At 35.9% G+C, this 115343-nt stretch carries 87 protein-coding genes, 5 tRNA genes, 6 rRNA genes, 1 pseudogene, 1 riboswitch and 1 other annotated feature (2 of these 101 cut by a window edge); of the genes and pseudogenes, 61 read left to right on the top strand and 38 right to left on the bottom strand.

The annotated features are described in order from the left end of the window. A protein-coding gene (locus VSF34_RS09670) for a DUF1700 domain-containing protein (RefSeq protein WP_326717087.1) crosses the window boundary here: on the bottom strand, nucleotides 1-598 show its 5' portion. The gene continues 23 nt to the left of window position 1, outside the view; 598 of the gene's 621 nt are visible here — the first part of the coding sequence; its start codon is at nucleotides 596-598; its stop codon lies off the left edge, out of view. Nucleotides 599-849: 251 nt separating this feature from the next. Here VSF34_RS09670 and VSF34_RS09665 point away from each other — a divergent pair, with 251 nt between their 5' ends. The 6 genes from VSF34_RS09665 to VSF34_RS09640 all read left to right on the top strand — a co-directional run bounded on the left by VSF34_RS09665 (nucleotide 850) and on the right by VSF34_RS09640 (nucleotide 11483). After that, the gene (locus VSF34_RS09665; RefSeq protein WP_326717086.1) at nucleotides 850-3882 is read left to right on the top strand and encodes a LysM peptidoglycan-binding domain-containing protein; all 3033 of its coding nucleotides are present in this window, start codon (nucleotides 850-852) and stop codon (nucleotides 3880-3882) included. A gap of 40 nt (nucleotides 3883-3922) precedes the next feature. Next, nucleotides 3923-4118: a binding site (T-box leader), on the top strand. Between the two features lie 64 nt (nucleotides 4119-4182). Continuing rightward, nucleotides 4183-6597 (top strand): leucine--tRNA ligase, encoded by a 2415-nt coding sequence (leuS, locus tag VSF34_RS09660; RefSeq protein WP_326717085.1) that lies wholly within the window; start codon nucleotides 4183-4185, stop codon nucleotides 6595-6597. 110 nt (nucleotides 6598-6707) lie between these two features. Beyond that, nucleotides 6708-8354: a putative polysaccharide biosynthesis protein gene (locus VSF34_RS09655; RefSeq protein WP_326717084.1), complete on the top strand. Its 1647-nt coding sequence runs from the start codon at nucleotides 6708-6710 to the stop codon at nucleotides 8352-8354. A gap of 71 nt (nucleotides 8355-8425) precedes the next feature. Beyond that, the gene (locus VSF34_RS09650; protein ID WP_326717083.1) at nucleotides 8426-9142 is read left to right on the top strand and encodes a pseudouridine synthase; all 717 of its coding nucleotides are present in this window, start codon (nucleotides 8426-8428) and stop codon (nucleotides 9140-9142) included. 95 nt (nucleotides 9143-9237) lie between these two features. Then, a complete protein-coding gene (pepV, locus tag VSF34_RS09645; RefSeq protein WP_326717082.1) occupies nucleotides 9238-10644 on the top strand; it encodes a dipeptidase PepV in 1407 nt (468 codons plus the stop codon). A gap of 524 nt (nucleotides 10645-11168) precedes the next feature. After that, a complete protein-coding gene (locus tag VSF34_RS09640) occupies nucleotides 11169-11483 on the top strand; it encodes a nucleoside triphosphate pyrophosphohydrolase family protein (RefSeq protein ID WP_326717081.1) in 315 nt (104 codons plus the stop codon). Between the two features lie 68 nt (nucleotides 11484-11551). Here the strand turns inward: VSF34_RS09640 and VSF34_RS09635 are convergent, their stop codons facing one another. Both VSF34_RS09635 and VSF34_RS09630 read right to left on the bottom strand, forming a co-directional pair. Next, nucleotides 11552-12289 (bottom strand): amino acid ABC transporter ATP-binding protein, encoded by a 738-nt coding sequence (locus VSF34_RS09635; RefSeq protein ID WP_326717080.1) that lies wholly within the window; start codon nucleotides 12287-12289, stop codon nucleotides 11552-11554. Next, nucleotides 12286-13881: an ABC transporter permease subunit gene (locus tag VSF34_RS09630; protein WP_326717079.1), complete on the bottom strand. Its 1596-nt coding sequence runs from the start codon at nucleotides 13879-13881 to the stop codon at nucleotides 12286-12288. Before VSF34_RS09630 ends, VSF34_RS09635 begins: the two co-directional genes overlap by 4 nt. 80 nt (nucleotides 13882-13961) lie before the next feature. Further along, nucleotides 13962-14136, bottom strand: a riboswitch (Lysine riboswitch). A 161-nt stretch (nucleotides 14137-14297) separates the two neighbouring features. On the opposite strand from VSF34_RS09630, the pseudogene VSF34_RS09620 reads away from it, so the two are divergent. After that, nucleotides 14298-14983 (top strand): annotated as a pseudogene (locus VSF34_RS09620) (NAD-dependent protein deacylase). An 11-nt stretch (nucleotides 14984-14994) separates the two neighbouring features. Further along, nucleotides 14995-15255: a chorismate mutase gene (locus VSF34_RS09615; protein WP_326717076.1), complete on the top strand. Its 261-nt coding sequence runs from the start codon at nucleotides 14995-14997 to the stop codon at nucleotides 15253-15255. Between the two features lie 31 nt (nucleotides 15256-15286). Here VSF34_RS09615 and VSF34_RS09610 read toward each other — a convergent pair whose 3' ends face one another. The 6 genes from VSF34_RS09610 to VSF34_RS09585 all read right to left on the bottom strand — a co-directional run bounded on the left by VSF34_RS09610 (nucleotide 15287) and on the right by VSF34_RS09585 (nucleotide 20584). Further along, nucleotides 15287-15862 (bottom strand): helix-turn-helix domain-containing protein, encoded by a 576-nt coding sequence (locus VSF34_RS09610; protein WP_326717075.1) that lies wholly within the window; start codon nucleotides 15860-15862, stop codon nucleotides 15287-15289. A 122-nt stretch (nucleotides 15863-15984) separates the two neighbouring features. After that, nucleotides 15985-17355: a L,D-transpeptidase family protein gene (locus VSF34_RS09605; RefSeq protein ID WP_326717074.1), complete on the bottom strand. Its 1371-nt coding sequence runs from the start codon at nucleotides 17353-17355 to the stop codon at nucleotides 15985-15987. A gap of 116 nt (nucleotides 17356-17471) precedes the next feature. Beyond that, nucleotides 17472-18431: an L-lactate dehydrogenase gene (locus VSF34_RS09600; protein WP_326717073.1), complete on the bottom strand. Its 960-nt coding sequence runs from the start codon at nucleotides 18429-18431 to the stop codon at nucleotides 17472-17474. A gap of 76 nt (nucleotides 18432-18507) precedes the next feature. Beyond that, nucleotides 18508-19182 (bottom strand): sensor histidine kinase, encoded by a 675-nt coding sequence (locus tag VSF34_RS09595; RefSeq protein ID WP_326717072.1) that lies wholly within the window; start codon nucleotides 19180-19182, stop codon nucleotides 18508-18510. Beyond that, a complete protein-coding gene (locus tag VSF34_RS09590; protein ID WP_326717071.1) occupies nucleotides 19116-19736 on the bottom strand; it encodes a hypothetical protein in 621 nt (206 codons plus the stop codon). Before VSF34_RS09590 ends, VSF34_RS09595 begins: the two co-directional genes overlap by 67 nt. Before the next feature lie 83 nt (nucleotides 19737-19819). Then, nucleotides 19820-20584, bottom strand: a complete 765-nt coding sequence (locus tag VSF34_RS09585; RefSeq protein ID WP_326717070.1) for a lantibiotic protection ABC transporter ATP-binding subunit — start codon at nucleotides 20582-20584, stop codon at nucleotides 19820-19822. Between the two features lie 202 nt (nucleotides 20585-20786). Between VSF34_RS09585 and pth the strand changes: the two genes are divergently transcribed. The 33 genes from pth (at nucleotide 20787) to VSF34_RS09420 (ending at nucleotide 61971) form a co-directional block, all read left to right on the top strand. After that, nucleotides 20787-21356: an aminoacyl-tRNA hydrolase gene (gene pth, locus VSF34_RS09580; RefSeq protein WP_326717069.1), complete on the top strand. Its 570-nt coding sequence runs from the start codon at nucleotides 20787-20789 to the stop codon at nucleotides 21354-21356. Nucleotides 21357-21369: 13 nt separating this feature from the next. Continuing rightward, a complete protein-coding gene (mfd, locus tag VSF34_RS09575) occupies nucleotides 21370-24918 on the top strand; it encodes a transcription-repair coupling factor (RefSeq protein ID WP_370659256.1) in 3549 nt (1182 codons plus the stop codon). Continuing rightward, entirely contained in the window at nucleotides 24911-26500 is a 1590-nt protein-coding gene (locus tag VSF34_RS09570) for a putative polysaccharide biosynthesis protein (RefSeq protein WP_326717068.1), read from the top strand. The genes mfd and VSF34_RS09570 overlap by 8 nt, the downstream gene beginning before the upstream one ends. Nucleotides 26501-26502: 2 nt before the next feature. Further along, nucleotides 26503-26775, top strand: a complete 273-nt coding sequence (locus VSF34_RS09565; RefSeq protein WP_326717067.1) for an RNA-binding S4 domain-containing protein — start codon at nucleotides 26503-26505, stop codon at nucleotides 26773-26775. A gap of 20 nt (nucleotides 26776-26795) precedes the next feature. Further along, on the top strand, nucleotides 26796-27239 hold the full coding sequence (locus VSF34_RS09560) for an FtsB family cell division protein (RefSeq protein WP_326717066.1): 444 nt from the start codon (nucleotides 26796-26798) through the stop codon (nucleotides 27237-27239). A 52-nt stretch (nucleotides 27240-27291) separates the two neighbouring features. Next, nucleotides 27292-27792 (top strand): S1 domain-containing RNA-binding protein, encoded by a 501-nt coding sequence (locus VSF34_RS09555; RefSeq protein WP_326717065.1) that lies wholly within the window; start codon nucleotides 27292-27294, stop codon nucleotides 27790-27792. A gap of 90 nt (nucleotides 27793-27882) precedes the next feature. Further along, a complete protein-coding gene (tilS, locus tag VSF34_RS09550; RefSeq protein WP_326717064.1) occupies nucleotides 27883-29274 on the top strand; it encodes a tRNA lysidine(34) synthetase TilS in 1392 nt (463 codons plus the stop codon). Nucleotides 29275-29292: 18 nt separating this feature from the next. Further along, complete coding sequence (gene hpt, locus VSF34_RS09545) at nucleotides 29293-29838, top strand: hypoxanthine phosphoribosyltransferase (RefSeq protein WP_326717063.1); 546 nt, start codon at nucleotides 29293-29295, stop codon at nucleotides 29836-29838. A 79-nt stretch (nucleotides 29839-29917) separates the two neighbouring features. Continuing rightward, a complete protein-coding gene (gene ftsH, locus VSF34_RS09540; RefSeq protein WP_326717062.1) occupies nucleotides 29918-32026 on the top strand; it encodes an ATP-dependent zinc metalloprotease FtsH in 2109 nt (702 codons plus the stop codon). A gap of 97 nt (nucleotides 32027-32123) precedes the next feature. Continuing rightward, complete coding sequence (hslO, locus tag VSF34_RS09535) at nucleotides 32124-33020, top strand: Hsp33 family molecular chaperone HslO (protein ID WP_326717061.1); 897 nt, start codon at nucleotides 32124-32126, stop codon at nucleotides 33018-33020. Between the two features lie 12 nt (nucleotides 33021-33032). Beyond that, nucleotides 33033-34022, top strand: coding sequence for a tRNA dihydrouridine synthase DusB (gene dusB / locus VSF34_RS09530; protein ID WP_326717060.1), 990 nt, complete (start codon nucleotides 33033-33035; stop codon nucleotides 34020-34022). Between the two features lie 128 nt (nucleotides 34023-34150). Then, nucleotides 34151-35614: a lysine--tRNA ligase gene (gene lysS / locus VSF34_RS09525; RefSeq protein WP_326718068.1), complete on the top strand. Its 1464-nt coding sequence runs from the start codon at nucleotides 34151-34153 to the stop codon at nucleotides 35612-35614. Nucleotides 35615-36140: 526 nt separating this feature from the next. Further along, nucleotides 36141-37705: ribosomal RNA gene (locus tag VSF34_RS09520) — 16S ribosomal RNA — on the top strand. Nucleotides 37706-37937: 232 nt separating this feature from the next. After that, a 23S ribosomal RNA gene (locus tag VSF34_RS09515) occupies nucleotides 37938-40853 on the top strand. A gap of 87 nt (nucleotides 40854-40940) precedes the next feature. Next, a 5S ribosomal RNA gene (gene rrf, locus VSF34_RS09510) occupies nucleotides 40941-41056 on the top strand. 24 nt (nucleotides 41057-41080) lie between these two features. Beyond that, nucleotides 41081-41166, top strand: a tRNA-Leu gene (locus tag VSF34_RS09505). A gap of 8 nt (nucleotides 41167-41174) precedes the next feature. After that, a tRNA-Arg gene (locus VSF34_RS09500) sits at nucleotides 41175-41248 on the top strand. 11 nt (nucleotides 41249-41259) lie between these two features. Further along, nucleotides 41260-41333 (top strand) — tRNA-Pro (locus VSF34_RS09495). A gap of 234 nt (nucleotides 41334-41567) precedes the next feature. Further along, a 16S ribosomal RNA gene (locus VSF34_RS09490) occupies nucleotides 41568-43132 on the top strand. 232 nt (nucleotides 43133-43364) lie between these two features. Next, nucleotides 43365-46281 (top strand): 23S ribosomal RNA (locus VSF34_RS09485). Nucleotides 46282-46358: 77 nt separating this feature from the next. Beyond that, nucleotides 46359-46474: ribosomal RNA gene (gene rrf, locus VSF34_RS09480) — 5S ribosomal RNA — on the top strand. The 16S, 23S and 5S rRNA genes sit together here with 5 tRNA genes alongside, the layout of an rRNA operon. A gap of 12 nt (nucleotides 46475-46486) precedes the next feature. Beyond that, a tRNA-Val gene (locus VSF34_RS09475) sits at nucleotides 46487-46559 on the top strand. A 9-nt stretch (nucleotides 46560-46568) separates the two neighbouring features. Further along, nucleotides 46569-46641 (top strand) — tRNA-Lys (locus VSF34_RS09470). 190 nt (nucleotides 46642-46831) lie between these two features. Then, the gene (locus VSF34_RS09465) at nucleotides 46832-47293 is read left to right on the top strand and encodes a CtsR family transcriptional regulator (protein WP_326717059.1); all 462 of its coding nucleotides are present in this window, start codon (nucleotides 46832-46834) and stop codon (nucleotides 47291-47293) included. Nucleotides 47294-47306: 13 nt separating this feature from the next. Further along, nucleotides 47307-49766, top strand: a complete 2460-nt coding sequence (locus VSF34_RS09460; RefSeq protein ID WP_326717058.1) for an ATP-dependent Clp protease ATP-binding subunit — start codon at nucleotides 47307-47309, stop codon at nucleotides 49764-49766. A 112-nt stretch (nucleotides 49767-49878) separates the two neighbouring features. Next, entirely contained in the window at nucleotides 49879-50799 is a 921-nt protein-coding gene (locus VSF34_RS09455) for a peptidase U32 family protein (RefSeq protein ID WP_326717057.1), read from the top strand. An 11-nt stretch (nucleotides 50800-50810) separates the two neighbouring features. Then, entirely contained in the window at nucleotides 50811-52046 is a 1236-nt protein-coding gene (locus VSF34_RS09450) for a peptidase U32 family protein (protein WP_326717056.1), read from the top strand. Between the two features lie 13 nt (nucleotides 52047-52059). After that, nucleotides 52060-53403 (top strand): glutathione-disulfide reductase, encoded by a 1344-nt coding sequence (gene gor / locus VSF34_RS09445; protein WP_326717055.1) that lies wholly within the window; start codon nucleotides 52060-52062, stop codon nucleotides 53401-53403. Nucleotides 53404-53541: 138 nt separating this feature from the next. Continuing rightward, nucleotides 53542-54948: a cytochrome ubiquinol oxidase subunit I gene (locus VSF34_RS09440; RefSeq protein WP_326717054.1), complete on the top strand. Its 1407-nt coding sequence runs from the start codon at nucleotides 53542-53544 to the stop codon at nucleotides 54946-54948. Continuing rightward, entirely contained in the window at nucleotides 54948-55952 is a 1005-nt protein-coding gene (cydB, locus tag VSF34_RS09435) for a cytochrome d ubiquinol oxidase subunit II (protein ID WP_326717053.1), read from the top strand. The genes VSF34_RS09440 and cydB overlap by 1 nt, the downstream gene beginning before the upstream one ends. 14 nt (nucleotides 55953-55966) lie before the next feature. Beyond that, on the top strand, nucleotides 55967-57697 hold the full coding sequence (gene cydD / locus VSF34_RS09430) for a thiol reductant ABC exporter subunit CydD (protein ID WP_326717052.1): 1731 nt from the start codon (nucleotides 55967-55969) through the stop codon (nucleotides 57695-57697). Between the two features lies 1 nt (nucleotide 57698). Next, complete coding sequence (gene cydC, locus VSF34_RS09425; protein ID WP_326717051.1) at nucleotides 57699-59456, top strand: thiol reductant ABC exporter subunit CydC; 1758 nt, start codon at nucleotides 57699-57701, stop codon at nucleotides 59454-59456. Between the two features lie 178 nt (nucleotides 59457-59634). Next, nucleotides 59635-61971 (top strand): coiled-coil domain-containing protein, encoded by a 2337-nt coding sequence (locus tag VSF34_RS09420; protein ID WP_326717050.1) that lies wholly within the window; start codon nucleotides 59635-59637, stop codon nucleotides 61969-61971. Between the two features lie 101 nt (nucleotides 61972-62072). Here VSF34_RS09420 and VSF34_RS09415 read toward each other — a convergent pair whose 3' ends face one another. Beyond that, on the bottom strand, nucleotides 62073-63377 hold the full coding sequence (locus VSF34_RS09415) for an ISL3 family transposase (RefSeq protein WP_326717049.1): 1305 nt from the start codon (nucleotides 63375-63377) through the stop codon (nucleotides 62073-62075). A 273-nt stretch (nucleotides 63378-63650) separates the two neighbouring features. Between VSF34_RS09415 and VSF34_RS09410 the strand changes: the two genes are divergently transcribed. Both VSF34_RS09410 and VSF34_RS09405 read left to right on the top strand, forming a co-directional pair. Continuing rightward, the gene (locus VSF34_RS09410) at nucleotides 63651-64799 is read left to right on the top strand and encodes a cation:proton antiporter (protein ID WP_326717048.1); all 1149 of its coding nucleotides are present in this window, start codon (nucleotides 63651-63653) and stop codon (nucleotides 64797-64799) included. 81 nt (nucleotides 64800-64880) lie between these two features. Beyond that, nucleotides 64881-65258, top strand: a complete 378-nt coding sequence (locus VSF34_RS09405; RefSeq protein ID WP_326717047.1) for a RidA family protein — start codon at nucleotides 64881-64883, stop codon at nucleotides 65256-65258. A 33-nt stretch (nucleotides 65259-65291) separates the two neighbouring features. On the opposite strand, the gene trhO is transcribed toward VSF34_RS09405, so the two are convergent. Then, nucleotides 65292-66278, bottom strand: coding sequence for an oxygen-dependent tRNA uridine(34) hydroxylase TrhO (gene trhO / locus VSF34_RS09400; RefSeq protein ID WP_326718067.1), 987 nt, complete (start codon nucleotides 66276-66278; stop codon nucleotides 65292-65294). 177 nt (nucleotides 66279-66455) lie between these two features. On the opposite strand from trhO, the gene VSF34_RS09395 reads away from it, so the two are divergent. After that, the gene (locus VSF34_RS09395; protein WP_326717046.1) at nucleotides 66456-66881 is read left to right on the top strand and encodes a NusG domain II-containing protein; all 426 of its coding nucleotides are present in this window, start codon (nucleotides 66456-66458) and stop codon (nucleotides 66879-66881) included. 40 nt (nucleotides 66882-66921) lie between these two features. Here the strand turns inward: VSF34_RS09395 and VSF34_RS09390 are convergent, their stop codons facing one another. Further along, entirely contained in the window at nucleotides 66922-67920 is a 999-nt protein-coding gene (locus VSF34_RS09390; RefSeq protein ID WP_326717045.1) for a linear amide C-N hydrolase, read from the bottom strand. A gap of 128 nt (nucleotides 67921-68048) precedes the next feature. After that, nucleotides 68049-68954 (bottom strand): prenyltransferase, encoded by a 906-nt coding sequence (locus VSF34_RS09385; protein ID WP_326717044.1) that lies wholly within the window; start codon nucleotides 68952-68954, stop codon nucleotides 68049-68051. Between the two features lie 128 nt (nucleotides 68955-69082). Between VSF34_RS09385 and VSF34_RS09380 the strand changes: the two genes are divergently transcribed. Beyond that, nucleotides 69083-70063 carry a polyprenyl synthetase family protein gene (locus VSF34_RS09380; protein WP_326717043.1) on the top strand — a complete coding sequence of 327 codons (981 nt, stop codon included), beginning with the start codon at nucleotides 69083-69085 and terminating at the stop codon, nucleotides 70061-70063. Between the two features lie 30 nt (nucleotides 70064-70093). On the opposite strand, the gene lepB is transcribed toward VSF34_RS09380, so the two are convergent. Both lepB and VSF34_RS09370 read right to left on the bottom strand, forming a co-directional pair. Next, a complete protein-coding gene (gene lepB / locus VSF34_RS09375; RefSeq protein ID WP_326717042.1) occupies nucleotides 70094-70651 on the bottom strand; it encodes a signal peptidase I in 558 nt (185 codons plus the stop codon). 190 nt (nucleotides 70652-70841) lie between these two features. Next, nucleotides 70842-71495 (bottom strand): MerR family transcriptional regulator, encoded by a 654-nt coding sequence (locus VSF34_RS09370; RefSeq protein ID WP_326717041.1) that lies wholly within the window; start codon nucleotides 71493-71495, stop codon nucleotides 70842-70844. Nucleotides 71496-71631: 136 nt separating this feature from the next. Between VSF34_RS09370 and VSF34_RS09365 the strand changes: the two genes are divergently transcribed. Further along, nucleotides 71632-72678 (top strand): AI-2E family transporter, encoded by a 1047-nt coding sequence (locus VSF34_RS09365; protein WP_326717040.1) that lies wholly within the window; start codon nucleotides 71632-71634, stop codon nucleotides 72676-72678. A gap of 62 nt (nucleotides 72679-72740) precedes the next feature. Here the strand turns inward: VSF34_RS09365 and VSF34_RS09360 are convergent, their stop codons facing one another. From VSF34_RS09360 to yfmF, 5 genes are all read right to left on the bottom strand, one after another. Further along, nucleotides 72741-73277 carry an HdeD family acid-resistance protein gene (locus VSF34_RS09360; protein ID WP_326717039.1) on the bottom strand — a complete coding sequence of 179 codons (537 nt, stop codon included), beginning with the start codon at nucleotides 73275-73277 and terminating at the stop codon, nucleotides 72741-72743. Nucleotides 73278-73442: 165 nt separating this feature from the next. After that, nucleotides 73443-74021 carry a CDP-diacylglycerol--glycerol-3-phosphate 3-phosphatidyltransferase gene (pgsA, locus tag VSF34_RS09355; protein WP_326717038.1) on the bottom strand — a complete coding sequence of 193 codons (579 nt, stop codon included), beginning with the start codon at nucleotides 74019-74021 and terminating at the stop codon, nucleotides 73443-73445. Between the two features lie 33 nt (nucleotides 74022-74054). Continuing rightward, nucleotides 74055-75065 (bottom strand): helix-turn-helix domain-containing protein, encoded by a 1011-nt coding sequence (locus tag VSF34_RS09350; RefSeq protein ID WP_326717037.1) that lies wholly within the window; start codon nucleotides 75063-75065, stop codon nucleotides 74055-74057. Between the two features lie 34 nt (nucleotides 75066-75099). After that, a complete protein-coding gene (yfmH, locus tag VSF34_RS09345; RefSeq protein WP_326717036.1) occupies nucleotides 75100-76398 on the bottom strand; it encodes an EF-P 5-aminopentanol modification-associated protein YfmH in 1299 nt (432 codons plus the stop codon). 2 nt (nucleotides 76399-76400) lie between these two features. Then, nucleotides 76401-77666 (bottom strand): EF-P 5-aminopentanol modification-associated protein YfmF, encoded by a 1266-nt coding sequence (yfmF, locus tag VSF34_RS09340; protein WP_326717035.1) that lies wholly within the window; start codon nucleotides 77664-77666, stop codon nucleotides 76401-76403. A gap of 256 nt (nucleotides 77667-77922) precedes the next feature. Between yfmF and mscL the strand changes: the two genes are divergently transcribed. Then, nucleotides 77923-78384, top strand: a complete 462-nt coding sequence (gene mscL / locus VSF34_RS09335) for a large conductance mechanosensitive channel protein MscL (RefSeq protein WP_326717034.1) — start codon at nucleotides 77923-77925, stop codon at nucleotides 78382-78384. Between the two features lie 56 nt (nucleotides 78385-78440). Here mscL and VSF34_RS09330 read toward each other — a convergent pair whose 3' ends face one another. The 6 genes from VSF34_RS09330 to ispE all read right to left on the bottom strand — a co-directional run bounded on the left by VSF34_RS09330 (nucleotide 78441) and on the right by ispE (nucleotide 84342). Further along, nucleotides 78441-79412, bottom strand: coding sequence for a ribose-phosphate diphosphokinase (locus VSF34_RS09330; protein WP_326717033.1), 972 nt, complete (start codon nucleotides 79410-79412; stop codon nucleotides 78441-78443). A 90-nt stretch (nucleotides 79413-79502) separates the two neighbouring features. Continuing rightward, nucleotides 79503-80876, bottom strand: coding sequence for a bifunctional UDP-N-acetylglucosamine diphosphorylase/glucosamine-1-phosphate N-acetyltransferase GlmU (gene glmU, locus VSF34_RS09325; protein ID WP_326717032.1), 1374 nt, complete (start codon nucleotides 80874-80876; stop codon nucleotides 79503-79505). 77 nt (nucleotides 80877-80953) lie between these two features. Beyond that, the gene (gene purR / locus VSF34_RS09320; RefSeq protein ID WP_326717031.1) at nucleotides 80954-81799 is read right to left on the bottom strand and encodes a pur operon repressor; all 846 of its coding nucleotides are present in this window, start codon (nucleotides 81797-81799) and stop codon (nucleotides 80954-80956) included. A gap of 125 nt (nucleotides 81800-81924) precedes the next feature. Further along, on the bottom strand, nucleotides 81925-82746 hold the full coding sequence (locus VSF34_RS09315; protein ID WP_326717030.1) for a metal ABC transporter permease: 822 nt from the start codon (nucleotides 82744-82746) through the stop codon (nucleotides 81925-81927). Further along, entirely contained in the window at nucleotides 82719-83399 is a 681-nt protein-coding gene (locus tag VSF34_RS09310) for a metal ABC transporter ATP-binding protein (RefSeq protein WP_326717029.1), read from the bottom strand. The genes VSF34_RS09315 and VSF34_RS09310 overlap by 28 nt, the downstream gene beginning before the upstream one ends. 88 nt (nucleotides 83400-83487) lie before the next feature. Continuing rightward, entirely contained in the window at nucleotides 83488-84342 is an 855-nt protein-coding gene (gene ispE, locus VSF34_RS09305) for a 4-(cytidine 5'-diphospho)-2-C-methyl-D-erythritol kinase (protein ID WP_326717028.1), read from the bottom strand. 154 nt (nucleotides 84343-84496) lie between these two features. On the opposite strand from ispE, the gene VSF34_RS09300 reads away from it, so the two are divergent. Together VSF34_RS09300 and VSF34_RS09295 are read left to right on the top strand one after the other, a co-directional pair. Then, nucleotides 84497-84676 (top strand): hypothetical protein, encoded by a 180-nt coding sequence (locus tag VSF34_RS09300; RefSeq protein WP_326717027.1) that lies wholly within the window; start codon nucleotides 84497-84499, stop codon nucleotides 84674-84676. 30 nt (nucleotides 84677-84706) lie between these two features. Further along, entirely contained in the window at nucleotides 84707-85411 is a 705-nt protein-coding gene (locus VSF34_RS09295) for a CPBP family intramembrane glutamic endopeptidase (RefSeq protein ID WP_326717026.1), read from the top strand. A gap of 45 nt (nucleotides 85412-85456) precedes the next feature. Here VSF34_RS09295 and VSF34_RS09290 read toward each other — a convergent pair whose 3' ends face one another. Genes VSF34_RS09290 through VSF34_RS09270 form a run of 5 tightly spaced genes read right to left on the bottom strand, consistent with a single transcriptional unit; the run spans nucleotide 85457 to nucleotide 89837 of the window. Next, entirely contained in the window at nucleotides 85457-86530 is a 1074-nt protein-coding gene (locus VSF34_RS09290) for an ABC transporter substrate-binding protein (protein ID WP_326717025.1), read from the bottom strand. Nucleotides 86531-86536: 6 nt separating this feature from the next. Continuing rightward, on the bottom strand, nucleotides 86537-87376 hold the full coding sequence (locus VSF34_RS09285) for an ABC transporter permease (RefSeq protein WP_326717024.1): 840 nt from the start codon (nucleotides 87374-87376) through the stop codon (nucleotides 86537-86539). Beyond that, a complete protein-coding gene (locus VSF34_RS09280; protein WP_326717023.1) occupies nucleotides 87373-88182 on the bottom strand; it encodes an ABC transporter permease in 810 nt (269 codons plus the stop codon). The genes VSF34_RS09285 and VSF34_RS09280 overlap by 4 nt, the downstream gene beginning before the upstream one ends. A gap of 12 nt (nucleotides 88183-88194) precedes the next feature. After that, nucleotides 88195-89280 carry an ABC transporter ATP-binding protein gene (locus VSF34_RS09275; protein WP_326717022.1) on the bottom strand — a complete coding sequence of 362 codons (1086 nt, stop codon included), beginning with the start codon at nucleotides 89278-89280 and terminating at the stop codon, nucleotides 88195-88197. 14 nt (nucleotides 89281-89294) lie between these two features. Beyond that, on the bottom strand, nucleotides 89295-89837 hold the full coding sequence (locus tag VSF34_RS09270) for a helix-turn-helix domain-containing protein (RefSeq protein WP_326717021.1): 543 nt from the start codon (nucleotides 89835-89837) through the stop codon (nucleotides 89295-89297). A 176-nt stretch (nucleotides 89838-90013) separates the two neighbouring features. Between VSF34_RS09270 and VSF34_RS09265 the strand changes: the two genes are divergently transcribed. Further along, nucleotides 90014-91024, top strand: a complete 1011-nt coding sequence (locus VSF34_RS09265; protein WP_326717020.1) for a YhdH/YhfP family quinone oxidoreductase — start codon at nucleotides 90014-90016, stop codon at nucleotides 91022-91024. 141 nt (nucleotides 91025-91165) lie between these two features. Next, nucleotides 91166-92443: an ISL3 family transposase gene (locus VSF34_RS09260; protein ID WP_326716709.1), complete on the top strand. Its 1278-nt coding sequence runs from the start codon at nucleotides 91166-91168 to the stop codon at nucleotides 92441-92443. A gap of 171 nt (nucleotides 92444-92614) precedes the next feature. Here VSF34_RS09260 and VSF34_RS09255 read toward each other — a convergent pair whose 3' ends face one another. The 3 genes from VSF34_RS09255 to murB all read right to left on the bottom strand — a co-directional run bounded on the left by VSF34_RS09255 (nucleotide 92615) and on the right by murB (nucleotide 96927). Then, nucleotides 92615-94099 carry an amidohydrolase gene (locus VSF34_RS09255; protein WP_326717019.1) on the bottom strand — a complete coding sequence of 495 codons (1485 nt, stop codon included), beginning with the start codon at nucleotides 94097-94099 and terminating at the stop codon, nucleotides 92615-92617. 12 nt (nucleotides 94100-94111) lie between these two features. Continuing rightward, nucleotides 94112-95401, bottom strand: coding sequence for an anaerobic C4-dicarboxylate transporter family protein (locus tag VSF34_RS09250; RefSeq protein WP_326717018.1), 1290 nt, complete (start codon nucleotides 95399-95401; stop codon nucleotides 94112-94114). 617 nt (nucleotides 95402-96018) lie between these two features. Then, nucleotides 96019-96927 (bottom strand): UDP-N-acetylmuramate dehydrogenase, encoded by a 909-nt coding sequence (murB, locus tag VSF34_RS09245; protein WP_326717017.1) that lies wholly within the window; start codon nucleotides 96925-96927, stop codon nucleotides 96019-96021. Nucleotides 96928-97122: 195 nt separating this feature from the next. On the opposite strand from murB, the gene VSF34_RS09240 reads away from it, so the two are divergent. The 3 genes from VSF34_RS09240 to VSF34_RS09230 are packed head-to-tail and all read left to right on the top strand — an operon-like array spanning nucleotide 97123 to nucleotide 99328. After that, nucleotides 97123-97881 carry an exodeoxyribonuclease III gene (locus VSF34_RS09240; RefSeq protein WP_326717016.1) on the top strand — a complete coding sequence of 253 codons (759 nt, stop codon included), beginning with the start codon at nucleotides 97123-97125 and terminating at the stop codon, nucleotides 97879-97881. Nucleotides 97882-97892: 11 nt separating this feature from the next. Beyond that, complete coding sequence (locus tag VSF34_RS09235; RefSeq protein WP_326717015.1) at nucleotides 97893-98795, top strand: hypothetical protein; 903 nt, start codon at nucleotides 97893-97895, stop codon at nucleotides 98793-98795. Beyond that, on the top strand, nucleotides 98795-99328 hold the full coding sequence (locus VSF34_RS09230) for a 3'-5' exonuclease (protein WP_326717014.1): 534 nt from the start codon (nucleotides 98795-98797) through the stop codon (nucleotides 99326-99328). Before VSF34_RS09235 ends, VSF34_RS09230 begins: the two co-directional genes overlap by 1 nt. 34 nt (nucleotides 99329-99362) lie before the next feature. Here the strand turns inward: VSF34_RS09230 and VSF34_RS09225 are convergent, their stop codons facing one another. The 4 genes from VSF34_RS09225 to VSF34_RS09210 form a co-directional block, all read right to left on the bottom strand. Further along, nucleotides 99363-99902, bottom strand: coding sequence for a GNAT family N-acetyltransferase (locus VSF34_RS09225; RefSeq protein ID WP_326717013.1), 540 nt, complete (start codon nucleotides 99900-99902; stop codon nucleotides 99363-99365). Next, on the bottom strand, nucleotides 99874-100347 hold the full coding sequence (gene tsaE, locus VSF34_RS09220; RefSeq protein WP_326717012.1) for a tRNA (adenosine(37)-N6)-threonylcarbamoyltransferase complex ATPase subunit type 1 TsaE: 474 nt from the start codon (nucleotides 100345-100347) through the stop codon (nucleotides 99874-99876). The genes VSF34_RS09225 and tsaE overlap by 29 nt, the downstream gene beginning before the upstream one ends. A 116-nt stretch (nucleotides 100348-100463) precedes the next feature. Beyond that, nucleotides 100464-101447 (bottom strand): phosphate acetyltransferase, encoded by a 984-nt coding sequence (pta, locus tag VSF34_RS09215; RefSeq protein WP_326717011.1) that lies wholly within the window; start codon nucleotides 101445-101447, stop codon nucleotides 100464-100466. Between the two features lie 81 nt (nucleotides 101448-101528). After that, entirely contained in the window at nucleotides 101529-102212 is a 684-nt protein-coding gene (locus tag VSF34_RS09210; RefSeq protein WP_370659255.1) for a uracil-DNA glycosylase, read from the bottom strand. A gap of 121 nt (nucleotides 102213-102333) precedes the next feature. Between VSF34_RS09210 and VSF34_RS09205 the strand changes: the two genes are divergently transcribed. The 7 genes from VSF34_RS09205 to VSF34_RS09175 form a co-directional block, all read left to right on the top strand. Next, nucleotides 102334-103203, top strand: a complete 870-nt coding sequence (locus VSF34_RS09205) for a Cof-type HAD-IIB family hydrolase (protein ID WP_326717009.1) — start codon at nucleotides 102334-102336, stop codon at nucleotides 103201-103203. 27 nt (nucleotides 103204-103230) lie between these two features. After that, nucleotides 103231-103785: an LURP-one-related/scramblase family protein gene (locus VSF34_RS09200; protein ID WP_326717008.1), complete on the top strand. Its 555-nt coding sequence runs from the start codon at nucleotides 103231-103233 to the stop codon at nucleotides 103783-103785. 17 nt (nucleotides 103786-103802) lie between these two features. Continuing rightward, the gene (locus VSF34_RS09195) at nucleotides 103803-105446 is read left to right on the top strand and encodes a DUF4822 domain-containing protein (protein WP_326717007.1); all 1644 of its coding nucleotides are present in this window, start codon (nucleotides 103803-103805) and stop codon (nucleotides 105444-105446) included. Between the two features lie 271 nt (nucleotides 105447-105717). Beyond that, a complete protein-coding gene (locus tag VSF34_RS09190) occupies nucleotides 105718-108801 on the top strand; it encodes a hypothetical protein (RefSeq protein WP_326717006.1) in 3084 nt (1027 codons plus the stop codon). A 171-nt stretch (nucleotides 108802-108972) separates the two neighbouring features. Beyond that, the gene (locus tag VSF34_RS09185) at nucleotides 108973-111183 is read left to right on the top strand and encodes an AraC family transcriptional regulator (RefSeq protein ID WP_326717005.1); all 2211 of its coding nucleotides are present in this window, start codon (nucleotides 108973-108975) and stop codon (nucleotides 111181-111183) included. A gap of 134 nt (nucleotides 111184-111317) precedes the next feature. Then, nucleotides 111318-114083, top strand: a complete 2766-nt coding sequence (locus VSF34_RS09180; RefSeq protein WP_326717004.1) for a glycoside hydrolase family 3 N-terminal domain-containing protein — start codon at nucleotides 111318-111320, stop codon at nucleotides 114081-114083. Between the two features lie 66 nt (nucleotides 114084-114149). Then, nucleotides 114150-115343 carry the 5' portion of a glycoside hydrolase family 3 C-terminal domain-containing protein gene (locus VSF34_RS09175; RefSeq protein ID WP_326717003.1) on the top strand. The gene runs 1155 nt beyond the window's last position, so only the first 1194 of its 2349 coding nucleotides appear in the window; the start codon lies at nucleotides 114150-114152; its stop codon lies beyond the right edge, outside the window.

Below are 115343 nucleotides of genomic sequence, written 5' to 3'. Positions count from 1 at the left end.
GCATATTCCATTTTCCGTAAATTGAAAATAGTTTTAAAGCACCTTTAGTAATTGGAATACCTATGACAAAACCAATTAAACCAATACCAAGAAGTACTAAACTGACAAAGAACTGGAACCAAGCATAACTTGTTGCCGCAACTCCAATCATGTAAAGACCAATTAACGGACTCAAAATAAAAGTCGCCACAACTAGCCAAGCTGAGGCAATCAAGATTGCCACAGTAAAGATAAACCAAAACATAAAACAAAAATTAAGAAAGAAAAGCCCTACTAGTTGGAATAAGTGGCTCATTTTTGATTGAGGAAGATCATATTCTGTATAAGGAATATCTGTTGAGTTATCCTCTTGTGATATCTCAACCCAATCATCATTTGTTTGATGAGGGGTATTAAAAGGCACACCTAACTCTTTAAAAATGGTAGTAGCAATCATTTTTGGTGTTGGAAGTGATGTCGTGATGTCGTATTCTGACAATCCTTCTTCAGTTTTTTCTTGAAATAATTGCTCATATTTATTGATAATAATTATTTGTTCTTCTTCTGGTAGTGGTTTTAAATAAAGTTTTAGCTCGATAAAAAAATACTCTTTATTCATGGTAATCACCTTTCTGATTGTGTTGTTATATTTAATATACAATCTATTAAAATGTAGAACAAGATGGAGAGAAAAAAATCGGCCTAAAGTATGAGGTGTTGTCATGAGATGTCAAATTAGGTAACAAATTTTAACAAAAGAGCTAAATACCTTGAAGTGTTACTCTGGAGGTGTTTAAATAGAGGTATGTTAATTAAAATACGATGACACTTTTGATATAGATAAGAAAACTTATTAAGGAGAGGAAACTTATGAAACAAACAATAAATAAAAAGCAACAATCCAGTATGCAACCTGTTGTGAGACACGCCTCTTTATTTGGTGTGTTAATGTTATCTTCTACTACCCTTTTGCCGGGTGTGACAGCTTTAGCAGCGCAAACAACAGATGATACCCAAAACATACCAGTCACTCATCCAGAAAATACGAATGATAATCAAACAAATACACCTCCCTTTACTTTGTCTAATTTAGATGCTTCAAGTGAATGGACAGAAGGTGAACTCCCTCTTTATTTATCCCTTGAATTAACAGCTCATAAACAAGAAGAGTTAGATACGATTGTGCAGCTATCCCCTAATGTTTCAATTGTAGATGATGCGACAAAAGTCCAAATTAATGATGAAACAGGTAGACAGATAGGTGTTTATGTTGTTGATAAAGAATTAAATCAGCTTCACTTAACCATTACTGAAGCAGGGTTTACTAAAGCTAAACTAGTTGTCCCTATTGTTTTTAAATCAGTCACACTAGGTGAGCAGACAGTAGCTGTATCTATAGGAGATAGTATTTTAAATAAGACTATCTCAATTACTCAGCAAGAAGAAGTAGTGGGTGATGAAGAAAATGATACTTCTGAGGTAGAAGAAACGACAGAAGATGTCAGTACAGAAATAACAGATCAAGTTGAAGAGGTAGATGATACTTCTGAAGATGATAGTGATTCACAAGAAGATATGATTGTAGAAGAAACAGATCAAACTGATGTAGAAGAAGCAACAACAAGTGATACTGCTACAAAAGATGAGGTGGATAGTTCTACAGTTGTGGAAGTTGAGGCATCAAAAGAAGAGACAGAGCAGGTAGAAAGTAGTAGTAGTGAGTCTACAAGCGACTCTAAAGAATCATCAGAAGAAACAGAGAGTACTGAAACTAGTGAAACCACAGAAAGCTCATCAAAAGAAGAAAGTGAAGAGACAGATGTTTCTGAGGAATCAATTAGTCAAGAAGAAGAGTCAACAGAAGTCAGTGAATCGACTGATTCATCTGAAGAAGTCACAATAGAGTCTAGTGAAGAATTAGCTAAAACTGAATCCAAGTCTTCACAAGAAGCTCAACCTAGAGCAACTAAGCAAGTAACGGCTCCAGCAGCTTTCTTTTCAGCACCAGTGGGACCGATGATGGCAAGAGCTGCTATACCTCAAGCCCAGTTTATTGAAGAAACAGCTTATCATGCCCAAGGTGTTGCTGCTCAAAATGATCTATATGCCTCAGTCATGATTGCCCAAGCGATACTAGAGAGTGGTTACGGAACCAGTACATTATCTTCAGCACCTAATTATAATCTATTTGGTATAAAAGGAAATTATAACGGTCAGTCAGTTACAATGGCCACTCAAGAGTTTTATAATGGCCAATATGTAACAATTAATGATCAGTTTAGAAAATATCCTTCTTATAAGGAATCATTTGAAGATAATGCGAATGTATTAAAAACAACATCATTCTCTCCTGGAAATTATTTTTATGCAGGGGCTTGGAAGTCTAGAACAAATTCTTACCGTGATGCAACCGCTTGGTTAACAGGACGTTATGCTACAGATCCAAACTATAATACAAAATTAAATAGCTTGATTGAAACTCATAATTTAACACAATATGATGCACCAGGTGGAGGGCAAACAAGTAAACCTGATAATAAACCAGTTAACAAACCGGCTAATAAACCAAATAATAACAATAAACCAATTAACACAAAGCCAGATAAAAATGCTGCGACATATACGGTGAAAAAGGGTGATACATTATATGGTATAGGATTACAATATAATGTGAGTGTGGCACAATTAAAATCATGGAATAATTTAACAAGTGACATCATCTATATTGGTCAAAAATTGATTGTTAAAGGTGAGGCGACTAATCAAAAACCAGCTAAACCAGCACCAAAGCCAGAAAAACCAGTGACAACACCTGTTAATAAGCCGAATCAGTCAAAACCAGCCCAACCAAAACCAAATCAGCCAAAACCAGAGACAAACACTACAACATATATGGTGAAAAAAGGTGACACATTATACGGTATAGGTTTAACATATGGTGTGAGTGTGGCTCAGTTAAAATCATGGAATAACTTAACAGGTGATATGATTTATGTTGGCCAAAAATTAGTAATTAAAGGTGGAAGTAGTCAAGGTTCTACAACGAAACCGAATAATAATAAACCAGTGAGTAAACCTGTGAATAATAAACCGACTCAACCTAGTCAAAATCATCAGCAATCAAAACCATCAGCGACATATACGGTGAAAAAAGGTGATACATTATATGGTATAGGATTACAATATAATGTGAGTGTGGCACAATTAAAATCATGGAATAATTTAACTGGAGATATCATCTACATTGGTCAAAAATTGGTAGTTAAAGGTGGAAATACTCAAACGCCAGTGTCAAAACCTACTAATACAAAACCTGTCAGTCAACCAGTATCAAAACCAGTTAATAATAAACCAAGTCAACCGGCTAATAGTTCAAATCAAACAACTTATAAAGTACGCCGCGGGGACACATTATATGGGATTGGTTTAAGATATAATGTTAGTATTAATGATATTAAGAGATGGAATAATTTAACTAGTGATATTATTTATGTAGATCAAGTATTAAACATTGGTAATCAGCAAACTGTGGCTTCAAAACCAGTCAGTCAAAAACCAGTGGCTAAGCCAGTTAGTACAAAACCAATGAATACACTACAATATACAGTTAAAAGTGGGGATACTCTTTATAGTATTGCTTTAAACAACCAGACAACAGTGGGGGCAATTCAAGAGGCAAATAACCTATCTGGTACCTTAATTTTTGTTGGTCAAACATTAAAAGTACCGACGAATCAACAAGTAGCAAAACCAACTAGACAAGGAACAAGACATAAGGTAGTAAAAGGTGATACACTATGGTCATTATCACAACGCTACCAAGCAAGTATTGAACAACTGAAACAATGGAATAATATTCCAGGAGATATTATCTATATTGGACAAAATATTCAAGTAAGTTAGTTGTCAAATATGATAGTCTTTGTTATGATATGGTCAATATAGATATACAAATAAAGAGAAGTAGTAAAATCAGCAGTCTTTAAGAGAGTACGTGGTTGGTGTGAACGTATAGACTAAACATTTGAACTTAGCTCTGAGTCGTTATTTGTCGGATGTCCAGTTCGTTAAATTTGGAGTTGAGGTGTTGCATGTGCAACACAAAATTAGGTGGTACCACGTCAATCAGCGTCCTATAAAAACAGATATCTGTTTTTGTAGGGCGTTTTTTATGTATCTATAACTATTTTAGGAGGAAAACAAATGGCTTATAATCATTTAGAAGTAGAGAAAAAATGGCAACAATATTGGGAAAAAGAGGATACATTTAAAACAGAGGAACATTCTGATAAACCAAAATTTTATGCCCTAGACATGTTTCCATACCCCTCAGGACAAGGACTACACGTCGGACATCCAAAAGGGTATACATCAACTGATGTGTTATCAAGAATGAAGCGTGCACAAGGATTTAATGTCCTTCACCCAATGGGATGGGATGCATTTGGTTTACCAGCTGAGCAGTATGCTTTAGAGACTGGGAATGACCCTGCTGAATTTACAGCAAAAAATATTCAAACCTTTAAACGTCAATTTGATGCGTTAGGTTTTAGTTTTGATTGGGACCGTGAAATTAACACAACTGACCCGTCATATTATAAATGGACACAGTGGATTTTTGCCAAAATGTTTGAACAAGGTTTGGCTTATGAAGCAGAAGTGCCTGTTAACTGGTGTCCGGCACTTGGAACGGTTTTAGCTAATGAAGAAGTCATTGATGGTAAAAGTGAGCGCGGGGACCATCCAGTTTACCGTGTCCCAATGAAGCAGTGGATGTTACGTATTACAGCTTATGCAGACCGTTTGATTGATGATCTTGAACTAATTGATTGGCCAGATAGTATCAAAGAGATGCAAAGAAACTGGATTGGTCGCTCTGAAGGGGCTAATGTTGAGTTTAAAGTAAAAGATACTGACTCAGAATTTACAGTCTTTACGACTCGTCCTGATACCTTGTTTGGAGCAACTTATGCTGTTATGGCGCCAGAATTACCTTTAGTAAAAGAGATTGTAACAGATGAGCAAAGAGAAGCTGTTGAAGCTTATATTAAAGAAGCTGAAAAGAAAACAGATCTAGACCGTACCGAATTATCTAAAGAAAAAACAGGTGTGTTTACAGGAGCTTACGCGGTTAATCCAGTAAATGGTAAAGAGATGCCAATATGGATTGCAGATTATGTCTTATCTACTTACGGAACTGGTGCGATTATGGCTGTTCCAGCTCATGATGAGCGTGATTATGAATTTGCCAAAGAATTTAATTTAGATATTATTCCAGTTTTAGAAGGGGGTAATGTTGAAGAGGAAGCATTCACTGAAGATGGTGTTCATATTAACTCTGACTTTTTAGATGGTATGAACAAAGAAGATGCGATTAATGCCATGATTACATGGCTTGAAGAAAATGGTATTGGTGAGAAGAAAACAAGTTATCGTTTGCGTGACTGGTTATTCTCTCGTCAACGTTACTGGGGTGAGCCAATCCCAATTATTCACTGGGAAGATGGTACGATGACGGCTGTGCCTGAAGAAGAATTACCACTTATTTTACCAAAATCAAATGACATTAAGCCAAGTGGTACAGGAGAATCTCCTTTAGCTAATATGACAGAGTGGATTGAAGTTGTTGATGAGAAAACAGGTATGAAAGGTCGCCGTGAAACAAATACAATGCCTCAGTGGGCAGGTAGTTCATGGTATTACTTAAGATTTATTGACCCACATAATGATGAAGCTCTGGCAGATCCAGAAAAAATTAAAGAATGGATGCCTGTTGATATTTACTTAGGGGGAGCAGAGCATGCGGTACTACATTTATTATATGCTCGTTTCTGGCATAAATTCTTATATGATATCGGTGTAGTAGATACGAAAGAGCCATTCCAAACATTATATAATCAAGGTATGATTCTAGGTGAGAATAACGAGAAGATGTCTAAATCTAAAGGGAATGTTGTAAACCCTGATGATATAGTGAAAGAACATGGCGCAGATACACTACGTCTTTATGAAATGTTTATGGGACCACTAGATGGTTCGATTGCTTGGAGTGAAAAAGGCTTAGAAGGTAGTCGAAAATTCTTAGATAGAGTATGGCGTTTGTTTATTGATGAAGATGGTAAATTACGTGACCGTATCACTAACCATAATGATGGTAGCTTGACGAAAGTTTACAATCAAACTGTGAAAAAAGTAACTGAAGATTATGAAGTTCTACATTTTAATACGGCAATTTCTCAGCTAATGACTTTTGTTAATGAAGCGTATAAAGCAAACGGCTTACCGGTCGAGTATATGAATGGATTCTTACAATTACTAGCTCCTGTGGCACCATTTATTTCTGAAGAATTATGGGAGCGCATGGGTCATAATGAGAGTTTAACTTATGTTGCTTGGCCGACTTATGATGAGACTGCTCTAATAGAGGACGAAATTGAAGTGATTTTCCAAGTCAATGGTAAAGTTAGAGGTAAAGAAGTTGTAGCACGTGATTTATCTAAAGAAGAGTTAGAGGCTATTGCTATGGCACATGAGGGTGTAGTATCACAAATTGAGGGTAAAACAATTCGTAAAGTTATTGTGGTACCAAATAAACTAGTAAATATTGTGGCTAACTAAAAAGAATCACCTATTTAATTTTTTAAATTTTTTCAAAATTATTTGCATAACCCCTGAATAATCGCTACAATTATAAACAGTATGAATTGAAGAAAGTTGGTTAAAATAACATGCCAAATCAAGATACTGTTTATAATGAACAGGGTAAAACAATGAACGCAAAGGAAAAAATGGTCCGTGGTTCCTTATGGATGACAATTGGTAATGTCTTCTCAAGACTATTAGGTGCGGCCTATATCATTCCTTGGTATGCCTGGATGGGTGAAAATGGGAATTTAGCAAATGCTTTATTTAATAAAGGTTATAATATTTATGCTTTATTTCTAATGATAGCAACAGCTGGTATTCCAGGAGCGATTGCTAAGCAAATTGCTTATTATAATTCCTTAAATGAATATGGTATTAGTAAGAAATTATTTAAGAGAACTATGATTATTATGGGAGGATTTGGTGTTCTCTGCTCGGCAATCATGTATATCATTGCCCCGATTTTAGCAGATGGGACTCCAGAATTAATACCTGTTATGCGAGCTTTAAGTGTCGCGATTTTAGTTTTTCCAATGATGAGTGTGATTCGTGGTTATTTCCAAGGTAATCAAGATATGATGCCATCAGCTGTCTCACAAATTGTAGAACAAATTGCTAGAGTCTTTTATATGTTACTGATGACCTTTATTATTATTAAAGTCATGGATGGTAGTTACGTGACAGCAGTAGTTCAGTCAACATTTGCTGCCTTTATCGGAATGATGGCTGCTTTTGCGGCTTTAATTTGGTTTTATATGAAGCAAAAACCAGAGATGGACAAATTAGTTGCTAGTAGTAATAATGAGGTTCACATATCAGCCAATAGTTTGATTAAAGAAATGATTTTACAAGCCATTCCATTTATTATTGTAGGATCAGCGATTACGTTATTTAAGTTAGTGGATCAATACACCTTTGAGCGGATTATGTCAGGCCTGACGAATTATTCGGATAAACAACTGGGATCTTTATTTAGTATTTTTAGTGCTAATCCTGATAAGCTTGTGATGATTATTATATCTTTAGCAACAGGGATGGCTATGACTAGTTTACCTTTAGTTACAGAAGCTTATACTAAGAAAGACACAGAAAGTTTATCTAAGCAAGTTAGTGAAAATATTCAGCTATTAATGCTTGTGATGGTACCTGCGACACTGGGTATGATTGTTCTTGCTAGACCAATGTATGCCTTGTTTTATGAACCAGATGCTCTAGGTGTGAGTGTATTAATAGAGGCTAGTTTTGTAGGACTTGTCATGGGATATTTCATTTTGATATCAACAACGCTTCAAGGGCTGTATAGAAATAAGGAAGCGATTGTTTTCCTTGGTATTGGTTTGCTTGTTAAACTTTTGATTCAATACCCAATGATTGCGATGTTTGAAACATATGGCCCACTGATTGCAACAGCTATCGGTCTTGGAGTATCAGCGATACTGATGACAAAAAGTGTCCATAATATTTCAAAATTTGATTATTCCCTAACAAGTAGACGTTTACTGCTAATTGCTATTCTTGGTCTGATAATGATGGCTTTAACATTTGTCACAAGAAATATGATGTACTTATTTTTAAATCCAGATCGTAAATTTCAAGCCTTTATTATTATAATGGTATCTGTGGCTATAGGGGTCGTCTCTTACGGTTACATGGTTCTAAAAATCAAATTAGCTGATAAATTAATCGGTCCTAAATCAGCGAAATTACGTCGCAAATTTAAAATAAAATAGCAAGGTTTAACACCTTGACTAAAGAAGAGGCTGACTTTTGTCAGTCTCTCTTTTTATAAGGAGTAAGGTAAATGCGTTTAGATAAATTTTTAAGTCATACAGGTTTTGGTAGTCGTAAAGAAGTCAAAGAGCTATTAAAGAAGAAGATATGCTTTGTTAACAAAGAGCTGATAAAAGATGGTAAGTTTAACATTAATCCAGAGGTAGATGAGGTTATCGTTTCAGGTGAGAAGATTACTTATTCTAAGTTTGTCTATTATATGTTAAATAAACCAAAAGGGGTGATTTCTGCCACAGTAGATGAGAGTCACAGAACAGTGATTGATTTGATTGATCAAAAAGATTTAGTGAAGGATTTATTTCCAGTAGGTAGACTGGATAAGGACACAACAGGTTTGCTGCTGCTAACTAATGACGGCAAACTAGCTCATGATTTGCTCTCACCAAAGAAAAAAGTGCCAAAAATTTACGAGGCGCTTGTTCAAGGTATGATTTCAGAAAATGATATCGCTCTATTTAAAGAAGGAAAAATCAAATTAGATGATGAGTTTTGCTTGCCAGCTAAGCTAACGGTGATAGAGATTAATGAAGAAGCAGAGACCAGTTTGGTTCACCTTACCGTTGTGGAAGGTAAATTTCATCAAGTCAAACGCATGATGCACTTTGTAGGTAAAGAAGTTCTAGAGTTAAATCGACTTGAGATGGCAGACTTAACTTTAGATAAGAATTTAAAAAGAGGTCAATATCGTCCGCTAAATGAAAAAGAGCTAAAAAACTTAGGTAAATAAGAAGAAAACTAGAATAATTAAAACTTTTATTACCTAAAAAAAAGAAAAAATGATATGATGAGTAAGAGATGAAAATAACAGGAGGGTAATGAAGCATGACAATTGATTGGAGAAAAGAAGTCGAAGCACGTAGAGAAGATTTGATGAAAGATTTATTTGATATATTAAGTATTCCAAGTGTGAGAGATGACTCACTTGCAACAGAAGATGCACCAGTTGGCCCAGGACCAAAAGATGCCCTATTACGATTCTTAGAAATTGGGGATAGAGATGGATTTACAACTAAAAATGTTGATAATATCGCAGGCCATATTGAATTTGGTTCAGGAGATGAAACATTAGGGGTATTTGGTCACGTTGATGTGGTACCAGTTGGCCCAGGTTGGGATACAGATCCCTTCACACCTGTAGAAAAAGACGGTAGAATTTATGCACGTGGGGCAAGTGATGACAAAGGCCCTACAATGGCAGCTTACTACGCACTAAAAATTATTAAAGAATTAGGTTTACCAGTTTCAAAACGCACTCGTGTTATCATCGGTACAGATGAAGAGAGTGAATGGAAATGTATGGACCATTACTTAGAAGTTGAAGAAACACCGGATTTTGGATTTTCACCAGATGCTAATTTCCCAATTATTAACGGTGAAAAAGGAAACACAACTATTCTTTTAGAAGTACCAGGTAAAAATGAAGGGACACTATGTTTAGTATCATTTAAATCAGGTATGCGTGCTAATATGGTACCAGAGTCAGCTGAGGCAGTTGTTGAAGTAAGTGGTGATGTGAACGAATTTGAAAAAGAGTTTGAAGAGTATCTAACAAGTGTTCCTGTCACGGGATCAATTGAAGTAGAAGGTTCAAATGCTACTATCCATGTTTATGGAAAAGCAGCTCACGGAGCTATGCCAGAAAAAGGAATTAATGCAGCAACTTATTTAGCTAATTTCTTAAGCTTTTATGACTTCTCAGGTCCTGCTAAGGATTTTGTGACGATTGTGGCAGACTTTATTCATGAAGATACGTTAGGTGAAAAATTTGGCGTGGCTCATACTGATGAGACAATGGGCGAGTTGACAATGAATGCTGGCGTATTTTCTTATGATATGAATCGTGATGATAATACTATTACATTAAACTTCCGTTATCCAAAAGGGTTAACAGAAGAAGATATATATGCTCGTATTACTGAGAAAGTTTCAGGAACATCTGCTAAAGTGATTCAAGAAGCTGGTGGAAAAGGTCCTCACTACGTGTCACCTGAAGATCCATTAGTTAAAACATTATTAGATGTTTACGAAGAGCAAACAGGATTTGAAGGACATGAACAAGTGATTGGTGGCGGAACATTTGGACGTTTGTTAGAGCGTGGTGTGGCGTATGGTGCGATGTTCCCAGATAGTATCGATACGATGCATCAAAAAAATGAATTTATTTCTGTGGATGATTTAATCAATGCCACAGTGATTTATGCAGATGCGATTTATCGTTTAATCAAATAGTCGTTTAGAATAGATAAAAATACCTTTTACTTAGTGATTTAGGCTAAGTAAAAGGTATTTTTTTGTCTACATAAGGAAAATTAGGTTATTTTAAGTAGTTAAGACACTTTTCTAACATGTCCATAACTATTGTGGATAAGTGTGGATAACTTTTAAATTGTTGGAAACAATAGAGAAAAATATGATAAGATTAGGCTTTCCTAATTTTTTTAAAATAGTAAAAAAGATCTGTTCGTGTGAACAAAACAGTCGATTTTCTGTGGGCAACCCTGTGGACAGTGTGAATAACTCCTATTTTTAGCATAAATTAGCTCTTCTTATGCTGTGGATAAATGTGTATAACTTTGAAATAGATATCCACAATTCATATTCTGTTCGTCAAGGAAGTTTAGCTGACAGGGTTGTGGATAAATATAGTTTTTCAGGAGTAGTGGCATATCGTTGTCATAGCAATGGAATAGTGAAAGGCAGTCATGGTTTTATGTCATTTCTATGATAAATTACAATAAAAAGGAGTTTTCATGATGAGTAAGCTGAGTGATTGTCAAATATTAGTTTTTCAAAATAAAATTCAAAAAAATTTTAATACAATTAATATTGAGAAAGAATTTTTACTACTTTACGGAGAAGTATCTGAAGCTTTTGAAATCTATAAGAAAAATGAGCTTAAGAAATTAGCTAAGGGAGTTAGCAGATATGGCTATTTATTAGGTTTATCAGAAATATTGAATATTGATTTAGATAAAGCAATAAAGTGGAAAATTGAGATAAATATGGGAAGAAAATATATTTATAATGATATGGTTATGCTAAGAAACTTAAAGATTAATAAGATATGAGAAACTAAAAAGCGCCCAGAGTTAACTCTGGGCGCTTTTTAGTTTCTAGGCTAGTATAATAGAAATGTTTAATTATCCAAAATACGTTGTAAAAATTCTTTTGTTCGGGCTTCTTTAGGGTGATTAAATAGTACTTCAGGAGGTGCTTCTTCAGCGACCACGCCTTTATCCATAAAGATAACTCTATCAGATACTTCTTCTGCAAATTTCATCTCGTGTGTCACAATGACCATTGTTAAGCCAGTTTCTGTTAACTGTCGCATGATTTTAAGTACTTCACCAACCATTTCAGGATCAAGAGCTGAAGTCGGCTCATCAAATAGCATTACCTCAGGATCCATGGAGATAGCACGAGCAATAGCCACACGCTGTTTTTGACCACCAGATAACTGGGTTGGTTTAGCATAGGCAAAATCTTTCATCCCTACTTTATCTAAGTTTTCAATGGCAATACGTTCTGCTTCTTCTTTTGAGCGGTTTAAGACTTTCATTTGACCTACCATACAATTACTTAGTACGTCATGATTTTCAAACAAATTGAATTGTTGAAACACCATCCCGACATGAGTACGAAATTTAGGTAAATTATAGCCTGGTGCGACAATATTGTCACCATTGTACAAAATTTCTCCTCCAGTTGGTGTTTCAAGTAAGTTGATGCAACGTAGAAGAGTCGATTTACCAGAACCTGAAGGGCCAATGATTGTGACGATTTCACCTTTATCAATATTAGCATCGATATCTTTTAAGACTTCCTTGTCACCGTAACTTTTTTGTAAATGTTTAATTTCGATTAAAGAACTCATTTTTCTTCCCCTTCTCTTTCTAGAATTGGTGTTTGTAGTTGATTAGCATATGGTGCGTAGTGACGTGTACCATCCATTTTTCTTTCCAAGTAACGTAGTATACGTGTCACGGTAAATGTCATAACAAAGTAGATGACACAAACGACAAAGAACGTATCAAAGAATCTGAAGTTACTACCGGCAACAGTTTTAGCTTGGAAGTATAACTCGGTTACAGCAATAACATTTAAGACTGAAGTATCTTTGATATTAATAACAAACTCATTCCCCATAGCAGGCAATATGTTTCTAAAGACTTGTGGAATCACGACATTTGTCATCGTTTGCCAGTGCGTCATCCCAATAGCAGAAGCTGCCTCAAATTGCCCTTTATCAACAGAGAAAATTCCTCCACGAACAATCTCTGTCATGTATGCCCCAGTATTAATGGATACAATAAATAGGGCAGCTCCTAATGGATTTAAATCTACGCCAAAAGCTTGAGATGATCCGTAGTAAATGACCATAGCTTGAACGATCATTGGTGTTCCTCTAAAAATTTCAATATAGATTGAGAAAAGGGCATTGACAATGTTATATAAAATACGATTGATACTTTTTGTAGCTTTTGGTATGGTTCTAAATAATCCAATACCTAGACCGATAAATGTTCCAACAATAGTTCCAACGAGTGAGATTAAAAGTGTCACACCTGCCCCTCTTAAGAACATTTGCCAGTTTTCTTTGACAATTTTGATTACCCAAACCTCATTAGTATCACCATCTGGCTGGCGGCTAATCGCAATATCCATCAAGTTATCTCTTTCAGCTTCACTAATACCAGCTAGTATTTCATTAACTTGTTCTATTTGAGGATTGCCTTTTTTCATTCCAATAGCTAAAGCAGTATCTTCTGGAGTTGTCTCAAATCCTTGCCCATCTTTAAAATCGATCATTTTAAAGTTAGGATTTAGTTGCTCAGCTGTAATTCCTTCAGGTTTTTCAGTAACATAACCATCAATTTTTCCTGACTCTAAAGCCACACGCATAGCAGGGAAGTCATCCATGGCAGTTTGTTTATTAACGCCGTTGATTTGATCGATCATATCATAATGTAAGGTATTTAATTGAGCGGTAATCTTAGCCCCTTTAAAGTCCTCTAAATTTTGTGCATCGGCAAAAGCCCCATCTTTTTTAACTAAGATGACTAAGTTAGATGTGTAATAAAAATCAGTGAAATCAATGGTTTTTTTACGTTCTTCAGTTGGAGACATACCGGCAATAATGGCATCTACTTTCCCAGATGTCACAGCAGGAGCCAGTCCATCCCATGTTGTTTTGAAGATAACTAGTTCTTTGCCTAAACCATCAGCAATTTTCTTAGCAATCTCAACATCATACCCACCAGCATATTCGTTTCCTCCCTGAATCTTGGCAGTTTCAAAGCTGTCATCTTGTTGAGTCCAGTTAAATGGGGGATAGCCTGCTTCCATACCTACTACAAAAGTATTGTCATCTTCAGCTAAAGATGTTGGTGTAACTAATAATGTTGTTAATAAAAATAATAAAAGTGCTGTCAATAGGTGTATCTGTCGTAATGATCTTTCTTGCATAATAATTTCTCCTTTTTTTATGAAATAAAAAAGCAACCTCATATATGAGGTTGCTTTTTAAAATGATGTATATCAAGTCATCAAATCATAGCTCACCTCAGTCATAACTGAGACAGTCTTATAGCTCTTAACTATAATCCCAATACGAAAAAGGTGAGGACCTGTTTCATATTTCGGCAATTATCCCTACGATTGGAGTCAAAGTATCCTCATACTCGGCCAATGTTAATGATAATTGCAACCTCTAGATTTATTCTATTTAGTTGTTTTTCTTATATGATGAATACTATAACATATAATGTTTTAAAAGTCATGAAAAATATTGAAAGAAATCAGTTTATTTCCTAAACTGCTTTTTTTGCTCAAAAGATTTTATAATTAAAAGATGATACAATGGAAGAAAGGAAGTGGATAATATGGAAGAAGCATTAGACATATTGAAGCAGGCAAAGCGGATTGTATTTATGACAGGTGCAGGTGTATCAGTTCCTTCCGGTATTCCAGATTACCGGTCTATGCTAGGTGTGTATCAGGGAATAAAAAATCCAGAGTATTTACTAAGTCACACATGTTTAAAAAGAGAACCTGAAAAGTTTTATGATTTTGTCAAAGAATTATATCATGAAGATGCCCAACCAAACGTGATACATAAAAAATGGCGGTGTTAGAAGAAGATAAGGATATCACGATTATTACACAAAACATTGATGATCTTCATATGAAAGCTGGCAGTACGAAAGTAATTCCGTTTCATGGGAGCCTATATGATTGCTACTGTCAAAAATGTCAGCAACCAGTGAGCGCTAAAGAGTATACGGTGAGTATGTATCATGATCAATGTGGTGGGATTATTCGTCCTGACGTTGTGTTATATGAAGAAGGACTAGATGAAGGAAATATTTACAAAAGTATAAAAGCTCTTGAAGCAGCTGAAGTGGTCTGTATTGTGGGGACAAGTTTTCAAGTCTATCCTTTTAGCGGTTTAATTCAATATAGAAATCCAAATAGTCAAATCATTGTGGTTAATAAGGATGCCATTAAGCTAAGTGAGCAACATACATTAGTTGATAAAGCAGCAGAAATATTTTTTAACCAGTTATAAGGAGTGGATGTATGTTAAGTGAAAAGCGTGGGATGATTGATGATATTGATAAAAAAATTGTGGCTCTACTAGAGAGGCGTTATAAGTGTGTTAGTGATATCAAAAAAATCAAACAAGCAGAAGGTATTTCTATTTTAGATTGTCAAAGAGAAGATGAAGTACTAGAAAAAGTACGTCAGGAAGTAGGGATGAAAGAATACGAACAAGCTATCGTAGAAACTTTTCAAGCAATGATGATGATCTCTAAATCTTACCAAAGAGCTAATAAATAGGTAAGTTAGGTATTATAAAATAGATCTATTTTTATCGGTTTTTAAATTCTTGTGTGAGATAAGTCATTAAGGTAGCTAAGATGATGTCATCAAGTGACTCATCTTTTCTATCTTGATTAGCTAAATCAAATAGAATATCCTCAGTTGGAAAATAGACCCAATCATCTAAGTAGGTACAGACTAAGCTGATACGTGGGCGTCTTACCCCAAATTGAAATAAAAAGTCATCTGAAAATAGTAGAAAGTCTTGTTGGCTATCAGTAGAGATATTAGGTGTGACTAGATTCCTAAATTCAGTGCGGTAAATTGTAATCTCTTTTTCATAAATCCCTTTTAAAATTAATTCTTTTGTTTTTTTACGATAGATATTTACAGCTTTTTCATAACCTTCTTGATAACCTTTTTTATAATCTGTTTGGTTATTAGCTTCTTTTTTTTCTTGAATGATGTTGGTAATACTCTCTTGGGGAATTCTCCAACCTTCTTTTTTAGATTGAATACTGGCACCAGGGATTTTACCAGCTCTTAACCACCGGCGAAGTGTTTCAATATTTGTCATGACATGATCAGCAAGTAATTGCTCAAAAGCTTCTTGAACGGTTAACATGATAGGCTCACTCTTTTCACTTTATTATTAAGTCTATCTTATCATTAAATCTCAACTTTTAATACTATAAGTGTTGTATTAAAAAACACATAAATCTAAACAGATTTATGTGTTTTTTTAATTTAGAAAATAACAACAGGTACACCAGTGTCAATCATATCAAATAATTTACCACAAACATCAGGTGGTGTATTAATACAGCCATGAGATCCTACTGTTTTAAATGAATCACCGCCATAAGCTGAGGCACTTTGCCAAGGGGAGTCGTGAATTCCTACTCCAGTCCAATCTACTGGCATCCAGTAATCAACAGGACTAGCATAATCTTCCCCACGCAATATTTCATTTCTAGCTTTATTCCAAACATAGAAAACTCCAGGAGGTGTCGGTGTACTTGGTTTTCCTGTGATAACCGGCGTTTCAAGTGCCACTTTACCATCCTTGTAATACCACATGTGTTGTGCCTCTAAATCAACCTCAATATAAGTATCTGAGAGTAGCTGATTGGCAGGAGAAGCACTTCCTTGAAAGGCTGGGACACGACCACTGAAATCTTCCCCAGCTAAAATCAACTCAGTTAATTGTTCTGTTTCTGAATCTGTTGCAATTGTCCAACTATAAGCTCCAGCTGGGACGTTTACTTCCCCGCGTTTAGTACTTTTAAATGATGTTTCGTTAGTACTTGTGTTATATGTGGCACCCAAATCTTCGACATAAGCACGAACTAAGTCTTGCTTAAGTGCAGCATTCCCATCTTCTGTTGTGACCCATGAAGCGATAGTCTCTTGAGGAATGACAACTTCCTCACCATTAATGGTATAAGAGGCATTAATTTTTGAAATTTTATTAATGGCTTCTAATTCTTGGTTTAACTCAGGGTTACTGGCAACAACTTCTGGTTTTTGTAAGTAGTCGTTAAGCTGAATAGTCATAATACCTGATTTTATATCCTTATCTAAGGATTTTATAAAAGCATCAATATTGATATTATCACCTTGGACTTCATCATGAATTTTAAATTCACCATCAACATGTTCAATATAGGCACTCTTAGTCTGTGTGCGTTTTTTATTAAGTTCAGTTAATTCCTTTTTGATGATATCTGTTTGTTTGGCAACATCTTTTTCATTGTAACTAGTCAACTCAACAGGAACATCTGAGGGTTTTGATACATAGGACATAAACCACAACCATGGATTTTGTTTAGCCATTGCATGATCTACTGTTGACGTTGTGTCATACTCAATACCAAGTGCTTTTTTTGGAATAGATTTCCAAGTAGTTTCTTTATCTTTGATTTCAAAATTATCTTGATGTAGCTCTTTTTCTAACTTTTTATCAGCTTCTTGCTTGGTTAAATCACCAACATTAATTTGACCGATTGTTGTATTTTTTAAAAATTTTTGTTGGTATTTAATCGCTTGGTAAGAATAAACGGCAACAATGACAAGCAAAATGGCTAAAGATAAGTTAAGCCATACTCTTTTTTTCATTGAATAACTCCTTTTTTCTAAAATTGTAACAAAATTGTAACATAACCTTAATCTAAACACAACATTCTTATTTAGATATATTTTACGCAAAAAAAGAGATGAACATTCTCTTTTTTCTAATTATTAAACTCATCAAAAGCATCTTGCATAATATCTTTTAGTCTGTTGGCAGAATAAGCAAACTTTTCTTGTTCGGCATCTGTTAGTGGGATTTCAATGACTTGGTTAACTCCTTGACGATTAATGACAGCTGGAGCTCCGATATAAATATCATCTAAATCATATTGACCATCTAAGTAAATAGATAAAGGCAAAACAGCATTTTCATCGTTTAAGATAGCCTTAGTGATTCTAGCAAGTGACACGGCAATTCCGTAGAAAGTTGCGCCTTTTTTATCAATGATTGTATAGGCTGCATCTCTAACTTTGAAAAAGATGTTAACTAACTCCTCCTCATCAATTTCTGGGTGATCTTTGACCCATTCATAAATTTGAAGGCCTGCAATGTTAGCATGAGACCAAACAGGAAACTCAGTGTCCCCGTGCTCACCTAAAATGTAACCATGGACATTTCTAGCATCAACCCCTACAAGTTCAGCAATGGTTTGTCTAAATCTAGCTGAATCAAGGGACGTTCCACTGCCTATTACTTTATGATGTGGAAACCCTGAAAATTTCCATGTGGCATAAGTTAGAATATCTACTGGATTAGTAGCAATTAAGAATATACCATTAAACCCAGAGGCTACCACATTATCAACGATATTTTTAAAGATTTTTAGATTTTTATTGACCAGGTCAAGTCTTGTTTCACCAGGTTTTTGAGCAGCCCCTGCAGTGATAACAACAATATCTGCATCATGACAGTCATTATAGGTTGCAGCATAAATCTTTTTTGGTGAAGTAAAGGCTAATGCGTGAGATAGATCAAGAGCATCTCCTTGAGCCTTATCTACGTTAATATCAATAATCCCGATTTCTTGGGCGATATTTTGAGTTACAAGAGCAAAGGTGTAGCTTGATCCAACAGCACCATTTCCAATAACGATGATTTTTTGATGATCTGTTCCTACCATAATATGCACTCCTTTTTTGTTTGTATGAATTCAGTATACCACCATAGGTAAGAAAAGTATGTTAGACTGCTCACTTCTACAGTTTTTGATCCGTATTAGGTATCACAAGTGATACACAGGCTCCTGTGTTTGTATTACTTAATTTTAAAGAGCCACGGTGAAGGTTGGCTACATGGCTGACAAAAGCTAAGCCAATACCGTAATGTTGGTTTCGACTTTTATCTTGTTGCCAAAACATATTAGTAGCATGAGTTAGTGCTTCTTTTGAAAAACCAACGCCTTCATCGCTAACGGTGAAGGTTGTTTGATTATTATCTTGAGTAATAGTAAAAGAAACCATCCCTAAGGAAGTATGTCTGATTGCATTCTCCCCAATATTAATTAGTGCTCTTGTTAAAAGAGAATCAAAACATTTAACCGTTTTTTGTGGATGGTAATTATAATTCAGGGTAATTTCTTTAGAGTAAACTAGAGGGGATAGGGACTGGTTAACGTCTTCGACAATTTGTTGTAAGGTTATGTCAATTTTTTCTTGGTTGAAATCTTCTTCTTGATTAGTTTTTTGTAAGACATCTACATATGATTTGGTTCTAATAGCTGCATGGTATATGCCTCTAAGTAAGTCTTGTTGCTCTAATGTGATGTCATCTTCTAATAATAATTCAGTGTTACTTAAAATGGCTGTTAAAGGTGTTTTAATATCGTGAGATAGTGAGGCGATATCTTTTTTCGCTGTTCTTGTGTGTTCCATTCTTTTGATAGAGAACTTTTTAATGATTGTCGTAATTCCTCCATAGCATGCAAGGAAGTATTAAATTTCTTGATTCTCGTTTCAGTGGAAATAGGTGTAGCTAAATCTTGGCTAGCAATTTTGATTAAAGCCACTTGTTGTTGAATTTTTTTGTTTGAGTGATGGATGAATAAGACTAAAAACACCAATAAAGTTATTAAAGTTCCAAACAGCATCACAAGACCTGGGTGTGGGATAATTGTTCTTAATATAGGATTAGTCAATTGTGTTTTATATCCCCAAGTAATCAAAATAACCTCTTCATTTTTTAGAGGTAGAAACATACCATTTTGGTAATTTTTTTGATTATCATTGTATTTTTTTAATACATGCTCAATCTGTCTTTCACCTAGTGAAGAATCTAAAACAGTCTTGTTTTTATTAAAGTGAATATACTCATAAAATTGAGGATTAAGGTTTGGAGGCAGTGTGTGTTGTTCCTTAATGTCTTTTATATCTGTAGCTGCTTCAATTTCCCCCGTATTAGCTGGGCTTAAAACATTTGTAGATAACATGATAAACATGATTGTAATTGATACGAACAAAATAATCATAATACCTAAAGTAATTTTAATTAATAGACTGATAATATAGCGATTTAGACTAATTGATTTTCTTTTTTCCAACGGTAACCAATCCCCCAAACGGTTTCTATTGGGTCTAGATGATAGCCCCTAATTTTTTGTCGAATATTTTTAATATGTTCTGTAATTACTGTTTCATTTGAATTGCCGTCATAGCCTAATTTACCACCGGCAATAATGCCGATATGATCGGCTATTTGCTCGATTTCAGACAAAATATGACTAGAGATGATAACGGTAATCCCTTGATTTTTAAAGGATTTAATTAATTCACGTAATTCTTGAATACCTAGAGGATCTAAGCCATTTGCTGGCTCATCTAAGATAAGTAGGGAAGGCTCGTTAATTAGTGCTAAGGCAATCCCAAGTCGTTGTTTCATTCCTAGAGAAAAATGCTTCACCTTTTTATGTTTAGTATCAGTTAGGTTAACTATTTGTAATACTTCTGAAATTCTAGATTTATCAATTTCTAAAGCCGTAGTTCGAACTAGTAAATTATCATAGGCTGATAACTGAGGGTATAGTGGTGGGTTTTCAATCAGAGCCCCAATACTTAATAAGTCTTCGCGCCTCCAAGGTTTTCCTTGAAAGAAAATCTCACCAGAAGTCGGGCGGATAATCCCTGTTAGCATTTTTAGTGTGGTAGATTTGCCAGCTCCATTAGCTCCTAGTAAGCCGTAAACTTTATTTTTTGGAATTGCTAAGTTCAAATCATTGACGGCAGGTGTTCCGTGATATACTTTGGTTAAGTTACTTGTTGTGATAATATAATTTGTCATAAGATGACCTCCATGTCTTAGTTGTTACATAGAGTATAAGAAATAATTATCAGAAATTTATCAGAATACCTGATCAAAATAAAAATAGTTACTAAAAGGCTTAGATCTAGGAACTGGCTAGTGACGTGAGGTATGATACAATAGGAAAAATAAAACTGTTTATAGATAGTTTGAAGAAATAATCATACAGGAGTGTATATAGATGAAATTAATTATTGGCCTAGGAAACCCTGGAGCAAAATACCGTGCTACAAAGCATAATATTGGCTTTATTACTTTGGATGAAATTGCTTATCAAGAAAAAATTAAATTTAATAAAACACAATTTGAGGCAGAAACAGCTGAGTTTTTTTGTAATGGAGAAAAAGTATTACTAGTTAAACCACAAACTTTTATGAATGAATCAGGGCGTTCAGTAGCACCTTTAATGAAGTATTATAACGTTAAAATAGAAGATATTTTAGTTATTTATGATGACCTAGATTTACCTGTAGGGCGTATTCGCTTGCGTGCTCAAGGTAGTGCTGGTGGGCATAATGGTATTAAGAGTCTGATAGCTCACCTGGGAACAAAAGATTTTAACCGAATTCGTATTGGAATTGATAGACCAAGAAAAGGTGTGGAAGTGGTGACTCATGTGTTAAGTGATTTTCCTAAAAGTACTCACGATGATATGCTTAATGCAACTCAAGAAGCTAGCAAAGCGAGTCTTTACTGGGCGAGTGGTCATGATTTTGTAGACACAATGACTCACTTCAATAGTAAGAAGTAAGGAGGGATGAGACGTGTACCTCAATCAAGGATTAGTCAAAAGAGTTAATCAAGATAAGAGTGTTATATCTTGGTTAGAAAAGCTAGACACAGATAAATCACAACTAATAACTGGTCTTTCAGGATCAGCTAAAAGTATTGTCATGGCAACAACATTACAAAGAGGTCATAAAACCATTATTGTGACTCCAAATTTGTATTATGCCAATAAAGTGATCGATGATTTACAAAAAATTGTCGAAGAAGATTATCTACATTTTTTTCCTGTAGATGAAGTAGCAGCAGTCGAGTTATCATTCTCCTCACCTGAGGCGATTGCTGATAGAATTGATAGTTTGATGTTTTTATCAAACAAAGAGCCAGGGGTATTAGTCTTACCTCTAGCAGGTTTCAGAAGATTTTTACCCTCTCCTAAGTTGTGGCAAGATAGCCTATTGTCTCTAGAAACGGGAGAGACGATAGAGGTAGCCAAGTTACCAGAGAAGCTCGTCTTTCTTGGATATCAAAGAGAGCAAAAAATCGGTAAACCAGGAGAGTTTAGTATAAGGGGAAGTATTATTGATATATACCCACTGACAAATGAATACCCAGTCCGAATTGATTTATTTGACGATGAAATAGATTCAATTCGTCTTTTTGACGTGGAGACACAGCGCTCAAAAGATACGGTTAAAGGTATTGTTATACCACCTGCTACTGATCAAATTTTAACTCAAAGTGAACTCTCAACAGGATCAGAGATAATTGATATTAAGTTGACAGATATCATTAATGGTATGAGCCCTGGAGAAGAGAAGGATCACTTACAAGCTTATAGGGACTATACTATTTCACAGTGGCAAGCAGGTGAGAGGACTGATGATTTACCTCAATATATGGATTTGTTTTATCAAGATAAACATTTTATAACAGATTATTTGTCTGAAAGAGATATCCTACTGATTGATGATTATAGCCGAATGATGGAATCCGAGCGGGAGTTACTAAGAGAAGAAGGGGAATGGTTGACAGGAAAATTAGTTGAAAATCAAATTTTAGCTGATTTAACTTTAGGTGGGGATTTTAGACAAATACTAAAAAAAGCTCCCCAACACAAAACTTACTTTTCTCTTTTTCAAAAAGGTATGGGAAATTTAAAGTTTCAAAGTATTCATCCTTTTGAGTATCGTGGGATGCAACAATTTTTCGGACAACTTCCTTTACTTAAAGTTGAAATAACTCGTTGGATTAAGCAAGGTGCTACGGTATTAATCTTAGTTGAAGATGAGCACCGAACTCGTAAAATTGAGAGTTTGTTTATTGATGAGGGGATTCCTGTTGTTGTTAATGATACCAATACTTTGATTACTGGGCGCACGCAAATTCAAGTAGGTTCTTTAGAGTCAGGGTTTGAATTGCCTAGTGACGGGCTAGTTGTTATTTTAGAAAAAGAAATTCTACATACAAAAAGCAAACGTAAAGCCAGAAAACAAACTATCTCAAACGCTGAAAGACTGAAAAGCTACAATGAGCTAAGTCCTGGAGATTACGTGGTTCATGAAAATCATGGTATTGGTAAGTATATTGGAATGGAAACCTTACTTAGTGGTGGTGTTCACCAAGATTATATGACGATTTTATATCAAAATAATGATAAATTATTTATTCCCGTGACACAACTTGACCTGATTCAAAAATATGTCGCCTCAGAATCAAAGACACCACGAATTAATAAATTAGGTGGATCAGAGTGGACTAAAACAAAACAAAAAGTATCAGCAAAAGTTGAAGACATTGCAGATGATTTGATCCAATTATACGCTGAGCGTGAGGCAGAAAAAGGATATGCCTTCTCAGTAGATGATGATTATCAGCAAGAATTTGAGGACTCATTTCCTTATTCAGAGACAGACGATCAACTAAGAAGTATTCAAGAGTTGAAAAAAGACATGGAAAAAGATCGTCCAATGGATAGATTGCTAGTTGGAGATGTCGGATATGGTAAAACGGAGGTAGCTATTAGGGCAGCTTTTAAAGCTGTTAGAGATGGTAAGCAAGTAGCCTTTTTAGTTCCAACAACCATTTTAGCTCAACAGCATTATGAAACAATGGTAGACCGGTTTAAAAACTTTCCTGTAAACGTGGGGGTGTTAAGTCGTTTTAGAACGAAGAAGCAACAAGAAGAGACTTTAGAAGGACTTAAAAAAGGACAAATTGATATTGTGGTTGGAACACACCGTATTTTATCAAAAGATGTGGTCTTTATGGATTTAGGTTTACTAATTATTGATGAGGAACAACGTTTTGGTGTCAAACATAAAGAACGACTAAAACAACTACGCTCTCAAGTCGATGTACTAACGCTAACTGCAACTCCCATTCCAAGAACCTTACATATGTCTATGCTAGGAGTAAGAGACTTATCCGTCATTGAAACCCCGCCAGCTAACCGTTATCCTGTACAAACTTATGTGATGGAAAAAAATCCAGGAGCTATTCGTGAAGCGAGTGAAAGGGAGATTGCTCGGGGAGGCCAAATTTTTTATTTACATAATAGGGTAGATACGATTGAACAAAAGGTAGACGAATTGAAAGCTCTGATTCCAGATGCTAGAGTGTCTTATGCCCATGGTCAGATGACAGAAGTCCAGCTAGAGAATGTCTTACTTGAATTCATCAATGGTGAGTATGATATTTTAGTGACAACAACGATTATTGAAACAGGAGTAGATATTCCTAATGTCAATACCTTATTTGTAGAAAATGCAGATCATATGGGCTTGTCTCAGTTGTATCAATTACGAGGTAGGGTTGGTCGTAGTAACCGGATTGCCTATGCTTATTTCATGTATGAACCAATGAAGGTGTTAAACGAAGTGAGCGAGAAGCGACTCCAAGCGATTAAAGATTTTACAGAATTAGGCTCTGGATTTAAAATTGCTATGCGAGATTTATCCATTCGTGGTGCTGGTAATTTACTCGGAGCTCAGCAACACGGCTTTATTGATTCAGTTGGTTTTGATATGTATACACATATGCTAACAGAAGCCGTTAAACGCAAACAAGGCATCAAACAACAAGATGCTAAGACAGTAGCAGAGATTGATTTAGGTATTGATGCTTATATTCCAGTTGACTACATTGAAGATGAGCGTCAAAAAATTGAGATTTATAAACGGATTCGTCAAATTGAGACACAAGAGATGCATGATGAAATTGATGAGGACTTGATTGATCGTTTCGGTGAGTACCCTGATGAGGTAGCAAATCTCTTAACAGTTGGTTTAATTAAGGCTAATGCTGATTATGCTTTAGTTGAAAAAATTCACTGTGTCCAAGATAAGTTGATCATTGATTTAAGTAAACAAGGTCAATCTACTTACACCATGGAGCAAATTTTTAGAGCTTTATCTGCGACAAACTTAAAAGCTTCTATAAATACTGATGATGGATTGTCTGTGGTATTGACTGTACCAAAACAAATGAATGTGGGAACATGGCTACATGAAGTATCAGAGTTTATTTTTTCCTTAAGACAAGAGCGTTACACAAAGCTTACTAAAGAGGAAACACCTCATGAATAAGTTACAGATGGAGAAAAAATTATTAAAGGGAACGATGATTTTAACAGCGACTTCTTTTATAGTGAAACTCTTAAGTGCTATCTACCGAGTCCCTTTTCAAAATCTTGTTGGTGATGAAGGGTTTTATGTTTATCAACAAGTCTACCCTATATACGGAATAGCCATGACTTTGGCTTTATCTGGTATGCCCATTTATTTGTCAAAATTATTAGCTAGTGAAACCTTACCAGGTGAGAAACTAGATGTATTAAAACAATTTTTTTGGTATTTAAGTGTTTTTTCTATTAGTTTATTTGCTCTATTATTTTTTGGAGCTAAACAAGTGGCGATGTTAATGGGGGATGTACAATTGACGCCGTTGATTCAAGTGGTGTCTATTGTCTTTTTATTTGTTCCCTTCCTCTCAACAACTAGAGGTTATTTTCAAGGTGAATTAAACATGATACCAACAGCTACCTCTCAATTAGTTGAACAAGGTATTCGGGTGACGGTGATTTTATTTGGTGGGTATTTGTTTACGACTAAATCTTTAACAGTCTACCAAGTTGGAAGTATGGCAACGAGTGGAGCGATTATTGGTGGTTTTTGTGCATCTTTTGTTTTACTTTATTATGTTAGAAAACAAATAAGTTTCTCCCAAGTACTTACTCGTCCTAAGCTGACACAACCTGATTTATTAAAACGGATGATCATTGAAGGTGGTACTTTATGTTTGTTTAGTGCCTACTTAGTAGTATTTCAGTTAATTGATTCATTTACTGTCAAAAAATATTTAGTTTATCAAGGCATGCCAGATTTGGCAGCAAAAATTGCTAAAGGGGTATTTGATAGAGGCCAACCCTTAGTTCAACTTGGTTTAGTCGTAGCAGTCTCCATGACAGCTACCTTTATGCCAACATTAACTCATTATTTTTCAAATAGAGAAAAAAGTGCTTATTATCAAACAGTAACTTCCTATATTAGGGTCTCATTAACCATTGCTTTAGCAGCTGGAGTGGGGTTGTCGTTACTTATGCCTTTTATTAATACAACCCTGTTTAGTGATAATCAAGGAAGTTTAACGCTATCTTTATTTGTTTTATCTGTTACTTTAGTCTCCATGATTCAAACTTATCAAACGATCTACCAAAGTCAAAATAGAGTAAAATATCAGTTGTTAGCTGCTTTATTTGGTTTATTATTAAAGATGGTGTTGACACCTGTCCTAACATTTTATTTTGGAACAGTTGGTTCAAGTTTTAGTACCTTGCTGAGTTTAGTTGGCTGTCTAATTATTTTGCATCACTTTTTAAACCGGGGGAAAGAGAAATTACAAGTGGGGCGTGTCTTTTTACTGAAATTAACAGGTAGTATTCTAGTGATGGTATTTGGGATCTTGCTTTATCGTGTTGGTGTGAGTTACGTGCTAAGAACTGATACTCACCGTCTATTATCTTTAATGATCACCTTACTTGGTGTTGTTATCGGTTTTATATTATATTTACTTTGCCTAATTAAGTGTAAAATATTTAACGAAGATGAGTGGAATATGTTACCATTTGGACATAAGATTATAAATAAGTTTTATAAGAAAGAGGGATAATTATGCGTTTAGATAAATATTTAAAAGTGTCGCGTATTATTAAAAGAAGATCTGTGGCAAAAGAAGTAGCAGATAAGGGGCGTATTCAAGTTAATAATAAGCTAGCCAAATCATCAACTGATGTTAAAGCAGGAGATATTATTACGATTATGTTTGGAAATAAAATATTAGAAGTAAAAGTGACAGAGCTAAGAGACACAACGAAAAAAGATGAAGCAAAAGATTTATATGAAATCTTGAGTGAAAAACGTGTTGATAGCGCAGAAACTCCGTAATTGTATTAGACAAGCCCACAATGAGTTGGTATAATGATGGTGTTCATAGAAAAAGAATGGGAGTCCATCGTGGAATGAAAGACAAACAAAAAATTATTGCGATTGAAAATCGCGAAGAACAGACACCGTCTGGCTTAGAAAAAACTAAACGTCAACAAAAACAGATTATTTTTAGACGTCGTCGCTTAACGATTATGTTTATTGTAGCTTTTGCTTTGTTCACATTCATGGGAGTTAGCCTATTTCGTAACGGACAACATCTTTTGAAATTACAAGACACTAAACAAGAAGTTAAACAAGAATTTGAAGCCGCTAAGGTGCAAAAGAAAGATTTAACTGATGAAGTGACTTTATTAAATGATAAAGAATATGTTGAAAAAATTGCACGTGCGAAGTACTTTTATTCAAAAGAAGACGAGCAAGTGTATAGTGTACCTGAATTAAATGGTACCAAGAAAAATTAGATAGTTAAAAATAAAAATATATTTAAAAGGTTCAAGGAGGAAAAATTTTTTTATGTCAATCGAAGTAGGGGCAAAGTTACCAGGTAAAATTTCAGGTATCACTAATTTTGGAGCATTTGTTGATTTAGGTGAAGGAAAAACTGGGTTAGTTCATATTAGTGAAGTATCAAATAGTTTTGTTAAAGATATCAACGATGTATTAAAAGTTGGGGATGATACAGAAGTTAAAGTGATGAGTATTGGTGACGATGGTAAAATCGGCTTATCAATCAAGCGCGTTAACGAAGAAGAACGCCCTAAAGAAAGTGGCCGCAAAGACTTCAAACGCTCATCAAGTAATTATCAATCTGATCGTGGTAACAAAGGTTTTGACCGAGGTAATCGTGGTAATGACCGAAATCGTCAATCACGTACAACACAAGCACCTGTACAGAAAAAAGAGAGTTTTGACAATTTGATGACAAATTTCTTGAAAGATAGTGATGATCGACTAAGTACACTAAAACGTAGCACTGAAGGTAAACGCGGTGGACGTGGCGGACGTCGTAATTAATGAAATAAAATAAGAGGCTGACCTAAAAGGTAGCCTCTTATTTTATTTTCAGCTCAACTATTTGAATTTTTTAGTTAAGGAAGTGATAGGATGAACAAAATAGCCGAATCATGGCTTGAAAAATATAACTGGACGCATCAAACTCGTCTTGTTATAGGTGTGTCTGGTGGAGTGGATTCTATGGTGTTATTAAGTATATTATTATCTTTACCTAAAAAAGAGCGGCCAAGAATCACAGTTGCTCATATAAATCACCAATTAAGAAGAGAGTCAGATGCTGAAGAGGTATTTGTCCGTGTATTTTGTGCTGAGCACGGGGTAGGTTTTACGGGTGTAAAGTGGCATGATGGTCCAAATTTGACTCATTCAGTCGAAGCTTTAGCGAGAGAATTTAGATATAATTTCTTTGAAAAAGTTATGAGAGAGACTAAAAGTACTGTGTTATTAACTGCACATCACCAAGGTGATCATGTGGAGACAATCTTAATGCGTCTGATTCAAGGAAGTCAGCTAGAATCTTTAGGTGGGATTATTGAGACTCGTGAATTTGGTGATGGTCTATTAATCAGACCCTTACTTCATCTAAATAAGCAAAACCTCTATGCTTTAGCTAAAACTTATGATATCCCTTTTATGGAAGATGTGACTAATCAGCAGACCACTTATTTTAGAAATAGAATAAGACACACTATTTTACCTTTACTAGAGGAAGAAAACCCTCAATTTAGTGATGGTCTATCTCGTTTATCTAAAGAAGCCCTATGTCAGAAAGAGGCTTTAGATGAATTAATGAGACCTGTTTATCAAACTTGTGTGAAAGAAAGCGATGAGGAGTGGCTCATAGATTTAAATGAATTTTATCAATTGTCACCTGCTTTACAATCCCAACTAAATGACTTAGTTTGCCAAGTATTTCATCATAAAACAGGAGTCTTGATTGGGTATTTAAAAAAAGAGTTACTACTATCGACAATGAAAAATCTTGCTTCATTTAAGCAGATTGATTTAGGCCAAGAGTGGGTGGGGGAAAAAAATTATCAAAAATTTAAAATTATGAAAAAAGAGGTGTTTCCTCTTTTATATACCCCAATATTTTTGACAGTCAATCAGGGTGATTATTTATCAGAAACAGAGTGGATTGGGCTTTTTGATGAGAGGAGTATGATAATCCCGGAATTCGATGATACTTGGATAGAGGAAAAAATAGAGTATCAACATACAAAAAACCATCGTATTCAGATCAGAAAACGTGAAGATGGTGATAAATTCGTATATAATCAACAAGGTCAGACAAAAAAGGTATCACGTTTTTTTATTGATGAAAAAATACCCGTGAAAAAGCGTCAAGAAAGTTGGATTGTACTAGACGAAAAAAGTAATGTCTTATGGGTGTTACCTTTTCGAAAATCTTATTTGAGTATTCCTAGGGAAACTGATAAAATACAATATAAGCTTGTCTATTTTAAGAAAAAAGACGAGTAAGTTTGGAAGGAGAAACCAATGCTAGAAAACGATATCGAAAAAACATTTTATTCACAAGAAGAGATTCATGAGCGAGTGAGTGCTTTAGGTCATACAATTAGTCAGGATTATAAAGACAAATACCCATTAGTAGTCGGTGTATTAAAAGGGGCAGTACCTTTTCTTTCTGATTTAGTTCGTGCTATGGATATTCATATGGAAATGGACTTTATGGATGTGTCCAGTTATGGAAATGCTACAGTCTCTTCAGGAGAAGTTCGTATTTTAAAAGACTTAAGTACAAACGTTGAAGGCCGACATATTTTATTAGTCGAAGACATTATTGATAGTGGACGTACATTGAAATATTTAGTTGAGATGTTAAAGCATAGAAAAGCAGCTTCTGTTAAAATTGTTACTATGTTAGATAAGCCAGAAGGTCGTGTTGTAGACATGTCAGCTGATTATGTAGGCTTTGACGTACCGAACGAATTTGTAGTTGGTTATGGATTAGATTATGCAGAAGATTACCGTAATCTACCATATATCGGTGTACTTAAACCTGAAATATATGAAAATGCTTAATTTTTTTAACCCTTAATGTTATAATGGGTTATTACCATTGATTTAATTTGAAAATTTAATATAGAGAAGGAGGACATGTATGAATAAAAAGAATTCAGGGATGCGTAATTCGCTGTATTATATAATTGTGTTTCTATCAATGATCACAATCGTATACTTCTTCTTCGGACAAGGCAGTGACCAGTCTCCCAATATAAACTATTCAACATTTTATAAAAACTTAGAAGAAAAACAAGTCAAAGAGTTCTCAGTGCAACCATCTAATGGTGTGTATAAGATAACTGGTGAATATCACGATGATCAAAAAGTCACAGATACAGGTGGATTACCAGTTTTTGGTCAAACAAAAGTAAAATCAAAACGCTTTACAACCTCTGTGTTACCTAATGACTCAACGATTGACACAATTACTGAAGCAGCCAAGGACTCTGGTGCTAAGATTGTTGTTAAAGAACAATCGAGTAATGGTATTTGGGTATCCTTATTGTTTAGTTTCCTACCAATCATTTTAATGGTATTCCTATTTTATATGATGATGGGACAAGGTGGACAAGGCGGTGGTAATGGCCGTGGTGTGATGAACTTTGGAAAATCTAAAACAAAAGAGGCAGATAAGAAGACAATCACTGTCAGGTTCTCTGATGTGGCTGGTGCTGAGGAAGAGAAACAAGAGTTAGTTGAAGTGGTAGAATTCTTAAAAGACCCACGTCGCTTTGTGGAGTTAGGGGCTAGAATTCCAGCGGGTGTCTTACTTGAAGGACCTCCAGGAACGGGTAAAACATTACTTGCTAAAGCTGTTGCAGGTGAAGCAGGTGTACCGTTCTACTCAATTTCAGGTTCTGATTTTGTAGAGATGTTTGTAGGTGTTGGGGCAAGTCGTGTACGTGACTTGTTTGAAACAGCTAAAAAGTCTGCTCCAGCGATTATCTTTATTGATGAGATTGATGCAGTTGGTCGTCAGCGTGGTGCTGGTATGGGTGGTGGACACGATGAGCGTGAACAAACTTTAAACCAGTTACTTGTTGAGATGGATGGTTTTGGTGGTAACGAGGGTGTTATCGTGATTGCCGCAACAAACCGTTCTGATGTTTTAGATCCTGCTCTACTTCGTCCAGGTCGTTTTGACAGACAAGTATTAGTTGGTGTGCCAGATGTTAAAGGTCGTGAACAAATTTTACGTGTCCATGCTCGTAATAAACCATTAGCGCATGATGTTGATTTAAAAGTTGTCGCTCAACAAACACCAGGTTTTGCCGGTGCTGACCTTGAAAACGTCTTAAATGAAGCAGCGCTTGTTGCTGCTAGACGAAATAAAAAGAAAATTGATGCATCAGATATTGATGAAGCTCAAGATAGAGTGATTGCCGGTCCTGCTAAAAAAGACCGTGCAATTAGTAAAAAAGAACGTGACATCGTTGCTTATCATGAAGCAGGTCATACGATTTGTGGTTTAGTATTAAGTGATGCACGTATTGTCCATAAAGTAACGATTATTCCTCGTGGACGTGCCGGAGGGTATATGATTGCCCTACCTAGAGAAGATCGTTTCTTAATGACTCAAAATGAAATGTTTGAACAAATTGTTGGTCTTTTAGGTGGACGTGTTGCTGAAGAGATTATCTTTGGTGAAAAATCAACTGGAGCAAGCAATGACTTTGAACAAGCTACTCGCTTAGCTCGTTCAATGGTAACAGAGTACGGAATGAGTGATGCCTTAGGTCCTGTTCAATATGAAGGGAACCATCAAGTCTTTGTTGGTCGTGATTATGGACAGTCTAAACCATTTTCTGATCAAGTAGCTTATCAAATTGATGAGGAAGTTCGTAATATCTTAGTTCGTGCTCATGAAAGAGCTGTTGAGATTATTGAAGCTCACCGTGATCAACATAAATTGATTGCTGATTCATTGCTTAAATATGAAACATTAGATGCCAAACAAATCAAATCATTATTTGAAGAAGGTAAAATGCCTGAGACAGATAATCCAGATGAGTATCCAAGTGAGAAAGATGGCTCTTTTGAAGAAGTGAAAAAAGAATTAGCTCGTAAAGATGCTGAGAGAGAACACTCTGAAAAAGAAGACGAAGAGCATGCTAAAGAGTTTTATAAAGAAGAAGATAAAGAAATTGATGAAGCGATTAAAGAGGACGAAAAAGAAGTTCAAGAAGATAATTCTGAGCAAAAATAGTGTTAAGATTTAATTAAATACGTTATGATAAGTGGGATATACGAAAAGTATACCCACTTTTCTATTGGAAAAAATAATAAAGGTAGGCGAAAAATAGATGACGAAAAATACAGATTATTTAGTAAAAGCATTATGTTTTAATGGTGAAATTCGTGCTATGGCGACACGTACAACAGGTATTGTTAGGGAAGCACAAGAAAGACACGATACATGGCGAGCTTCAACAGCAGCTCTAGGTCGTACATTAACAGGGGCTTTAATGCTTGGCTCAATGCACAAAAATGAAGAAACATTAACGGTTAAAATTCAAGGAGATGGACCAGTTGGGGCGATTGTAGCAGATGCTGATGCTAAGGGCCATGTTAAAGGGTACATTCAAAACCCTCAAGTTAACTTACCTGCTAATGAAAAAGGCAAAATTGATGTCAGTGGAGCAGTGGGATTAAATGGTACTTTAAGTGTTGTGAAAGACTTAGGTTTAAGAGAGCCATTTACAGGACAAGTACCTTTAGTTTCAGGTGAATTGGCAGAAGATTTTACCTATTACTTAGCTAATTCTGAACAAGTACCTTCAGCTGTTGGTTTAAGTGTATTAGTCGATAATGAAAACAATGATGCGGTAAAAGCAGCTGGTGGATTTATGATTCAAGTGATGCCTAATGCTTCAGAAGAAACACTTGTTGAAATTGAAACACGTTTGGCCCAAATTCCTCAAGTATCTAATTTATTAGATAAAGGTGAAACACCAGAAGAGATTCTATATCGTCTATTAGGTAAAGAAAATGTAGAGATTTTAGAAACGATGCCAGTAGAGTTTTACTGTAATTGTTCGAAAGAACGTTTCTCTGCAGCGATGATGACATTAGGTGTAGATGAGTTGACTCAAATGATTGAAGAAGATGAAGGTGCTGAAGCTGTTTGTCATTTCTGCGGAGAAAAATATTTCTATACACCAGAAGAATTACAAGACTTAAGAGATGAAGCAATTAGCTAGGAGGCTGGTGACATGTGGAAAATAGGTGACGTTGAGGTTTCCAATCGTGTTGTTGTAGCTCCTATGGCTGGTATCAGTAACTCAGCTTTTCGTATGACAGTCAAAGAATTTGGTGCAGGACTTGTAGTGTGCGAGATGATTAGTGACAAAGGTATTAAGCAGCGTAATAAAAAGACATTAGATATGTTGCATATTGAAGAAGGTGAGCACCCGTTAAGTTTGCAAATATTTGGTAGTGACATAGATATTTTAGTTGAGGCTGCTAAATTTGTAGAAGAAAATACGACAGCTGATATTATTGATATTAATATGGGATGTCCAGTTAATAAAATAATTAAAGCTGAAGCTGGTGCTAGATGGCTTCTTGACCCCAATAAAGTTTATGACATCGTTGCTGCTGTCTCTAGTGCTGTTAAAAAACCTATTACTGTAAAACAACGTATTGGTTGGGATGCAGATCATGTTTATGCTGTTGAAAATGCTTTAGCTGCAGAAAGTGCAGGAGCTAGTGCGGTGGCGATGCATGGTAGAACAAGAATGCAAATGTATGAAGGAAAAGCTGATTGGGATGTTTTAAGACAAGTTAACCAGGCACTAACTATTCCATTTATGGGTAATGGCGATGTGAAAACCCCTGAGGATGCAAAACGCATGCTAGATTACGTTGGGTGTGACGGGGTCATGATTGGACGAGCTGCTCTAGGTAACCCGTGGATGATTTATAGAACGAAGCATTATCTAGAGACAGGGGAACTGGTGGATGAACCTAGTCCAGAGGTGAAAATTGACACAGCAAAATTACATTTAGACCGTTTAGTTAAATTAAAGGGTGAAAAGATAGCTTGCTTAGAATTTCGTCAACATGCTGCTTATTATTTAAAAGGAGCACCAAGAGCAGCTAAGACTAAAGTTGCGATTAACAAAGCTCAAACTCAAAGTGAGATGAACCTTATTTTAGATGAGTATGTGGCTAACTTAAAAGCAAAAGGTTTAGTTGGTTAATTTATAGAAAGAAAAGGCAAATGGACTTGCCTTTTTTTTGTGTTTTATGGCATTATAAAGGTGAGTAGAATAATTAATAGTTAATAGGAGGAAGTTAAGTGTCTAAAGATAAAATCGATCATCAAGAGATGAATGATCAACTAATTGTCAGAAGAGAGAAAATGGCAGAATTACAAGCTGCTGGAATGGATCCATTTGGCACGCGTTTTGAGCGTACAACTAATTCAAAAGAGTTACATGAATTATACAATGATAAAACTAAAGAAGAGCTACAAGAGATGAAGGTTATTGTTACTATTGCTGGTCGTATGATGACAAAGCGTGGTAAAGGTAAAGTTGGCTTTGCTCATTTACAAGATAGAGAAGGACAAGTACAAATATACGTTCGTAAAGATGCGATTGGTGATGAGGAGTACGCTTTGTTTGAGCAAGCTGATTTAGGTGACTTTATCGGGGTAACTGGTGAGGTAATGAAAACAAATGTTGGTGAGATTACTATTAAACCAACACAGTTAACATTCTTAACAAAAGCCTTACGCCCACTACCAGATAAATATCATGGTTTAACCAATGTGGAACAAAAATACCGTCAGCGTTATTTAGATTTAGTAAGTAATCGTGATAGTTTTGATAAGTTTGTTAAACGTAGTGAAATTATCCGAGAAGTCCGCAATTACTTAAATGAGCATGGTTATTTGGAAGTGGAAACACCAACTCTACATAACATGGCAGGAGGAGCAGCAGCCCGTCCGTTTATCACACACCACAATGCTTTAGATATTGATTTATATTTACGTATTGCTCTAGAGCTACATTTGAAACGTTTAATTGTAGGTGGCATGGAAAAAGTTTATGAAATTGGTCGTGTGTTCCGTAATGAAGGAATAGATGCTACTCATAACCCGGAGTTCACTATGTTAGAAGTGTATACTGCTTACACTGACTATGAAGATATTATGAATTTAACAGAAGGTATCATCACAACTGTAGCTGAGCGTGTACTTGGTACACAACAGATTAAATATGGCGAGTATGATGTTAACTTAGAAGGCCCATGGAAGAGAATTCATATGGTTGACGCGATTAAAGAAGTATCAGGTGTAGATTTCTGGAATGTAACAACTGATGAAGAAGCAAGAGTCATTGCTAAAGAGCATAATGTACCAATTGAAGATCATATGGATTACGGTCATGTGATTAATGAGTTCTTTGAAATGTTTGTTGAAGAAACATTAATTCAACCGACTTTCATTTATGGTCATCCAGTATCAATCTCACCATTAGCTAAGAAAAATGCTAAAGACCCAAGATTTACAGATCGCTTTGAAGTGTTTATTGTAGGTAATGAATACGGCAATGCTTTTACAGAATTAAATGACCCGATTGATCAACGTGAAAGATTTGAGTCACAAATGAAAGAAAAAGATTTAGGAAATGATGAAGCTCATGACATAGATGAGGACTTTATTGAAGCGCTAGAGTATGGTATGCCTCCAACAGGTGGACTTGGAATAGGGATTGACCGTTTAGTTATGCTACTAACAAACTCTCAAACAATAAGAGATGTCTTACTTTTCCCAACTATGAGATAAAAAAATGAAGATTTTTTCTTCATTTTTTTTTATTTTTTTAGGAGTAATTAGTTGCTTAGTTCGTTTAATTCGGAAAAATATCATGATTTTCAGGCGTGTCTAAAAAAAACTGTACAAAAAGCGAACTTAAATGACGAAAACAATATGAAAAAGGCATGAAAACCGGTTGAAAAAAAGGTTTGACGAAATAGATATATCCTGTTATATTTATACATGTCCTTAAGACAAACAGACGAATTATTAAGTTAATATAGCTGTTTGAAATAGGTGATTTTGAAAAAACTTTTTACATAGACTTAGTATACTATGAAAAAAACTTTCAAATAACTGTTGACAAAACGTCAGAAACTTGGTATTATATAAAAGTTGCTGATGCAACAAGATTAGATCTTTGAAAACTGAACAAAGTAAGATGAACCAAATGTGTAGGGTGTTTTTATTAGTAAAAACAAACCATATTTAGTGAATAAATTCGCTAGCAATTTTTAAAACAAATGAGCTAAACATCTTAGGATGTTAATCAACTTTTATTGAGAGTTTGATCCTGGCTCAGGACGAACGCTGGCGGCGTGCCTAATACATGCAAGTCGAACGAACTTATCTGCCCACCGGAGCTTGCTCCACCGGGAAGAGAAGTGAGTGGCGGACGGGTGAGTAACACGTGGGCAACCTGCCCATCAGAGGGGGATAACACTTGGAAACAGGTGCTAATACCGCATAATTCTTTTCTTCACATGGAGAGAAGATGAAAGACGCTTTTAAGTGTCACTGATGGATGGGCCCGCGGTGCATTAGTTAGTTGGTGGGGTAATGGCCCACCAAGACCATGATGCATAGCCGACCTGAGAGGGTGATCGGCCACACTGGGACTGAGACACGGCCCAGACTCCTACGGGAGGCAGCAGTAGGGAATCTTCGGCAATGGACGAAAGTCTGACCGAGCAACGCCGCGTGAGTGAAGAAGGTTTTCGGATCGTAAAACTCTGTTGTTAGAGAAGAACAAGTGATAGAGTAACTGCTATCACCTTGACGGTATCTAACCAGAAAGCCACGGCTAACTACGTGCCAGCAGCCGCGGTAATACGTAGGTGGCAAGCGTTGTCCGGATTTATTGGGCGTAAAGCGAGCGCAGGCGGTCTTTTAAGTCTGATGTGAAAGCCCTCGGCTCAACCGAGGAAGGTCATTGGAAACTGGAAGACTTGAGTGCAGAAGAGGAGAGTGGAATTCCATGTGTAGCGGTGAAATGCGTAGATATATGGAGGAACACCAGTGGCGAAGGCGACTCTCTGGTCTGTAACTGACGCTGAGGCTCGAAAGCGTGGGGAGCAAACAGGATTAGATACCCTGGTAGTCCACGCCGTAAACGATGAGTGCTAAGTGTTGGAGGGTTTCCGCCCTTCAGTGCTGTAGTTAACGCATTAAGCACTCCGCCTGGGGAGTACGGCCGCAAGGCTGAAACTCAAAGGAATTGACGGGGGCCCGCACAAGCGGTGGAGCATGTGGTTTAATTCGAAGCAACGCGAAGAACCTTACCAGGTCTTGACATCCTTTGACCACTCTAGAGATAGAGCTTTCCCTTCGGGGACAAAGTGACAGGTGGTGCATGGTTGTCGTCAGCTCGTGTCGTGAGATGTTGGGTTAAGTCCCGCAACGAGCGCAACCCTTATTGTTAGTTGCCATCATTAAGTTGGGCACTCTAGTAAGACTGCCGGTGACAAACCGGAGGAAGGTGGGGATGACGTCAAATCATCATGCCCCTTATGACCTGGGCTACACACGTGCTACAATGGACAGTACAATGAGTCGCAAGACCGCGAGGTTTAGCTAATCTCTTAAAGCTGTTCTCAGTTCGGATTGTAGGCTGCAACTCGCCTACATGAAGCCGGAATCGCTAGTAATCGTGGATCAGCATGCCACGGTGAATACGTTCCCGGGCCTTGTACACACCGCCCGTCACACCACGAGAGTTTGTAACACCCAAAGTCGGTGAGGTAACCTTTATGGAGCCAGCCGCCTAAGGTGGGACAGATGATTGGGGTGAAGTCGTAACAAGGTAGCCGTATCGGAAGGTGCGGCTGGATCACCTCCTTTCTAAGGAATATTACGGAAAACACATTACGTCTTATCTTTGTTCAGTTTTGAGAGATTTACTCTCAAAAGTATTTGTTCATTGAAAACTGGATAATTGAAGTTAGATATCAATATAAACCGAGAACACCGCGTTGATCAGTTTCTTAATAAAGAACTGTGAAATGTGTTAGTCAATAATTATCGCTAATTATTGGTTAACGAAAAATTAGTAGCTAACCGTAAGGTTAGAAAAGGTTAAGTGAATAAGGGCGCACGGTGGATGCCTTGGCACTAGAAGCCGATGAAGGACGGGACTAACGCCGATACGCTTCGGAGAGCTGTAAGTAAGCTATGATCCGGAGATTTCCGAATGGGGGAACCCAGCATCTTTTGTAGGATGTTATCCAGTGGTGAATACATAGCCACTGGAAGGTAGACGCAGAGAACTGAAACATCTAAGTACCTGCAGGAAGAGAAAGAAAAATCGATTTCCTTAGTAGCGGCGAGCGAAACGGAAGAAGCCCAAACCAACAAGCTTGCTTGTTGGGGTTGTAGGACTCAAACATGGTAGTTGTTGAAAGTAGTCGAAGTGACCTGGAAAGGTCAGCCGAAGAGGGTAAAAGCCCCGTAGGCGAAACTTTCAATGCACCTATGAGTATCCTGAGTACGGCGGAACACGAGAGATTCCGTCGGAATCCGGGAGGACCATCTCCCAAGGCTAAATACTCTCTAGTGACCGATAGTGAACCAGTACCGTGAGGGAAAGGTGAAAAGCACCCCGGAAGGGGAGTGAAATAGAACCTGAAACCGTGTGCCTACAAGAAGTCAAAGCCCGTTAATGGGTGATGGCGTGCCTTTTGCAGAATGAACCGGCGAGTTACGATAGCATGCGAGGTTAAACTGAAGAAGTGGAGCCGTAGCGAAAGCGAGTCTGAATAGGGCGAATGAGTATGTTGTCGTAGACCCGAAACCATGTGACCTACCCATGTCCAGGTTGAAGGTGTGGTAAAACGCACTGGAGGACCGAACCCACGTACGTTGAAAAGTGCGGGGATGAGGTGTGGGTAGCGGAGAAATTCCAATCGAACTTGGAGATAGCTGGTTCTCTCCGAAATAGCTTTAGGGCTAGCCTCGGAATTAAGAATGATGGAGGTAGAGCACTGTTTGGACTAGGGGCCCGTCTTGGGTTACCGAATTCAGATAAACTCCGAATGCCATTCATTTATGTCCGGGAGTCAGACAGTGAGTGATAAGATCCATTGTCGAAAGGGAAACAGCCCAGACCACCAGCTAAGGTCCCCAAATATATGTTAAGTGGAAAAGGATGTGAGGGTGCACAAACAACTAGGATGTTGGCTTAGAAGCAGCCACCATTTAAAGAGTGCGTAATAGCTCACTAGTCGAGTGCCCTTGCGCCGAAAATGTACCGGGGCTAAACATATTACCGAAGCTGTGGATAGAACCTTTTGGTTCTATGGTAGGAGAGCGTTCTAAGCGCGCAGAAGTCAGATCGTGAGGACTGGTGGAGCGCTTAGAAGTGAGAATGCCGGTATGAGTAGCGAAAGACAGGTGAGAATCCTGTCCACCGAATGACTAAGGTTTCCTGGGGAAGGCTCGTCCTCCCAGGGTTAGTCGGGACCTAAGCCGAGGCCGAAAGGCGTAGGCGATGGACAACAGGTTGAGATTCCTGTACTCGTTTGTTTTGTTTGAACAATGGAGGGACGCAGGAGGTTACAGAAGCGCACTGTTGGATATGTGCGTACAAGCAACAAGTCTTGGAGTGAGTCAAATGCTTACTCCTTTAAGGATGAGTTGTGATGTGTAGGGAAATAAAGTACCGAAGTTCTAATATCACACTGCCAAGAAAATCTTCTAGTTAGAAGCAAACGACCCGTACCGCAAACCGACACAGGTAGTCGAGGAGAGAATCCTAAGGTGAGCGAGAGAACTCTCGTTAAGGAACTCGGCAAAATGACCCCGTAACTTCGGAGAAGGGGTGCTGAACGCAAGTTCAGCCGCAGTGAATAGGCCCAAGCGACTGTTTATCAAAAACACAGGTCTCTGCAAAATCGAAAGATGACGTATAGGGGCTGACGCCTGCCCGGTGCTGGAAGGTTAAGAGGATTGGTTAGCATTTATTTGCGAAGCTAAGAATTGAAGCCCCAGTAAACGGCGGCCGTAACTATAACGGTCCTAAGGTAGCGAAATTCCTTGTCGGGTAAGTTCCGACCCGCACGAAAGGCGTAACGATTTGGGCACTGTCTCAACGAGAGACTCGGTGAAATTTTAGTACCTGTGAAGATGCAGGTTACCCGCGACAGGACGGAAAGACCCCATGGAGCTTTACTGTAGTTTGATATTGAATGTTTGTGACACATGTACAGGATAGGTAGGAGCCGTAGAACTCGGGACGCTAGTTTCGAGAGAGGCGCTGGTGGGATACTACCCTTGTGTTATGACCATTCTAACCCGCATCACTAATCGTGATGGGAGACAGTGTCAGATGGACAGTTTGACTGGGGCGGTCGCCTCCTAAAAAGTAACGGAGGCGCCCAAAGGTTCCCTCAGAATGGTTGGAAATCATTCGTAGAGTGTAAAGGCAAAAGGGAGCTTGACTGCGAGAGTTACAACTCGAGCAGGGACGAAAGTCGGGCTTAGTGATCCGGTGGTTCCGCATGGAAGGGCCATCGCTCAACGGATAAAAGCTACCCTGGGGATAACAGGCTTATCTCCCCCAAGAGTTCACATCGACGGGGAGGTTTGGCACCTCGATGTCGGCTCGTCGCATCCTGGGGCTGTAGTCGGTCCCAAGGGTTGGGCTGTTCGCCCATTAAAGCGGCACGCGAGCTGGGTTCAGAACGTCGTGAGACAGTTCGGTCCCTATCCGTCGCGGGCGTTGGAAATTTGAGAGGAGCTGTCCTTAGTACGAGAGGACCGGGATGGACATACCTCTGGTGTACCAGTTGTTCTGCCAAGGGCATTGCTGGGTAGCTATGTATGGACGGGATAAACGCTGAAAGCATCTAAGCGTGAAGCCCCCCTCAAGATTAGATTTCCCATTCCTTTAAGGAAGTAAGACCCCTGAAAGATTATCAGGTAGATAGGCTAGAAGTGGAAGCGCAGTGATGCATGGAGCGGACTAGTACTAATCGGTCGAGGACTTAACCACATAAGCGGTGGACGATTATATGTTGTCTAATTTCAAATCCAGTTTTGAGTGAATAATCACTCAAAAATTAAATAAAACGCACGTAAGTGTGGTGACGAAGGCAAGAAGGATACACCTGTAACCATGCCGAACACAGAAGTTAAGCTTCTTAGCGCCGAGAGTAGTGAGGGGTTTCCCCTTGTGAGGGTAGGACGTCGCCGCGCTATTTGCGTTTAAAAAAGTTTCTAGCCGGGGTGGTGGAACTGGCAGACGCACAGGACTTAAAATCCTGCGGAGAGTGATCTCCGTATCGGTTCGATTCCGGTCCTCGGCATTATTTTAGCGCCCATAGCTCAATTGGATAGAGTGTCTGACTACGGATCAGAAGGTTAGGGGTTCGACTCCTCTTGGGCGCGTTAGAAACATACGGGAAGTAGCTCAGCTTGGTAGAGCACTTGGTTTGGGACCAAGGGGTCGCAGGTTCGAATCCTGTCTTCCCGATTTCGAAAAAAATTTTTCGATATTATTTTTTAAAACCGTTGACAAAACATCAGAAACTTGGTATTATATAAAAGTTGCTGATGCAACAAGATTAGATCTTTGAAAACTGAACAAAGTAAGACGAACCAAATGTGTAGGGTGTTTTTATTAGTAAAAACAAACCATATTTAGTGAATAAATTCGCTAGCAATTTTTAAAACAAATGAGCTAAACATCTTAGGATGTTAATCAACTTTTATTGAGAGTTTGATCCTGGCTCAGGACGAACGCTGGCGGCGTGCCTAATACATGCAAGTCGAACGAACTTATCTTCCCACCGGAGCTTGCTCCACCGGGAAGAGAAGTGAGTGGCGGACGGGTGAGTAACACGTGGGCAACCTGCCCATCAGAGGGGGATAACACTTGGAAACAGGTGCTAATACCGCATAATTCTTTTCTTCACATGGAGAGAAGATGAAAGACGCTTTTAAGTGTCACTGATGGATGGGCCCGCGGTGCATTAGTTAGTTGGTGGGGTAATGGCCCACCAAGACCATGATGCATAGCCGACCTGAGAGGGTGATCGGCCACACTGGGACTGAGACACGGCCCAGACTCCTACGGGAGGCAGCAGTAGGGAATCTTCGGCAATGGACGAAAGTCTGACCGAGCAACGCCGCGTGAGTGAAGAAGGTTTTCGGATCGTAAAACTCTGTTGTTAGAGAAGAACAAGTGATAGAGTAACTGCTATCACCTTGACGGTATCTAACCAGAAAGCCACGGCTAACTACGTGCCAGCAGCCGCGGTAATACGTAGGTGGCAAGCGTTGTCCGGATTTATTGGGCGTAAAGCGAGCGCAGGCGGTCTTTTAAGTCTGATGTGAAAGCCCTCGGCTCAACCGAGGAAGGTCATTGGAAACTGGAAGACTTGAGTGCAGAAGAGGAGAGTGGAATTCCATGTGTAGCGGTGAAATGCGTAGATATATGGAGGAACACCAGTGGCGAAGGCGACTCTCTGGTCTGTAACTGACGCTGAGGCTCGAAAGCGTGGGGAGCAAACAGGATTAGATACCCTGGTAGTCCACGCCGTAAACGATGAGTGCTAAGTGTTGGAGGGTTTCCGCCCTTCAGTGCTGTAGTTAACGCATTAAGCACTCCGCCTGGGGAGTACGGCCGCAAGGCTGAAACTCAAAGGAATTGACGGGGGCCCGCACAAGCGGTGGAGCATGTGGTTTAATTCGAAGCAACGCGAAGAACCTTACCAGGTCTTGACATCCTTTGACCACTCTAGAGATAGAGCTTTCCCTTCGGGGACAAAGTGACAGGTGGTGCATGGTTGTCGTCAGCTCGTGTCGTGAGATGTTGGGTTAAGTCCCGCAACGAGCGCAACCCTTATTGTTAGTTGCCATCATTAAGTTGGGCACTCTAGTAAGACTGCCGGTGACAAACCGGAGGAAGGTGGGGATGACGTCAAATCATCATGCCCCTTATGACCTGGGCTACACACGTGCTACAATGGACAGTACAATGAGTCGCAAGACCGCGAGGTTTAGCTAATCTCTTAAAGCTGTTCTCAGTTCGGATTGTAGGCTGCAACTCGCCTACATGAAGCCGGAATCGCTAGTAATCGTGGATCAGCATGCCACGGTGAATACGTTCCCGGGCCTTGTACACACCGCCCGTCACACCACGAGAGTTTGTAACACCCAAAGTCGGTGAGGTAACCTTTATGGAGCCAGCCGCCTAAGGTGGGACAGATGATTGGGGTGAAGTCGTAACAAGGTAGCCGTATCGGAAGGTGCGGCTGGATCACCTCCTTTCTAAGGAATATTACGGAAAACACATTACGTCTTATCTTTGTTCAGTTTTGAGAGATTTACTCTCAAAAGTATTTGTTCATTGAAAACTGGATAATTGAAGTTAGATATCAATATAAACCGAGAACACCGCGTTGATCAGTTTCTTAATAAAGAACTGTGAAATGTGTTAGTCAATAATTATCGCTAATTATTGGTTAACGAAAAATTAGTAGCTAACCGTAAGGTTAGAAAAGGTTAAGTGAATAAGGGCGCACGGTGGATGCCTTGGCACTAGAAGCCGATGAAGGACGGGACTAACGCCGATACGCTTCGGAGAGCTGTAAGTAAGCTATGATCCGGAGATTTCCGAATGGGGGAACCCAGCATCTTTTGTAGGATGTTATCCAGTGGTGAATACATAGCCACTGGAAGGTAGACGCAGAGAACTGAAACATCTAAGTACCTGCAGGAAGAGAAAGAAAAATCGATTTCCTTAGTAGCGGCGAGCGAAACGGAAGAAGCCCAAACCAACAAGCTTGCTTGTTGGGGTTGTAGGACTCAAACATGGTAGTTGTTGAAAGTAGTCGAAGTGACCTGGAAAGGTCAGCCGAAGAGGGTAAAAGCCCCGTAGGCGAAACTTTCAATGCACCTATGAGTATCCTGAGTACGGCGGAACACGAGAAATTCCGTCGGAATCCGGGAGGACCATCTCCCAAGGCTAAATACTCTCTAGTGACCGATAGTGAACCAGTACCGTGAGGGAAAGGTGAAAAGCACCCCGGAAGGGGAGTGAAATAGAACCTGAAACCGTGTGCCTACAAGAAGTCAAAGCCCGTTAATGGGTGATGGCGTGCCTTTTGCAGAATGAACCGGCGAGTTACGATAGCATGCGAGGTTAAACTGAAGAAGTGGAGCCGTAGCGAAAGCGAGTCTGAATAGGGCGAATGAGTATGTTGTCGTAGACCCGAAACCATGTGACCTACCCATGTCCAGGTTGAAGGTGTGGTAAAACGCACTGGAGGACCGAACCCACGTACGTTGAAAAGTGCGGGGATGAGGTGTGGGTAGCGGAGAAATTCCAATCGAACTTGGAGATAGCTGGTTCTCTCCGAAATAGCTTTAGGGCTAGCCTCGGAATTAAGAATGATGGAGGTAGAGCACTGTTTGGACTAGGGGCCCGTCTTGGGTTACCGAATTCAGATAAACTCCGAATGCCATTCATTTATGTCCGGGAGTCAGACAGTGAGTGATAAGATCCATTGTCGAAAGGGAAACAGCCCAGACCACCAGCTAAGGTCCCCAAATATATGTTAAGTGGAAAAGGATGTGAGGGTGCACAAACAACTAGGATGTTGGCTTAGAAGCAGCCACCATTTAAAGAGTGCGTAATAGCTCACTAGTCGAGTGCCCTTGCGCCGAAAATGTACCGGGGCTAAACATATTACCGAAGCTGTGGATAGAACCTTTTGGTTCTATGGTAGGAGAGCGTTCTAAGCGCGCAGAAGTCAGATCGTGAGGACTGGTGGAGCGCTTAGAAGTGAGAATGCCGGTATGAGTAGCGAAAGACAGGTGAGAATCCTGTCCACCGAATGACTAAGGTTTCCTGGGGAAGGCTCGTCCTCCCAGGGTTAGTCGGGACCTAAGCCGAGGCCGAAAGGCGTAGGCGATGGACAACAGGTTGAGATTCCTGTACTCGTTTGTTTTGTTTGAACAATGGAGGGACGCAGGAGGTTACAGAAGCGCACTGTTGGATATGTGCGTACAAGCAACAAGTCTTGGAGTGAGTCAAATGCTTACTCCTTTAAGGATGAGTTGTGATGTGTAGGGAAATAAAGTACCGAAGTTCTAATATCACACTGCCAAGAAAATCTTCTAGTTAGAAGCAAACGACCCGTACCGCAAACCGACACAGGTAGTCGAGGAGAGAATCCTAAGGTGAGCGAGAGAACTCTCGTTAAGGAACTCGGCAAAATGACCCCGTAACTTCGGGAGAAGGGGTGCTGAACGCAAGTTCAGCCGCAGTGAATAGGCCCAAGCGACTGTTTATCAAAAACACAGGTCTCTGCAAAATCGAAAGATGACGTATAGGGGCTGACGCCTGCCCGGTGCTGGAAGGTTAAGAGGATTGGTTAGCATTTATTTGCGAAGCTAAGAATTGAAGCCCCAGTAAACGGCGGCCGTAACTATAACGGTCCTAAGGTAGCGAAATTCCTTGTCGGGTAAGTTCCGACCCGCACGAAAGGCGTAACGATTTGGGCACTGTCTCAACGAGAGACTCGGTGAAATTTTAGTACCTGTGAAGATGCAGGTTACCCGCGACAGGACGGAAAGACCCCATGGAGCTTTACTGTAGTTTGATATTGAATGTTTGTGACACATGTACAGGATAGGTAGGAGCCGTAGAACTCGGGACGCTAGTTTCGAGAGAGGCGCTGGTGGGATACTACCCTTGTGTTATGACCATTCTAACCCGCATCACTAATCGTGATGGGAGACAGTGTCAGATGGACAGTTTGACTGGGGCGGTCGCCTCCTAAAAAGTAACGGAGGCGCCCAAAGGTTCCCTCAGAATGGTTGGAAATCATTCGTAGAGTGTAAAGGCAAAAGGGAGCTTGACTGCGAGAGTTACAACTCGAGCAGGGACGAAAGTCGGGCTTAGTGATCCGGTGGTTCCGCATGGAAGGGCCATCGCTCAACGGATAAAAGCTACCCTGGGGATAACAGGCTTATCTCCCCCAAGAGTTCACATCGACGGGGAGGTTTGGCACCTCGATGTCGGCTCGTCGCATCCTGGGGCTGTAGTCGGTCCCAAGGGTTGGGCTGTTCGCCCATTAAAGCGGCACGCGAGCTGGGTTCAGAACGTCGTGAGACAGTTCGGTCCCTATCCGTCGCGGGCGTTGGAAATTTGAGAGGAGCTGTCCTTAGTACGAGAGGACCGGGATGGACATACCTCTGGTGTACCAGTTGTTCTGCCAAGGGCATTGCTGGGTAGCTATGTATGGACGGGATAAACGCTGAAAGCATCTAAGCGTGAAGCCCCCCTCAAGATTAGATTTCCCATTCCTTTAAGGAAGTAAGACCCCTGAAAGATTATCAGGTAGATAGGCTAGAAGTGGAAGCGCAGTGATGCATGGAGCGGACTAGTACTAATCGGTCGAGGACTTAACCACATAAGCGGTGGACGATTATATGTTGTCTAATTTCAAATCCAGTTTTGAGTGAATAATCACTCATATAGATACAAAAGTGTAGTGGTGATGGCAAAAAGGATACACCTGTAACCATGCCGAACACAGAAGTTAAGCTTTTTAGCGCCGAGAGTAGTGAGGGGTTTCCCCTTGTGAGGGTAGGACGCTGCTACGCTTTGTATCACACGGAGGTTTAGCTCAGCTGGGAGAGCACCTGCCTTACAAGCAGGGGGTCAGCGGTTCGATCCCGTTAACCTCCATTTTTTTATGACTCGTTAGCTCAGTTGGTAGAGCATCTGACTTTTAATCAGAGGGTCACTGGTTCGAGCCCAGTACGGGTCACTTGTTAGCCAAGGATGATTATTCATTCCTTGGCTTTTTTTATTTTTCTATAGATTTAGATACTAGTTACGGTATTTTTTTAATTTATTGGTTAAGATAGGTCAAAAAATTGTCATTGTGTCGACTTTTTTGTATAATAAAGGTCAGACTTAGTCAATAAGTTCAGGTCTAAAGGTGGTGTATATCCTGAATGAGTAATAAAAACATGTCTGATATTATCGAGCAGTATTTAAAAGAGCTATTAGAACAAGAAGATGTTATTGAAATTCGACGATCTGAAATAGCAGAACATTTTAATTGTGTACCATCTCAAATTAATTATGTTATTAACACACGTTTTACAGTTCCTAAAGGATATAAAGTTGAAAGTAAGCGTGGTGGTGGTGGTTATATTAGAATTGTGAAAGTCAATTTATTTAATCACCATCATAGTTTTCAGAATGTGTCTCAGGTAATTGGTACTAAGTTGAGTGAGAGTGAAGGTATTGCTATTCTAGATGGTTTATACCACAGTGAATTTATAACAAAACGTGAGCGTGATTTACTTAATACTGTTTTAAAATTAAATGGTGTAAGTAGATCAGTTGAAGAACAGATATTAAGAGCTAGCTTAATGTCTGATTTATTGGAAAGATTAGGTTATGAAGAATAGGAGTTGAGAAAACATGGCTGAATTATTTACAAAAAGAGCGGAGAAAGTATTGGATTATGCTCAAGAAAGTGCTAAGTTTTTTAAACAAGCATCAGTTGGTACAGAGCATTTACTTATTGGCTTAATGATGGAAAGTAAAGGAATAGGTGGTAAAGTTCTAAGACAACTTCCTATTGATATAGAAGATGTTAGAGACGAAATTGAGTTAACTTCTCAGTATGGTGATTATAAAGTTAAAAAAGGTGTTCTTTTACCATACTCTCCTCGTGCAAAAGATGTGTTAGCTTTTGCTAAGGAAGAGGCAATGCGTAGTAAAGCTCCAAGTATTGGTACAGAGCATATTCTTTTAGGACTTGTTAAAGAAGAAGATATTTTAGCTGCTAGAATTTTAACCAATTTTGGTGTGGAATTGACAGAAGTGAGACAGACTATTTATGAGCGAATAGGGGCTATTGATCAGAATAAGAATGGGAAGAAAAAGAGTATATCAGTACCCCATGGGCCCAATGGTAGTACGCCAACTCTTGACTCATTAGCTAGGGATTTGACAGCGAGGGCTAGGGAGAAGAAATTAGATCCTTTAATTGGTCGTGATATAGAAGTTCAACGCCTTGTTCAAATACTAAGTCGTAGAACAAAAAATAATCCTGTTCTAGTTGGGGAACCTGGTGTTGGTAAAACAGCTATTGCTGAAGGATTAGCTCAACGTATAGTTGATGGTAAAGTTCCTAAAGATATGATTAACAAGCGTTTAATGATGCTTGATATGGGTTCAGTAGTCGCTGGGACTAAATATCGTGGTGAATTTGAGGACCGTATGAAGCGCTTGATCGATGAAATTTATCAAGATGGTGAAGTAATTTTATTTATTGATGAATTACATACTTTAATTGGAGCTGGAGGGGCAGAAGGGGCCATTGATGCTTCGAATATTTTAAAACCTGCCTTAGCTCGTGGTGAATTACAAACAATTGGTGCGACAACACTTGATGAGTATCAAAAATACATTGAAAAAGATTCTGCTCTAGAGCGTCGCTTTGCTAAAATTTTAGTAGATGAACCTACTGAAGAAGAAACAATTCAGATTTTAGAGGGATTGAAATCACAATATGAAACACATCACGGTGTAGCCATAACTGACGAAGCTATTGAAGCAGCAGCTAGGTTATCAGTGCGATATATTAGTGATCGTCAATTGCCAGATAAAGCAATTGATTTAATGGATGAAGCAGCAGCTAAGCTTAGATTAGAGCATTCACAAAAACCATCTCCAATTGTTGTACAACAAGATAAATTAGCTACTATTTATAAAGAAAAAGAACAAGCGATTATTGAGCAAAATTTTGATAAGGTTGTCAGTATTAGAGAGCAAGAACAAAAAGAGCTAGATAAGTTGGATAAACTAGTGAAAAAGCAAGAAGAGAATCGTCACTCTTATGATGCAAAAGTAACAGAGGAAAATATTATTTCAGTTGTTTCTCAAACGACTGGTATTCCTTTGAATCAGCTTGATAAAAAAGATAGTGAGAAGTTACTTGACTTAGAAAATACTTTACATAAACGTGTGATAGGTCAAGATGAGGCAGTTGCTACTGTTTCTAAGGCGATCAGACGTGCTCATAGTGGCTTGAAAGACCCTAATAGACCAATTGGCTCATTTATGTTCTTAGGGCCTACTGGGGTAGGTAAAACTGAGTTAGCTAAGACTATTGCGGATGTAGTATTTGGTTCTGAGGATGCTCTTATTAGAGTGGATATGTCTGAATTTATGGAAAAACATAGCACTAGCCGTTTAGTCGGCTCACCTCCTGGTTATGTTGGTTATGATGAAGGTGGCCAATTAACTGAAAAAATTCGTCAAAAACCATATTCTGTTATTTTACTTGATGAGGTAGAGAAGGCTCATCCAGATGTGTTTAATATTTTATTACAAGTCTTAGATGATGGCCATCTGACCGATGCTAAGGGTCGAAAAGTTGATTTTAAGAATACAATTATCATTATGACTTCAAATATTGGAGCAACTGCTCTGCGTGATGAAAAAACTGTTGGTTTTGGCATAGGTGATAAAACGACTTCTCATAAAGCTATGAAATCTCGTATTATAGAAGAGCTTAAAAAGGCTTTCCGTCCTGAATTTTTAAATCGTGTGGATGAGACGATTGTTTTCCATTCATTGGATAAAGAAGAATTACATCAAATTGTAAAAATATTAAGTAAAGATATTATCACTAGATTAAAAGAACAAGAGATTACATTAAAATTAACACCTGCAGCAATTGATGTGATTAGTCAAGAAGGGTTTGATCCTGAGTACGGAGCAAGGCCAATTCGCCGTGCTTTGCAAAAAGAAATTGAAGATAGGTTAAGTGAGTTACTACTATCTGGTGAGCTTGAAACAGGGGATACAGTGACTCTTGGTGCGACAAAAGGTAACATAACGACAAAGGTAAAAAAAACAGTTTTAAATTAAAATAAACAGGTGTTAGCTATAACGGCTAGCACTTGTTTTTTTGTGATGGAATTGAAAAAGTTGGTTGTTCTATGTTAGGATAAACGTGGTTAAAATGTAGAGGAGTATAGATATGATTGAGATAAGTACAAGTGTTGAGTCACTTGAGCAGGCCAAAAGATTAGTAACATTAGATATTGATGTGTTATATGTAGGAGAAGAAGAGTTTGGTTTAAGGTTGCCATACAATTTCACAAGGTCTGAATTAAAAGAAGTAGTAAAATTGGCACATAAGCATGATAAGAAAGTTAGGGTAGCAGTGAATGCTATTATGCATCCTGAAAAAATGGAAAAAATTCCTGAGTATTTGGCTTATTTAGAGTCAATTAATGTAGATGATATTGTAGTGGGTGACCCTGGTGTGATCTATGTGTTAAGACGAGATGGGTATAATTTACCTTTTATTTATGATGCAGCAACGATGGTGACAAGTTCTCGCCAAATTAATTTTTGGGCAAAAAAAGGAGCTAGGGGGGCTGTATTAGCTCGTGAAATACCTTTTTTAGAATTAGAGGAGATTGCTAAAGAAGCTAGTGTATTTTGTGAAGTGTTAGTGTACGGAGCAACATGTATCCACCACTCAAAGCGACCACTTGTTTCTAATTATTATTCATTTACAAAACAAAAAGATGGTGTGGGAAAATCTAAAGGATTATTTATCTCAGAGCCAAAAGAAGAAGACACTCATTATTCAATTTATGAGGATCAACATGGTACCCATATTTTTGCAACAAATGATGTTGATTTAATGCTTGAGACAAGTGATTTAACAAGTGCTGGGTTGACTCATTGGAAATTAAACGGGATGTATACTCCAGGTGAGGATTATTTGAAGATTTTAGAGTGTTTTATTGAAGCGAAGCATTTAATTGAGACAGGTAAGTGGAGTACGGATGAGGTGAGTCGTTTACAAGAGGTAATTGAAGCACATCATCCAGTTGGTAGAGGGTTAGATACAGGATTTTATTATTTAAATCCAGATGAGATTAGGTAAGGAGAACAAATATGACAACAAAGTTAAAACGTCCTGAAGTATTAGCACCAGCTGGAACATTAGAAAAATTAAAAACAGCGATTCATTACGGAGCAGATGCAGTTTATATTGGCGGTAACGCATATGGTCTTAGAAGTCGTGCTGGTAATTTTACTTATGATGAGATGGCAGAAGGTGTAGCTTTTGCTAAAGAGCACGGAGCTAAAGTGTATGTCGCGGCTAATATGGTAACTCATGAGGGAGATGCCAAAGGAGTTGGTGAATTTTTTAGAGCAATCAGAGATGTGGGAATTAGTGCTGTGATTGTTTCAGACCCAGCTCTCATTGAAATTTGTATTACAGAAGCACCAGGATTACCTGTTCACTTGTCTACCCAGTCTTCAGCTACAAATTTTGAGACTTTAGAGTTTTGGAAAGATGAAGGTTTGGAGCGTGTGGTGTTGGGGCGAGAAGTATCGATGGATGAGGTAGCTGCTATTAGGGAAAACACAGATATTGAAATCGAAGCCTTTATTCACGGAGCGATGTGTATTTCTTATTCAGGTAGATGTACGTTATCTAATCACATGTCTATGCGAGATGCCAACCGTGGTGGCTGTTCTCAGTCTTGCCGCTGGAAGTATGATTTATATGATATGCCGTTTGGTGAGGAACGCAGAACAAGAACGAATACTGGTGAAGTTAGTGAGCCGTTTTCAATGAGTGCTGTGGATATGTCGATGATTGAACATATTCCTGATTTGATTCAAAATGGTGTGGATAGTTTTAAAATCGAAGGGCGGATGAAATCTATTCATTATGTGTCTACGGTATCAAACGTGTATAAAAAAGCTGTGGATAGTTATATGGAAGACCCTGAAAACTATGTCTGTAAACAAGAGTGGATTGATGAGTTATGGAAAGTAGCACAACGTGAGCTGGCAACTGGTTTTTACTATCATACACCAACAGATGAGGAACAGTTATTTGGTGAGCGTCGAAAAATCCCTGTTTATAAGTTTATTGGTGAAGTCTTGTCTTATGACACAGAGACAGGTATTGCAACGATTAGACAACGTAATCATTTTAGGTTAGGTGATGAGATTGAATTTTACGGTCCAGGATTTACCCATTTTGAGCAAAATATTGCTATAATGTGGAATGAAGACGGAATTGAGATAGAAAAGGCACCAAATGCCATGATGATTGTAAAAATGCCCGTTGTTCACCCAGTCAAACCTGGAGATATGATTCGTAAGAAAAAATAAGGGAGATGTGAGTATGGAACAATTTGATTATATTGTAATTGGTGGAGGAAGTGGTGGTATTGCTTCTGCTAATCGTGCTGGAATGTACGGAGCACGTGTGTTATTAATTGAAGGGCAAGCCCTTGGGGGAACGTGTGTGAATGTGGGTTGTGTCCCTAAAAAAGTGATGTGGCAAGCTTCAGAAGTTAGTACGACACTTAAAAAAGAAGCCTATGACTATGGTTTTGATGTGACTACTCACGGATTTGACATGGCTCGTTTAGTTGAGAAGCGAGATAAATATATCGACCGTTTACATGGTGTATATATGCGTGGTTTAGAAAGTAACAAGGTGACAGTCATTAAAGGGTATGCTCGTTTTGAAGATAACAATACGGTAGAAGTTAACGGGGAGCGTTACCAGGCTGATAATATTTTAATAGCAACAGGTGGTGAGATTGTTCGCCCTAATATTCCTGGTGCTGAGTATGGTATTGATTCAGATGGGTTCTTTAAGTTAACTGAACTACCAAAACGCGTGGTGGTTGTTGGTGCAGGCTATATTGCAGTTGAGATTGCTGGAGTGCTTCACGGGTTAGGAAGTGAGACTCATCTGGCATTTAGAAAAGAAACCTTTTTAAGGGATTTTGATTCAATTGTCATCAATGGTTTGACTGAGAGTTATGAGAAACAAGGCATTCATTTACATGCTCACTCTGTTCTAAAACAAGTGGAAAAAGTTGAGGGTGGTTACGTGATCACGTTTGAGAATGGGAATACGATTGAAGCAGACGATATTATTTGGACAATTGGTAGAAAACCCCGACTAGATCATATTAACTTGGAAAAAACAGGTGTTGAATTGACAGATGAAGGTGCTATTAAAGTAGATAAGTATCAAAATACAACACAACCTGGTATTTATGCTGTGGGTGATGTGATTGATAAAATTAATTTAACGCCAGTAGCCATTGCAGCAGGTCGTCAGTTATCTGAGCGTCTATTTAATGGTAAAACCGATGCCCATATTGATTATCATACAGTGCCAACGGTCGTATTCTCTCACCCTGCTATTGGAACAGTTGGTCTAACAGAAGAAGAAGCTCGTCAAAAATATGGTGAGGATGTGAAGGTCTATACGTCTAAATTCACGCCAATGCAATATGCGATTACTGATTTTAGAGATAAATGTTCAATGAAGTTAGTTTGTGTGGGTGAGTCAGAGAAGGTTGTTGGTCTTCACGGTGTGGGTGTTGGTATGGATGAGATATTACAAGGTTTTGCTGTAGCTATTAAAATGGGTGCAACAAAAGAGGATTTTGACAAGACCGTTGCTATTCATCCAACAAGTGCTGAAGAGTTTGTGACGATGCGCTAAGGTTTTGCAAACAACCCTAGATTAAAGTGAATATTACTTAATAAAGGCTTAAATTTATTTTGAAAGACACTGACATCTAGGGTATAATTATGGTGTTTGTAAATTATTTTTTATACTTATATTAAGGGAGGATGACAAATGGATATAACAAGTTTAGCACGTTTTCAATTTGGGATGACGACAGTCTTTCACTTTTTCTTTGTGCCTATGTCTATTGGACTAGCATTTGCAGTTGCAATTATGGAGACTATGTATGTAGTCAAAAAGGATAAAATATATAAAGATATGGCAAAATTTTGGGGGAATTTATTCCTTTTAAGTTTTGCTGTTGGGGTAGTCACAGGGATTATTCAGGAGTTTCAGTTTGGTATGAACTGGTCTGAATACTCACGTTTTATGGGGGATATATTCGGGGCACCTCTTGCGGTTGAAGCGCTTTTAGCTTTCTTCTTAGAATCAACATTTATTGGTTTATGGATGTTTGGTTGGGATAAATTTAGTCCTAAGGTTCATGTGGTATTTATTTGGTTAGTATCACTTGGGACAGTATTATCTGCTTTATGGATTTTAGCTGCGAACTCATTTATGCAGCACCCAGTAGCTTACAAAATCAATGAAGCTTCAAATCGTGCAGAGCTAACTAGTTTTTCAGGTTTATTAAAAAATCATCAGTTGTGGCTTGAGTTTCCACATGTGGTCTTTGGAGCAGTTGTTACAGGTGGGTTTATCGTAGCGGGTGCCTCAGCTTGGAAAATGTTAAAAGGAAGCGACACAGAATTCTTTAAAAAATCAATGAATATTGGACTTATTTTAGGTTTAGTAGGTTCTATTTTAACAATTGGTGCTGGGCATCAACAAATGATTGTCGTTGGTGAAGATCAGCCAATGAAATTTGCTGCTATGGAAGGTATTTATGAGGATACAGGCTCACCTGCTCCTTGGAATATTGTAGCAGGAATTGATACTAAAAATAAAGAAACAAAATGGGAAATTTCAGTACCATATATGTTAACTTTATTAGGTGGTCAAGAAAGTTATGTGGGAATGGATCAAGCAAGTAAAGACCTACATGATGAGTATGACGCAAAATTTGGAACAGATATGAATTATTATGTACCAGTTAAGACTTTGTTCTGGGGCTTTAGATTCATGGCAGGATTTGGGACTTTAATGGCCTTAATGGCTGTTGTAGGATTAATCCTTCTGCATAAAGATAAGTTAGAGAAGATAAGATGGTTATTATGGCTATTTGTAGCAGGTATTACCTTCCCGTTCATCTCAAATACCTTTGGTTGGTTAATTACTGAGATGGGCCGTGCGCCGTGGACTGTTTACGGATTATTCACCATTGAAGACAGTGTCTCACCTGGTGTTAGTGCTACGTCACTGTTAATTAGTAATATTACTTACTTTGTCTTATTTGCTTTCTTAGGTTTTGTGATGTTTATTTTTGCAAAACGTTTTGTTAAAAAAGGACCTTACTACGTAGACCCTTCAGAGGCTCGTAAGGCTGGTATTGATCCGTTTGCTAAGGAGGTATTCTAATGACAGGTTTAGAATTTTTATGGTTTATTTTAGTTGGGATCTTGTTCATAGGCTTCTTCTTCTTAGATGGGTTTGATTTTGGTGTTGGTATGAGTGTGAAGTTACTTGCTAGAAACAAACGTGAGCGTGATCAAGTGATTCAAACAATTGGACCTGTTTGGGAAACTAACCAAGTCTGGTTGATCACAGCTGGTGGAGCAATGTTTGCTTCATTTCCTGATTGGTATGCATCACTATTTAGTGGTTTCTATTTAATTTTACTCTTTATTTTAGTTGGTTTAATTATCCGCGGGGTATCATTTAAATTTAGAAGTAGCTCTGAAAATGCTAAAGAACGTAACCTTTGGGAGTGGACATTCCTTATTGGTAGTTTACTAGCACCATTCTTATTTGGAATGCTATTTATTGATTTAGTTCAAGGTTTACCACTTGATGCGTCTAAAAACGTGATGCACGCCACGTTTACTGATTACGTGAATTTATTTGCGATTATTGGTGGGGTTGCGATGACGTTAATTAGTTATTTACATGGTTTAAACTATTTACGTTTAAAAACAGAAGGGGTTATTCGTGAGCGTGCTCTAGCGAGTGCTAAAAAATTATACCCAGCTTTATTTGTTGGTTTAATTTTGTTTGCCATCTTCGCTTTCATTAAAACAGATTTCTTTACAGAAAGATTTACATCATCACTAATTTTACTAATCTTAATCGTCATCTTTGCTGTTATGGCAGCATATGGCACGTATAAAAATAAAGAAGTGTTATCATTTATCTCTACTGGTTTAATTTTTGCAGGTATTGTAGCCTTCTTATTCAACGGGTTATTCCCACGTGTTATGATTGGTCAAAATCCAGAATATAGTATGCTTATTGCTGATTCAGCAAGCACACCATATACATTAAAAGTGATGACGATTGTCACTTGTATTTTACTACCAATTGTTTTAATTTATTCAGGTTGGAGCTACAAGAAATTTTCAAAACGCGTTAAAATTGATAGATAAAGGAGTCGTCCTAATTGATTGATAAGAAATTATTTCGTATTGACAATATTAGGCCGGTCTTAATGGGGCTTGCAGGGTTAGGAATCCTGCAAGCCTTATTAATTATCGGGCAGGCCTATTTTTTATCCCTTGGTATTAGTTCTTTATGGAAAGGTTCAAGTGTATCGTCTCAGATGACACCTGTGGTTCTTTTTTTTCTATGTTTTTTCCTAAGACAAGTAGTTGTCTTTATTCGTGATAAAACATTAGATACTTATGCTTATAAAGAGTCTAAAAAAATTAGACAACAATTGTTAGAGAAAATCTTTCGCTTAGGCCCTAACTTTGTTCAAAAAGAAGGCACAGGAAATATGGTAACAATGGCCATTGAAGGAATTGACCAACTTGAGAATTATTTGACGTTAATCTTACCAAAAGTGACAAACATGATGGTTATTCCTTGGATTATTTTAATTGTTGTGTTCACTCAAGATGTTAGATCAGGAGTTATTTTACTTTTAGTTTTTCCAATTATTATTATTTTCATGATTATACTAGGTTACGCTGCTAAAGCAAAAGCCGATAGACAGTATGAGGGGTACCAATTGTTAAGTAATCATTTCCTTGATTCTTTAAGAGGTCTTGAAACATTAAACTTTTTAGGATTAAGTAAAAAATATGAGAAAAATGTCTACGAGGTGAGTGAGGATTACCGAAAAGCTACTATGAGTACTTTAAAAGTTGCGATTCTTTCTACATTTGCTCTAGATTTTTTTACAACGTTATCAGTGGCGATTGTAGCAGTCTTTTTAGGGTTTAAACTAATGAATGGACAAATTGATTTGTTTCCTGCTTTGACCGTCTTAGTACTTGCCCCAGATTTCTTTTTACCACTAAGAGATTTTTCAAATGACTATCATGCTACTCTTGATGGAGGTAATACTCTAGAGTCGATTTTTACGATATTAGATAAGCCAGAGCTGGCTGATAATTATGATTTAAAGATTACCAATGTATGGAGTAACACAGATACACTGACATTAAATAAGACGAATGTAGACTATAAATTGACTCAAGCAGAACATACATTATCAGATATTTCGTTTAACTGGCAAGGTATGGGTAAAATTGGTGTGGTTGGTTTGTCTGGTTCAGGTAAATCAACATTGATAAAACTTTTAGGTGGTTTTTTAGAAGCAACTGAGGATAGTATTGAAGTAAACGGAGATAAGGTAAGTAATTTACATATTAAATCTTGGCAAGAGCAACTCTTTTATGTCCCCCAAGATCCTTATATTTTCCATGGTACGCTAAAAGAAAATATTATATTTTATAAACCAGAAACGACTAAGAAAGACTATGAACTGGCAAGTCAGCAAGCTGGATTAATGGATTTAGTTGAAGAATTACCTCATGGTTTTGATACGATGATTGGTGAAGGAGCACATACATTAAGTGGCGGACAATATCAACGTGTGGCCCTAGCACGTGCTTTTCTAGATCAAGAGCGAAAAATATTACTCTTTGATGAGCCGACAGCCCACTTGGATGTGGAAACAGAAGCTGATTTAAAGAAAACCATGTTGCCTTTGTTTGATAATAAACTCGTCTTTTTTGCTACTCATAGACTACATTGGATGAGAGAGATGGATTACATTATCGTGATGGAAGATGGTAAGATTGTAGAGCATGGTAAGTATCAAGAATTAAGAGCTAAAAACGGGGCATATCAACGTTTTGTTAATGAATTAAAAGGAGGACTGTAACATGAAAGATCACCGTTTATTATTTTCAAAAGATGATCATTGGGTTCGTCCCTTCTTCAAAAAGTACCGTGGTTTACTAATATTAGTATTGTGTTTAGGTTTTTTAACTTTCTTTTCAGCCTCAGCCTTGATGTTTACCTCAGGTTATTTGATTAGTAAATCAGCAACAAAACCTGAGAATATTTTATTAGTTTATGTCCCTATTGTGCTAACGAGAGCTTTTGGTATTGCTAGACCTTCATTTCGCTATGTAGAGCGTTTAGGAAGCCATAACTGGGTCTTGAAGATGACTTCAGACATTAGGGTGAAATTATATCGCTCTCTTGAAGTGGAAGCTGCAACAGCTACAAAAACATATCAGTCTGGTAGTCTGCTTGGGATACTTGCTGAGGATATTGATCATATTCAAAATCTTTATTTAAGAACGATTTTTCCAGCCTTTATCTCAATTATTTTGTATGTATTTGTGGTGATTGGCTTAGGTTACTTTTCTCTACCCTTTGCAGGGTTGACTTTTATTTTGCTAGGTGTGATTTTATTTATTCTACCCCTTGTAGCGATACTTGTGAACAATGCTAAAGTTTACCGTAAAAAGGCTAAGAAACATGCATTATATAATGATTTGACAGATGCTGTTTTAGGTGTTGGAGATTGGCAATATAGTGGTCGTTATCAAGATTTTTTAACAGAGTATAATAAGGCGGAGTCAAAAGTTAGAGATGAAGAAAAAAGCATGCGTCGGTTTAGTCGTGGTGAAGCTTTAGTGAAACAGTTAGTTTTTGGTGTCATTGCAGTCTCCTTATTTATCTGGGCAGGTAATTATTTTGCTCAGTTTGGTGATCAGGCATCTTTAAACTGGATTGCAGCCTTCGTGTTAGCCTTTTTTCCTTTACTAGATGCTTTTGCTCCTGTGAGTGACTCTGTTAAAGAGCTGCCTATGTATGAAGACACAGTGGAGCGCTTATCAACATTACCTAACCCTGATGTACCAACGATAAAAGAAGAGCTTCCTCCAATTAGGTTAGAGCATAGGGATATTGAATTTCAACATATTAGTTTTACATATCCTAATAGTCAAAAAGAAATCTTACATGACTTTAGTTATCACATTAAACAAGGTGATGTAGTAGCAGTTTTAGGAAAAAGTGGTACGGGAAAAACAACTTTAACCCAGTTACTTCGAGGTGATTTAGCTCCTTTAAGTGGTGAGGTATTAGTTGGCGGGATTTCTGTGAGTGATTTACCTGGAGAAAAATCTAGTTATTTTGGTGTGTTAAATCAAAACCCATATTTATTTAATACGAGCCTAAAAAATAACATCCAACTTGGTAATCTCGAGGCTACAGATGAGCAAATCCAACAAGCTATTAATCAAGCTGGTTTACGTCCTGTTGTTGATAAATTACCAGATGGTGTTGAGACTGTGGTCGAAGAAAATGGGAAACGTTTTTCTGGTGGAGAACAACAACGTATCGCTCTAGCCCGTATTTTGTTACAAAATGCCCCTATTATCATTATTGATGAACCGACAATCGGTTTAGATCCTCTAACTGAAAAGTACCTACTTGAAACAGTTTTTGAGACATTAAAAGGAAAAACGGTTATTTGGATAACTCACCATTTAGTCGGTATTCACCACGCAAATGAGGTAGTTTTCTTAGAATCAGCTCAGATTGAAATGTCAGGAACACCTCATCATTTACTAGAAACAAATCAGCGATTTAAGGAGCTATATGCTCTTGATGTCTACGATGAGTAGGTATTTGCCAATCTTTAATAGCTACATTTTTTCTTTTAAAATAGAAATAAAAAATATTGAGATTTTAGTCGCTATATTAGGGGAAACGCCTTTACAATAATTTATATAAACGTTAATATTATATAAAAGATTAATTTTTATATAAATGAATGATGAAAATGGGAGGAGTTCGCAAGTTATGTCTTTAAATGAATTATCAATTGATACACAATTATATCAAGATGAAACAAGAGTCCCAAGTGAAAAAAGTATGATTTTATTACCAAGACAAAATGTAGCTGTGCAAAAGAATCAGTTATTACTTAAATGGTCAAATACTCAAATAGACTTATCACAACGAGCAGTTGATCAAGCTGCCCATGTTTTTTTCTCGGAGTGGGCTAAAGCATTTCCATTATATACCATTGATCGTGCTTTTTTAGATCAACAAGATCAAAGTACAATCGAGGTATTAATAACCTTTGACTCGAGTAGCTTGTTTTCAAATACTCAAATTAGAAATATTAAAATGAATGCGCCATTAATGTTAAAATCTGCCTTACAAACAGTCGCCGATGCAACAAGTGCTAGTCGTGTTTGGTCACCAAATAGCTTATCTACGACTCCATCATTTGGTATACAAGATACACAAGTAGATGTTAATCGTGATCTACAGTTTAAAATTAATGAGCTACATGAAAAAAATAACCAACTTCAATATGATTTACAAAAAAATAAATCTGAAGAATTACGTTTGAAAGAGATGACTAATGAATTATTAAATAGATTAGAACATCAGCAACGTGATTTGCAACAAATGCAGGATATGGTTCCTAGTGATCGTTACCAACAAGTTATCTCAAGTAATGAAGACTTAACTAACCAACTACATCAAAGTCAGCAAGAGTTAATAGTACGCCAATCAGAGGTTCATGACTTAACTAATCAATTATCTGATAATAATCAAGCTATGGAACGTTTAAAGCAAGAATTAAATCAAGCCAAACAAGATTATGATCGTAATTTTAAACAATTACTTCAAGAAAATGACTTATTACAAGAAAATTTAATGAAGCACCAAGAAACTGAGATAGATTTACAACAGCAACTTCAAGTTAATCAAACGGAAATTTTGACATTAAAAAATGAGATGGCTGAGTTGAAAATCGAAACAGGACATGAAGTGGAAGGTATTCGTCAGCAAAACCAACACTTACAGCAAGAAAATGATGATTTACGCTTAGTGATGAGTGAAAATCAAAGACTTGAAGAACAAGTGCAAACAGATTTAAATGATGCCTTGACTGAAATCGCTCAAAAAGAAACACGTATTCAGCAATTAGAGCAAGAAAATGCGTTATTAGTACAAGAATGGTCAATAGAATATGAGCAACTGTCTCATGAAAAACAACAATTAGAGATGCAATTAGACTCACTAAATCAACTACTTGTTAAAACGCAAAATGAAGTGAGTCGTCTTGAACAACAAGTAACACAACAAGAGCAATTGGTCCAACAAACTACGTTATCAAAACAACGTATGGGACAAGAATTACGACAAGAAATCAGTCATAAAGAAAATCAAATAGCTCAAGCAGCTCGTGATCAAAAAGAAGAAGTTAATGTTTTAGTTAACCGCTTAGATAAACAACAAGAGTTAGTGAATACGTTAATGGATAATCAAAAAACAACACAGTTGAAATGGCAAGAAAATTATAATCGCTTAGAAAGTAATTATCAAACAGCTACTGAGACAATTCGCCAATTAGAACATGATTTACTCTTAGCTAAGCAAGGGGCAAAATCTAGTGTAAGACCTAGTTATGAGCCACCAGTAGTAGAAGTACCGATAGTCACTGAGCCAGTTGTCGAGCCAGAAGCTGTTACAGAAGTGGTAGAAACAGTAGTTGAAGAAGTGAAGCCAGCTGCTTTACCAACTTATTCAGATGACGAGTTAGATCATGACTATGAAGAAGTTGTTTTAGTAGATGATGAAGCGTATGAGTATTCAGATGATGATTTAGATGATGATTTAGATGATGATGATTTAGATGATGATGATTACGATCATGAAGATGATTACGATCATGAAGATGATTACTATAGTGGTGATGATTACGGTTATGATTATGGTGATTATGACTATTCTGATTATGCAAACTATGACGAGTCAGATGACATCATGGGTTATGATGCTGAAAATCTTAAGGGTGATGTCGATGAATTATTTGATCATTTAGATGAAGATGATGAAATCGTCAAAATTAAGAAAAAAGAATACTTAGTGTATGAGGATCAACTGACTGTCTTAGAAGAAAGATGGTATGATTTGGGTGATGCTGATCCTAAGTTTAGAGCTTGGATTGAGCCTAAAATGAAAGGGTTCAAGCGCTTCTATAAATATTTAGATGAAGACGTGACACCTCCAAAATTCTTATCTCGTTCTTATAAGATGGATGAGAGTGTGTGGAATAAGGTTCAAGCTTATGCTTTAATCAGTCGACATATTAAAACAATTCTAGAATTAGAAGAATAATAAATATCCTCCAATAATGGCTCTTTGTCAAATCGGACTGATGAGACAAATATTGAAGATGATGAATTTGAGAATTTTCTCAAATTCATCATCTTTTTTAGTTATTCAATTGTGACAAGGCCATTTATCATAAAAATTCTTATCCTCATATTACTAAAAGATTTGAAGCCATAAGATACTCTTTTTAATGTCTTAATATGAGTATTTTTAGCTTCTATTTTTCCGTTAGAATACTTGTACGTTAAAGCATTACGAATCCCTTCTTCATAATTAATTAGATTTTCAATTTTCTGTTTAAATAGTGGATTTAAGGTAGTCGGTAAGTTCTTTAATAAATCAAAAAATGAGTCTGGATCTTTATTTCTAAAGTGATAGGTTAATAATTGAAACACGCCATAGGCTTCTTTTAAGTCTGTAGAAAATGATAAAAGACGATCAATCATCATTGATTCTGTTAGAGGGGGAAACTTAGGTGAAGGAAAGCTTCTCCAATTTTTATATTCTGAACTAGAAACAGTCATTTGATTCTTTAATAGGTATTTCCAATTTACTTTTAGCTTATTGGCTTCAGAACGCTGGTGATTCTTTATTAATTCTTTCATTTCCCTGACTCTAAAGTCATTAAAAGCTTGATTTAAGTGTTTAACGATATGAAACCTATCAATGACTAAAGCTGCACAAGGAAAGATTTTTTTAGTTAACTGAAAATAAGCCGCATTCATATCTGTCACTAGAAATTTTACCTGTTCTCGTTTCTCCTTGGGAGAACGATTGAAGTAATTCATTAGTTTATCAAGTCTACGACTAGGAAGAACATCAACCAGTTCACCGGTTTCACCATTGGCACAAATAAAACTCATTTTATCTTCATAGGTGGCATGAGATCTGAATTCATCAACCATTAGAACTTTTGGAAAAGAGCGTGGTTTAAGCGTTTCAGGTAAATGTTTTTCAACAGATTTAAGGACCCTTATAACGGTTGTGAGCGATACATGACATATCTTAGCGATAACGGTCATTGATATTTTCTGAGTTAATAATTCTAGTATTCTAAATGTTATGAATCGACTAATAAAACAATTTTCTTCAACGATAGAACATTGAGTTGTCCAATGTTGGTGGCAGTTTTTACAAAAATATCGTTGTTTTTTTAGCTTTAAAATAGTTGGAATGTTTTGATATGATTCCAAACGAATTGTCACTTCTTTTTTCCCATTTTTTACAATGGTTTTCTTTTCATCTGCATCGTTCGCATGAGACTGACAATACTTACAGGCCGTAAGCTTAGGTGAGTAGGTACCAGTGATAATTAATGTGTTCGCACCTTTGTATTTTCCTTCTTCAACACAAGTTAAATTTAAATCTTCATCTTTAATTCGCAACATTTTTTTGATATGATTAGTCATGACATGTCGTCCTTTCTATTTAAGATTTTGGTTAGTACTTTAATTTTACTAGATAGACGACATGTTTTTCTACTTAAATAAACTAAAATAGGGCTGATGAATCAAAAAATGATTCATCAGTCCTATAAATTATAGAGCCCCAATAATAGAGTGTGTGCTCTGTTGTTGGGGGGTTATTTTTAAAAATTTGAAAATAAAAGCAAGTTAGGCCTTTACAAAGGTAGTCATACTTTGCTAAATTTAGTGTTAGAACGTTTATAAAGGGGATATATTATGGAATTATTGTTAACAATCATCTTAATTATTTTTAGTACGAAAGTGGCAGGGAATTTAGCGACAAAAATTGGTCAGCCAGCTGTTTTAGGGAAATTATTAATTGGTATTATCATTGGTCCAGCTGTGTTAGGTTGGGTTACCAATACGGAAATATTTCATGAATTCTCAGAAATCGGTGTGCTCTTGTTAATGTTTTTAGCAGGGCTTGAAACAGATGCTGATCAGTTAAAAGCTAACTGGAAACCTTCTGTTGCAGTAGCCATTTTAGGTGTTATTATTCCATTTGCTAGTGCTTTTGCTCTAGGAGAGGTTTTTGGTTTTTCATTAGCTGAAGGGATATTTTTAGGGGTCTTATTCTCAGCAACTTCAGTTAGTATTACCGTTCAAGTATTAAAAGAATTAAATGTCTTACAAACAAGAGAGTCTACGACTATTTTAGGGGCTGCTGTTGTAGATGATATTTTAGTGGTTACCCTACTAGCCTTTGTGATGTCTTTTATGGGAAATGAGGGACCAACAGAATCTATTCCTGTTTTATTACTTAAAAAAGTGATCTTTTTCGTATTAGCCTTTGTTGTAGGGGTTTATGTTGTTCCTAAGTTTTTAAAATTTTTCTCTAAGTTTAATGTGACTGTTCCAGTTACCTCAGCTGCCTTAATTGTAGCCTTTAGTTATGCCTATGTTGGTGAGTGGTTAGGTATGGAAGGCATTATTGGTACGTTTTTAGCTGGTCTTTTCATCTCTCAAACTGACTTCCAACATGAAGTAGAAGAGACAGTTGAGCCGATTGCTAATGGTTTGTTTGTTCCATTCTTTTATGTCAGTGTAGGAATCAGTATTTCCTTTGTTGGTGTCATGAGTCAAATTTGGTTCTTAATTGCTTGTACACTAGTTGGAGTATTATCTAAATTATTTGGTAGCTACTTTGGTGCTCGTGCAACAGGTTTTGATAAATTATCGGCACTAGCTGTAGGATCTGGTATGGTATCTCGTGGGGAAGTTGCTTTAATCATCGCCACAACAGGATTAGCTTCTGGCTTGTTATCTCAAGAGTATTACACATCAGTGATTATTTCAGTCATTTTAACAACTCTAATCGCCCCTCCAATGTTGAAATATTTCTTTACAAAAGACTTAAATAAATAAATGATGAAAAAAGAGGCCTAATAAAGGTCTCTTTTTTTAAAACGTGATACACTTAGTAAAAGGTAGTAGGAGGATGAAAAAATGAAGAGAGCTTATACAGGAGTGGGCGTTACTGCCTCTGGACCTTATTCTCATGCCGTAGAAAGTGATGGGTTTATTTTTTTCTCAGGGCAAACTGCTATGAATGGTGAGTTGCCTAGTTTAAAGAAAGAAAGTATCTCTAAGCAAGTTGAATTAGTTTTTGAGCATTTAGAGGCTGTGATGACAGCTTCTCAGGTTAGTTTTTCTGATGTGGTAAAGGTAAATGTCTATTTAACAAGTATGGCTTATTTTGAGGAGATGAATCACATTTATCAGGAAAAATTTAAAGATTCTTTTCCAGCTAGAACGTGTGTAGCGGTGAAAGAATTACCATTAGAGGCTGATGTTGAGATTGAGATGATTGCTAGAAGAAAATAAAAAAATCTGTCATAATATGACAGACTTTTTTATTTAGATTGACTCAACTATTTCCACTGTATCTACGTCAAATGATTCTCCTAAATCGTGGATACGTTTTTGCCATTCTTGAGGTGTTATTTCATTTTCTGTGATATAGCGATTACGTTCGTGAATACGACATTTATGCTCACAACCTCGAACATATTTTGCTTCATTTTCTTCTGAACATAAGATTTGGCGGTTACATTCTGGGTTACCACAATTGACGTAGCGTTCTTGTGGTGTTCCGTCAAACCAGTCTTTTCCAACAACAACAGGATCAACATGATTAATTGGTACACTAATACGCTCATCAAAAACATACATCACACCATCCCATAATTCACCTTGTACCTCAGGATCATTACCATACGTTGTGATACCACCATGAAGTTGTCCTACATCTTTGAATCCCTCACGGACTAACCAGCCTGAGAATTTCTCACAACGAATACCACCAGTACAATAAGTGACGACACGTTTATCCAAAAACTGCTCTTTATTATCACGAATCCACTGAGGCAAGTCTCTAAAGTTACGAATATCAGGACGGACTGCTCCTTTAAAATGCCCTAAATCATACTCATAGTCATTTCTAGCATCAATTACAATGGTATCATCATCTAGAATAGATTCTTTAAATTCTTTTGGAGATAAATACTCTCCTGTTAATTCTAGTGGGTTAATGTCATCTTCAAGTTTTAGAGAAACAAGTTCTGGACGGTGTCTCACAAACATTTTTTTGAATGCTTGCTCAGAAGCTTGATCAATTTTAAAGAAAGTATCTTTAAAACGCTCATCAGCATGCATCACTTCCATATAACGGTTGGTATTTTCAACACTTCCAGATAAGGTACCATTAATTCCTTCTTTAGCAACTAAAATACGACCCTTTAAATCAAGTGATTTACATAATTCTAGGTGCTCTTTGGCAAATAATTCTGGGTTTTCAATAGGGGTGTATAAATAATATAATAAGACTTGATAATTTGACACAATCATTCCTCCTTGAGTTTGTACGAAACAATTATAGAGAAAAGTGAATGAAATAGCAATATTTCTGATTATTTTCACAAAAAATATAGTTTTTTTATAAGAGAAATTAAGTTGACGATTTTCTTAATTCACGTTATCGTACTAGAGTAAGGCTAAAAGTAGCTGAAAGGAAAAAAGTAGATGGAAATATGGGAAGAATTAAAAAAACAGTGGCGCTATATGGATGGTGTGGTCATCATCTGTTTAATCATATTATCTTTTGTACCATACGTCGTTTTTGGTATGAATCAAAAAGCTGTCCCTACTGAAAATGGAACGATTGCCATTGTAACGATAAACGGTAAAGAGGTGGATAGGTTTGATTTAAATGACGAATCAGCTCATTTTGAGAAGACCTTTTATCCTGGGAAAGATAAATATAATATCATTGAGGTAGAGGGTAATAGAATAAGAGTTAAAGAAGATAATAGTCCTGATCAAATTGCCGTAAGAACTGGATGGATTAGTAAGCCAGGACAAACGAGTATTTGTCTGCCTCATAAATTAGTTATAGAAGTAAAAAATAAAAAACCAAGTCAAGATGATGATATGATTATTACTTATTAAAAGTAAAAAAAGCTAACAGTTATGTTAGCTTTTTTTTATATTATACTAAAGAGATAAATTGCTCCTTTAAGTCAAAGGCAAAGTCACCAGCATCTGCTCCAAATTTTTGGGAAGCATTTTCTAAACTAATCGTAAAGAATGTTAAGTTATGTTTAGCACGGATTAATAATTCTTTTTTATATACATCATAACCAACCCAGTAAGTAGTTGAGTCACATGATGTTGTGCCTTCATTTTCAATACCATTAGGAATAATCACCGCATTAAATGTTTCATATAGTGCTTTAAGAGCATCTGTGTCATGTGGTTGTGGCATCATATGTGTTAACATCGTAATTTTTACAAAACGAGATGGGCTTGTGTAGTCTCCTGGTAAGCCGATTAAACCAGATCCACTTTCAATATCTTTAATTAGGAGATCACGTAACTGTAAATCATCAATATTAGTTGATTTTAAGTTAACGTAATTTCTTAAGTTAGTAACATGCCAGTCATATGTAGGACTATTAGTCATCGTACGAGTCACATTATCATGAATTGTAAATTCACCATTATCCATTGGCTCTAAAACAATTCCTTTACCTGTGTGATCCATAAAGGTCATATGTAGAGGAAGAGGAGCATCTATTCCAACTTTTGAGCCTTCAACAATAGCTACTTGTCTTGCAAGGTACATAACATCACCAATTGTTTCACATTGGCTTAAGAAGAAAGTCACCATTTCATTCATTACTTGTGGTATTTTATCTTGTTTAACTAATTCTTCTTTTGTAGCAGTTGTTGCTTCTTCAAAGTAGAATAACCCACCAACTAAACCAGCGCTATTAATACCATCTAAAAGAGTTAAATTTTCTTTACCTAAACCTAATCCAATAATATCATAACCTGAATTGATTTCTTTCGAATAAAATTTAAGTGGCGTACCTTTAGGGAAGAAAGTTACCTTACCTCCAACTGAAAAATAATCTTGTGGAAAATCCATTGTTCTTGCCCAATACTGATTACCTTCAACTGATTCAATTGATGCGTGTGTACACATAAAAAAACCCCTTTCTATTTTTAAGTAATAAATATTATCACTATACTAATAAGTATAATATAAATACTTATAAAAACATGTTAAAAAACGTCGGGTGTAAGGGTGTAAAAAAAAGGTTAAAAAAGAGACTATGGTAACCATAGTCCAAGAGAAAATAAAATAACTTGGACTAAGGCAATGATACCTAGATTCTGAACAGCTAAGGAGAAAGTTTTAGTTTTAATTTGTTCCTTAGAAAAAGTTGAAACATTCTTCCATATTTTAGGGAAAACAAGCCATAACCCAAGTAAGGTAATCGGAACAATACCCATGATAGAGCTAATTGTTACGATAATAAAAGAAGATAGTACCAATATTTTAAAGAGCATAACTGCTCTTTTTTTTCCGATATAATAAACTAATGTGTGACGATTATTTAAAATATCCTCCTCAACATCGCAAGTATTATTTGCTAGCATTAAGTTAGAGATGGCAAGTGCTGTAGGTAAGGATAACATAATCACACCACCAATAAATTCCCAGTTAAATGAAACGAGGTCGTAGACATTAATATAGACACAAATTAAAGGAATAACAATACCCATAGTCACCCCAGAAGTGATTTCTCCGACTGGTAAACTTGATAAGGGTCTTGGACCTGCTGAGTAAAGAATCCCCATAGCGTAGCTAAATAGTCCTAACCATAAAATAATCCAGCTTGTTTGTGAAGCTAGATAGATTCCGATTATAGCTGAGCTGATTAAGGAAAAGCTCATCATGTTCTTGATTAAAGATAAAGAAAGATTTTCTCGTCCGATAATATTGGTTTCTTCTTTATAATCATGAATCTCAGTTGCATTGTGATAATCCATATAATTGTCCCAAATATCCACAAACATATTAAATAAAATCATAGATACAAAAAATAGAAGCATATAAAATGGTTTCACTTGCTCGTAGTGATACCATGAGTAAAGAAAACCCATTAAAAACGGAAAGACACTAGCTGCTTTAGCTTTTAATTCAATTAATTCTGCAAATACTTTAAAATTCATTAGTAAACTCCTTCACATTTTATCCACTGTTTATTATACTGTTAGAGAAGGGATTTATCAAAGTGATTGTGTCTAGTTTTTATAATCATGAAAATCATATGGAAAAAGGTTATTATTAGGAGGACATTATGCCAGTTCACCCGTTATGGGAGCAATACCCAAACATTCAAGAAGAATTAGTAGAAGTAAAACAAGTGATGGAAAAATCAGTTAAGATTCGTAATAAAGAAATTACTGATGTTCTCCAGTTATTTATAGAATCAGGTGGCAAATTACTACGCCCAGCTTATTTCTTGTTGTTTTCCAAGTTTGGGGAATCAAAAACGACAAAGAAAACATATCGTATGGCAGCTTCTTTGGAGATATTACATATCGCCACCTTGGTCCATGATGATATCATTGATGATTCACCTATGAGGCGTTCTATGCCGTCTATTCAGGCTCAATATGGACAAGATGTTGCAGTGTACACTGGGGACTTTTTATTTACAGTTTATTTCCATTTATTGGCTACTTCAACGACAGATCTTAAAACAATTACAATGAATGCTCAAAGCATGAAGCGTATTTTAGTTGGTGAGTTAGATCAAATGAATTTAAGACATAACACCAATATTACAGTGAAACAGTATTTTCAACATATTAGAGGAAAAACAGCCCAATTATTTGAGTTTGCTTGCTATGAGGGGGCTCACTTTAGTCATGCATCTAAAAGAGTACAACTTCAAGCTAAACGTATTGGTTATAATATAGGTATGGCTTTTCAAATTATGGATGATATACTTGATTACAAAGCTTCAGAAAAAGAGATGCAAAAGCCTGTTTTTGAAGATATGAAAAATGGGTATTACACCCTGCCATTGATTCTAGCGATGGAAACACATCATGATGATTTCGTACCCTTTTTAGAAAAAGGGACAGATTTGACGGATGCTGATATGTTGCAAGTTCAATCTTTAATTGAAATTAGTGGGGGAATTGAAAGAGCTGAGAAAATTGCTGCGAGGTTCACAATGAAGGCTCTACAGGGTATTCAAAAATTACCTGAGATACCTGAGAAGGATATTCTCTTAGATGTAACTGAAACCCTATTGCTTAGAAAAAATTAAAAAAGGATGACTTTTTAGTCATCCTTTTTCCTATTTCACCATACCCCACTTACTAGGTGGCCAAAAGGCAATTTTAGATTTTCCAATAATGTTTTCTTTTGGAATAAATCCTACTTCTTGGACACGGCTATCTTTTGAGTGTTGGCGGTTATCCCCCATGACAAAATAATGCCCTTCAGGCACGACTTCTTGTCCACTTATGTCTTTTAAAGTAAAATCATAAGTAAGTGATTCATCAGGTAAATCTTCTTTTAGTTCTTGTTTATATTGATCTAAGTATGGTTCATCAATTTGTTTACCGTTAATATATAGGACATCATTTTTATATTCTACAGTATCCCCAGGTAGTCCAATGACACGTTTAACATAGTTTTTTGAAGGGTCATCAGGTGCCTTTAGTGAAATAATATCAAAACGCTGAGCATCCCCCATTTTAAAAGCGATGTTACGTTCACCATCCACTAAAGTTGGCATCATGGATTCTCCACTAACGGTAACAGGGGTAAAGATAAACATTCTAAGTAGCAATAGTGCAATAATTAAAATGACATACCACAATAAATCTTTTAACCAGGTTGCTTTTGTCATTTTGTCCCTCCTAATTTCTGATGATTAACTTCATCAGTCTTTAGGCTCATTATACGTTATTATAAGCTGTCTGTCATGTTTTAGATGTGTAGTAATAAACGATTTTTTTTAGAATTTCTAGACTATTTTGTGAAATAGATTGTTTATAGTACGCATTAAAACGATCATCTACTAAGTACATATCCACTAATTATTGGTGATAAATAGGCGAGTAGTTTGGATTAGCCAGAGTTAGCCATCTTTTATGAGATAAAAAGGCAGTTTTTGCTAGTGGATGATTTAGTTTATTTTCTGTCATTGCCTCTAAAGCATTTAAACTTTCAAAAAGTTCAACTTCTGCTTGTAACATGTTTTCATAATCAGACTGAACTAGATGTTTAAAGTGATGGTTGGCTGTATTAAAGGCCTTTTCACCATATTTTTCAACAACCTCATCACCGTATTTTTTTGTATTATCTTGAACTAAATGACTTTTAAATTGTTCGAATTTCTCCTCATTTGTCATGTCGATTTCCCCTTTTCTATAAGCGATTGTTTGTTCTAGTGTTTTAATTTGCCTATCTAGTTGTTGCTGCTCATATAATAGTTGTTTGTAATGCTTAATGAGCAAGTTAAGTTGTTGGTCACTTGGTGAGTTGAGTGTTGTTTTTATATCACTTAGTGTCATACCAAACTGTTTTAAAAATAAAATTTGTTGCAATTGATCTAGCTGGCTCTCCTCATATATACGGTAACCATTCTCTCCAACATAAGCAGGTGAAAATAACTTAATATCATCATAATAACGAAGTGTACGTGGGGTAGATCCAGATAAAGTGGCAACTTGTTTAATGGTATATATCATTAACCTCCTTGTAAGTCTACTATAAAGGTTGACGTTTCGTCATAGTCAATCTTTTTGTTGGACAGGGTATAGTTACGACTATCTTTTCTCCCATTTTTAGCGTAAAATTAGAACATAATGAATAAGGGGTGAAAAAATGGTTGGTTTATGGGAAAAAATAAAAAAGAATACTGATATTAGACGAACACTTGTCTTGATTATTATCTGTCTAATTTTATATTTAATAAGAAGTATTATTAGTTTAATATTATTAACGTTTATCTTAACATATTTGATTATTCGTATTGTAGAAGGCTTACATCGCTTTGTAAAATTACCAAAAAAGCTAATAGCCGTCATTGTTTATGTGGCAATTATTGTGATTTTCTATTTTTCAATTACAGTTTACGTACCAAAACTATTTAATCAAACATTGCAGATGATAGAGGAAGTCTTTAATTTCTATCAAAAAACAACGCCAGACAATCGTTTTTATGATTGGATCAGTGCAAACGTTGGGTTTAAAGAAATTAAGGATCAGTTAACGACAGGAGTGAAGGTTGTTTTTACTACCTTGACAAGTATAGGGTCTATGGGTGTGACACTTGTGATGTCTTTATTACTTAGTTTCTTCTTCATCATTGAAAAAGACTGGGTGACACAATTTGCAAAAGCCTTCTATCACAGTAAAATTGGTTTGTTTAGTCAAGACGTAGGTTACTTAGGTAAGAAATTTGTTAATACGTTTGGTGTGGTAATCGAAGCTCAAGTTATTATTGCTATTGTAAATACAATTTTGACTTCTATTGGTTTAATTTTCATGCGTTTTCCACAAGGACAGCTTTTAAGTTTAGGTTTAATGATCTTTGTACTTAGCTTAATTCCTGTTGCAGGGGTTATTATTTCTTGTATCCCACTTAGCTTAATTGCTTATACAGTTGGTGGTGTGCAAGATGTGATTTATGTCTTAATCATGATAATTTTCATTCATGCCTTAGAATCTTACTTCTTAAATCCAAAATTAATGAGTAGCAAAACAGATTTACCTGTATTTTATGTCTTTGTGATCTTAATGTTTTCTGAAAAATTCTTTGGCGTATGGGGACTTGTGATTGGTATTCCAGTTTTTGTCTTTTTATTAGATTTATTAGACGTTAAGGTAGACCATAAAAAAGGAAGTAACAAATTAGAGCAAATCGAGTAAAAAGGAAGCTGACTATGAAAGTCGGCTTCCTTTTTTTGTAAGTGATTTAGGGATATTGTGTTTTAAAAAATATCCACGTCTTTGATGTTACGGTAGCGAATGGCATTGATAATTTCTGAAATACCAGAAAATACCATAAGAGCACCTAAAAATTGGAATAACATAATTAAGCTAGCGAAAGGTTTAAATAATAGTAAGACTCCAGCTAATATTAAGATAATCCCATAAAACATCATCGGTAAGTAGCTAACATCTACATATTTTTTTAACGTCATCGATTGAGAGACTCTCACAACACCACCAAAAATAATAATTAAACCTAAGAAGACCGGCAAGATACTAGCTAATGGTTTAGCAAATAGTAAAATGATTAAGGCAAAGACTAGGTAAAAAATAGCAATTGCCATCGTACTGTTTTCTTTGTATTTAATAGCATTGACTAATTTGACAATACCTATAATAGCATTATAGGCAGAAATTAAGTAAACAATCACATTGAAAGCATCATTTGGTTTTAAAAAGATAAAAACACCTAATACAATGTAAACAATTCCTCGTAGTAAGGCATGTTGTTGTACTGTTTTAAATAGAGATGACATAATAATTCCCCCTTTTCTTGTATGTATCTTCATTCTAAAACGATTAGAAGTAAATTACAATACAAACCTAGTAGGGCTAAAGTCTGATTATTCTATAACTAAGAAATTTATAAAAAAACAAAGACCAACCAAAAGGTTAGTCTCTGTTCTTTTATTAAAGTTATTTTACATAGAGCCTTTAAATACATGTTTATTTTTAACAAAATAATCTATACCTGAATAGATAGTTGCAATTAAGCAAACATATAACATAATCGTTGCTAGTGGGAAGTGGATTGCGTTAAATGGTACATTGTTAATTAGAAGCAAAATAATCGCTAACATCTGTGTTGCTGTTTTGACTTTCCCAGGCCAAGCAGCAGCCATCACTTCACCATCTTCAACTAAAAGTAAGCGAAGACCAGTCACAGCTAGTTCACGGCAAATAATAATAGCGACAATCCAAGAAGGAGCTCTGCCTTGACCTACAAGTACAATAAAAGCTGTCATAACTAGCATTTTATCAGCCAAAGGATCTGCAAACTTTCCGAAATTGGTTACTAGATTATGTTTTCTAGCAATTTCACCATCTAGCCAGTCAGTGATACTAGCCAGTGCAAAAATAATAGCAGCTACAAGTTGTGTCACAGGTAGAGGGGAACCTGCTACATGAAGTGTTCCCCAATCCATAGGTACAACAGCAACAACAATAAAGATTGGAATCATAAAGATTCTTAAAACGGTTAATTTATTAGGTAAATTCATTTGTGTAGCCTTCTTTCTCTAAGTTAGATCAGATTATTCAAAGCCGTTTTGATTAGTAGTGCTGGTATTTGTCTCATCTTCAGAACTATTCTCACTTATTTGAGTATCTTCATTAACATCAGTATCACTAGCTGCCTCTGAACTTAATAAAAGAGTAATACTTTTTGTTCCTGTGACAGGATTTTCTTCATTGAAATTGATAGCTTTACCATTGACTTTTAAAGTGATATTATTCGCTGCTCCAACGATAATATCCATGTTTTGAATACCTTCAGGAATATCAATTGTCAAACTTTCTCCAGCTTGAACTGTCTCCTGATAGAATAAGTTCCCACTGCCACTTTCTTGAACCCCAATCCAAGAAGGTCCTTCTAACCCAGATACTTCAACTGTAACTGGTTGCGTCACACCAACTCCTTTATAAGTAATCACATCACCATAGTCAGACTCTAAGGTAAATATGTTCTCTTTTTTATCCTCTTTCTTTTTCTCATCTTCTTTTGTTTCTTCTTTTTTCTCTTTGGTAGAAGATTCTTTTTCTTTGGTAGAAGACTGATCACTACCCATAATTGTCGTTTTGTCAGGTTTTGGTACAAGAGGACCTTGAGCTGTATCTAAGCGTATAGCATAAATAATGGTTCCAACAATGATTGCTACAATAATAACTAAAATAATAACGGGAATGTAGACTCCCTTTTTAGCTTCTTGTTTATTTTGTTGTGCATATTTTTCTTTTCTAGATGCTCTAAGTGGTAGCGGCTCGCTCACCTGAGTAACTTGAGTAACAACAGGTTGTTCTACTTGACGATTAGATTTGTGCGTGTTGTCAAAACGCTTCACTAAAGGTGTTGGATTAACACCTACTGCTGTAGCAAATTGTCTAATGAAGGTTCTTGTGTAGTAATCACTAGGAATAGCATCAAAGTCATTTTCTTCAATAGCTGATAAGTAGCGTCGTTGAATTTTTGTGATGCGTTGTAAGTCATCGATTGTTAAACCTTGTTGTAGGCGTGCTTGTTTGAGTTGTTCACCAATTGTATCCATGTTAAAATTCTCTCCTTTAAAATTTATCTAGATGTTACTGGTTTTCATCTGGGTAGATGAAAAAGCGTGATAGGGCTTCTGGGCGAATGAAAGTTTCTTGAACATATTTTAAATAATCTAATTCAATACTGTTTATGACGTCACTTAAATCAAAAAGGGTAGTATTACCAAATTTTGAACTACTAAACTGATTAGCAATATATTCAAGTGAATCAAGTGATTGCAAGTGTTTACCTATCATTTTTTTCTTAGCTAAAGCTAAATTTTTCTGATTTAGTTCAGGAGAAGAGCCAGCTTTTAGTAAGTCATTAATGATTTGGTTAGCAAAACGTTCAGGTTCATTAGTATCAGAACTAAAATCAGCAAAATGGAAACTCCTATCTAATGAAAACTCAAAAGAGAAACTATCATCAATTAAACCAGAATTATACATAGTTAAGTAATTAGTAGAAGTCATACCAAATAATAATTGTAAAAGTAGTTGAATACTTGTTTGGTATTTCAAGCGCTCATAACCATCCTCTGGAACAGTGTCAAGTCCTTTAAGCCCAACAATGGCTTTAGGTCTATTGATAGATAATTGAATACTGTCCTCTTTTATGATATCTTTTGCGGTCTCTATTGGGAAATGACGTTTAATAGCTTCTGTTTTAACAAAGTCTTTTTCTGCCTGATTATTGCGAATAAAAGCCATTAACTCCTCAGGATCCATTTTTCCAACAACAAATAAGTTCATATTACTTGGGTGATAAAATGTGTGATAACAAGTGTATAAATCCTCAGCTGTAATTTCTTCAATACTTTTCACAGTTCCTGCGATGTCAATATGTAGAGGGTGATTAGGATACATGTTATTTAAAATCCCAAAATATAAACGCCAGTTAGGATCATCTTGATACATCTGTATTTCTTGTGCGATGATTCCTTTTTCTTTGTTGACAGACTCTTCTGTAAAATAAGGGTCTTGGACAAAATCAATTAGAGTTTCAATATTTTTGTAAACATAATCTGTACTTGAAAATAGATAGCTTGTTCTAGTGAAACTTGTAAAGGCATTGCTGGAAGCTCCTTGTTTTCCAAAGCGTTGAAAAACATCTTCTGTTTCTTTTTCAAATAATTTATGCTCTAAAAAGTGAGCTATCCCATCTGGAACTCTAATAAAGTCTTCTTCACCAATCGGTACAAACTCATTATCAATTGACCCATAATTGGTAGTAAACAAACCATATGTCTTATGAAAATCAGATTTGGGAAGTAACATCACTTCTAAGCCGTTAGGTAAAACTTCTGTATAAAGTGTTTCGTTAATAGAAGGGTAGTGTTGTTTTTTCATTATTATTCTTTTTCTCCTTCCATGAAATAAACTGCTTGTAAATTAATATGTGTAGCGACTTCTTGAACCAGATCAGGTGTTACTTGGTTCATACGTTCAATCCACTCTTTTTGGGATAATCTAGCTTTTGGTACGTTTAAATAAAGATATTCTTGCTCCATTAGAGCACGTTGATTATCTAAAGATAGTAAATATTGATTGATTAACATCTTTTTCGTCTGTTCAAAAGATTCCATGTCAAATTTTCCTAACGTTAAATCCCTTAGTTGCTCATTAATAAGACGTAAAACGCGGTCGCGGTTAGTTCTATCAATCCCTGTTTGAACAGTCACAAGACCTCTAAACGGGTCCAGTGAGCTACTAGCATAATATGCTAGACTATGCTTTTCACGAACATTTAAAAATAGCTTAGAATGAGGGAAACCTCCAAATAATCCATTGAAGACCATTAAAGGAAAATAAAGATCATCATAATAGTAAATATCACAATGATAGGCAATATTTAATTTAGACTGAATAACTGGCAGTACTTGGCTCTTTTGTTGGATGACATTATTAAGTGGCTGTACATAAAAAAGCTCACTATTAATAGATGGGCGATCTGTAAAACCAAAGTCTTTAAAGCAGCGTGTGACATAGCCTTCTGCTACATCTCCAATAACTAGAATATCAATTTTATCATGATGAATCATGTCATGGTAATAAGCAGCTATTCCCTCAGAAGTCTCATTAGAGATGTCTTGAATATTTCCAAAACTTGGTGTTCGTTGATTTTTATTATTTAGGAAAAATAAATCTTGTAAAGACATAGCAGCATAGGCTTGTTTATCGTCAAAAATAGATTCGATATAAGCGATTAAATTAGCTTGTTCACGGTCAAATGTCTCTTGATCAAAGGCATTATCTTTAATATGAGGATGGAAAATAATCTCTTTTAGAAATTCTACAGCCTCTTCTAATACTGAAATCCCACTTGGAACGAGTTTGTCATTAATAATATTTAGACTCACGGTTAAATAGTGATGGTTTCCTGTACGACTGACACTAACATCAAAACTAGCCCCATATAAATCAGCTAGTTTTTTACTTAGGTCGATTTGGTTTGGAAAATTCAAGCTATTTGTTTCAAGAAGGCTAGCAAGTAGTGAGCGTTTGCTACTAAGCTCTGCTTGCAAAGGTGTAGCAAAACGGACTAATATTTTAACTGTTTTATATTTATCATTCGGTATAATATGTAAATTGACTTGTTTATTTAATTCAAATGTCATGATGAATCTCCTTTATGATCCTATTCGTTAAACTGAATATAGACAACACACTGTATAGAATACCAAAAAATAGGTGGCTATGGTAGAAAAACACTGTAATTTTAATAAGATTACTCAAAATTTAAAAACTGTGTGTGATCATATATTAAATATATTACATTGAATTGTCAATTGTGACAAGGGCGTTACGATATAAGCATATAAAAGGTAATAGGAGAGGAACTTTGTTATAATATTTTTGAAAGGAGAGGATTGTATGGTTAAGGAATTTAAGACATTTATTGCTCGTGGAAATTTGATTGATATGGCCATTGGGATTATTATTGGAGCAGCTTTTACAACGCTTGTAAACTCCGTAGTAGAGGGATTGATTACGCCTGTTATCGGATTGGTCATTAGTTTGATTTTTCCAGGAGCTGAAACAGTTGATGAAGCAACTAAAAATTTAGTTTTTATAGTAAATGGTGTGGAATTTAATTATGGCCAGGTTATATCGGCTATTATTACGTTTTTTATTACAGCCTTAGTATTGTTTTTCATTGTAAAATTTTTAAATAAAGCAGAAGATTTAGTTGGTAAAAAAGAAGAAGAAGCACCATCAGAGCATAAAGAAACCACAGAAGACGTCTTAAAAGACATCAGATCACTACTACAAGCTCAACAAGAGACTGTTAAAGATATTAAAGAAGAAGTTGAACCTCCAAAAACTAATAACTAGTAACTTAGTTCTTCAAAATAATAAAAAAGCCGACTATTTAAGTCAGCTTTTTTTTATTATTTATTTTTTTTCTCAAATAGTGGACTAACTGGTTTGTTTTCATGGATGCGTTTAATGGCATCTCCCATCAGCTCTCCAACACTAACAATTTCAATTTTTTCTGAATGTTTATCTTCAGGTAAAAGAATTGAGTCAGTGACAATTAATTTCTCAATAGAAGAGTTATCAATGCGTTCAATAGCAGGGCCAGAAAGAACAGGATGTGTACAACATGCGACAACTTCTGTTGCTCCTTTTTCTTTTAGAGCTTCAGCAGCTAAAGTGATTGTACCAGCTGTATCAATCATGTCATCGATTAGGACACATTTTTTACCTTGAACGTCCCCAATAATATTCATCACTTCAGCCACATTGGCTTTTGGACGACGCTTATCAATGATTGCGATCGGTGCTTTTAGATGTTCTGCTAGTTTACGAGCACGTGTTACCCCACCGTGATCAGGAGAAACTACCACCACATCATCTCCTTGGTAACCGTGGTTGATAAAGTAATCTGCTAATAAAGGAGCAGCCATTAGGTGATCAACAGGGATATCAAAGAAACCTTGAATTTGAGGTGCATGTAAATCTAATGTTAAAATACGTGAAGCTCCAGCAGTTTCTAACATGTCTGCTACAAGTTTAGATGTAATTGGTTCACGAGCACGTGCTTTACGATCTTGACGAGCATAGCCGTAATAAGGGATGACGATATTAATCGTTTGAGCACTAGCACGTTTTAGCGCATCAATCATAATTAGTAACTCCATTAAATGGTCATTAACCGGGTTACTTGTTGATTGAATTAAATAAACGTGACTACCACGAATGCTTTGTTCGATGTTGATTTGAATTTCACCATCACTGAACTTTCTTACTTCTGTTTTTCCAAGCTCCACACCAACAGCATTGGCAATTTTTTGTGCTAAGGGCTTGTTTGAGTTTAATGAAAAGATTTTTAGCCTTGGATCAAAATAGTGATTAGACATGAGAACCTCCACTTTCTTGTTTTAACTGAGCTTACACTCTTAATAAATAGTAGTCATTTTCTTTCAATAAATCAAGTCTTTTAAGTCGATTTATTCATTGTAAGGTAATTTTTTTGCATAACCTACTAAATTAGTTTGTTTACTACGAGCAATTCCTAAGTCATCCTCAAAAACATCTTGAGTGATGGTAGAACCAGCTGCTGTCATACTATTTTTACCAATAGTTAAAGGTGCAACTAAAATGGAACCACTTCCAATAAAAGCATGATCTTCAATCGTCACGTGATGCTTACGTTTTCCATCATAATTTGCAAAAACTGTGCCACAACCAACATTGATATCTTGACCTAAAGTTGCATCTCCCACATAAGTTAGATGACCAACTTTTGTTCCTTTATCAACTGTCGCATTTTTGATTTCTACAAAATTGCCCACATGAACATGTTCTTTTAGTATTGTATTTGGTCTAATATGAGCATAAGGTCCAATATCTGAATAATCTAAAATAGTAGATTGTTTAATGTTTGATGAGGTAATCACGACATGATCACCAATAGTAGAATCCGTAATATCTGAGTTAGCTCCAATGATACAGTTCTCACCGATCACAGTTTTACCGCGTAGCATAACACCAGGTTCAATCACAGTATCAGCGCCAATAATGACATCTTTTTCAATGTAAGTGTTGCTTGGATCAACAAAGGTCACACCATTTCTCATGAGTTCTTCATTAATACGAGCGCTCATGTATTGGGTAGCTTTTGCTAAAGCAACTCGATCATTAACCCCCATAGATTCCTCTTCAGAATCCATTGTATAAGCTGTTACGATTTCACCTTGATCTCTTAAAATACTAATCACATCAGGTAAATAGTATTCACCTTGTGCATTATCATTACCGACTTTATTTAGAGCTTCAAATAAAAGAGCATTGTCAAAACAATAAGTTCCAGTATTGAATTCTGTTACAAGTAATTCTTCAGGTGTTGCATCTTTTTGTTCGACAATTTTTTCAACATGATCATTCTGATCACGAATGATACGTCCATAACCAGTTGGGTCACTAGCTACAGCTGATAAAATAGTCGCCTTAGCTTCAGTTTTTTCATGATGCTTTACTAATTCCTCAAGAGTCTCTTGAGTTAAAAGGGGTGTATCACCACAAATGACAAGAGTGGTTCCTACTTTATCACCTAAAACTTCAGAAGTAGCTAAGACAGCATGACCTGTTCCAAGTTGTTCTGTTTGTAAGGCATAATTTGATCTCTCACCTAATTGTTCTTTTACTTTTTCAGCACCAAAACCAACAACAGTCACAACTTCATCCACATTTAAATGATCAATTTGATCAAATACATGCTCGACCATGGGTTTTCCCGCAACAGGGTGTAATACTTTATATAAAGATGATTTCATTCTAGAGCCTTTTCCTGCAGCTAAAATAATGGCATAACGATTTTCCACGATGTAACACTCCTTAATGTACTATAGTCCTATTCATTCTATCAAAAAAAGAGCTTAGACTACAAGCTCTTTTCAAGTTATTTACTAGAGGCCTTGAAATCATCTGTTAAATTAAAATAATTTCCTGGTACAACTGTAATATTTTTAGTTCGTGTATCTACGTCTTTTACACAAAGTAGGGATGTATACTCTTCTACCATTCGGCGTCCACTAAAAGTTGATTCAGCAAATACAGTAATACCAACAAGCTCTGCTTCAAACTCTTCAATTAAAGCTTTCATACCATTAACTGTGCCGCCGCCTTTCATAAAATCATCTACTACAAGAACCTTAGATCCTCTCTTTAAGCTTCTTTTAGAAAGCTCCATCTTTTCAATTCTCTCAGAAGAGCCTGATACGTAATTAACACTGACAGTTGAACCTTCTGTAATTTTAGAATCACGTCTTACAATAACAAAAGGAACATTTAAGTAATATGAGACAGCCTGTGCAATCGGTACGCCTTTTGTTGCTACAGTCATGACAGCATCAATTTTCTTGTCTGCATACTTTGTTGCTATGATTTGGCCAACTTGTTTAAGCAGTTGTGGCTCACCAAGTAAGTCAGATAAATATACATAGCCTCCTGGTAATAATCTATCTTGTTCAGATAATCTAGCACATAATCCCTGAACTATTTTTTTTGATTCCTCATAAGACATAGACGGGGTAAAGATAAATCCACCGGCTGCTCCTGGAACGGTTTCAAGTACGCCAAATTGACGTTCCTTGAATGTTTTTTTTATAATAGTTAAGTCCTCACTAATTGAAGATTTGGCAGAATCATATTTTTTTACAAAATAAGTTAGAGGCGTCAAGGTATGTGGGTGATTCAAAATATAAGCTGTCATATCAATTAGACGTTCACTTCGTTTAGTTTTCATATGGGGACTCCTTTTCGATTTTTTAAAATTAAGTATTATAGATTATTATATTAGTTTATAAGTGAAATGCAAATGTTTTTTATTTTTAAAAAGGAAATGTTCGTAAAAAAAGAAACGTTGCTTTGTTAGGAAGCATGTTTCTTTTTCTTTTTAAGGCTGGATAAAAGATTAACGATAATAAACCCAATGATAAAAATTAATGTAATCGTAGCACCAGGTGGTGTATCAAGTTGGTATGAAGCCACAAGTCCAGACGTCATCCCGATAAAACCAACGACAATACTTGATATGATAACAGTTGTGAACGTCTTACCAATTTTCATAGAAATAGTAGCCGGTAGAATCATAATAGCTGAAACAAGTAAGGCACCAGCGATTGGGATCATCACAGTAATCGCTACACCTGTGATGACATTAAAGAGCATAGCTAACAGGTGAACCGGTAAACCGTCAACATGAGCTGTATCCTCATCAAAGGTCAAAACATACATTGGTTTACGTAATAGTAAGAATAAGACCACAATAATAACTAATAGAATTGCTAAAATTTTAACTTGTTGCCAGTTAATGGTCACAATAGAACCAAATAAATATTGTTGAATATTCATCGGGTTGCTCCCTTTTGTTAAATTCATTAACACTAATGCAATCGCCAGTCCTCCTGACATTAAAATGGCAGTTGAAATCTCAGCATATGATTTATAGAGTGTTTGAATATATTCTAAAATAAAAGCTGAGAGTATAACTACAATTAAAGTGGTGATAGTTGGGTTTACGTTAATAAAAAAACCTAAAGCAATCCCTGCTAGAGAAACATGGGATAAGGTATCAGCTAGTAGAGATTGTCTACGTAATACAAGAAAAACCCCAAGAGAGGGTGCAATCACAGCCATGATAGAAGCAGCAATCAATGCTCGTCTCATGAACTCATATGAAAACATCTCCATTCTGATTCCTCCTTTCTAACTAAATGAATATGACGATCGATATATTCTTTGATTTCATCATGATCATGAGTCACCATAAGAATGGCTTTGTTATGAAATTTAACACTATGTTGTAATAGTTGATAAAATTCTCGTCTTGATTTTTCATCCATTCCAGTTGTGGGCTCATCAAGAACAAATAAATCAGGGTCAGTTGCGAAAATACGAGCTAAACAAACACGTTGTTTTTGTCCACCAGACAACTCTCCTATCCTTTTTTTACGCATCTCCCACATACCAATTGATTTTAAAGCCTTTTCCACATGTTGATGGTCTAAATTATCTAAGCGCTTGAACCATTTTCCGCGCTGATAACGACCAGATTGAACAAATTCTAGCACTGTACTAGGAAAACCAGCATTAAAGGAAGCGATTTGTTGCGGGATATAGCCAATATGTAATTTATCACCCTCAATATTAACAGGTGAGATAGTCACTACTCCCTCATCAGGTTTTAAAAGGCCTAAAGTGTTTCGAATAAGAGTAGATTTTGCGGCACCATTTTCACCAGTTAAAATGACAAACTCCCCAGGGCTTACAGAATAGGAAACATCTTGAAGGACTGGTTCATCTTCATAATAAAAGGTTAAATGTTCAACATTAATATAATCCATTTTTGATTCCCTCCTTTTAAATCGTAAACATTACTATTTAGACTTTTAAAAGAATAGCATGTCTAGAATAAAAAGGCAAGTCAGATACTTAACTTAAGGGTCTGACAACATAGACTTCCTGGCAAAATCCTTTTAATGAGTTAGCAATGTGATCAGCTTTTGATTTTGTTTGGCAAAAGGCTACAAGAGTAGGGCCGCTACCACTCATAACGGCTGCATCAGCTCCAAAATCAAGCATTTTTTCTTTGATTTGTTTGACAATAGGAAAACGTTCAAAGGTATGTTGTTCTAAGGAGTTTCCTAAGTATTTAGTCATCTCGTGATAATCACGGGATAAAAGAGCTGCTTCTAAAGCATTGATATTTGGATGATAGAGATCTGATAATTCTAGCTTTGAAAACACCCTAGGAGTTGAGACACTAATATTAGGTTTCACTAAGACAAGCCAAGAAGGTGGCAACTTAGTATGAAGAGGTGTTACTTGCTCTCCAAGTCCTCTCACTCTTGATGGTTTTCCAACTAAGCAGTAGGGGATATCTGTTCCAATTGGAATGGATAGTTGAATCAAATCTTCTAATTTAGCTTCTAGTTGAAACAATCGATTAATGCCTCGAAATGTTGCCGCAGCATCACTACTTCCACCGCCAAGACCTGCTGCAACAGGAATATTTTTCTTTAAATAAACATGTAGCCCTCCAGAAAAATGATATGCTTGCTTCATTGCTTCAAAAGTTTGGTAAATATTATTTTTTCTATCAACAGGTAAGAAACCACTATCAGTGTCAATGATAATTTTGTCTTCTTTTAATGGAGTAAAAAATAAGCGGTCTGATAAATCAACACTTGCCATGATCATATCAAGTTCATGATAACCATCAGGCCGTTTGTGTAACACATTTAAGCCAAGATTTATTTTTGCAGGCGCTTTTTCAATGATTTCCATGTTACTTTCTCTCCTTAATCAGATTATTTCTTATTATTATACACGAATTAAGTAGACAAATAAAAACATATCAATTTATTTAGGACCACAGACGGATGTCTTAGTATGTTAAAAAAGATATAATAATAAAAAACAAGAGAAAGAGGGAATTATAATGACTATAATAGGCGTTATTTTTGTAGCTTTAGGTATTTTATTTAGTATTGCAAGTAAAACATTTCCAAAATTAAGATTATTACTAGGTGATTTTAGTGTTGTGACTCAATATATTATTGGGTTTATCCTCATGTTAATAGGAATATTATTTTTATATCTAGGCGGTACATTTTCTTAAAAGTCACAATTTAAGGCAGGAGGGGACAAGATGAATGAGCATAATGATAATGTAGTTTCATCAAAAAAATGGTCATTAGAAGACATTTTATTTACTATCATTTTTATTTTACAATTTTTCTTTATTATGTGGTTAACAAAGAGTCAGCTAACTATGGGGATGAAAACAAGTATTAGTTTAATCGCCTCTATAGCTACATTTGCCTTAACTATTTTTTGGTATAAAGAGCCTTTAAAAGCTCAGTGGGTATCATTTAGAGCAACTCATTTCTGGAAAAAGATAGTAGTGGCTGCTATATTGGTATTTGGGGTATATTTACTCTTAAGTGTGACAAGGCAAGTTATGCCGCTAGAGTGGTTAAATAATGGACAAAGTGCTGATACAGCAGACGAAACATTGACATTGTTCTCGATTATCGGCTCAATCATATCTCCCTTACTAGCACCTTTTTCAGAAGAAATTCTATTTCGCTATGTTTTTATTGGGAAAACTAAAGGCAAGAGTTTACAAATTGTGATGTTGTTTGTGCAGGCTATTTTCTTTGGACTGATTCACACAATGAGTTTTGGCGGGAATCCACTAGCAACCATACCATATATGGTAATTGCTCTTTACTTTGGTATTATTTACATGATTTCTAAAAATATTTGGATGACAATTATTATTCATTTCTTGTTTAATGCTTCAGGAGTAGTTGTTCCAATTGTATTTTTAGTTATGATGCTCTTTAAATAATTATTAAAAATAAAGATAGCTGAACCTTTAAAGGTTCAGCTATCTTTATTTTCTATACATTTTAAATTCTAGAAACAAATCATTGTAAATTTCTAAATAGTCACTACCTAAGTCATCATAGACTTCTAGTTTTTCAATTAACTCATCAGTTGGGTAAAACTGTTTATCACTAGTAATAGCATCAGGCAAGATACGTCTAGCTTGTTCATTTGGCGTAGAATAACCGATATATTCAGCATTTCTTGCAGCAATTTCTGGACGTAACATAAAGTTAATAAAATCATAAGCTCCGTCAATATTTTTAGCTGTTTTTGGAATCACGATATTGTCAAACCACAAGTTAGATCCTTCTTCAGGAATGATGTAGTGTAGATTATCGTTATCTTCTAACATACTAGCAGCCTCACCAGAGAATGTCACAGCAGCAGCACTCTCACCGTTGACCATATACATTTTAATCTCATCAGCCACAATAGCTTTAACATTTGGAGTTAAATGATTGAGTTTATCAGCAGCCTTATTTAACTCATCCATATTTTTACTATTAAGAGAGTGGCCATTACTATTTAAAGCTAGTCCCATCACTTCACGAGCCCCATCAATGAGCATGACATTATTCTTTAAATTAGGTTGCCATAAATCATCCCAGTACCTAATCTGACTACCATCTACTAGAGTATCATTGTAAATAATACCTAAAGTTCCCCAAAAATAAGGAATAGAGTATTCATTATTTGGATCAAAGGGAATATCTAAAAAACGCTCATCAATGTTTTCAAGCCCCTTAATTTTAGAATGATCTAGAGGAATAAGCATCTCTTGTTTAATCATTTTTTGGATGGTGTACTCACTGGGGATCGTTACATCATAGGCCGTTCCCCCTTGTTTAATTTTAGTCATCATAGATTCATTGGAATCAAAGGTTTCGTAAATCACTTTGTAGCCATATTCCTTTTCAAATTCTTTAAGTAAATCAGGGTCAATATAGTCACCCCAATTATAGATTGTTAATACTTGTTTATTAGACGTACCATCTGTTTTATTTAATTGATAAGAGGTCAGAGCTAACAATAAAATAATTACTAGAATACCTATAAGGAGTGAGTTTAATTTTTTCATAGGTGCTTACCTCTCCATCTTTTTGTTTTTTTTCTTTTTATGTTTAGGTCTATTTTCTTTACTAATGAAATAATACCCTGTTACAAGAATTAAAGAAAATAAGAACAACATAGTACTTAAGGCATTAATTTCTAAGCTAATTCCCTGTCTAGCACGAGAGTATATTTCAACTGATAAAGTGCTAAATCCGTTACCGGTGACAAAAAAAGTGACTGCAAAATCATCTAATGAATAAGTAAAGGCCATAAAGTAGCCAGCAATAATACCTGGTGTTAGAAAAGGTAGAATAATTTGTCTTAAAACTTGCCAGTTATTTGCTCCTAAATCTCTTGCTGCATCAATTAAAGAAGGGTTCATCTCCTGCATTTTAGGTAACACCATTAGAACCACAATGGGAATACTAAAGGCAATATGAGATAAAAGAACAGACATAAATCCTAGTTGAAAACCAAACCAAGTTCCTAAAAAAGTAAAAAGGATTAAAAAACTAGCTCCAATAATCACATCAGGTGAGACCATTAAAATGTTATTTAAGCTTAAAAAGGTTTGCCGAACGCCTCGTTTTTTAGTGTAATGAATGCCCATAGCACCAAACGTTCCAATAATTGTAGCAATACAAGCTGAGAGGAAGGCTAATAAAAAGGTGTCTAAGGTAATACTAAGTAGTCTTGTATCAGCAAACATCGCTTGATAATGTTCTAGAGTAAAACCTGTAAACTTAGTCATATTACCGCCAGCATTAAATGAATAGAAAATCAAATAAAAAATAGGGATATAAAGCAGAATGAAAACAAAGGCTAGGTAGAGATGATGCCATTTAAAAGTCATCCTTTTTTTTTGTTTCATTTATTACGACCTCCTTGCTTTTTCTCACCTGTCAGTCTCGTGACAAGGAACATAGCAATAATCAAGACAACACCAATGGTTGAGCCCATACCCCAGTTTTGCGTGACTAAAAAATGTTGCTCGATGGCCGTTCCAAGAGTGATAACTCTATTTCCTCCAATTAAGCGAGTTAGCATAAATAAGCTCAATGAGGGAATAAAAACAGCTTGGATCCCACTTTTAACCCCGTTTAAAGATAATGGGAAAATCACTCGTTTAAAAGTTTCCAGATTATTAGCACCTAAATCTCGACTAGCGAAAATAAGAGAGGGATTAATTTCTTCAAGAGCATTGAATATAGGTAGAATCATAAATGGAATTTCAATATACATAGCAACAAATAAAAAACTGAAATCTGTAAATAAGAGTTGCCTAGGTCCCATACCAATCGTTTGTAAAAAGTTGTTAATACCACCATTAATACTAAATATACCAATAAATGCATAGGCTTTTAGAAGTAAGTTAATCCATGTGGGTAAAATAATAAACATAAGCCAGAGTTGTTTGTGTTTTAATTTTGTTAAAATGTAGGCTGTAGGGTAGCTAATAAGCAAGGTGAATACAGTAACTAAAAAAGCATAAAAAATAGAGTTAAAGGTCATTCTAATATAGGTCCCACTTGAAAAATATTGTTGGTAATTAGCAAGTGTTAAATGACCGTTCATATCAAAAAAAGACTGATAGATAATTAAAATAACCGGTGCAATAACAAAGAGTACGATCCAAATAAAATAGGGAATAGTATATAATTTTTTTGTTTGTGTCATCATCCTTCTCCTTTACTCATCATAGCTCTCTAGTCTGGCATCAAAGTCTTCTTCTGATTCATTAAAGCGCATAACATGAATATCTTCAGGGTCAAAAAATAAGCCAACAACTTGTCCTTCATTAGGTTTTTTAGTGGAATGAACCACCCACTCGTTATCTTGAGAATCAGTACAGAAGATTTCATAATGAACACCTCTAAAAAGCATATGATCAACAGTTGCTTTAAGTTTTCCCTCTTCAACAGGGACAACAGAGATGTCTTCAGGGCGTAAGACAATATCCACTGGCTCATTATCACGCATGCCACTATCAACACATTCAAATTCTTTGCCAACAAATTTAACAAGATTATCTGCTACCATCGTTCCTTTAACGATATTACTCTCACCAATAAAATCAGCAACAAACTGATTTATAGGTTCATCATAAATATCTCTTGGAGAGCCACTTTGCTCGATATTTCCTTCATTCAAAACAAAAATTTCATCACTCATAGCGAGCGCTTCTTCTTGATCATGGGTGACAAAAATAAAAGTAATGCCAAGACGTTTTTGTAGTTCTCTAAGTTCTGATTGCATCGCTGTTCTAAGCTTTAAATCAAGAGCAGATAAAGGCTCATCTAAAAGTAAAATTTCAGGTTCATTGACTAACGCCCTAGCAATTGCTACACGTTGTCTTTGCCCACCTGACATCTCCCCAATTTGGCGCTCTTCAAATCCTGATAACTGAACAAGCCTTAGAGCTTCATTGACTTTTGTTTCAATCTCTAGTTGGTTTATTTTTTTTATTTTTAAGCCAAAAGCCACATTTTCAAAGACATTCATGTGGGGGAAGAGGGCATAGTCTTGAAAGACTGTATTTACTTTCCTTTTATTGGTAGGAACATCATTGATACGTTTTCCATCAAATAAAATATCCCCACTTGTTGGAGTTGAAAAACCTGCAATGAGGCGTAAGATAGTTGTTTTTCCACAACCTGAAGGCCCTAGTAACGTATAAAATTTTCCCTGCTCAATTTCAAAGCTAACTCCTTTTAAAACCAAAGTGTCATCATAAGATTGAATGACATTATCAAATTGTATAATAGTATGACTCATTTTTTCCCCCACCTTTATAAATAAGAATTTGTTGCGACAATCAATAAACTTGTTTGTTCATTGTGATTGTTAGATAATTTATGTTTTTTTAGAGATTGATAGTAAATACTCTCTCCCTCTTTAGCAATAAAAGTTTCAGAACCAATACTAACACTAACTTCTCCTTTTAATACATAGGCAAAAGTATCTGATTCAGAAGGTTTAAACTCCTTATACTCCCCCTGCTCTTTTAAGGTTAAAATAATTGGTTCCATCTCATTTTCATTGGAATCAGGAACAAGCCACTTAATTTTGTATCCCTTATCTTCTTCTTGGTAGACTGTGTAATCTTGATTTGTATAAACTACTTTTTGATGTTGTTTCTTATCATCAAAAAAAGATTTTGGTGATTCCCCCAAGACTTCTAAAATTGAAAAGAAAGTCTCCAGTGACGGGGAGCTAATACCTCTTTCCAACTGAGAAATATAACCTTTACTTAAATCCGTTCGCTCTCCTAACTCTTCCTGGGTTAAATTTTTTTGAATACGTAAATTTTTGATTTTAGTTCCAATATCCATCATATCACGCCCTTATTTATCATCCTGAAGTTCACTGATATTAAACTTTAAGTTTACTTTCAACGTCAGTATACAAGATGTTATGTTATAATTCAATCTCTTTTAAAATCCATTGTTTTAATTAAAATTATGGTACACTAAATGTATAATTGAGATAAAAGTGGAGAGGTTTTATTATGGAAAAAACTTTTAGAGCTTTAATAGTGACTGATAATAAGGAAAAAGTTAGCGTAGAAGTGGTAGATTGTTCAACAGATCAATTATCTGAAGGTGACACATTGATTGATGTTTATTACTCAGCAGTGAACTACAAAGATGCCCTAGCCTTACAAAAAAATGGTGGTGTGATTAGGCATTATCCTATGATTCCTGGAATTGATGCAGTAGGTATTATCAAACAGACTAAGGCTAATCAAATGAGGGTGGGGGATCGTGTTGTCGTAACAGGGCGAGGAACAGGTGTCACTCATACAGGAGGATTTAGTGAAGTATTACGGGTACCAAGTGATTGGGTACAAGTATTACCACAACAGATTAACCTAAAAAAAGCTGCTCTAATTGGAACAGCAGGCATAACAGCTTTAAGAGCCATAGAACAGTTAGAGCTTATTGGTTTAGGTAAAGACAAAAAAGTCCCTATTTTGGTAACAGGTGCTAGTGGTGGAGTAGGTAGTTTGGCTATTTTATTACTTAATAAATTAGGATTTACTAATATCACCGGTGTGAGTAGAAAAGGAGCAACAGATTATATTTTAAATCTTGGTGCAAGTGAAGTATTACCTTTATCAGGTTTTAAAGAAGATAAGGTGAAGCCTTTACAATCAATAACCTACAAATACGTGATAGATACTATTGGGGGGAGTAGCTTAAGTTCAATTTTACCTAAAATAGCTTATAATGGTGGTATGTCCTTATGTGGAAATGCTAGTGGGATTAGTTTTACAACAACTGTCTTACCATTCATCTTAAGAGGAGTTAGTATTTTTGGGATTGATTCAGTTCAATTAACTCATCAGGAAAAATATCAAATGTGGTCAAGGTTAAATGACTTATTGTCTGATGATGACTTAGAGAAGATATCGGGAAATATTGGTAAACTTGAAGATATCAATCAGATTGCAAGCAAGTTACTAGCAGGAGAGCATGTTGGAAGAAGTGTTATTGAGATTAGGTCACCACAGGAGTAGGCTATTTATTTCGGGTCTATAATAAATCGTGTTGATGGATAGTTTCCATTAATACGATTTTTTGTTTTTAAATACAAAAAGGAACATCCAAACATGATAAAATAAAGTCGACAAAAACCAAATTATTAGGAGGATGTTCCCATGGATAATCATACTAGAAAATTACTTAATTTAACAGACAAATCTATTATTTTTGAAAAAGATTGGTTAACTGAGGCTACTATTAGAGGTAGACGCTCAAATATAATAAGGGGAAGACTAACGTCTCCAGACAGAATATGCCCCTCTTGTCATCAGAATACGTGTGTTAAAAATGGTACTTATACTACTAAAACACAACTACCAGAGTTTAATAGGGTCACAACTTATTTAGAACTTAAAAGAGAACGATATCTATGTAAAGAATGTCATACAACATTCAGTGCTGATACTGCGTTAGTCGATGACTATTGTCATATATCGAAAACATTAAAGTATCAAATCGCCTTAGATTTGAAAGAAGATCGTTCAAGAAAAGAGATCGCTAGATTCCATCATGTTTCTGATAACACGGTACAACGTGTTTTATACGACTTTACCAACCACTGTCTAACCAACTTTCAACATCTACCAAAAGTACTATGTGTCGATGAATTTAAATCAACTAAGTCATGTCAATCTGGTATGAGCTTTATTTGTGCTGATGCTGAAAGTAAAAAGATTATTGATATTTTACCAGATAGACGTCTCTTCTCTCTTATTAAGTACTTCCTGAAATACTCCAGAAAAGAGCGGTTAAAAGTGAAGTTTCTCGTCATGGATATGAATGCCAACTACGGTGGCCTTCTTAAAACTGTATTTCCACATGCAGAGATTGTGACAGATAGATTCCATATCATTCAGCATATCAATCGTTCTTTTAATCAACTAAGAATAAAAGAAATGAATCAATTAAAACGTTATGATAATGAAGAAGCAAAACAATACCGGAGAATAAAAAAATATTGGAAACTATTTTTAAAAGACTCTAGTCAATTAAGTGCCACTACATATAGTAATTATCCTCTTTTCAATAAAAGTATGACACAAGTTGGTGTCATTGAAGAACTTCTTTCCTATAACTCAACTATAAAAATCGCATATGATTATATACAAGAGTTAAAATATGCTTATGAAACAAAGGATTCAGACTTATTTTTAGAATTAACTCATTCTATCTCTAATGAGCTTCCTAAGGAATTTAAAGCCAAATTCAAAACATTCCAAACCTTCAGGCAAGGTGTTACCAATGCTTTAAATTATTCTTATTCAAATGGTTTTTTAGAAGGAATTAACAACCGAATCAAAGCTATCAAACGAACAGCCTATGGTTACCGAAATTTCTTAACTTTTAAGCGACGGATTTTCCTTATTCAAGGTCAATCATTTCAATTTAATTAAAAAGAAGAAGGAGGAAAAATCCCCCTTCTTCTAATGCCCTTATTTTATCAATTTTTAAATATCAACACGATTTGACGAAGAGCCTTTATTTCCATAACTATGAACAAGGATTTAGATAGGTAAAAAAAAGAGGATGACATTTAAAAGTCATCCTCTTTTTTAATTTGTATGTTAGAAGTTTAAGCTATTTGGCTTAACGTCAGCTGGAATTGGATTCACATATGGAGTATCATCTGTGATCGCTTTTAATTCAGCTTTTGCTTCGTCGATATATTCAGGGTTTTCGATAACTTTAACAGCTGTTGCTGCCATAATTTTTGCTGCTTGAATCATACCTTTTTTAGCAATGCCTGATTTACCAGTTGCCACAACTTGCCATGAATGTAGAGCAATATTTTGAACTTCTGTTGCAACGATACATTGTACAGTTGGTACAACCCAACTAACATCACCCACATCAGTAGATCCTGGTAATGTGATGTTACCTAGAGCTGGGTTATAAGGATAAACATAATCAGCTAAGACTTTACCACTGTTTTCAGCTAAGACTTTTTTCTCAATTGGTGTTACAGGAGGTACCATTCTGAATTGTTTTTCTTCTTCACTTAATGTTGCATGAATTGATTTTGCAAATTCTTGGTCCTCTTCATCAAACTTAGGAGCACCTAAGTCCATCATCACATCACCCATAAGTTTAGTATAAACACTGTTAGGGATGAAGTTTGAACATGCTTTATCAAAGTGAACAGTTACTTCAGTTTCAGTCATTAAAGCTGCACCTTCAGCGATCTTACATAGACGGTCATAAATTTCTTTTACCTGATTTGTTTTAGGTGCACGGATTAAATAAAGTAGTTTAGCATGTGATTGAACAACACTTGGTGCAACCCCGCCAGCATCAAGGTAAGCGTAGTGATAACGAGCTTCACTTGTTACGTGTTCACGTAAGTAGTTACCACCAACGTTCATTAATTCAGCAGCATCAAGTGCGCTACGTCCCATTTCTGGAGAGTTAGCAGCGTGAGCGCTTTTTCCTTTAAATTCAAAAGCAGCTTGGATATTAGCTAATGTTTTAACACTGACAACACTGTTGTCAGTAGCTGGATGCCAGCAAATAGCCATATCTAGGTTATCAAATGCACCTTCACGGGCCATAAATGTTTTACCAGATCCACCTTCTTCGGCTGGACAACCAAAGAATTGAATTTTAGCTTTAATGCCATGAGCATCGATATATTCTTTTGTCGCTACAGCTGCAGCAAGAGAAGCTGTACCTAATAAGTTATGACCACATCCGTGACCGTTTGTGTTTTCTGTTTCAGGGTTAGCTTCTTTATGAGCAACACCTGCTTTTTGAGTCATATCAGGAAGTGCATCATACTCACCTAAAAACCCAATAACTGGTCCTTCAGTACCGTATGTTGCGACAAAGGCTGTATCAATACCACCATGACCTGTTTCGATTGTAAATCCTTCTTCTTCAAGGACAGCCATTAATACTTGAGCTGATTCGTGTTCATGGAATTTTGTTTCTGCAATATCCCAAATACGATCACTAATCTCATGATAGCTACCTTCTTTGGATGTAATTAATTCTTCAATCTCATGATAGCTACCTTCTTTGGATGTAATTAATTCTTCAATTTTTTCGTACATAAATACTGCCTCCTATATGAATAATGTGATCCCGTATGATAATAAAATTGCCAATGCTGTAATAATGATACCCGGTATGATGAAACTAAATACTTTGGTTTTACCAGTGTGGTCTAATTCGACCGCAAATAGTAACGTTGGTTGTGCCGGAATAACAAAGTTGAAATTCAGACATTGAACAATAACCACTAAGAATAGTGGAGAGATACCAAGTGTTAATGCAAGTGGGAAGATGATTGCGGCAACGGCTGTTTGCGCTCCGATAATCATGGCAACAAATGAACAGATTAAAATGATAACCCATGGATATTGTGCCAACACTTGACCTAAACTTTGACCTAGTACAGCTTGATTAATTGGTGCGTTGAAGATCGTTCCTCCAACCCATCCTAAACCTAAAACGATTAGGGCAGCTGCTAAGAAGTTACCAATTGCTGAAGTAGCAAGGATGTCTTTTGCTTTGATTTTAAAGAATAAAATATTAACTGCGACTGATAAGTACATAAACATCTGAACTAAGTCAGCTGTAGCAATACGTACAGTATTTTCACCAACTTCAAATGTTGGTAAAATACTTGGGAATAAACCTAAAACGATAATAGCTAATACGCAAAGTAAGAAAACAATCGTTGATTTTTTTGCTGCTGTAGCGATTTCTCTTACTTCTAATTGGTCTTCACTTAACTTAGCAATAGCAGACTCATCAAATGGAATGCGTTTGTAAGCAAAAGTTAAAATTAAGCTTAATAATACAATTGAAATTAATGTTGCTGGTAATGTAATTGATAGGTAAGTTCCTAAAGAAATACCATAAGCTGCTAAAATTGTCACAACATAAGCTGTTGAAGATGATGCTGGACTACATAAAAGAGCCATGTTAGATGCTAAAACTGAAGTAACCAAAGCACCTTTAGGGTTAACTTTTGATTTAATAGCTGTTTCTGAGATGATTGGTTCTAGTGATAAAGTAATCATCGCTGTACCCATACCAAATACGAAAAGGAAACACACAAGTGGAGCTACAAATGTAATTGCTCTTGGGTATCTTCTGATAATTTTTTCAGCGACTGAAATCATGTATTCCATACCACCTGATGCCTGTAATGTGGCACTGGCAACACCAATGGATAGGATGATTAATACGGCAGTAACTGGGGGTGCTGAAGGTGGTAATTTAAAAATGAATATCATAATGAATAAAGCAACAATAGCAGTAACACCTGCACCTAAAGCTCCACCCTTCATTAATCCGTAAATGATCGTAGCAACCATAATCACGAGTTCTATTAATAATAAAGCCATCGAATTCCTCCTAATAAGTATAAAAATTTAATAATGCTAATAAAAATAAATAATTACAAACAACTTAACTCCCTCTCCACCTTTCTACGTAGTCGTATAATTTTTATTTGCCTTTCTATTTTTCACATAAATGAAAGGCAAATAGAAATTGGATGAATACTAAGGGCCTTTTCTGATCTATTTTGTGAAAAGATGAATAACGAAAACAAATAAAACTTATCTGCCATAATTATAACATCAATCAGAAAAAATAGAAATGATTTCTTTAAAAAAAATGATTTTTTTGCCAACAAAAAGTGAATATATTAGACAGTTTTGTTCTGTTATAAAGGACTAAATGTGAAAAAAGTGTTTCGTAACGAGTTATATATAGACTCGTCAAAAAAGTAAAACCCTTACAAACTTATTTTTTATAACACAGTTGTTATAAAAAAAAGTATTTGTGAAAAAAATAGAGAATTAAGTTATTTTATACTTTATTTAAAAAAGATAAAAAATTAATTTTTTATTAAAAAGATGATGATTTCCTCAAAAAAGTCACTGAAAAAAGATGATTTTTTATATAAAAAAATGCTACCTTACCAATTTTTCAAAAGATAAGGTAGCATCATGAAAGACTAGTTTTTTATTGGTCGTCCAATAATTCGAACTTCTGTTTCTAACTGAACATCAAATTTATCTAAAATCGTTTTTTGAATGTATTCAATTAGTGAGACATAATCAGTAGCAGTTGCTTGATTAATATTAACTATAAAACCAGCATGCTTAGTTGAAATTTGGGCACCACCAAGCACGTAACCTTGTAAACCAGCATCTTGGATTAACTTACCAGTAAAGTGTCCTTCAGGTCTTTTAAAAACACTACCACATGAAGGGTATTCTAGAGGTTGTTTTGATTGTCTTAAATGAGTCAACTCAGCCATTCTCTCAGCAATTTGTGAATGCTCTCCTTTATGTAAATCAAAGGTCACACTTAAAACAATTCCCGTTATTTTTTGTAAAATACTATAGCGGTAACTAAAGTCCATATCTTCTTTGTAAAAAGTTTTAATCGTTCCATCTTTTAAAATAATCTCAGCAGACTTGAAAACGTCCACTAATTCTCCCCCGTAGGCACCAGCATTCATATAGGTTGCTCCACCAATGCTTCCTGGAATACCACATGCAAACTCTAGACCTGTCAAATGATGTTTAAGAGCAAGTTTTGAAACATCGATTAATTTTGCTCCTGATTGGGCAGTGATGCTAGTTTTGTTGACCTCTGTGCGATTCATCTCTTCTAGCATAATGACGACACCTTCAATACCTCCATCTCTAACAATTAAATTACTAGCATTTCCTAAACAAAGCCAAGGGGTATTTGTTTCACGACAAATATTAACAATGTCTTGAACTTCCTTAGTCGTCTTTGGAAACATTAAAAGGTCAGCTGGTCCCCCTGTTTTAGTATAGGTATAAGTGGATAAAGGTTCATTTTTTAATGACTTAATGTCAGGTAATTTATCAATAATAAGTTTAATGGTCACAATAGATACACTCCTCGTGTTTAGTTACTAATTGATTAGTAAAATTATTCTATCATACTTTAGATAGCTCTGTAGTGAGTTTACTAAATTTTAAAGGTTTTAACTGCTTTATCTAGTGAAATAATATTAACATGTATAAGTTAAAATATTTGTGATAAACTATTAATGTAGAAGTAACAAAGGAGGTATGAGTACATGAAACTTATATCATGGAATGTCAATGGTCTAAGAGCCATTGTGAAGAAAAATTTTTTAGAAGACATTAAAGAAATTGACCCAGATATACTATCATTGCAAGAAACTAAGTTACAAGCTGGTCAAATTGATTTAGATATGCCAGGGTATTATCAGTATTGGAATTATGCCGAAAAGAAAGGTTATTCAGGTACCGCTGTTTTTACTAAAAAAGAACCTATTAGTGTTACAAAAGGTATGGGAATTGAAGAATTTGATACAGAGGGTCGTTTGTTAACTTTGGAATTTGCTGATTTTTATTTAGTAAATTGTTATACACCAAATGCTCAACCTGAGTTAAAGCGTCTTGAATTTAGACTAGATTGGGAGACTCATATTAGAGCTTATTTAAAAAAATTAGAAGAGACAAAGCCAGTAGTTTATTGTGGGGATTTAAATGTCGCCCATGAAAATATCGATTTAAAGAACTGGAAAACAAACCATAGAAATCCAGGTTTTTCTGATCAGGAACGTGCAGCATTTACAGAACTATTGAATTCAGGTTTTATTGATACGTTTAGATATTTCTATCCAGATAAAGAAGGAGCTTATTCTTGGTGGAGTTATAGGTTTAATGCTAGAGCTAATAATGCGGGATGGAGAATTGATTATTTCTGCGTGTCAGACAGTTTAAAAACAGACATAGAAAGTGCTGCAATATTAAGTGATATTTATGGTAGTGATCATTGTCCTGTTGAGCTTGTTTTAAAGGATAAATAGGGGGAACGTTAATGAGAAAGAAACTAAAGGTACTTATTAGTCTTGGGTTATTAATATTGAGCCTTGTAGGTACATCTATAGCAGGATTCGCTGTGAATCAAAAAGATTTGTTATATGACTTGAAATTTGATGAGAAAAGACACGTTTTAACAGGTAAAACAACACCAAGTGCTAATATTTATTTAGAAAATTTAGCTGGGTCGATTGTAGCAGATGAAAAAGGTAATTTTGAAGTGCCGATTCCAAAAGGAACAAAAGAAGAAACAATAGGTATGTTAGATGCAGAGGGAGATCAGTCTACTAGTGTTATTTATGATTTTGTTGAAAAAAAGGTCATTAGTAGTGAAAAGGATGAAAAACCAGAAACATCTAAACCTAAGGAAAAGAAAGAATCTGATACGAAGGAATCTAGTAGTCAAAGTGTAGAAGAAGATGAGGAAGTACAAACAAATACCTCAACCCAAGAAGTAAAAGAGTCATCAACTCAAGTAACTCAGGATACAATGGGAGCAGAAGTGGTTGAAGAATCATTTACTGGTGAGGAAAAAGAAGCTAAGTTAAGTACTGCTTGGATTTGGACTATTGTCATTATTGTTCTTGTAGGTGGGCTTGGTGTAGGTACTTATTTATGGTATCAGAAAAAATTAGAAAAAGAAGAAAATGACAAACATAAACGTCGTCCAAAACGCAAACGTGACTTAAAATCTGATGGGGAAGAAGAAGAAGATTTCGAAGATATTATGTCTAAACCATCTGAAAAAGTAAAAGGGAAGAAAAAGAAAACATCTAAACAAGATATGTCATCATCTAAACCAAAAAGTAGAAAGCCAAAAAGAAAATTAAGTGACTCTGACTCAACCAGCTCAAAATCTAAAACATCATCTCGAACAAGGAAAAAATCACGAAAGTCATAATGAATTTTATAGCTATGGATTTTGAAACAGCTAGTGGGGCAAGTCATAGCGCTTGCTCCCTTGCTCTTGTGATGGTGAAAGACAGTCAGTTTGCGGGTCAATATTACTCATTAATTAAACCAACTACATCTATGTCTTACCACAATAGTCAAATACATGGGCTTTATGAGGAAGATGTAAGAGATGCTCCAACTTTTGATGAGGTTTGGCAAGACATTAAGAAGTACTTTCAAGCAAATAGATTAATTGTCGCTCATAATGCTAGTTTTGATAACCGCGTTTTAGCATCATGTTTAGATTACTACGATTTGGAACCTGCTTACTTTATGTCGCTATGTACAGTTAAAACAAGTAGAAAACTATATCCAAATTTAAAAAATCATAAGTTAAATACAGTTTGCCATTACTTAGGGATTAATCTAGAACATCACCATCATGCTCTTGATGATAGTAAAGCTTGTTCTGAGATTTTACTTGCCCAAGAGCAAACATTTGGTGTTGCTTCTTTAAAGAAATTAGTGAGACATATCTAAAAAATAGGTTGCCTACCACTGGCAACCTATTTTTTTAGATTAAATAACTCATCATAATAACATCAATTAATTCATTGTCTTCTGAGAGAATTCCTTTTTCTTTAATGCCATCAATGGAAAAGCCTACTTTTTCGTATAACGAAAAGGCACGTGTATTTCTCTTTTGAACATTAATTTCTAGTCTCTTTGTGGTAGTTGATGTTTTAGCTAATTCAATAATCTCTTCAAGCATAATCGTACCAAGACCAATTCCCCAATAATCCTTTTTAATTGTAATGCCTACTTCGCCAATATGCTCAAAGCTTTTGTCTTCTTGACTAACTAAGGTAGCAATACCAATAATCTCTTCGTGGTTAAGTGCTAGTAAAATGAGCTGATTGTCTTGTTGATAAATATAATCAACTTCTTTTTCCATGGAAGAGACAGGCATGTTTAGAGCATGAGGGCTAACAACTAAATAAGGTGTTTCTTGATTTAATAAACTCATAACTTCCATTAACTGCTTAGCATCTGTTGGGATAGCTTGACGGATAGAAATATCTAATTCACTCATTTTTTTCTCCTTTATTGTCATGTAGGGTCTGTTGAATTTGTTTATGTAAGACTGGCGCCTGAGAATGAGTGATGCTTAATATCCGGGTATCATCTGTTGTTTTATCAAAAGTCAGTTCAATAAAAGGCCAATCGATATCCTCTTTTATGTATTGTCCCCACTCAATTAAACAAACCCCGTCACCATCTAAGTATTCATCTAATCCTAAATCACTAGCCCCTTCACCTAAACGATAAACATCCATGTGATACAAGGGGATTGTAGCTGTATCGTATTCTTTAATCAAGGTGTATGTCGGACTTTTAATCATTTGTGAAATACCTAAACCCTCAGCAAAACCTTTTGAAAAGGTTGTTTTACCAGCACCTAAGTCTCCAGTTAAAATGAAAATATCTCCTGGAGAAGCAAGTTGTGCGATTTTTTTTCCAACATTTATTGTATCTGCTTCATTTGATAAATGTATCATGGTATGCTCCTTTCTGTGTTTTATTATTATGTAGTATAACGTATTCTTATAGAATACAACAGTAGTGACATATCGAAAAAAAGAAGCCAATTTTTTAAAATCAGCTTCTTTTCATTTTATTTTTCCATTAAAGATTGTGCAGCTGTGATGATAGATAGTTTGTAAACATCTTCTTCATTACATCCACGAGATAAGTCTGAAATAGGTTTATTTAATCCTTGTAAGATTGGTCCAATAGCTTGGAAGCCACCTAAACGTTGAGCAATTTTATACCCAATATTACCTGATTGAATTTCAGGGAAGACAAATACGTTAGCTTGACCAGCAACCGAAGACTCAGGTGCTTTTTGTGTTGCAACAGCAGGCACATAAGCTGCGTCAAATTGTAGTTCTCCTTCAATATCAAATTCAGGTGCTAACTCTTTTGCAATACGAGTTGCTTCCATGACTTTAGTTACTTCATCAGATTTAGCTGAGCCTTTTGTTGAAAAACTCAACATTGCTACTTTTGGATCAATGCCGAATAATTCTGCTGTTTTAGCACTTTCCACAGCGATTTCAGCTAAAGCTTGAGCATCTGGATTAATGTTAATAGCACAATCAGAGAAAATATATTTTTCTGAATCACGGTTACCAATCATTAAGAAAGCACCGCTTGTACGGCTAACACCAGGTTTTGTTTTAACAATTTGTAGAGCTGGACGAATGGTATCACCAGTTGAATGAATCGCACCACTCACTAAGCCATCTGCTAAGTCCATATACACTAACATTGTTCCAAAATAGTTCTCATCTTTAAGAACAGTACGTGCTTGGTCCTCAGTAGCCTTACCTTTACGGCGTTCGATAAATGAAGTAACCATTTTATCAAAGTCAGCATAATTTTCAGGATCGATGATAGTTAAACTATCAATGTTCAATCCACGACTTGTTGCTAATTCTTGAATATCAGCTTTGTTACCGATTAAGATAGGCTCCATTAAATCATCAGATTTCAACCTAACAGCTGCTCCTAAAACACGGGAATCCATTGGTTCAGGAAACACCATACGAATATTTTTTCCGCTAATATTTTCTTTTAATTGTTCAAATAATTCCACAAAAACTCCTCCAATATCTTGTTTTTTACATATACTATCATACCATGAGTTATACTCACGTGACTAGTAGACAAACTTAGACTACATCAGGCTCATCTGAGTTTGTGGTAGATTCCAATTAATTGGAGTTAGCCCCTTACTTGTTAAATAGTCATTTGTTCTTGAAAAAGGTTTTGAGTCAAAAAAACCACGATAGGCTGATAAGGGGCTTGGATGGGGTCCTTCAATAACTAGGTGTTTTCCTTGATCAATCATCTGTTTTTTTTGCTGAGCCGGTTTTCCCCATAAAATAAACACGACAGGGTCTTCTTTTTGATTTACTTTCCTGATAATACTATCGGTAAATGTTTCCCAACCTTGATTTTTATGAGAATGAGCCTTACCTGCTTCAACAGTTAACACAGTATTTAATAGAAGGACACCTTGCTTAGCCCAAGGGATGAGACAACCTGTTGATGGCATATCAATATCTAAATCTCTCTGCATTTCTTTGAAAATATTTACTAAAGATGGTGGTATTTTTGTACCTGGTAGTACAGAAAAACTTAAACCATGAGCTTGATGTGGTCCGTGATAAGGGTCCTGTCCTAAAATAACAACTTTAACATCTTCATACGGTGTCTCATTTAGAGCGTTAAAAATATCAGTTTGTTTTGGGTAAATTGTCTTAGTAGCATATTCAGTTATCAAAAAATTAGTTAAACTTTCAATGTAGGGTTTCTTTATTTCTTCTTGTAATGGTTCTTGCCAATTTTTATTTATCATATCAAACAATAAAATCACCTCAAATTTTACTTTATCATATGTGAATTTGTTTTTAAATATCAATCTCTTTTGAAAAATGGTACACTAAATACATAGATAAAACAATTGGAGGAGGAGTTGTATGATTAAATTGATTGCATCTGATATGGATGGCACCTTGTTATCATCTCATCTCAGCATTTCAGAATTTAATAAAGAAGTCGTTAAAAAAGCACAAAATAAAGGTATAGAATTTATGGTGGCAACAGGAAGATCTCATTCTGAGGCTAGACCTGTTTTAAATGAAGCAGGTATTCATTGTGGTATGATTACAGGAAACGGAGCACAAGTCTTTGATGCTGATGATAACGTTGTACATACAGCTGCTATAGATAAACATACAGTCCAAGAAGTGATGACTATTTTAGAAGAGAATAACTTGTATTTTGAGCTGATGACGTCACAAGGTGTCTTCTCAAATAGTCAACCACAAAGAATAGAAAATTTTGCGACAATGCTAGCTGAAAATATTCCACATTTAACGTTTAAAATGGCAATCGCTATGGCATCAACTCATATTGATATGCTACCTGTAGAGTATGTAAAAGATTATCAAGAGTTAATGGCTGATGATGACATTGAGATGTTAAAGGTCATTACATTTAGTGATCAAGGTCCATCTTTACTTAATCCTGTAGCAGAAAAACTAGCTAAACTGGATGATTTATATATCACCTCATCATTTCCAAATAATTTAGAAATCAATCATGTTGAAGCTAAAAAAGGTAATGCAGTTGCTAGGATTGCTGAGGAAAAAAGGATTGATCTTTCAGATGTGTTAGCTATTGGAGATAATTATAATGACGTTTCTATGTTAGAAATTGCTGGTGTGAGCTTTGCTATGGGAAATGCCGAGCCTGGTGTTAAGGAAATTGCTAAGTATGAAACAGTAACCAATGTAGAAAATGGTGTCGGCAAAGCAATTTTAAGAGCGGTTGAGGAGAACCTTTAGTATTGTTTTAAAAAAGGGTGATGATTGATGGGGATTTATTACATAAATGAACATGTATTATCTGCTAACGTTCGAGCTGTTATAACTGACGATCAACAAAGGGCAACCTTTGTATTAATCGGTAAATGGGGATGTGTGGGTGATGCGGTGAAAGTTTATAATCTAAGTGGTGATGTTCTAGCTAGTGCGATTCAAGTAGATTATGCAACTCCAGCAACGTTTGACTTATATATTGGTGACCAAAAAGTGGGTACTTTAAAGCATGTCGTATCACTTAGGCGAGGTTTTTATGCCATTAGAAATCTAAAATGGTTAGCAACTGCTAATTTTAAACGTCAAGGGTACAGTATTCATAGTTTTCACGGTCGTGTGATGAAGATGACAAAACGTACTACCTATCAAGGCGATATGTATCAAATTAAAGTAAAAGATGAGGAACTTGTACCAATATGTATTTGTATAGGTGCTGTTATTGATTATTGGAATAGGCTAACCCAAAAAGAAATAAGTTTTAATCAACCACTAATTTATGATAAACAGGTACCCTTTTCAGTTCAATGTATTGAAGAGGAAGATAGTTGAAAAAGGAGGAGATACAAATGAAAAAGAGTATTGTTATATCAACAACATTATTGTTAGGTATTTGCGCTCTATCACTGACAAGTTATGCTAAAGAAGATATCGACCCTGACGTGTTGAGTAAGTCAAATTGGGAAGTTGTATCAGTTGTTGATGCTAAAGGGAAAACTGTTATAAAACAAAACGAAAATTTAATGGTGCGAGCTAAGTATGACCTAAAAACTAATCATTATGAATTTTTTGAGTTAGAAGGTAAAAAAAGTAAAGAAGAAGGCACGTTTTTCTTGACTGAAAATACTGTGAAAAATGACCGTGTTTTTGATGGTCAACAACAGCTCACAGACATTGTGGAACTAGATAAGACAGTCTATACTTTTCGAACGACAGGCAAACAAGAAGATGGTAAACAAGGTGATGTTTTTGTTGTTAGTAAGCCCTACACAGAAGAGAAATTAGACTTTACCACTCCTGTGACAGATATTCCTGCTGGTAGTTCGACTATTGCTGACAAACCAAAAGGTGCCTTTATTTTATCTAAAGACGTTTGGAAAGCAAGTAAAGTAGTTAGTGCAGACGGAGAAGATAATTTAACTGAATATAATAATGATTTGATGAACTATGTCATGTTTGATGGTAAAACAGGTAGATATGAACATTTTGACATGACAACGAAAAAATCAACAAAAGATTATGGTTTCTTTGATGTTATCAAAGATAACACAGAATTTGTTTCGATTAATCATGATGCTAAAAAACACCTTATAGCTAAAGTAAAGGATTTAAATAATAAAGACTTTACTTATCAAGTTGATGGAAAAAATAAATCAGGTGAAAAAGTTAAAGTTGATGTAGAGTTTGAATTAGCTGACATTAAGAGGGATGATTTAATATTTACGATTACTGAGGCTGAAGCCTCAAATCGTCCAAAGATGCCAGAGCAGAGTGAAAATCCAACACTACCAGAAAAACCAAACCCAGGACCTGATACAGGTTCCAGCACAACAAGTAGTGATGTTAATACGGGGAGTACAACAACAGATTCAAGTGGGAATACAGGAGGCACAACAAGTAGTGATTCAAGTACAGATTCCAGCACAACAAGTAGTGAACCAAGTGACATAGAGGTACCAAAAGCGCCAAGTATTATCCAACCCTATGCTGGTGATAAAGTACTAAGAGGTACAGCTCAAGTTCATACAAAAATTGTACTAAAAAAATCAGTTTTTGAAACGAAACCTAACTCAGTGAAAGCTGAGAAAAAATTTGTTGATATGGGTATAGCAGAAGTTAATTCAGATGGTCAGTGGGAGTTGAATTTGACAGATGCTCTGGCTCCTGGAGAGGAAATTGAAGCTGTGGCAGTGAATGTGAAACGTCCTGAATTTCAGTCTAAACCGACTTATGTGACGGTCAAAGAATCGGGCAAAGGAAAAGGTAGTAACAAGCCTGGTGGAACTAATCAACATAATAAAAAACCAGGAGGTACAAATCAAAATAATAAAAAACCAGGAGGTACAAATCAAAATAATAAAAAACCCGATGGAAAAAAATTACCTCAAACAGGTGAAGCAGTAAAGAATACTAGCCTGGTTATTGGTGGGGTAATTATTGTTGGTGTGATTGTTGCTATTTATATGAAGAATAAAAAAGGTAAAGAAAATTAAGACATGATACTCAAAAAAGTACTGGATCGAATTAAACATTTGATTCAGTACTTTTTTGTCTTGTTATGCTTGTATTAATTTTTTCATATAGATAAGTAAAAATTGAATTTAGAAAAAGATAATTCAATATAGACTAGGTAGGTTTCAGTGTTATTTAAACATTGTTTTTACAACGGTTTATTTTTTTTGTATAAAACATACTATATAATCAGATGATATAGAAGTCGTTTGAACATGTTTAAACAAGGGTATAGTTATATTAGGAAAGAGAATGAAAAGTTACACATTTGGTTTGGTTTCTTTATTAATAATAGGTGTAGGTGTTTCAGTCGATGCTGCTGAGGCAACTAATGCTTATGGAAATATTGTGAAAAATCCGTTCTTTATGGAAAAGGATGTGAGTGGTGCTGGACGAAAAAATGTACCAACAGATTGGAATTTAGGAGATTCATACAATTGGGAGTTAAAAGAACTTGGAACAGGTGGTTCAGGGACTTATAAAGGAAAAGCGCTGTATAGCTATCTATATTGGAGATATACAGAGCCTACAGGTATTGTCGTTTCAACTAGAAATAATAGTGTCTCTTTAATCCAGAACATAGACAAATCTCAGTTAGATTTTAGTCGGAAAATATTTATTGGTGGGACAGTAACTTTAGGTCCAGGAGCGATTGAAAGCAGTGGGGTTAGAGCCATTAATCCAGGAGATTTTCATATTAATATGTATGCTGGTAGTGGGGAAAATAATGGATCAGCTGGTCAAGAACAGGCATTCACCGCCATGTTAAATAGTCCTAATGTTACGTTTGATTCAGCCAGTGGTAATTTTTTAATGGAAGTTCAGGCTAATGATAAACAAAAATTGGCTTTTGAAAAAAATGATGTCACCTTGTGGTTCAAAGTGCAAGCTGGATCTTATGGCAGTGTGTATGGTTTAGACAATGTTTTTGTTTCTCAAACGCTTCTTGACCCTGTGACGGAAAAAATAAGTGTGTCATTGGGTGAGTCCATCACTCAAAAAGATGTAGAAAATAAAATTTCTCAAATTGATATTGTTGAAGGTGATGAAAGAGTAACTGCTGAGTCATTCACTATTGATGGTATTGCAAAAGATAACAGTATCTTAACAAACCGAGTAGGTAATGGAAATACTATGGTTAATGTAACAGCTGTAGCAAAAGGTAATACTTACAAAGGAATGGTCAAAATCCCTACAGAAGTGACTTGGGGGGATAGTATTGCGATAGGTGATCATAATCGTGATTACAATGAAGGGGCACTAGCCTTAACTTTGAAAGAAAAAGAAGATGGTTTGAAAATAATGGGAACCTTTTCCAAATGGCTAGATGCTACAACCAATATTATTCCTAAAACAAATACATTTATGATGATGAAAATGCAAGACACCAGTGTAAGTGATGTGAAAGGGTTAACTCATGAAGGTGGCCGCTATCGATTTTCTAGCGGTGAAGCTAAGGTATCTAGGAGTTTGATTTACCGAAACGTGGGCTATGCTGATGGAACTAATGTTCATGTTAGAGTAACGATGACATCAAACGAAGAGGTAACGGATTTAACTAGCAATTTTATTGGATATGAAACAGGATTTATGAGCATAGGTGTGAAATCTAAAAAAGGAAAACCTATTGAAACGGCCGTGAGTTATGAGTTTTTAAATGATGCCAATCAACTGATTAAGGTGTCAGGTTACTGGACAGTAACAGGGTTAAATCAATATAAACGTGTTGCTCTACCTAGTGAGCAAGTTGAAAATATTTATTCTTACCATAGGGGAACAAGTCCTCAGACGACTATCAAGTATTTAGAGGAAGGTGATAATTTAACTTTAATTGGGACAAATACAACAGCTGGAAGTAGCGGAGAAGGTGTGGAGACGACATTAACGTATAATGCTTTAGAGACCTTTGATTTCACAGTTATTCCACGTGATATGGATGATACTATCCAATTGAATTATTCTCAAAGTTCCATTCCTAAAGTAGGTATACCCGATTCTCAGCCTGTTAATCAAACAGTGAAAAACATTACTAAAGATAATCGTGACAAGCTGATCAATGAATTTGTTCAACATATTTCTTTTGAATCAACTGATAACCGAAATCAAGATATGACGTGGACATTATCAGAGCAAAAAAATAATGATGTCTTTAAACCAGGTAGTTGGAAAGTTTATAATGAAGCTGGAACAGATGAAACTGAATTATTTACTTTTGATAAAGATAAGGTAAAATCTAAATCACTGACTAATGCTACTTTATATAATCACCACTATCGTTTTGTTTATTCTCTAGACTTTGATGTGTCGAAAGAAGTAGATGAGAAAATATTAAAAGATAGAGATAATGGTAAGTATTTAGATTATAGTCAGACAGCAACTTTATCTGTTGATAAATTAAAACCAGTATCAACTGTAGCTAAGACAGATATTAACTTACTAGCTAATATCAACTACAAGTATCTAGATGACAAAAATCAAGATATTGAAGTTAGTGGATTAGATAGAAAAGTCTCAAGTGTTATCACTAAACCTTATCCAGTAACGAAAGCACCAGAGATTAAAGGTTACACCTTCAGTAAGTCAGAGCCAAGTGACTTGTCTAAAGAAAAAATTCTCTATACTGATAACACCGTAACTTTCATTTATGACAAAATCAATAAAGTCTGGATGACAGTGAATTATTATAGGTTAGACCGAGATGGAAAAGAAACAAATATTCCGGTTCTTGAAAACTTAAAAGAAGACAAAGAAGCTAAATCTTTAAGAAAAGAAGTAGAAGTAGGCAACGTTATTAGTGGAGAAGTAGCTGAGAAAACCTTTGATAGTTATCAACTTGAAAGTAGTAAAACGACGATTTTAAATGATGTCATAGGTGATAAGGTGACAGATAATGTCATACCAAGTGATAATTTTACTGTGACATATTACTACGAGCCTTTAGAAGACTTGTCGATACCAAAAACGATTTCCTTTGGTGAAAATAATGCACAACACTTAAAAGAAGAGTACCCAGTGAAGCATGCCGAAAAGCCAATTGTCTTAACAAGTGGTTTCTCAAGTGTTGATTGGTCCCTTCAAGCAAGTAGTGACGGGTTATTTTCTACAGAATCAAAAGCAAGACTTTATTCTAATATGTACTTTAGAATCGGTAATGAAAAAATCATAATTGATAAAGAAGGTAATGTCTTACTAAACCATACTAATAAAAATTATTACGAATTACCATTAGTAACAAAAGAGAATAAAGAAGGATTATTCTTAGAAATTAATAAACAAAGTACGAAGGAATCCAGTTATAAAGGAGTGATTAAATTCTCCATGGTGACAGGTCCGTAGTACAAAAGTAAATAAAAAAGCAGTCATTAAGGAATTGAACGTGTTCCTTTGATGACTGTTTTTTATTATCTTATCATCTAGTAAGTTGGTTTAGGGAGGTAGCGATTTTATATACGCTATATTTACATTCGTGGTATGATTAGAATAGAAAATGATAAAGGAAGGATAGTATTGGAAAATAAAAGTATTCCACTAGAGATTCATATCAGGCATATTGGTGTGGAAAGCATGACGATAGTCAGCAAATTATCGTTTTTATTTGTTTTATCTGGGAATTTGTCACTATTACATAATGGTAAATTGATTAGTATTCGTGAAGGAGATATTTATATCATTAATAAAAATGATATCGTTAGTGTTCCTAATATGACAGATAACATGGTAATGACATCTCACCTGTGGGCAGAAGGTCAATTCAAGTTAAATCATCCCTTATCTTTAGTTTATATGACAGAAGCATATGAAAAAATATCCAGTTGCTTATCTCAAGCAATGAGTGAGTATATAAAAAAAGAAGAAGGTTTTAAAGAGGTTTTATTAGGGTATCACCATCAATTACTAGGTTATTTGTACCGCTATTTACCTCAAATAAAAGGGACTCAAGATACAACCCACATTCAACTAAGTGATAAAATCACAGAATTAGTAGATTATATTTTAAAGAATTTTGAAAAAAAAATAACTTTAGATGATTTATCTGATCGTTTTTTTATAAGTAAATTTTACTTGGCTCATATATTTAAAGAAGAAGTTGGTCTATCAGTTGGGCAATTTATTAAACAAGTCAGACTGACTCATAGTTTAGAATTATTATATCATCAAACATATTCCTTAGATGATATTGCTATAAAAAGCGGTTTTCCTAGCACAAGGGCTTTTAGAGATGCTTTTAAAGAAAAATATGAAGTCACTCCAGCACAATATAGGATTGTTCACACAGATAACTCAAACGAGGAGTTATCTTTTGAGTTAAGTGAGCAAGAAGTTTACCAACTAATAAGTAAATATACTCAGGCAGATACGGTGAACCATGTAGTAGGTAATTCTTATGAAGTGATTTCAGAAGTGATTGATACAGGATTATCAATGCATACAGAGCATTTTTACTTAGAAGGAATAGCCAAATTAGATATTATGTCAAAATCAAATATGTTGCCAAATATTAGGCAAGATTTAGGTATGAAATATGTTGCTATTACTCATCCTCTTAGGAAAATACAAGCTGTTTATAGAAAAGATAGTTGGGATATTCAACTTTATCACTTGTATACAGAACTAAATTTAGTGATCTCAAATGGATTGTATCCGTACATTCAAATTGGGATTGAGGATTTTGATGATTTTCAAGAAATGTTTGACTTACCAGAAATCGCTTGGATACGTTTATTTGATACATTAAACCAACAAATTAGCCAACGTTTTATGGATACGAGTCAATGGTATATTGAATATCGCTGTTTTTATGAAAATGTCAATGGCGGAGAATTATGTTTACCTCTAGTTAGGTTGATTCAAGATACGAGTCATATGTACCAAGTGATTATCCATTTGCCAGAATTACCAGTGACCCATCAAGAAATTGAACAACCTGTTATGGTGATTGATGATCGCTCCCGTGTTAGAACTTACGATTTAGCTGATATTCTCAAAAGATTACATCATATGGAGCATCTTGAAAAAATAGCAGAAAATAAAAATATTTTATTCCAACAGCTGGCTTTGAATCATTTTATTCATTTAGAAGAAGATGAGCATTACCGGCCGCTAATTTCTTTGATTACTGCTAATCAGACGTTGTGGTTTTTTAATATCAAATTAGATAATTTATCGACGCATTTTTTACAACCAACAAGTATTGACGGGACGTCGTTATATACTTATTTTCCTAAAGAATTATCTCAAAAGTTAGCTTTAATGTCTGAGGTGGGTGTGTATCATGATATGTGGTATGCTTATCAATTTAAGACAAGTCTTTATGAGGAAGTAATATACCAAACAGAATTTTTTATTTTAACAAGGCAAGGGGAAGATTATAGATTACTGGCTATTTACCCAGAAAAGAAAATTACTAATCTGGAAACTATTTCCACCGAAATGATTAAACAACAACCTTTCATGCTACTAGAGATTAAATTGCTATCTTTAACTGGTAAGTATAAAAAAACAGTTAAAGAATTATCTCCTTATACTAAAATGGAACATGCACAATCAATAACCTGGATGAACGACGTAAACTTGTCCCAAGAAGATATCGATTATATTAATGGATTATCTAGACCTAAAAGACAAGTAGAAGTCATTAGTACTAATGATATTTTAAATTTAAATATTCAAATTCCTATCTTAGGGATGGTGTATATTGATTTGAAAAAAATAAAATAAAGACGTTATATTGCTTTTTCTTAGTTTTTTTAGTTAAGAAATAAGCAATATTTTTTATTTTATCAACAAGAATGTTATCGTTTTTTTGAAAGCGCTATATCATAATAAGATGGAGAACTTAGGAGGGAAAGTAAATGTCAAATTGGTTTGAGAAAAGAAAGATAAGAAAAGAGAGAATCGTTAAAGAAGTAAAGCAAGATAAGGCAGCTTATAAGAAAGAGAAAGAGGAGATTAGTCAGCTTCCAGAGATAGAGCAAAAGACAGCAAAGGATGCACTAAAAGAAAAACGCAAAGAGAAAAAACAAGCACAAAAAGTAGCGATTAAAGCTATGCCAAAAGGTGCCGAGAAAAAAGAAGCCAAAGCTAAGCGACGTATTTATCGTAAAGTTAAAAATAGACCAATTAGAGCAACTGTTTGGGGGCTAGTGATTATAGGTATTGGCACTTTAGCAGTTAAGGTAGGTCCAACTGTGCGTGACATATCAGATACTGTGTCAGCTAAGGGGATAGATATTGTGACAGATACACCAGAAAATGATAAAGCTCGCAAACATGGTGAGAAGGTATCTGAAGATATTGCTAATGAGGGGATTATTTTACTAAAAAATGACGACAAACAATTGCCATTAAAGGATAAAAAAATTAATGTGTTTGGAACCTCATCATTTAATTTTAGATATGGTGGTGGTGGATCTGGTGGTTCAGACACGTCTCGTGCTATTGATTTATATCAAGGATTAAAAGAAGCAGGTATTGAGTACAACACTCATTTATATGATGCCTACCAAGAATTACCAGAAGTAGAAAAGGCATCAGATGGTGGTGGAACTGGCCTTGTTCAAGTTGTAAAATCAATGACAAGTAAAAGTGACTCAGATGAACCTGGTATTGAGTATTTGACACCAGATATTGTGAAAGAAGCTAAAGACTATTCAGATGAAGCGATGATTGTGATTGCAAGTAGTGGTGTTGAAAGTAGTGATATGTCAAAAGAAGAATTAGAGCTAACTGATAATATGAAAGATTTAATCAGCACAGTCGCTAAAGATTTTGACAATATTACAGTGGTCATTAATGCAGGTAATGCCCTAGAACTTGGTTATCTAGAAGAAGTACCACAAGTGAAATCAATTGTTTGGGTAGGAACACCTGGACCATACGGAGCCCGTTCTTTAGGGAATGTATTAGCTGGAAATATTAACCCATCAGGTCGTTTAGTTGATACTTACGCTTATGATTTAACTAGTGCTCCAGCAACAGAAAACTTTGGTAGTTATGCTTATGATAATTTAGATAAACACTTTGTCAATTATCAAGAAGGTATCTATATCGGGTATCGTTTTTATGAAACCTATTTTGATGGGGATGAAAAAGGGTATCAAGAAACCGTTCAGTTTCCACTAGGTTATGGGTTAAGTTACACTGATTTTAAATGGGAAATTGAAAAAGAAGCATTTAATGAAACAGATATTTCAATGGATGTGAAAGTGACAAATACAGGAGATATGGCTGGTAAAGATGTCGTACAGTTGTACTTCTCAGCACCTTACACTAAAGGTGGTATTGAAAAATCAGCGATTGAATTAGCTGATTTTGCCAAAACGAAGGAATTAGCACCAGGTGAATCAGAAGTGGTGACTTTGTCGTATAAAACAAATGATATGGCCTCTTATGATATGCATGATGAAGAAGCTTTTGTTTTAGATGAAGGGAAATATCAAATTAAATTAGGTAAAAATGTGCATGAGATTGTGGAAACAAAAGAGTATAACAATCCAAAACGTGTTGTGATAAAAGAAGATAGTGCCACTGGAGAAGAGATTAAGAACCTATTTACAAATAGTGACAATGGCTTAACCTATTTGTCTCGTAGTGATTGGGAAGGGACTTATCCAACAGATGAAGAAATCGATATGTCAGCGCCAGATTTTGCTGTGGAAGAAGCTAATCGTCCTATTACACCGACAGATATTGACATGCCAGAAGTTGGACAAGATAAAGGGATTAAACTAGAGGATTTAAAGGGACTGGAATATGATGATCCGAAATGGGATGAGTTTATGAGTCAGTTTACTGTTGATGAATTAATGGATTATTACACACAAGGGGCTTATAAAACAAACGAAATTTCTCGCTTAGGTGTACCAGGTTCTGTTTTACTCGATGGCCCTGCTGGAATTAATTTCTTCTTTAAATCAGTTACAGCAGCATCATATCCAACAGAAGTTGTCCTTGCTTCGACATGGAACACACAACTTGCCTATGATATTGGTGAAGCAGTAGGTGAAGAAGCTAAAGCTATGGGAGTACATGGCTGGTATGCCCCTGCTATGAATATTCACAGAACTCCTCAAGGTGGAAGAAACTTTGAGTATTATTCAGAAGATCCATTATTATCTGGAAAAATGGCAACAGCTGTCACAAAAGGAAGTCAAGATCAAGGTGTGATGGTATTTATGAAGCATTTTGCTATGAACGATCAGGAAACACATGCTAGGAGCGGTCTTTATGTTTGGGCTAATGAGCAATCTATGCGAGAGCTTCATTTACGTCCTTTTGAAATGACCGTTAAAGACGGTGGTACTCACGGAGTTATGTCTAGTTTTAGTTATATTAATGGTCAGTGGGCTGGAGCTAATCCAACACTGCTAAATGATTTATTACGCGACGAGTGGGGATTCAATGGTATGGTATCAAGTGATGCTGTCTTTGGTTTCATGCATGCTGATAAAGCAGTGACTTCAGGGAATGATGTGATGCTAGATATTATGTCTAAATCAACAAATAAAAAACGTCTGAAGAAAGCGTACAAGGAAGATCCTGCAGGAATTGCCACAGGACTTCAAACAAGTGGTAAAAACGTGATGTATGCTCTACTTCAAACAAATGCTGTCGAGTAATAGGTGAAATTAACGGATAAAAGAGTACCTTTATGGGGACTCTTTTATTATCATTAGGAGGATATTATGAAACATCAAGATTTGATTAATCAAATGACTTTAGAAGAAAAAGCATCCATGATGAGTGGAGCTAATTTTTGGAATACAACGGCGATTGAAAGGTTAAATATTCCTTCAATTATGTTAACAGATGGACCGCACGGACTTAGAAAACAAGCAGGAAAAGCCGATCATTTAGGCCTACATAAAAGCATACCTGCTACTTGTTTTCCACCAGCAGCAACTTTAGCTAATAGTTGGAATAAACATTTAGTCAATCAAATGGGGCGCTTATTAGGCAAGGAAGCTGCTAGTGAAGAGGTTAGTGTGATCCTTGGCCCTGGTATGAATATTAAACGTAACCCTTTATGTGGGCGTAATTTTGAATATTATTCAGAAGATCCTTATGTAACGGGAATTTTAGCGACAGAAATGGTTAAAGGAATTCAATCTCAAGGTGTTGCTGCTTCACCAAAACATTTTGCAGTGAACAGTCAAGAACATATGCGAATGACGATTGATGAGATAGTAGATGACAGAGCCCTTAGAGAAATTTATTTAAAAGCTTTCGAAATGGTCGTTAAAGAAGCAAAACCTAAAACGATGATGACTTCATATAATAAAGTAAACGGTGAATTTGCCAATGAAAATCAGTATTTAGTCAATGATATTTTATTTGATGAATGGGGTTTTGATGGGGTTGTTGTCACAGATTGGGGGGGGAATAATGACCGGGTTAAAGGTTTGAAAGCCCATAACCAATTAGAGATGCCTTCAACAAATGGTATTACCGATCAAGAGATTATTGATGCGATTATCAAGGGAGAAATTGAAGAAGCAATACTTGATGAGGCATTGGACCAGCTATTAGAATTAATCTTTGAGACAAGTTATGATACTGAAAATTATATCCCTATTGATATAGATGCTCATCATCAAAAAGCGATAGAGTTTGCTGAGCAATCTTTTGTACTTCTGAAAAATGAAGATGACTGTCTACCACTGAATAATACAGAATCAATTGGTGTGATTGGTGACTTTGCTAAAAAACCAAGATACCAAGGTGCGGGAAGTTCACTAATTAACCCAACTAAATTATCAAGTCCATTAGATATTTTGAGCCAGTCGGGATTAAATATTCAGGGATTTGCTAAAGGATTCCATCGTATGGGTAAACATAGCCAGCGTTATCTAGAGCAGGCCGCAACTTTAGCTGAGCAA

It is taken from the genome of Vagococcus jeotgali (assembly GCF_035918315.1).
GTDB classification, from domain to species: Bacteria; Bacillota; Bacilli; order Lactobacillales; family Vagococcaceae; genus Vagococcus; species Vagococcus jeotgali.
This window is presented reverse-complemented; position numbering and strand designations above follow the sequence as displayed.

Excerpts from the sequence above, each read along its gene's own strand:
- VSF34_RS09665 (WP_326717086.1), top strand. The coding sequence starts at position 850 with ATGAAACAAACAATAAATAAAAAGCAACAATCCAGTATGCAACCTGTT.
- leuS (WP_326717085.1), top strand. The coding sequence starts at position 4,183 with ATGGCTTATAATCATTTAGAAGTAGAGAAAAAATGGCAACAATATTGG.
- VSF34_RS09655 (WP_326717084.1), top strand. The coding sequence starts at position 6,708 with ATGCCAAATCAAGATACTGTTTATAATGAACAGGGTAAAACAATGAAC.
- VSF34_RS09650 (WP_326717083.1), top strand. The coding sequence starts at position 8,426 with ATGCGTTTAGATAAATTTTTAAGTCATACAGGTTTTGGTAGTCGTAAA.
- pepV (WP_326717082.1), top strand. The coding sequence starts at position 9,238 with ATGACAATTGATTGGAGAAAAGAAGTCGAAGCACGTAGAGAAGATTTG.
- VSF34_RS09640 (WP_326717081.1), top strand. The coding sequence starts at position 11,169 with ATGAGTAAGCTGAGTGATTGTCAAATATTAGTTTTTCAAAATAAAATT.
- VSF34_RS09635 (WP_326717080.1), bottom strand. The coding sequence starts at position 12,289 with ATGAGTTCTTTAATCGAAATTAAACATTTACAAAAAAGTTACGGTGAC.
- VSF34_RS09630 (WP_326717079.1), bottom strand. The coding sequence starts at position 13,881 with ATGCAAGAAAGATCATTACGACAGATACACCTATTGACAGCACTTTTA.
- VSF34_RS09615 (WP_326717076.1), top strand. The coding sequence starts at position 14,995 with ATGTTAAGTGAAAAGCGTGGGATGATTGATGATATTGATAAAAAAATT.
- VSF34_RS09610 (WP_326717075.1), bottom strand. The coding sequence starts at position 15,862 with ATGTTAACCGTTCAAGAAGCTTTTGAGCAATTACTTGCTGATCATGTC.
- VSF34_RS09605 (WP_326717074.1), bottom strand. The coding sequence starts at position 17,355 with ATGAAAAAAAGAGTATGGCTTAACTTATCTTTAGCCATTTTGCTTGTC.
- VSF34_RS09600 (WP_326717073.1), bottom strand. The coding sequence starts at position 18,431 with ATGGTAGGAACAGATCATCAAAAAATCATCGTTATTGGAAATGGTGCT.
- VSF34_RS09595 (WP_326717072.1), bottom strand. The coding sequence starts at position 19,182 with ATGGAACACACAAGAACAGCGAAAAAAGATATCGCCTCACTATCTCAC.
- VSF34_RS09590 (WP_326717071.1), bottom strand. The coding sequence starts at position 19,736 with ATGTTATCTACAAATGTTTTAAGCCCAGCTAATACGGGGGAAATTGAA.
- VSF34_RS09585 (WP_326717070.1), bottom strand. The coding sequence starts at position 20,584 with ATGACAAATTATATTATCACAACAAGTAACTTAACCAAAGTATATCAC.
- pth (WP_326717069.1), top strand. The coding sequence starts at position 20,787 with ATGAAATTAATTATTGGCCTAGGAAACCCTGGAGCAAAATACCGTGCT.
- VSF34_RS09570 (WP_326717068.1), top strand. The coding sequence starts at position 24,911 with ATGAATAAGTTACAGATGGAGAAAAAATTATTAAAGGGAACGATGATT.
- VSF34_RS09565 (WP_326717067.1), top strand. The coding sequence starts at position 26,503 with ATGCGTTTAGATAAATATTTAAAAGTGTCGCGTATTATTAAAAGAAGA.
- VSF34_RS09560 (WP_326717066.1), top strand. The coding sequence starts at position 26,796 with ATGAGTTGGTATAATGATGGTGTTCATAGAAAAAGAATGGGAGTCCAT.
- VSF34_RS09555 (WP_326717065.1), top strand. The coding sequence starts at position 27,292 with ATGTCAATCGAAGTAGGGGCAAAGTTACCAGGTAAAATTTCAGGTATC.
- tilS (WP_326717064.1), top strand. The coding sequence starts at position 27,883 with ATGAACAAAATAGCCGAATCATGGCTTGAAAAATATAACTGGACGCAT.
- hpt (WP_326717063.1), top strand. The coding sequence starts at position 29,293 with ATGCTAGAAAACGATATCGAAAAAACATTTTATTCACAAGAAGAGATT.
- ftsH (WP_326717062.1), top strand. The coding sequence starts at position 29,918 with ATGAATAAAAAGAATTCAGGGATGCGTAATTCGCTGTATTATATAATT.
- hslO (WP_326717061.1), top strand. The coding sequence starts at position 32,124 with ATGACGAAAAATACAGATTATTTAGTAAAAGCATTATGTTTTAATGGT.
- dusB (WP_326717060.1), top strand. The coding sequence starts at position 33,033 with ATGTGGAAAATAGGTGACGTTGAGGTTTCCAATCGTGTTGTTGTAGCT.
- lysS (WP_326718068.1), top strand. The coding sequence starts at position 34,151 with ATGAATGATCAACTAATTGTCAGAAGAGAGAAAATGGCAGAATTACAA.
- VSF34_RS09465 (WP_326717059.1), top strand. The coding sequence starts at position 46,832 with ATGAGTAATAAAAACATGTCTGATATTATCGAGCAGTATTTAAAAGAG.
- VSF34_RS09460 (WP_326717058.1), top strand. The coding sequence starts at position 47,307 with ATGGCTGAATTATTTACAAAAAGAGCGGAGAAAGTATTGGATTATGCT.
- VSF34_RS09455 (WP_326717057.1), top strand. The coding sequence starts at position 49,879 with ATGATTGAGATAAGTACAAGTGTTGAGTCACTTGAGCAGGCCAAAAGA.
- VSF34_RS09450 (WP_326717056.1), top strand. The coding sequence starts at position 50,811 with ATGACAACAAAGTTAAAACGTCCTGAAGTATTAGCACCAGCTGGAACA.
- gor (WP_326717055.1), top strand. The coding sequence starts at position 52,060 with ATGGAACAATTTGATTATATTGTAATTGGTGGAGGAAGTGGTGGTATT.
- VSF34_RS09440 (WP_326717054.1), top strand. The coding sequence starts at position 53,542 with ATGGATATAACAAGTTTAGCACGTTTTCAATTTGGGATGACGACAGTC.
- cydB (WP_326717053.1), top strand. The coding sequence starts at position 54,948 with ATGACAGGTTTAGAATTTTTATGGTTTATTTTAGTTGGGATCTTGTTC.
- cydC (WP_326717051.1), top strand. The coding sequence starts at position 57,699 with ATGAAAGATCACCGTTTATTATTTTCAAAAGATGATCATTGGGTTCGT.
- VSF34_RS09420 (WP_326717050.1), top strand. The coding sequence starts at position 59,635 with ATGTCTTTAAATGAATTATCAATTGATACACAATTATATCAAGATGAA.
- VSF34_RS09415 (WP_326717049.1), bottom strand. The coding sequence starts at position 63,377 with ATGACTAATCATATCAAAAAAATGTTGCGAATTAAAGATGAAGATTTA.
- VSF34_RS09410 (WP_326717048.1), top strand. The coding sequence starts at position 63,651 with ATGGAATTATTGTTAACAATCATCTTAATTATTTTTAGTACGAAAGTG.
- VSF34_RS09405 (WP_326717047.1), top strand. The coding sequence starts at position 64,881 with ATGAAGAGAGCTTATACAGGAGTGGGCGTTACTGCCTCTGGACCTTAT.
- VSF34_RS09395 (WP_326717046.1), top strand. The coding sequence starts at position 66,456 with ATGGAAATATGGGAAGAATTAAAAAAACAGTGGCGCTATATGGATGGT.
- VSF34_RS09390 (WP_326717045.1), bottom strand. The coding sequence starts at position 67,920 with ATGTGTACACACGCATCAATTGAATCAGTTGAAGGTAATCAGTATTGG.
- VSF34_RS09385 (WP_326717044.1), bottom strand. The coding sequence starts at position 68,954 with ATGAATTTTAAAGTATTTGCAGAATTAATTGAATTAAAAGCTAAAGCA.
- VSF34_RS09380 (WP_326717043.1), top strand. The coding sequence starts at position 69,083 with ATGCCAGTTCACCCGTTATGGGAGCAATACCCAAACATTCAAGAAGAA.
- lepB (WP_326717042.1), bottom strand. The coding sequence starts at position 70,651 with ATGACAAAAGCAACCTGGTTAAAAGATTTATTGTGGTATGTCATTTTA.
- VSF34_RS09370 (WP_326717041.1), bottom strand. The coding sequence starts at position 71,495 with ATGATATATACCATTAAACAAGTTGCCACTTTATCTGGATCTACCCCA.
- VSF34_RS09365 (WP_326717040.1), top strand. The coding sequence starts at position 71,632 with ATGGTTGGTTTATGGGAAAAAATAAAAAAGAATACTGATATTAGACGA.
- VSF34_RS09360 (WP_326717039.1), bottom strand. The coding sequence starts at position 73,277 with ATGTCATCTCTATTTAAAACAGTACAACAACATGCCTTACTACGAGGA.
- pgsA (WP_326717038.1), bottom strand. The coding sequence starts at position 74,021 with ATGAATTTACCTAATAAATTAACCGTTTTAAGAATCTTTATGATTCCA.
- VSF34_RS09350 (WP_326717037.1), bottom strand. The coding sequence starts at position 75,065 with ATGGATACAATTGGTGAACAACTCAAACAAGCACGCCTACAACAAGGT.
- yfmH (WP_326717036.1), bottom strand. The coding sequence starts at position 76,398 with ATGAAAAAACAACACTACCCTTCTATTAACGAAACACTTTATACAGAA.
- yfmF (WP_326717035.1), bottom strand. The coding sequence starts at position 77,666 with ATGACATTTGAATTAAATAAACAAGTCAATTTACATATTATACCGAAT.
- mscL (WP_326717034.1), top strand. The coding sequence starts at position 77,923 with ATGGTTAAGGAATTTAAGACATTTATTGCTCGTGGAAATTTGATTGAT.
- VSF34_RS09330 (WP_326717033.1), bottom strand. The coding sequence starts at position 79,412 with ATGTCTAATCACTATTTTGATCCAAGGCTAAAAATCTTTTCATTAAAC.
- purR (WP_326717031.1), bottom strand. The coding sequence starts at position 81,799 with ATGAAAACTAAACGAAGTGAACGTCTAATTGATATGACAGCTTATATT.
- VSF34_RS09315 (WP_326717030.1), bottom strand. The coding sequence starts at position 82,746 with ATGGAGATGTTTTCATATGAGTTCATGAGACGAGCATTGATTGCTGCT.
- VSF34_RS09310 (WP_326717029.1), bottom strand. The coding sequence starts at position 83,399 with ATGGATTATATTAATGTTGAACATTTAACCTTTTATTATGAAGATGAA.
- ispE (WP_326717028.1), bottom strand. The coding sequence starts at position 84,342 with ATGGAAATCATTGAAAAAGCGCCTGCAAAAATAAATCTTGGCTTAAAT.
- VSF34_RS09300 (WP_326717027.1), top strand. The coding sequence starts at position 84,497 with ATGACTATAATAGGCGTTATTTTTGTAGCTTTAGGTATTTTATTTAGT.
- VSF34_RS09295 (WP_326717026.1), top strand. The coding sequence starts at position 84,707 with ATGAATGAGCATAATGATAATGTAGTTTCATCAAAAAAATGGTCATTA.
- VSF34_RS09290 (WP_326717025.1), bottom strand. The coding sequence starts at position 86,530 with ATGAAAAAATTAAACTCACTCCTTATAGGTATTCTAGTAATTATTTTA.
- VSF34_RS09285 (WP_326717024.1), bottom strand. The coding sequence starts at position 87,376 with ATGAAACAAAAAAAAAGGATGACTTTTAAATGGCATCATCTCTACCTA.
- VSF34_RS09280 (WP_326717023.1), bottom strand. The coding sequence starts at position 88,182 with ATGACACAAACAAAAAAATTATATACTATTCCCTATTTTATTTGGATC.
- VSF34_RS09275 (WP_326717022.1), bottom strand. The coding sequence starts at position 89,280 with ATGAGTCATACTATTATACAATTTGATAATGTCATTCAATCTTATGAT.
- VSF34_RS09270 (WP_326717021.1), bottom strand. The coding sequence starts at position 89,837 with ATGGATATTGGAACTAAAATCAAAAATTTACGTATTCAAAAAAATTTA.
- VSF34_RS09265 (WP_326717020.1), top strand. The coding sequence starts at position 90,014 with ATGGAAAAAACTTTTAGAGCTTTAATAGTGACTGATAATAAGGAAAAA.
- VSF34_RS09260 (WP_326716709.1), top strand. The coding sequence starts at position 91,166 with ATGGATAATCATACTAGAAAATTACTTAATTTAACAGACAAATCTATT.
- VSF34_RS09255 (WP_326717019.1), bottom strand. The coding sequence starts at position 94,099 with ATGTACGAAAAAATTGAAGAATTAATTACATCCAAAGAAGGTAGCTAT.
- VSF34_RS09250 (WP_326717018.1), bottom strand. The coding sequence starts at position 95,401 with ATGGCTTTATTATTAATAGAACTCGTGATTATGGTTGCTACGATCATT.
- VSF34_RS09240 (WP_326717016.1), top strand. The coding sequence starts at position 97,123 with ATGAAACTTATATCATGGAATGTCAATGGTCTAAGAGCCATTGTGAAG.
- VSF34_RS09235 (WP_326717015.1), top strand. The coding sequence starts at position 97,893 with ATGAGAAAGAAACTAAAGGTACTTATTAGTCTTGGGTTATTAATATTG.
- VSF34_RS09230 (WP_326717014.1), top strand. The coding sequence starts at position 98,795 with ATGAATTTTATAGCTATGGATTTTGAAACAGCTAGTGGGGCAAGTCAT.
- VSF34_RS09225 (WP_326717013.1), bottom strand. The coding sequence starts at position 99,902 with ATGACAATAAAGGAGAAAAAAATGAGTGAATTAGATATTTCTATCCGT.
- tsaE (WP_326717012.1), bottom strand. The coding sequence starts at position 100,347 with ATGATACATTTATCAAATGAAGCAGATACAATAAATGTTGGAAAAAAA.
- VSF34_RS09210 (WP_370659255.1), bottom strand. The coding sequence starts at position 102,212 with ATGATAAATAAAAATTGGCAAGAACCATTACAAGAAGAAATAAAGAAA.
- VSF34_RS09205 (WP_326717009.1), top strand. The coding sequence starts at position 102,334 with ATGATTAAATTGATTGCATCTGATATGGATGGCACCTTGTTATCATCT.
- VSF34_RS09200 (WP_326717008.1), top strand. The coding sequence starts at position 103,231 with ATGGGGATTTATTACATAAATGAACATGTATTATCTGCTAACGTTCGA.
- VSF34_RS09195 (WP_326717007.1), top strand. The coding sequence starts at position 103,803 with ATGAAAAAGAGTATTGTTATATCAACAACATTATTGTTAGGTATTTGC.
- VSF34_RS09190 (WP_326717006.1), top strand. The coding sequence starts at position 105,718 with ATGAAAAGTTACACATTTGGTTTGGTTTCTTTATTAATAATAGGTGTA.
- VSF34_RS09180 (WP_326717004.1), top strand. The coding sequence starts at position 111,318 with ATGTCAAATTGGTTTGAGAAAAGAAAGATAAGAAAAGAGAGAATCGTT.